Origin of the sequence: Streptomyces sp. NPDC058646, from assembly GCF_042716875.1 — a bacterium.
Classification (GTDB): domain Bacteria; phylum Actinomycetota; class Actinomycetes; order Streptomycetales; family Streptomycetaceae; genus Streptomyces.
Map to the genome: position 1 here is coordinate 1 of NZ_JBHXRK010000004.1, position 111,553 is coordinate 111,553.

Annotated in this window: 106 protein-coding genes and 1 riboswitch (1 of these 107 cut by a window edge); of the genes, 42 read left to right on the forward strand and 64 right to left on the reverse strand. The window is 72.8% G+C overall.

Annotation, left to right across the window (positions count from 1 at the left end; all coding sequences use genetic code 11):
- Positions 1-48: 48 nt before the first annotated feature.
- Positions 49-819, reverse strand: coding sequence for an enoyl-ACP reductase FabI (gene fabI, locus ACFWUZ_RS06575; protein WP_189735778.1), 771 nt, complete (start codon positions 817-819; stop codon positions 49-51).
- Between the two features lie 5 nt (positions 820-824).
- Positions 825-1,544: a 3-oxoacyl-[acyl-carrier-protein] reductase gene (fabG, locus tag ACFWUZ_RS06580; protein WP_384368101.1), complete on the reverse strand. Its 720-nt coding sequence runs from the start codon at positions 1,542-1,544 to the stop codon at positions 825-827.
- Between the two features lie 146 nt (positions 1,545-1,690).
- Between fabG and ACFWUZ_RS06585 the strand changes: the two genes are divergently transcribed.
- Genes ACFWUZ_RS06585 through tyrS form a run of 3 tightly spaced genes read left to right on the forward strand, consistent with a single transcriptional unit; the run spans position 1,691 to position 5,976 of the window.
- Positions 1,691-3,253: a TldD/PmbA family protein gene (locus tag ACFWUZ_RS06585; RefSeq protein WP_384368104.1), complete on the forward strand. Its 1,563-nt coding sequence runs from the start codon at positions 1,691-1,693 to the stop codon at positions 3,251-3,253.
- Positions 3,250-4,650, forward strand: coding sequence for a metallopeptidase TldD-related protein (locus tag ACFWUZ_RS06590; protein ID WP_384368107.1), 1,401 nt, complete (start codon positions 3,250-3,252; stop codon positions 4,648-4,650). The genes ACFWUZ_RS06585 and ACFWUZ_RS06590 overlap by 4 nt, the downstream gene beginning before the upstream one ends.
- Positions 4,651-4,710: 60 nt before the next feature.
- A complete protein-coding gene (tyrS, locus tag ACFWUZ_RS06595) occupies positions 4,711-5,976 on the forward strand; it encodes a tyrosine--tRNA ligase (RefSeq protein WP_384368110.1) in 1,266 nt (421 codons plus the stop codon).
- A 112-nt stretch (positions 5,977-6,088) separates the two neighbouring features.
- Here tyrS and ACFWUZ_RS06600 read toward each other — a convergent pair whose 3' ends face one another.
- The gene (locus ACFWUZ_RS06600; protein ID WP_384368113.1) at positions 6,089-6,364 is read right to left on the reverse strand and encodes a GlsB/YeaQ/YmgE family stress response membrane protein; all 276 of its coding nucleotides are present in this window, start codon (positions 6,362-6,364) and stop codon (positions 6,089-6,091) included.
- A gap of 177 nt (positions 6,365-6,541) precedes the next feature.
- Between ACFWUZ_RS06600 and ACFWUZ_RS06605 the strand changes: the two genes are divergently transcribed.
- Positions 6,542-6,883: a DUF3099 domain-containing protein gene (locus tag ACFWUZ_RS06605; protein ID WP_384368116.1), complete on the forward strand. Its 342-nt coding sequence runs from the start codon at positions 6,542-6,544 to the stop codon at positions 6,881-6,883.
- Positions 6,884-7,029: 146 nt separating this feature from the next.
- Positions 7,030-7,275: a hypothetical protein gene (locus tag ACFWUZ_RS06610; RefSeq protein WP_384368119.1), complete on the forward strand. Its 246-nt coding sequence runs from the start codon at positions 7,030-7,032 to the stop codon at positions 7,273-7,275.
- An 84-nt stretch (positions 7,276-7,359) separates the two neighbouring features.
- Here the strand turns inward: ACFWUZ_RS06610 and moaA are convergent, their stop codons facing one another.
- From moaA to ACFWUZ_RS06625, 3 genes are all read right to left on the reverse strand, one after another.
- Positions 7,360-8,349: a GTP 3',8-cyclase MoaA gene (moaA, locus tag ACFWUZ_RS06615; RefSeq protein WP_384368122.1), complete on the reverse strand. Its 990-nt coding sequence runs from the start codon at positions 8,347-8,349 to the stop codon at positions 7,360-7,362.
- Between the two features lie 176 nt (positions 8,350-8,525).
- Complete coding sequence (locus ACFWUZ_RS06620; RefSeq protein WP_384368125.1) at positions 8,526-10,169, reverse strand: cation acetate symporter; 1,644 nt, start codon at positions 10,167-10,169, stop codon at positions 8,526-8,528.
- Positions 10,166-10,531 carry a DUF485 domain-containing protein gene (locus tag ACFWUZ_RS06625; protein WP_384368128.1) on the reverse strand — a complete coding sequence of 122 codons (366 nt, stop codon included), beginning with the start codon at positions 10,529-10,531 and terminating at the stop codon, positions 10,166-10,168. Before ACFWUZ_RS06625 ends, ACFWUZ_RS06620 begins: the two co-directional genes overlap by 4 nt.
- A gap of 260 nt (positions 10,532-10,791) precedes the next feature.
- Between ACFWUZ_RS06625 and ACFWUZ_RS06630 the strand changes: the two genes are divergently transcribed.
- Entirely contained in the window at positions 10,792-12,348 is a 1,557-nt protein-coding gene (locus ACFWUZ_RS06630; RefSeq protein ID WP_384368131.1) for a S8 family serine peptidase, read from the forward strand.
- Between the two features lie 121 nt (positions 12,349-12,469).
- Here ACFWUZ_RS06630 and ACFWUZ_RS06635 read toward each other — a convergent pair whose 3' ends face one another.
- The 7 genes from ACFWUZ_RS06635 to ACFWUZ_RS06665 form a co-directional block, all read right to left on the reverse strand.
- Positions 12,470-13,513 carry a zinc-dependent alcohol dehydrogenase family protein gene (locus tag ACFWUZ_RS06635; protein ID WP_384368134.1) on the reverse strand — a complete coding sequence of 348 codons (1,044 nt, stop codon included), beginning with the start codon at positions 13,511-13,513 and terminating at the stop codon, positions 12,470-12,472.
- Between the two features lie 57 nt (positions 13,514-13,570).
- Complete coding sequence (locus tag ACFWUZ_RS06640; protein WP_384368137.1) at positions 13,571-14,257, reverse strand: lysoplasmalogenase; 687 nt, start codon at positions 14,255-14,257, stop codon at positions 13,571-13,573.
- Positions 14,254-15,297: a sterol desaturase family protein gene (locus ACFWUZ_RS06645; protein ID WP_384368140.1), complete on the reverse strand. Its 1,044-nt coding sequence runs from the start codon at positions 15,295-15,297 to the stop codon at positions 14,254-14,256. Before ACFWUZ_RS06645 ends, ACFWUZ_RS06640 begins: the two co-directional genes overlap by 4 nt.
- Before the next feature lie 147 nt (positions 15,298-15,444).
- On the reverse strand, positions 15,445-16,671 hold the full coding sequence (locus ACFWUZ_RS06650; RefSeq protein WP_384368143.1) for an amidohydrolase family protein: 1,227 nt from the start codon (positions 16,669-16,671) through the stop codon (positions 15,445-15,447).
- A complete protein-coding gene (locus ACFWUZ_RS06655) occupies positions 16,668-17,993 on the reverse strand; it encodes an amidohydrolase family protein (protein WP_384368146.1) in 1,326 nt (441 codons plus the stop codon). The genes ACFWUZ_RS06650 and ACFWUZ_RS06655 overlap by 4 nt, the downstream gene beginning before the upstream one ends.
- 10 nt (positions 17,994-18,003) lie before the next feature.
- Positions 18,004-18,888, reverse strand: a complete 885-nt coding sequence (locus ACFWUZ_RS06660) for an SDR family NAD(P)-dependent oxidoreductase (protein ID WP_384368149.1) — start codon at positions 18,886-18,888, stop codon at positions 18,004-18,006.
- Position 18,889: 1 nt separating this feature from the next.
- Entirely contained in the window at positions 18,890-19,699 is an 810-nt protein-coding gene (locus ACFWUZ_RS06665; protein WP_384368152.1) for an acetoacetate decarboxylase family protein, read from the reverse strand.
- A gap of 138 nt (positions 19,700-19,837) precedes the next feature.
- Between ACFWUZ_RS06665 and ACFWUZ_RS06670 the strand changes: the two genes are divergently transcribed.
- The 6 genes from ACFWUZ_RS06670 to ACFWUZ_RS06695 all read left to right on the forward strand — a co-directional run bounded on the left by ACFWUZ_RS06670 (position 19,838) and on the right by ACFWUZ_RS06695 (position 24,143).
- A complete protein-coding gene (locus ACFWUZ_RS06670; RefSeq protein WP_384368838.1) occupies positions 19,838-20,470 on the forward strand; it encodes a TetR/AcrR family transcriptional regulator in 633 nt (210 codons plus the stop codon).
- A 149-nt stretch (positions 20,471-20,619) separates the two neighbouring features.
- Complete coding sequence (locus ACFWUZ_RS06675) at positions 20,620-21,069, forward strand: hypothetical protein (protein WP_384368155.1); 450 nt, start codon at positions 20,620-20,622, stop codon at positions 21,067-21,069.
- A gap of 67 nt (positions 21,070-21,136) precedes the next feature.
- Positions 21,137-22,108, forward strand: coding sequence for a DEDDh family exonuclease (locus ACFWUZ_RS06680; RefSeq protein WP_384368157.1), 972 nt, complete (start codon positions 21,137-21,139; stop codon positions 22,106-22,108).
- Between the two features lie 110 nt (positions 22,109-22,218).
- Positions 22,219-22,452, forward strand: coding sequence for a hypothetical protein (locus tag ACFWUZ_RS06685; protein WP_362302298.1), 234 nt, complete (start codon positions 22,219-22,221; stop codon positions 22,450-22,452).
- Positions 22,453-22,589: 137 nt separating this feature from the next.
- A complete protein-coding gene (locus ACFWUZ_RS06690) occupies positions 22,590-23,378 on the forward strand; it encodes an SURF1 family protein (protein WP_384368160.1) in 789 nt (262 codons plus the stop codon).
- A 9-nt stretch (positions 23,379-23,387) separates the two neighbouring features.
- Positions 23,388-24,143 carry an SDR family oxidoreductase gene (locus ACFWUZ_RS06695; RefSeq protein ID WP_384368163.1) on the forward strand — a complete coding sequence of 252 codons (756 nt, stop codon included), beginning with the start codon at positions 23,388-23,390 and terminating at the stop codon, positions 24,141-24,143.
- 22 nt (positions 24,144-24,165) lie between these two features.
- On the opposite strand, the gene amaP is transcribed toward ACFWUZ_RS06695, so the two are convergent.
- The 8 genes from amaP to ACFWUZ_RS06735 form a co-directional block, all read right to left on the reverse strand.
- Positions 24,166-24,732, reverse strand: a complete 567-nt coding sequence (gene amaP, locus ACFWUZ_RS06700) for an alkaline shock response membrane anchor protein AmaP (protein ID WP_384368166.1) — start codon at positions 24,730-24,732, stop codon at positions 24,166-24,168.
- A 4-nt stretch (positions 24,733-24,736) separates the two neighbouring features.
- Positions 24,737-25,336, reverse strand: a complete 600-nt coding sequence (locus ACFWUZ_RS06705; RefSeq protein WP_384368169.1) for a DUF6286 domain-containing protein — start codon at positions 25,334-25,336, stop codon at positions 24,737-24,739.
- Complete coding sequence (locus ACFWUZ_RS06710) at positions 25,333-25,695, reverse strand: hypothetical protein (protein WP_384368172.1); 363 nt, start codon at positions 25,693-25,695, stop codon at positions 25,333-25,335. Before ACFWUZ_RS06710 ends, ACFWUZ_RS06705 begins: the two co-directional genes overlap by 4 nt.
- Positions 25,696-25,702: 7 nt before the next feature.
- On the reverse strand, positions 25,703-25,903 hold the full coding sequence (locus ACFWUZ_RS06715) for a hypothetical protein (RefSeq protein WP_384368175.1): 201 nt from the start codon (positions 25,901-25,903) through the stop codon (positions 25,703-25,705).
- Between the two features lie 14 nt (positions 25,904-25,917).
- The gene (locus ACFWUZ_RS06720) at positions 25,918-26,349 is read right to left on the reverse strand and encodes an Asp23/Gls24 family envelope stress response protein (RefSeq protein WP_384368178.1); all 432 of its coding nucleotides are present in this window, start codon (positions 26,347-26,349) and stop codon (positions 25,918-25,920) included.
- A gap of 213 nt (positions 26,350-26,562) precedes the next feature.
- Complete coding sequence (locus ACFWUZ_RS06725) at positions 26,563-27,342, reverse strand: enoyl-CoA hydratase/isomerase family protein (RefSeq protein ID WP_384368181.1); 780 nt, start codon at positions 27,340-27,342, stop codon at positions 26,563-26,565.
- A gap of 141 nt (positions 27,343-27,483) precedes the next feature.
- A complete protein-coding gene (locus ACFWUZ_RS06730) occupies positions 27,484-27,705 on the reverse strand; it encodes a helix-turn-helix domain-containing protein (RefSeq protein WP_030010789.1) in 222 nt (73 codons plus the stop codon).
- 353 nt (positions 27,706-28,058) lie between these two features.
- A complete protein-coding gene (locus ACFWUZ_RS06735) occupies positions 28,059-29,657 on the reverse strand; it encodes an ABC-F family ATP-binding cassette domain-containing protein (protein ID WP_384368184.1) in 1,599 nt (532 codons plus the stop codon).
- A 278-nt stretch (positions 29,658-29,935) separates the two neighbouring features.
- Between ACFWUZ_RS06735 and ACFWUZ_RS06740 the strand changes: the two genes are divergently transcribed.
- Together ACFWUZ_RS06740 and ACFWUZ_RS06745 are read left to right on the forward strand one after the other, a co-directional pair.
- On the forward strand, positions 29,936-30,823 hold the full coding sequence (locus tag ACFWUZ_RS06740) for a neutral zinc metallopeptidase (RefSeq protein ID WP_384368187.1): 888 nt from the start codon (positions 29,936-29,938) through the stop codon (positions 30,821-30,823).
- A gap of 60 nt (positions 30,824-30,883) precedes the next feature.
- Positions 30,884-31,279, forward strand: a complete 396-nt coding sequence (locus tag ACFWUZ_RS06745) for a VOC family protein (protein ID WP_384368190.1) — start codon at positions 30,884-30,886, stop codon at positions 31,277-31,279.
- Positions 31,280-31,381: 102 nt separating this feature from the next.
- Here ACFWUZ_RS06745 and ACFWUZ_RS06750 read toward each other — a convergent pair whose 3' ends face one another.
- Entirely contained in the window at positions 31,382-32,785 is a 1,404-nt protein-coding gene (locus tag ACFWUZ_RS06750; RefSeq protein ID WP_384368193.1) for a hypothetical protein, read from the reverse strand.
- A gap of 135 nt (positions 32,786-32,920) precedes the next feature.
- Positions 32,921-34,051, reverse strand: a complete 1,131-nt coding sequence (locus ACFWUZ_RS06755) for an alpha/beta hydrolase family protein (RefSeq protein ID WP_384368195.1) — start codon at positions 34,049-34,051, stop codon at positions 32,921-32,923.
- Positions 34,052-34,363: 312 nt separating this feature from the next.
- Between ACFWUZ_RS06755 and ACFWUZ_RS06760 the strand changes: the two genes are divergently transcribed.
- From ACFWUZ_RS06760 to ACFWUZ_RS06790, 7 genes are all read left to right on the forward strand, one after another.
- Entirely contained in the window at positions 34,364-35,620 is a 1,257-nt protein-coding gene (locus ACFWUZ_RS06760) for an anion permease (RefSeq protein ID WP_384368198.1), read from the forward strand.
- Positions 35,621-35,657: 37 nt separating this feature from the next.
- Positions 35,658-35,879, forward strand: coding sequence for a hypothetical protein (locus ACFWUZ_RS06765; protein WP_384368201.1), 222 nt, complete (start codon positions 35,658-35,660; stop codon positions 35,877-35,879).
- Positions 35,880-36,024: 145 nt separating this feature from the next.
- Positions 36,025-36,109, forward strand: a riboswitch (cobalamin riboswitch).
- A gap of 58 nt (positions 36,110-36,167) precedes the next feature.
- Positions 36,168-37,133, forward strand: a complete 966-nt coding sequence (locus tag ACFWUZ_RS06770) for a cobalamin biosynthesis protein (RefSeq protein ID WP_384368204.1) — start codon at positions 36,168-36,170, stop codon at positions 37,131-37,133.
- The gene (locus ACFWUZ_RS06775) at positions 37,130-38,650 is read left to right on the forward strand and encodes a cobyric acid synthase (RefSeq protein ID WP_384368207.1); all 1,521 of its coding nucleotides are present in this window, start codon (positions 37,130-37,132) and stop codon (positions 38,648-38,650) included. The genes ACFWUZ_RS06770 and ACFWUZ_RS06775 overlap by 4 nt, the downstream gene beginning before the upstream one ends.
- 103 nt (positions 38,651-38,753) lie before the next feature.
- Complete coding sequence (locus ACFWUZ_RS06780) at positions 38,754-40,871, forward strand: putative cobaltochelatase (RefSeq protein ID WP_384368210.1); 2,118 nt, start codon at positions 38,754-38,756, stop codon at positions 40,869-40,871.
- Positions 40,871-41,470, forward strand: a complete 600-nt coding sequence (cobO, locus tag ACFWUZ_RS06785; RefSeq protein ID WP_384368212.1) for a cob(I)yrinic acid a,c-diamide adenosyltransferase — start codon at positions 40,871-40,873, stop codon at positions 41,468-41,470. Before ACFWUZ_RS06780 ends, cobO begins: the two co-directional genes overlap by 1 nt.
- On the forward strand, positions 41,464-42,879 hold the full coding sequence (locus ACFWUZ_RS06790) for a cobyrinate a,c-diamide synthase (RefSeq protein ID WP_384368214.1): 1,416 nt from the start codon (positions 41,464-41,466) through the stop codon (positions 42,877-42,879). The genes cobO and ACFWUZ_RS06790 overlap by 7 nt, the downstream gene beginning before the upstream one ends.
- Positions 42,880-42,881: 2 nt before the next feature.
- On the opposite strand, the gene ACFWUZ_RS06795 is transcribed toward ACFWUZ_RS06790, so the two are convergent.
- The gene (locus tag ACFWUZ_RS06795) at positions 42,882-43,616 is read right to left on the reverse strand and encodes a ZIP family metal transporter (protein WP_384368217.1); all 735 of its coding nucleotides are present in this window, start codon (positions 43,614-43,616) and stop codon (positions 42,882-42,884) included.
- A gap of 179 nt (positions 43,617-43,795) precedes the next feature.
- On the opposite strand from ACFWUZ_RS06795, the gene cobC reads away from it, so the two are divergent.
- Complete coding sequence (gene cobC / locus ACFWUZ_RS06800; RefSeq protein WP_384368220.1) at positions 43,796-45,247, forward strand: Rv2231c family pyridoxal phosphate-dependent protein CobC; 1,452 nt, start codon at positions 43,796-43,798, stop codon at positions 45,245-45,247.
- A gap of 204 nt (positions 45,248-45,451) precedes the next feature.
- The gene (locus ACFWUZ_RS06805; protein ID WP_384368223.1) at positions 45,452-46,678 is read left to right on the forward strand and encodes a CapA family protein; all 1,227 of its coding nucleotides are present in this window, start codon (positions 45,452-45,454) and stop codon (positions 46,676-46,678) included.
- Between the two features lie 83 nt (positions 46,679-46,761).
- On the opposite strand, the gene ACFWUZ_RS06810 is transcribed toward ACFWUZ_RS06805, so the two are convergent.
- Together ACFWUZ_RS06810 and ACFWUZ_RS06815 are read right to left on the reverse strand one after the other, a co-directional pair.
- The gene (locus ACFWUZ_RS06810; RefSeq protein ID WP_384368226.1) at positions 46,762-47,685 is read right to left on the reverse strand and encodes an SCO1860 family LAETG-anchored protein; all 924 of its coding nucleotides are present in this window, start codon (positions 47,683-47,685) and stop codon (positions 46,762-46,764) included.
- 294 nt (positions 47,686-47,979) lie between these two features.
- Complete coding sequence (locus tag ACFWUZ_RS06815; protein ID WP_384368229.1) at positions 47,980-49,101, reverse strand: amidohydrolase family protein; 1,122 nt, start codon at positions 49,099-49,101, stop codon at positions 47,980-47,982.
- Between the two features lie 64 nt (positions 49,102-49,165).
- On the opposite strand from ACFWUZ_RS06815, the gene ACFWUZ_RS06820 reads away from it, so the two are divergent.
- Positions 49,166-50,257 (forward strand): pyridoxal-phosphate-dependent aminotransferase family protein, encoded by a 1,092-nt coding sequence (locus ACFWUZ_RS06820; RefSeq protein WP_384368232.1) that lies wholly within the window; start codon positions 49,166-49,168, stop codon positions 50,255-50,257.
- Between the two features lie 69 nt (positions 50,258-50,326).
- On the opposite strand, the gene ACFWUZ_RS06825 is transcribed toward ACFWUZ_RS06820, so the two are convergent.
- The 8 genes from ACFWUZ_RS06825 to ACFWUZ_RS06860 form a co-directional block, all read right to left on the reverse strand.
- Positions 50,327-51,385, reverse strand: coding sequence for an aminotransferase class V-fold PLP-dependent enzyme (locus ACFWUZ_RS06825; protein ID WP_384368235.1), 1,059 nt, complete (start codon positions 51,383-51,385; stop codon positions 50,327-50,329).
- Positions 51,386-51,509: 124 nt separating this feature from the next.
- On the reverse strand, positions 51,510-52,217 hold the full coding sequence (locus tag ACFWUZ_RS06830) for a DsbA family oxidoreductase (protein ID WP_384368238.1): 708 nt from the start codon (positions 52,215-52,217) through the stop codon (positions 51,510-51,512).
- A gap of 67 nt (positions 52,218-52,284) precedes the next feature.
- The gene (locus tag ACFWUZ_RS06835; protein ID WP_384368241.1) at positions 52,285-52,806 is read right to left on the reverse strand and encodes a GNAT family N-acetyltransferase; all 522 of its coding nucleotides are present in this window, start codon (positions 52,804-52,806) and stop codon (positions 52,285-52,287) included.
- A gap of 56 nt (positions 52,807-52,862) precedes the next feature.
- The gene (locus ACFWUZ_RS06840) at positions 52,863-54,311 is read right to left on the reverse strand and encodes a peptidoglycan D,D-transpeptidase FtsI family protein (RefSeq protein WP_384368244.1); all 1,449 of its coding nucleotides are present in this window, start codon (positions 54,309-54,311) and stop codon (positions 52,863-52,865) included.
- A gap of 62 nt (positions 54,312-54,373) precedes the next feature.
- Positions 54,374-54,994, reverse strand: a complete 621-nt coding sequence (locus tag ACFWUZ_RS06845; protein WP_384368841.1) for a response regulator — start codon at positions 54,992-54,994, stop codon at positions 54,374-54,376.
- A gap of 59 nt (positions 54,995-55,053) precedes the next feature.
- Complete coding sequence (locus ACFWUZ_RS06850; RefSeq protein WP_384368247.1) at positions 55,054-56,457, reverse strand: sensor histidine kinase; 1,404 nt, start codon at positions 56,455-56,457, stop codon at positions 55,054-55,056.
- A 10-nt stretch (positions 56,458-56,467) separates the two neighbouring features.
- On the reverse strand, positions 56,468-57,541 hold the full coding sequence (locus ACFWUZ_RS06855; RefSeq protein ID WP_384368250.1) for a hypothetical protein: 1,074 nt from the start codon (positions 57,539-57,541) through the stop codon (positions 56,468-56,470).
- A 122-nt stretch (positions 57,542-57,663) separates the two neighbouring features.
- Positions 57,664-58,446, reverse strand: coding sequence for an IclR family transcriptional regulator (locus tag ACFWUZ_RS06860; RefSeq protein WP_384368253.1), 783 nt, complete (start codon positions 58,444-58,446; stop codon positions 57,664-57,666).
- A 126-nt stretch (positions 58,447-58,572) separates the two neighbouring features.
- Between ACFWUZ_RS06860 and ACFWUZ_RS06865 the strand changes: the two genes are divergently transcribed.
- The 4 genes from ACFWUZ_RS06865 to ACFWUZ_RS06880 all read left to right on the forward strand — a co-directional run bounded on the left by ACFWUZ_RS06865 (position 58,573) and on the right by ACFWUZ_RS06880 (position 62,075).
- Positions 58,573-60,096: an aldehyde dehydrogenase (NADP(+)) gene (locus tag ACFWUZ_RS06865; RefSeq protein ID WP_384368256.1), complete on the forward strand. Its 1,524-nt coding sequence runs from the start codon at positions 58,573-58,575 to the stop codon at positions 60,094-60,096.
- A 164-nt stretch (positions 60,097-60,260) separates the two neighbouring features.
- Complete coding sequence (locus tag ACFWUZ_RS06870; protein WP_384368259.1) at positions 60,261-60,482, forward strand: hypothetical protein; 222 nt, start codon at positions 60,261-60,263, stop codon at positions 60,480-60,482.
- 67 nt (positions 60,483-60,549) lie between these two features.
- Positions 60,550-61,797, forward strand: a complete 1,248-nt coding sequence (locus ACFWUZ_RS06875) for a TerD family protein (protein ID WP_384368262.1) — start codon at positions 60,550-60,552, stop codon at positions 61,795-61,797.
- Between the two features lie 101 nt (positions 61,798-61,898).
- Entirely contained in the window at positions 61,899-62,075 is a 177-nt protein-coding gene (locus tag ACFWUZ_RS06880; RefSeq protein ID WP_384368265.1) for a hypothetical protein, read from the forward strand.
- Between the two features lie 60 nt (positions 62,076-62,135).
- Here the strand turns inward: ACFWUZ_RS06880 and ACFWUZ_RS06885 are convergent, their stop codons facing one another.
- Entirely contained in the window at positions 62,136-63,575 is a 1,440-nt protein-coding gene (locus ACFWUZ_RS06885; protein ID WP_384368268.1) for an alkaline phosphatase PhoX, read from the reverse strand.
- A gap of 597 nt (positions 63,576-64,172) precedes the next feature.
- The gene (locus tag ACFWUZ_RS06890; RefSeq protein WP_384368271.1) at positions 64,173-65,672 is read right to left on the reverse strand and encodes a hypothetical protein; all 1,500 of its coding nucleotides are present in this window, start codon (positions 65,670-65,672) and stop codon (positions 64,173-64,175) included.
- A 479-nt stretch (positions 65,673-66,151) separates the two neighbouring features.
- Here ACFWUZ_RS06890 and ACFWUZ_RS06895 point away from each other — a divergent pair, with 479 nt between their 5' ends.
- The 3 genes from ACFWUZ_RS06895 (at position 66,152) to ACFWUZ_RS06905 (ending at position 68,909) form a co-directional block, all read left to right on the forward strand.
- Entirely contained in the window at positions 66,152-67,993 is a 1,842-nt protein-coding gene (locus ACFWUZ_RS06895; protein ID WP_384368273.1) for an endonuclease/exonuclease/phosphatase family protein, read from the forward strand.
- Positions 67,994-68,054: 61 nt separating this feature from the next.
- Entirely contained in the window at positions 68,055-68,510 is a 456-nt protein-coding gene (locus ACFWUZ_RS06900; RefSeq protein ID WP_384368276.1) for a GNAT family N-acetyltransferase, read from the forward strand.
- A 144-nt stretch (positions 68,511-68,654) separates the two neighbouring features.
- On the forward strand, positions 68,655-68,909 hold the full coding sequence (locus ACFWUZ_RS06905; RefSeq protein WP_384368279.1) for a hypothetical protein: 255 nt from the start codon (positions 68,655-68,657) through the stop codon (positions 68,907-68,909).
- A 109-nt stretch (positions 68,910-69,018) separates the two neighbouring features.
- On the opposite strand, the gene dapD is transcribed toward ACFWUZ_RS06905, so the two are convergent.
- Together dapD and ACFWUZ_RS06915 are read right to left on the reverse strand one after the other, a co-directional pair.
- Positions 69,019-69,999, reverse strand: a complete 981-nt coding sequence (dapD, locus tag ACFWUZ_RS06910; RefSeq protein WP_384368282.1) for a 2,3,4,5-tetrahydropyridine-2,6-dicarboxylate N-succinyltransferase — start codon at positions 69,997-69,999, stop codon at positions 69,019-69,021.
- A 43-nt stretch (positions 70,000-70,042) separates the two neighbouring features.
- A complete protein-coding gene (locus ACFWUZ_RS06915; RefSeq protein WP_384368285.1) occupies positions 70,043-71,443 on the reverse strand; it encodes an MFS transporter in 1,401 nt (466 codons plus the stop codon).
- 87 nt (positions 71,444-71,530) lie between these two features.
- On the opposite strand from ACFWUZ_RS06915, the gene ACFWUZ_RS06920 reads away from it, so the two are divergent.
- Positions 71,531-72,475, forward strand: a complete 945-nt coding sequence (locus ACFWUZ_RS06920; RefSeq protein WP_384368288.1) for a winged helix-turn-helix transcriptional regulator — start codon at positions 71,531-71,533, stop codon at positions 72,473-72,475.
- 133 nt (positions 72,476-72,608) lie between these two features.
- On the opposite strand, the gene ACFWUZ_RS06925 is transcribed toward ACFWUZ_RS06920, so the two are convergent.
- The gene (locus ACFWUZ_RS06925) at positions 72,609-73,163 is read right to left on the reverse strand and encodes a TetR/AcrR family transcriptional regulator (RefSeq protein ID WP_384368291.1); all 555 of its coding nucleotides are present in this window, start codon (positions 73,161-73,163) and stop codon (positions 72,609-72,611) included.
- Positions 73,163-73,483: a DMT family transporter gene (locus tag ACFWUZ_RS06930; protein ID WP_384368293.1), complete on the reverse strand. Its 321-nt coding sequence runs from the start codon at positions 73,481-73,483 to the stop codon at positions 73,163-73,165. Before ACFWUZ_RS06930 ends, ACFWUZ_RS06925 begins: the two co-directional genes overlap by 1 nt.
- Between ACFWUZ_RS06930 and ACFWUZ_RS06935 the strand changes: the two genes are divergently transcribed.
- Positions 73,482-73,982, forward strand: coding sequence for a hypothetical protein (locus ACFWUZ_RS06935; protein WP_384368296.1), 501 nt, complete (start codon positions 73,482-73,484; stop codon positions 73,980-73,982). The genes ACFWUZ_RS06930 and ACFWUZ_RS06935 overlap by 2 nt on opposite strands.
- On the opposite strand, the gene ACFWUZ_RS06940 is transcribed toward ACFWUZ_RS06935, so the two are convergent.
- From ACFWUZ_RS06940 to ACFWUZ_RS06980, 9 genes are all read right to left on the reverse strand, one after another.
- Positions 73,969-75,285, reverse strand: a complete 1,317-nt coding sequence (locus tag ACFWUZ_RS06940; protein ID WP_384368299.1) for a hypothetical protein — start codon at positions 75,283-75,285, stop codon at positions 73,969-73,971. The two genes, ACFWUZ_RS06935 and ACFWUZ_RS06940, sit on opposite strands and share 14 nt — an antisense overlap.
- A gap of 315 nt (positions 75,286-75,600) precedes the next feature.
- Positions 75,601-75,945: a metal-sulfur cluster assembly factor gene (locus ACFWUZ_RS06945; RefSeq protein ID WP_030388904.1), complete on the reverse strand. Its 345-nt coding sequence runs from the start codon at positions 75,943-75,945 to the stop codon at positions 75,601-75,603.
- The gene (gene sufU, locus ACFWUZ_RS06950) at positions 75,942-76,403 is read right to left on the reverse strand and encodes a Fe-S cluster assembly sulfur transfer protein SufU (RefSeq protein ID WP_384368304.1); all 462 of its coding nucleotides are present in this window, start codon (positions 76,401-76,403) and stop codon (positions 75,942-75,944) included. Before sufU ends, ACFWUZ_RS06945 begins: the two co-directional genes overlap by 4 nt.
- 19 nt (positions 76,404-76,422) lie before the next feature.
- Complete coding sequence (locus ACFWUZ_RS06955) at positions 76,423-77,679, reverse strand: cysteine desulfurase (protein ID WP_384368307.1); 1,257 nt, start codon at positions 77,677-77,679, stop codon at positions 76,423-76,425.
- Complete coding sequence (gene sufC / locus ACFWUZ_RS06960) at positions 77,676-78,440, reverse strand: Fe-S cluster assembly ATPase SufC (protein WP_031148089.1); 765 nt, start codon at positions 78,438-78,440, stop codon at positions 77,676-77,678. The genes ACFWUZ_RS06955 and sufC overlap by 4 nt, the downstream gene beginning before the upstream one ends.
- 7 nt (positions 78,441-78,447) lie before the next feature.
- Entirely contained in the window at positions 78,448-78,765 is a 318-nt protein-coding gene (locus tag ACFWUZ_RS06965; protein WP_053681636.1) for a bifunctional 3-phenylpropionate/cinnamic acid dioxygenase ferredoxin subunit, read from the reverse strand.
- Positions 78,765-79,943, reverse strand: a complete 1,179-nt coding sequence (gene sufD, locus ACFWUZ_RS06970; protein ID WP_384368312.1) for a Fe-S cluster assembly protein SufD — start codon at positions 79,941-79,943, stop codon at positions 78,765-78,767. The genes ACFWUZ_RS06965 and sufD overlap by 1 nt, the downstream gene beginning before the upstream one ends.
- Positions 79,944-80,011: 68 nt before the next feature.
- Entirely contained in the window at positions 80,012-81,427 is a 1,416-nt protein-coding gene (gene sufB / locus ACFWUZ_RS06975; protein ID WP_384368315.1) for a Fe-S cluster assembly protein SufB, read from the reverse strand.
- Entirely contained in the window at positions 81,424-82,248 is an 825-nt protein-coding gene (locus tag ACFWUZ_RS06980; protein WP_384368844.1) for a helix-turn-helix transcriptional regulator, read from the reverse strand. Before ACFWUZ_RS06980 ends, sufB begins: the two co-directional genes overlap by 4 nt.
- Before the next feature lie 453 nt (positions 82,249-82,701).
- Here ACFWUZ_RS06980 and ACFWUZ_RS06985 point away from each other — a divergent pair, with 453 nt between their 5' ends.
- The 4 genes from ACFWUZ_RS06985 (at position 82,702) to ACFWUZ_RS07000 (ending at position 86,603) form a co-directional block, all read left to right on the forward strand.
- A complete protein-coding gene (locus ACFWUZ_RS06985) occupies positions 82,702-83,628 on the forward strand; it encodes an ABC transporter ATP-binding protein (protein ID WP_384368318.1) in 927 nt (308 codons plus the stop codon).
- Positions 83,625-84,392 carry an ABC transporter permease gene (locus ACFWUZ_RS06990; protein WP_384368321.1) on the forward strand — a complete coding sequence of 256 codons (768 nt, stop codon included), beginning with the start codon at positions 83,625-83,627 and terminating at the stop codon, positions 84,390-84,392. Before ACFWUZ_RS06985 ends, ACFWUZ_RS06990 begins: the two co-directional genes overlap by 4 nt.
- Positions 84,393-84,475: 83 nt before the next feature.
- Positions 84,476-85,609, forward strand: coding sequence for a hypothetical protein (locus tag ACFWUZ_RS06995; RefSeq protein WP_384368324.1), 1,134 nt, complete (start codon positions 84,476-84,478; stop codon positions 85,607-85,609).
- 25 nt (positions 85,610-85,634) lie between these two features.
- Positions 85,635-86,603, forward strand: coding sequence for a heme A synthase (locus ACFWUZ_RS07000; RefSeq protein ID WP_384368327.1), 969 nt, complete (start codon positions 85,635-85,637; stop codon positions 86,601-86,603).
- Between the two features lie 10 nt (positions 86,604-86,613).
- Here the strand turns inward: ACFWUZ_RS07000 and ACFWUZ_RS07005 are convergent, their stop codons facing one another.
- The 3 genes from ACFWUZ_RS07005 to ACFWUZ_RS07015 all read right to left on the reverse strand — a co-directional run bounded on the left by ACFWUZ_RS07005 (position 86,614) and on the right by ACFWUZ_RS07015 (position 89,169).
- Positions 86,614-87,735 carry an amidohydrolase family protein gene (locus ACFWUZ_RS07005; protein WP_384368330.1) on the reverse strand — a complete coding sequence of 374 codons (1,122 nt, stop codon included), beginning with the start codon at positions 87,733-87,735 and terminating at the stop codon, positions 86,614-86,616.
- 117 nt (positions 87,736-87,852) lie between these two features.
- On the reverse strand, positions 87,853-88,203 hold the full coding sequence (locus ACFWUZ_RS07010) for a hypothetical protein (RefSeq protein ID WP_384368333.1): 351 nt from the start codon (positions 88,201-88,203) through the stop codon (positions 87,853-87,855).
- Positions 88,204-88,227: 24 nt separating this feature from the next.
- A complete protein-coding gene (locus ACFWUZ_RS07015) occupies positions 88,228-89,169 on the reverse strand; it encodes a heme o synthase (protein ID WP_384368336.1) in 942 nt (313 codons plus the stop codon).
- A 356-nt stretch (positions 89,170-89,525) separates the two neighbouring features.
- Between ACFWUZ_RS07015 and tkt the strand changes: the two genes are divergently transcribed.
- The 5 genes from tkt to pgl all read left to right on the forward strand — a co-directional run bounded on the left by tkt (position 89,526) and on the right by pgl (position 96,300).
- A complete protein-coding gene (gene tkt, locus ACFWUZ_RS07020) occupies positions 89,526-91,613 on the forward strand; it encodes a transketolase (RefSeq protein WP_384368339.1) in 2,088 nt (695 codons plus the stop codon).
- A 34-nt stretch (positions 91,614-91,647) separates the two neighbouring features.
- Positions 91,648-92,766: a transaldolase gene (gene tal / locus ACFWUZ_RS07025; protein ID WP_384368342.1), complete on the forward strand. Its 1,119-nt coding sequence runs from the start codon at positions 91,648-91,650 to the stop codon at positions 92,764-92,766.
- Between the two features lie 5 nt (positions 92,767-92,771).
- Positions 92,772-94,298 carry a glucose-6-phosphate dehydrogenase gene (zwf, locus tag ACFWUZ_RS07030; RefSeq protein WP_384368345.1) on the forward strand — a complete coding sequence of 509 codons (1,527 nt, stop codon included), beginning with the start codon at positions 92,772-92,774 and terminating at the stop codon, positions 94,296-94,298.
- Entirely contained in the window at positions 94,295-95,344 is a 1,050-nt protein-coding gene (opcA, locus tag ACFWUZ_RS07035; RefSeq protein WP_384368348.1) for a glucose-6-phosphate dehydrogenase assembly protein OpcA, read from the forward strand. The genes zwf and opcA overlap by 4 nt, the downstream gene beginning before the upstream one ends.
- Before the next feature lie 173 nt (positions 95,345-95,517).
- Positions 95,518-96,300: a 6-phosphogluconolactonase gene (gene pgl / locus ACFWUZ_RS07040; RefSeq protein ID WP_384368847.1), complete on the forward strand. Its 783-nt coding sequence runs from the start codon at positions 95,518-95,520 to the stop codon at positions 96,298-96,300.
- A 65-nt stretch (positions 96,301-96,365) separates the two neighbouring features.
- On the opposite strand, the gene pgi is transcribed toward pgl, so the two are convergent.
- From pgi to ACFWUZ_RS07100, 12 genes are all read right to left on the reverse strand, one after another.
- A complete protein-coding gene (gene pgi, locus ACFWUZ_RS07045; RefSeq protein ID WP_384368850.1) occupies positions 96,366-98,021 on the reverse strand; it encodes a glucose-6-phosphate isomerase in 1,656 nt (551 codons plus the stop codon).
- A gap of 178 nt (positions 98,022-98,199) precedes the next feature.
- Positions 98,200-98,535: an RNA polymerase-binding protein RbpA gene (locus tag ACFWUZ_RS07050; protein ID WP_078904317.1), complete on the reverse strand. Its 336-nt coding sequence runs from the start codon at positions 98,533-98,535 to the stop codon at positions 98,200-98,202.
- 211 nt (positions 98,536-98,746) lie between these two features.
- Positions 98,747-98,977 (reverse strand): preprotein translocase subunit SecG, encoded by a 231-nt coding sequence (gene secG, locus ACFWUZ_RS07055; RefSeq protein ID WP_266938906.1) that lies wholly within the window; start codon positions 98,975-98,977, stop codon positions 98,747-98,749.
- A gap of 142 nt (positions 98,978-99,119) precedes the next feature.
- The gene (tpiA, locus tag ACFWUZ_RS07060; protein WP_384368351.1) at positions 99,120-99,905 is read right to left on the reverse strand and encodes a triose-phosphate isomerase; all 786 of its coding nucleotides are present in this window, start codon (positions 99,903-99,905) and stop codon (positions 99,120-99,122) included.
- Between the two features lie 5 nt (positions 99,906-99,910).
- Positions 99,911-101,131, reverse strand: coding sequence for a phosphoglycerate kinase (locus ACFWUZ_RS07065; protein WP_384368354.1), 1,221 nt, complete (start codon positions 101,129-101,131; stop codon positions 99,911-99,913).
- 157 nt (positions 101,132-101,288) lie between these two features.
- Positions 101,289-102,293: a type I glyceraldehyde-3-phosphate dehydrogenase gene (gene gap / locus ACFWUZ_RS07070; protein ID WP_384368357.1), complete on the reverse strand. Its 1,005-nt coding sequence runs from the start codon at positions 102,291-102,293 to the stop codon at positions 101,289-101,291.
- Between the two features lie 232 nt (positions 102,294-102,525).
- Positions 102,526-105,495, reverse strand: coding sequence for a M14 family zinc carboxypeptidase (locus ACFWUZ_RS07075; RefSeq protein WP_384368360.1), 2,970 nt, complete (start codon positions 105,493-105,495; stop codon positions 102,526-102,528).
- A 153-nt stretch (positions 105,496-105,648) separates the two neighbouring features.
- Entirely contained in the window at positions 105,649-106,644 is a 996-nt protein-coding gene (gene whiA / locus ACFWUZ_RS07080; protein ID WP_030009075.1) for a DNA-binding protein WhiA, read from the reverse strand.
- Positions 106,635-107,690, reverse strand: coding sequence for a uridine diphosphate-N-acetylglucosamine-binding protein YvcK (gene yvcK, locus ACFWUZ_RS07085; RefSeq protein WP_384368364.1), 1,056 nt, complete (start codon positions 107,688-107,690; stop codon positions 106,635-106,637). The genes whiA and yvcK overlap by 10 nt, the downstream gene beginning before the upstream one ends.
- Complete coding sequence (rapZ, locus tag ACFWUZ_RS07090; protein WP_384368367.1) at positions 107,687-108,646, reverse strand: RNase adapter RapZ; 960 nt, start codon at positions 108,644-108,646, stop codon at positions 107,687-107,689. The genes yvcK and rapZ overlap by 4 nt, the downstream gene beginning before the upstream one ends.
- The gene (gene uvrC / locus ACFWUZ_RS07095) at positions 108,643-110,697 is read right to left on the reverse strand and encodes an excinuclease ABC subunit UvrC (RefSeq protein ID WP_384368370.1); all 2,055 of its coding nucleotides are present in this window, start codon (positions 110,695-110,697) and stop codon (positions 108,643-108,645) included. Before uvrC ends, rapZ begins: the two co-directional genes overlap by 4 nt.
- A gap of 178 nt (positions 110,698-110,875) precedes the next feature.
- Positions 110,876-111,553, reverse strand: the 3' portion of a protein-coding gene (locus ACFWUZ_RS07100; protein WP_384368854.1) for a hypothetical protein. The gene runs 123 nt beyond the window's last position; only the last 678 of its 801 coding nucleotides appear in the window; its start codon lies beyond the right edge, outside the window; its stop codon occupies positions 110,876-110,878.

The following is a 111,553-nucleotide window of genomic DNA, read 5'->3' on the forward strand; positions in this document are numbered from 1 at the left end:
CCTCCCGGAAGGGGAGGCGCGGCCGCCGCCGTTCGGACGCGGGAGCCGTCAGGCACCCATCGCGTGCAGGCCGCCGTCCACGTGGACGATCTCGCCGGTGGTCTTCGGGAACCAGTCCGACAGCAGGGCGACGACGCCCTTGCCGGTCGGCTCCGGGTCGCTCATGTCCCACTCCAGCATGGAGCGGGAGTTCCACACCTCGGCCAGCTCGCCGAAGCCCGGGATGGACTTCGCGGCCATCGAGCCGATCGGACCGGCCGAGACCAGGTTGCAGCGGATGTTCTCCTTGCCCAGGTCACGGGCGAGGTAGCGGCTGGTGGCCTCCAGCGCGGCCTTGGCCGGCCCCATCCAGTCGTACTGCGGCCAGGCGAACTGCGCGTCGAAGGTCAGGCCGACGATGGCCGCGCCCTCCGCCGGGAAAAGCGGCTTGCAGGCCATGGCGAGCGACTTCAGCGAGAACGCCGAGACGTGCATGGCGGTGGCGACCGACTCGAACGGCGTGTTCAGGAAGTTGCCGCCGAGGGCGTCCTGCGGGGCGAAGCCGATGGAGTGCACGACGCCGTCGAGGCCGCCGAGCTCGTCGCGGACGAGGCCCTCCAGGCGGGCCAGGTGCTCGTCGTTGGTGACGTCGAGCTCGATCACCTTGACCGGCTTGGGCAGCTTCTTGGCGATGCGCTCGGTCAGCGACGGGCGCGGCCACGCGGTGAGGATGACCTCGGCGCCCTGCTCCTGGGCCAGCCGTGCCGTGTGGAAGGCGATGGAGGACTCCATCAGCACACCCGTGATGAGGATGCGCTTGCCCTCGAGAATTCCGCTCATGGTGATCAGTGACCCATGCCCAATCCGCCGTCAACGGGAATGACGGCTCCGGTGATGTACGCGGCGTCGTCGGACGCCAGGAAGCTGACGGCGGCCGCGATCTCCTCGGGCTGCGCGTAGCGGGCCAGCGGCACCTGCGCCACGATGCCCGCGCGCTGCTCATCGGTGAGCACCTTCGTCATGTCGGTGTCCACGAAGCCCGGGGCCACGACGTTGAAGGTGATGTTGCGCGAGCCCAGCTCGCGGGCGAGCGACCGGGCGAAGCCGACCAGGGCCGCCTTGGAGGCGGCGTAGTTGGCCTGGCCCGCCGAGCCGAGCAGCCCGACGACCGAGGAGATCAGGACGACGCGGCCCTTCTTGGCACGGAGCATGCCACGGTTCGCGCGCTTGACCACGCGGAAGGTGCCGGTGAGGTTGGTGTCGACGACCGAGGCGAAGTCCTCCTCGGACATCCGCATCAGCAGCGTGTCCTTGGTGATGCCGGCGTTGGCCACCAGCACCTCGACCGCGCCGTGCTTCTCCTCGATCTCCTTGTAGGCCTGCTCCACCTGCTCGGAGTCGGTGATGTCGCAGCGGACCGCCAGCACGCCCAGGGAGGTCAGGGCCTCCGGCGGCTCGCCGGACCGGTACGTGATGGCGACCTTGTCACCGGCCTGCGCGAAGGCACGGGCGATGGCGAGGCCGATGCCCCGGTTTCCTCCGGTGACGAGAACCGAGCGGCTCAACTGATCACCCTTTCGCTCAGCGGTCTGAATACCAAAAACCTATAGGTCGCACCGCCCGTACGGAGAATCGGGCTCCGACAGGGCCTCGGGACGGGCTCTGTCGAGTCCCTACAGAAAGATGTAGGCACAAGAGCCCCGAGCGCGACATGATCGGGGCGACCGGCCCCGACCCCGGGAGGACTTCCGTGGCCCATTCCATCGACGCGGCATTCACCGCGCTGCCCCTGCGGGCGCTCGCCGACGCGGCGCTCGCCCGGGCGCGCGCGCTGGGTGCCGAGCATGCCGACTTCCGGCTGGAACGCATTCGCAACGCCTCCTGGCGGCTCCGCGACGCGAAGCCCTCCGGCGGGTCCGACACCACGGACCTCGGGTACGCGGTCCGCGTGGTGCACGGGGGCAGCTGGGGCTTCGCCTCCGGCGTGGACCTGACCATGGACGGCGCGGCCAAGGTGGCCTCCCAGGCCGTGGCCATGGCGAAGCTGTCGGCCCAGGTGATCAAGGCCGCCGGATCGGACGAGCGGGTGGAGCTGGCCGACGAGCCGGTGCACTCCGACCGGACCTGGGTCTCGGCCTACGACGTGAACCCCTTCGAGGTACCGGACGCGGATAAGGCGGCGCTGCTCGCCGACTGGAGCGCACGGCTGCTGGCGGCGGACGGGGTCGCGCACGTGGACGCCTCGCTCCTCGCCGTCCACGAGAACAAGTTCTACGCCGACAGTGCGGGCACCTCGACGACGCAGCAGCGGGTACGGATCCACCCGCAGCTCACGGCCGTCGCCGTGGACGGCACCACCGGCGAGTTCGACTCGATGCGCACGATCGCCCCGCCCGCCGGGCGCGGCTGGGAGTACCTGACCGGTACCGGCTGGGACTGGGACTCCGAGCTGGAGCAGATCCCGGGGCTGCTCGCCGAGAAGATGCGGGCGCCGAGCGTGCAGTCCGGGCGCTACGACCTGGTCGTGGATCCGTCCAACCTGTGGCTGACCATCCACGAGTCCATCGGCCACGCCACCGAGCTCGACCGGGCGCTGGGCTACGAGGCGGCGTACGCGGGGACCTCCTTCGCCACCTTCGACCAGCTGGGCACGTTGAAGTACGGCTCCCCGATCATGAACGTGACGGGCGACCGCACCGCCGAGCACGGGCTGGCCACCGTCGGCTTCGACGACGAGGGCGTCGAGGCGCAGAGCTGGGACCTGGTCAAGGACGGCACGCTGGTCGGCTACCAGCTGGACCGGCGGATCGCGAAGCTGACCGGACTGGGCCGCTCCAACGGCTGCGCCTACGCCGACTCCCCCGGGCACGTCCCGGTGCAGCGGATGGCGAACGTCTCGCTCCAGCCGGACCCGGGCGGGCTCTCGACGGAGGACCTGATCGGCGGGGTCGAGCGCGGGATCTACGTGGTCGGCGACCGCTCCTGGTCGATCGACATGCAGCGCTACAACTTCCAGTTCACCGGGCAGCGGTTCTTCCGCATCGAGAACGGCAGGCTGGCCGGGCAGTTGCGCGACGTCGCGTACCAGGCCACGACCACCGAGTTCTGGGGCTCGATGGAGAAGCTGGGCGGCCCGCAGACCTACGTGCTGGGCGGCGCCTTCAACTGCGGCAAGGCCCAGCCGGGCCAGGTCGCGGCGGTCTCGCACGGCTGCCCGTCCGCACTCTTCCGCGATGTGAACATCCTGAACACCACGCAGGAGGCCGGGCGATGAGCTCGTCGATCCGTACGAACAGGCCCCACGAGATCGTGGAGCGGGCCCTGGAGCTGTCCACCGCCGACGGCTGCGTCGTCATCGCCGACGAGGAGTCCACGGCCAATCTGCGCTGGGCGGGCAACGCGCTCACCACGAACGGCGTCACCCGCGGCCGGACCCTGACCGTCATCGCCACGGTCGACGGCAAGGAGGGCACGGCCTCGGGGGTCGTGTCGCGCTCGGCCGTCACCGCGGACGACCTGGAGCCGCTGGTACGGGCCGCCGAGGCGGCCGCGCGCGGGGCCGGGCCGGCGGAGGACGCCCAGCCGCTGGTGACCGGCACCCCGGCTTCCCCCCACTTCACGGACGCCCCCGCCGAGACCTCCTCGGCCGTGTTCGCGGACTTCGCCCCGGCCCTCGGAGAGGCCTTCGCCCGGGCCCGCGCGGGCGGCCGGGAGCTGTACGGCTTCGCCAGCCACGAGCTGGTCTCCACGTACGTGGGCACGTCCACGGGCCTGCGGCTGCGCCACGACCAGCCGAACGGGACGCTGGAGCTCAACGCCAAGTCCCCGGACCGGCAGCGCTCGGCCTGGGCGGGCCGTTCGACGCGGGACTTCAAGGACGTGGACCCGACGGCCCTGGACGCGGAGCTCGCCGTACGCCTGGGCTGGGCGGAGCGGAAGATCGACCTGCCCGCGGGCCGGTACGAGACCCTGCTGCCGCCGACCGCCGTGGCCGACCTGCTGATCTACCAGATGTGGTCGGCGGCGGCCCGGGACGCGGTGGAGGGCCGGACGGTCTTCTCCAAGCCCGGCGGCGGGACCCGGCTCGGCGAGAAGCTCTCCCAGCTCCCGCTGACCCTGCGCAGCGACCCCGACGCGCCGGGGCTGGAGTCCGCGCCGTTCGTGATCGCCCACAGCTCGGGCGACGACGCCTCCGTCTTCGACAACGGGCTTCCGGTACCGGTGACCGAGTGGATCCGGGACGGCGAGCTGAAGCGGCTCACCACGACCCGGCACAGCGCCGCCCTGACCGGGATGCCGCTCTCCCCCGGCTTCGGGAACCTGGTCCTGGACGCGGGCGGGGAGAAGTCCCTCGACGAGATGGTGGCGGGCACCGAGCGGGGTCTGCTGCTGACCTGCCTCTGGTACATCCGCGAGGTCGATCCGGCCACCCTGCTGCTGACGGGGCTGACCCGCGACGGCGTCTACCTGGTGGAGAACGGGCAGGTCGTGGGCGAGGTGAACAACTTCCGGTTCAACGAGTCCCCGGTGGACCTGCTGTCGCGGGCCTCGGAGGCGGGCCGGACCGAGCAGACGCTGCCGCGCGAGTGGAGCGACTGGTTCACCCGGGCCGCGATGCCCGCGCTGCGCATCCCGGACTTCAACATGAGCTCGGTCAGCAAGGGTGTCTGACCCACCTAGACTGAATCCCCGGAGTGTCGCAATTCCATCCTTAGAAGGAGTCGAGAAACCGTGACGGACATCGTCGACGAACTGAAGTGGCGCGGGCTCTTCGCCCAGTCCACCGACGAAGAAGCGCTGCGCAAGGCGTTCGCGGACGGTCCTGTCACGTTCTATTGCGGCTACGACCCGACCGCGGCCTCGCTGCACGTGGGGCATCTGGTCCAGGTCCTCACGATGCGCCGGCTCCAGCTGGCCGGGAACCGGCCGCTGGCGCTGGTCGGGGGGGCCACCGGTCAGATCGGTGACCCGCGCCCGACCGCAGAGCGCACCCTGAACGACCCGGCGGTCATCGCGGAATGGGTGAACCGGCTGCGTTCGCAGATCGAGCCGTTCCTGTCCTTCGAGGGCGAGAACGCCGCGGTCCTGGTGAACAACCTGGACTGGACGGCGGGCATGTCCGCCATCGAATTCCTGCGGGACATCGGCAAGCACTTCCGCGTCAACAAGATGCTGACGAAGGACTCCGTCGCCAAGCGCCTCGAGTCGGACCAGGGCATCAGCTACACGGAGTTCAGCTACCAGCTGCTCCAGGGCATGGACTTCCTGGAGCTGTACCGGCGCCACGGCTGCGTGCTCCAGCAGGGCGGGTCCGACCAGTGGGGCAACCTGACGGCCGGTCTCGACCTGATCCACCGGGTGGAGCCGGGCGCGGTCGTGCACGCGATGGCGACGCCGCTGATGGTCAAGGCGGACGGCACGAAGTTCGGCAAGACCGAGGGCGGGGCCGTCTGGCTCGACCCGGAGATGACCACCCCGTACGCGTTCTACCAGTTCTGGCTGAACGTGGACGACCGGGACATCTCCACCTACATGCGGATCCTGTCCTTCCTGAGCCGCGAGGAGCTGGAGGCGCTGGAGGCGCAGACCGCCGAGCGGCCGCAGGCGCGCGCCGCCCAGCGGGCGCTGGCGGAGGAGCTGACGACCCTGGTGCACGGCGCCGACCAGTGCGCGGCCGTCATCGCCGCGTCGAAGGCGCTGTTCGGTCAGGGCGAGCTGGCGGAGCTGGACGAGGCCACGCTGGCCGCGGCCCTGTCCGAGCTGCCGCACGCGAAGGTCGCCGAACCCGGCCTGGTCGTGGACCTGCTGGCGGAGACCGGCCTGGTCGCGAGCAAGTCGGCCGGGCGCCGGACCGTGAAGGAGGGCGGGGCCTACGTGAACAACGTGAAGGTCACCGCCGAGGACGCGGTCCCCACCGCGGAGGACCTGCTGCACGGCCGCTGGCTGGTGCTGCGCCGGGGCAAGAAGAACCTGGCCGCCGTGGAGGTCACGGGCTGACCCTCCGGGGCCGCGGTACGCGGACACGGGCGCGGGGGCCGGTACGGACGCACTGTCCGTACCGGCCCCCGCGTCGTGCCCCGGGACCCTCGGGGCCCGGGCCTTCAGGGCCTCAGGCGGTCCGCTTGTTCCCTCTCAGCGCCATGTAGACCATGTCGCCGACCCCGACGAGCAGGACCGCGCCGGCCACTTGCAGCAGGTGCCGGATCCAGTCGATGCCCCGGGTGTCGTTGACCCCGATCCAGGTGGCGACGGCGTTGCCGAGGACGCCGCCGAGGATGCCGAAGATCGCGGTCAGCCAGAGGGGCTGGTGCTGCTTGCCCGGCAGGATGAGCCGGGCGATCAGCCCGAGCACCAAACCGACGATGATCGCCCACAACCAATGCATGTCGCCTCCTCCGGCGCGATGTGCGCATGTCCGGCCAGTCTCGGCCTATCCGGTGCACGGCGCATTTCGGACAGAGCCGTACGGGGGCACCCACTCTCCCCGCCTCCGGGCGCGCGGCGTACCGTGGAGGGAGTCCGGGCCGGGGAGCGCCCGGCGGGCGATCAGGTGGTGGAGAGCATGCGGCTTACGAAGAGGCGGAAGCAGGGCGGGGCCGAGGTCTTCCGGATCACCGGGGCGCGGATGGGGCTCGCCGAGGACGTGCGGGGCCGTCAGCGCCGGTACGTGATCTCGATGCTCATCAGGACCCTGTCGGTCATCGCGACCGTGGTCCTGTGGAACGTGGAGCGGCACGTGGCGATCGTGACGCTCGTCGCGGGTGCGCTGCTCCCCTACATCGCCGTGGTCATCGCCAACGCGGGCCGCGAGTCGACACCGTCCCTGCCCTCGCACTTCGTCCCGGCCCCGGTCCGTCCGGCGCTGGGAGCGGGAAACCTCAAGAAAAGCTCAGATCAATCATGAAGTTCCGGTGCACTGCACCGGGTCCTGCGTGACATACTGCCTACGCGCTCCGCATCCCCCGTCGGAGCGACGGACCGACGCCGGGCAGCTCCCCCCGTGGCTGCCCGGCGTCGCCCTTCCGGTCCGGGGCTTTGTAGGGTTGAGGCGTGATCTCCCCCGATTCCCCCCGTGCCGACGCAGTCACCTGCTCCGCCAAGGGCTGCCGCGACGCGGCCGTCTGGGTCCTGGCGTGGAACAACCCGGCGCTGCACACGCCGGAACGCCGCAAGACCTGGCTGGCGTGCGAGGAGCACCGTGAGCACCTCTCCCGGTTCCTCGGGGTCCGCGGCTTCCTCAAGGACGTGGTGAAGCTCGACGAGTGGGTCCAGCCGGAGGGCTCGGAACGCAGGTGAGCGGGAGCCCCTGAACCCGGACGCGGCTGAGCCCCGGCCGGGGCCGGGGCTCAGGGACGGCGGGGTGCGCGGGGCCGGAGCGGCTCAGCCGCCGATGGCCGACATCGGGCGGTCGGGCTGGAGGAAGGACGGGTCGTCGAGGCCGGAGCCGGCCTTCTTGCCCCACATCGCCACCTTCCACAGCCGGGCGATCTCCTCGTCCGCGGCGCCGGAGCGCAGAGCCGCGCGCAGGTCCGACTCCTCGGTGGCGAACAGGCAGGTGCGGACCTGGCCGTCGGCCGTGAGCCGGGTACGGTCGCAGGCGCCGCAGAAGGGGCGGGTGACCGAGGCGATGACGCCGACCGTGGCGGGGCCGCCGTCGACCACCCAGCGCTCGGCCGGGGCGGAGCCGCGCTCGTCGGCCCCTTCCTCGGTGAGCGTGAAGCGGGTGCGCAGCGACTGCAGGATGTCGCCGGCCGTGATCATGCCGTCGCGCTTCCAGCCGTGCTGGGCGTCGAGCGGCATCTGCTCGATGAAGCGGAGCTCGTACGCGTTCTCCACGGCCCAGGCGAGGAGGTCGGGGGCCTCGTCGTCGTTCAGCCCGGGCATCAGGACCGCGTTGACCTTGACGGGGGTGAGGCCTGCCTCGCGGGCCGCGGCCATGCCCTCGATGACGTCCCGGTGCCGGTCGCGGCGGGTGAGCGTCTTGAAGACGTCGGGCCGCAGGGTGTCCAGGGAGACGTTCACCCGGTCCAGTCCGGCGGCCTTGAGGGCCTGCGCGGTGCGCTTGAGGCCGATGCCGTTGGTGGTCAGCGACATCTTGGGGCGGGGCTCCAGGGCCGCGCACTGCTCGACGATCCCGACCAGGCCGGGACGGAGCAGCGGCTCGCCGCCGGTGAAGCGCACCTCGGTGATGCCGAGCTGCGTGACGGCGATGCGGATGAGCCGGACGATCTCCTCGTCGCTGAGCAGATCGGACTTGCCGAGCCATTGCAGGCCCTCTTCGGGCATGCAGTAGGTACAGCGCAGATTGCACCGGTCGGTGAGTGAGACGCGCAGGTCAGTGGCCACGCGGCCGTAGGTGTCGAGAAGCACTGTGGGCCCCCTCCCTGTCCGGATTCCGAGGTACGCGCGTCATTGGATCCGATCCACGCGTTCTCTTCCGAGACTACGCGACGCGTGTGTCAGGTAGGGGTGCCCGAATGAACGAGACGTGACGCGGCCGCGTCGTAGGGATCTACGACGCGGCCACGCCGCGTGTTCGGAGGATGTCAGTGCGCCCCTGTTCCGGTGAGGGAGCGGACCTCCAGCTCGGCGAACTTGCCCGGGTCCGCCTTCTCCTTGGACAGGACGGTTCCCAGCCAGCCGAGCAGGAAGCCGAGCGGGATGGAGATGATGCCCGGGTTCTCCAGCGGGAACCAGTAGAAGTCGGCGTCCTTGAACATCGAGGTGGGCTTCCCGGAGACGACCGGGGAGAAGAGCACCAGGCCGACCGCCGAGATCAGGCCGCCGTAGATCGACCAGAGCGCGCCCTGGGTGGTGAAGCGCTTCCAGAAGAGGCTGTAGAGGATCGTCGGCAGGTTGGCGGAGGCCGCGACGGCGAACGCCAGGGCGACCAGGCCGGCGACGTTCAGGTCCCGGGCCAGCGCCCCGAGGCCGATGGCGACAGCGCCGATGACCACGGTGGACCAGCGGGCGGCGCTCACCTCCTCCTTCTCCGTGGCCTCGCCCTTGCGGATGACGTTCACGTAGAGGTCGTGGGCGAAGGACGAGGAGGAGGCCAGGGTGAGGCCCGCGACCACCGCGAGGATGGTGGCGAAGGCGACCGCGGAGATCACGGCGAGCAGGATCGCTCCGCCGGTGGAGTCCGGGCCGCCGCCGATCTCCTGGGCGAGCAGCGGGGCGGCGGTGTTGCCCGCCTTGTTCGAGGCGAGGATGGCCGCCCGGTCGAGCAGGGCGGCGGCGCCGAAGCCGAGGGCGATCGTCATCAGGTAGAAGGCGCCGATGATGCCGATGGCCCAGTTCACGGACTTCCGGGCGGCCTTGGCGGTGGGGACCGTGTAGAAGCGGATCAGGATGTGCGGCAGGCCCGCGGTGCCGAGCACGAGGGCGAGGCCGAGGGAGATGAAGTCCAGCTTCGTGATCCCGTCCTTGCCGTACTTCAGCCCGGGCTCCAGGAACTTGACGCCCTGTCCGCTGTTCTCCGCGGCCTTGCCCAGCAGGTCGGAGACGTTGAAGTCGAACTCCAGCAGCACCATGAAAGTGATCAGCAGGGCCCCCGCGATGAGCAGGACCGCCTTGATCATCTGGACCCAGGTGGTGCCCTTCATGCCGCCGATGGTCACGTAGACGATCATCAGGAGGCCCACCAGCGCGACCACGGCCACCTTGCCGGCGTCGCTGGTGATGCCCAGCAGCAGCGAGACGAGCACACCGGCGCCGGCCATCTGGGCGAGCAGGTAGAAGATCGAGACCACGATGGTGGAGGTACCGGCGGCGGTGCGGACGGGCCGCTGGCGCATCCGGTACGCGAGGACGTCGCCCATGGTGTAGCGGCCGGAGTTGCGCAGCGGCTCGGCGACGAGCAGCAGGGCGACCAGCCAGGCGACGAGGAAGCCGATGGAGTAGAGGAAGCCGTCGTAGCCGAAGAGGGCGATGGCTCCGGCGATGCCGAGGAAGGACGCGGCGGACATGTAGTCGCCGGAGATGGCGAGGCCGTTCTGGAAGCCGGTGAACTGGCGGCCGCCCGCGTAGAAGTCGGCGGCGTCCTTCGTCTGGCGGCCGGCCCAGACCGTGATGATCAGGGTGGCGACGACGAACAGCCCGAAGAGGGTGATGATCAGCGGACGGTGCTCGGAGGCCCCGGCGCCCACCGTCATCGTCGCGGTCGTCGTCAGCTGGAGGGTGTCGGTCATTCCCCGGCCTCCATCCGCGCCTTGATGGCCGCGGCCTTCGGGTCCAGCGCGGCAGCGGCGTGGCGCGAGTACAGCCAGGCGATCAGGAAGGTCGTCGCGAACTGGCCGAGGCCGAGTACGAGGGCGACGTTGACGTTGCCGAAGAGCTTGGTCCCCATGAAGCCGCCGGCGTAGCTCGACAGCAGGACGTACAGCAGGTACCAGGCGATGAAGGCCACGGTGAGGGGGAAGGCGAAGGAGCGGTACGAACGGCGCAGGTCGGCGAACTCGGCACTGCGCTGGACCTGCCCGAACTCTTCGGCCGTGGGAGCGGCGTGGGGCGCTCCCGTACTGCCGGGCGGCGGCGCTGCTTCGGTGGTCACGGGGGGCTCTCCTTGTGACGCGGGTGCGGTGGGGACGACGGACAAAACAACCTCCGTGCGGGGGGACGGTGGTGCTGATCCCCCCTGTCAACGGCACGGCCGGCGTGTCGGGACGGTTCAACACCCGCTGTTTCTTCAGCGACTGATTCTTCGAACTGATGGCGCAGGAGCGAACACCGGCACTAGGTTCCCCTCTGTCATGAACCCGTCCGCCGCGACCGCGGCCCGGACGGGTTCCTCATGGATGATGTGGAGAACCCATGGCTCATCTGGGGTCGCGTTCCGCCAACGGGCGCCGCCGTGCTCTCGCCGTTCCGCTCGGCCTGGCGCTCACCGCCTCGCTCGCCTTCCTGCCCTCGGTCGCGGCCTCCGCCGCTCCGGTGGGCAGCACGGCGGACGCGGCGACGGCCGCCGGGTCCGGCACCACCGGGCCCAAGCTGTCGTACGTCGCGAACCTGACGGCGTACGGCACGGTGAAGCAGGCGAAGAAGGCCGTCGAGCGGGCCGGTGGAACGGTGGTGAAGGCCCATGAGCAGATCGGGGTCCTCGTCGCACACTCGCAGAACCCGGACTTCGCGCAGCAGCTGCGGGCCCAGCGCAGCCTCTTCGTGTCCGTCGGCGCCACCCGTACGGCCCCCCTGCAGACCGTGCAGACGACCGAGGAGGGCACCACGCAGCGGCTGAGCGCGGCGGACGCCGCCAAGGCGGCGGCGGACGCGGCGCCGGGACAGGAGCCGCTGGAGAGCAACCAGTGGGACCTGCGCGCGATCAAGGCCGATCAGGCTCACCAGATCAACGATGGCAGCCGCGACGTCACGGTGGGCGTCATCGACACGGGCGTGGACGACACCCACCCGGATCTCGCGGCGAACTTCTCCAAGGAGCAGTCGGCCAACTGCGTCGGCGGCGTCGCGGACACCTCCGAGGGCGCCTGGCGCCCGTACGTCGACGGCAGCGACCACGGCACGCACGTCGCGGGCACCATCGCGGCCCCGCGCAACGAGGTCGGCATCAGCGGGGTCGCCCCGGGCGTGAAGATCTCCGCGATCAAGGTGAGCGAGCCCGGGACCAGCCTGTTCTACACCGAGGCTGTCGTCTGCGGCTTCATGTTCGCCGCCGAGAAGGGGATCGAGGTGACGAACAACAGCTACTACGTCGACCCCTGGTACTTCAACTGCAAGACGGACGACGACCAGAAGGCCCTGGTGGAGGCCCTCGGCCGGGCGAGCAAGTACGCCGAGCGCAAGGGCGTGCTGCACGTCGCCGCGGCCGGGAACGAGAACTACGACCTGTCGGCCGACTCGATCACCGACGACACCAGCCCGAACGACACCACCCCGGTGCCGCGCACCATCGACCCGCGGGTCTGCCTCGACGTGCCCACCCAGCTCCCGGGCGTCGTCACGGTGACCGCGACCGGCGACAAGGGCTTCAAGTCGTACTACTCGAGCTTCGGCCTGGGCGTCGCGGACGTGTCCGCGCCCGGCGGCGACAAGTGGCAGACCCCCGCCACCCCGGACGCCAACGGCCGGGTGCTGTCCACCGTCCCGGGCGGCGGCTACGGCTACAAGCAGGGCACCTCGATGGCCACCCCGCACGTCGCGGGCGTGGCGGCGCTGCTCAAGAGCGCCCACCCGTCGGCCGGCCCGTCGCAGCTCCAGGCGATGCTCAAGGGCCAGGCCACCAGGACGGCCTGCCCGGCCCAGGTCTACGACGCCACCGGCGCCCTGATAGACGCCACCACCTGCGAGAGCAAGTGGGGCCAGACCGGCTACTACGGCCACGGCGTGGTCGACGCGCTCAAGGCCGTGAAGTAACGCGGTGAAGTCCCGCGTGAGCTGACACGGTGAAACAGCTCCGGGCGGTCCCGGAGCCTTCGGCACGACGCCGGGAGGGCCGGGCGGGGTCACCCCGCCCGGCCCTCCCGGCCGTCCGGCATCAGGGCTTGATCAGTACCTTCAGCGCGCTGCGGTCGTCCATCGCGCGGTAGCCGTCCGGCACCCCGTCGAGGGAGACGGCCCGGTCGAAGACCGGCGCCGGGTCGATGGCGCCGCTGAGGATGTCCTCCAGCAGCTCCGGGATGTAGGCGCGGACCGGGGCCACGCCGCCGCGCAGGGTGATGTTGCGGTCGAACATGACGCCGAGGTCGAGTCCGGTGCCGCTGCCGTGCGGGACGCCGACGTAGCCCACGGCCCCGCCGTCGCGGGTGATGTTCACGGCCGTGCGCATGGACTGCTCGGTGCCGACCGCCTCGATCACGGCGTGCGCGCCCTGGCCGCGGGTGAGCTCGCGGACGGCCGCCTCGGCGGCCTCCCCGCGCTCGGCGACGACATCGGTGGCGCCGAAGAACTTGGCCATGTCCGTACGGACGGTGTGCCGGCCCAGTGCGATGATCCGCTCGGCACCCAGGCGCTTGGCCGCGAGGACCCCGCACAGGCCGACCGCGCCGTCACCCACGACGGCGACCGTGGAGCCCGCGCGCACGCCCGCGCCGAGCGCGGCGTGGTGGCCGGTGCCCATGACGTCGGACAGTGCGAGCAGCCCGGTCAGCAAGTGGTCGTCGGAGACGGCCTCGGCGGGCAGCTTCACCAGCGTGCCGTCGGCGTGCGGGACGCGGACGGCCTCGCCCTGGCCGCCGTCGTGGCCGACGGAGCCCCAGAAGCCGCCGTGCTCGCAGGAGGTGTAGAGGCCCTCGGAACAGTAGTCACAGGTGCCGTCGGACCACATGAAGGGGGCGACGACGAGATCGCCGGCGCGCAGGCCGGACACCGCGGCGCCGGTCTCCTCGACGATGCCGAGGAACTCGTGGCCGATGCGCTGGCCGGGCTGGCGTGCGGCCTCGCCGCGGTAGGCCCACAGGTCGCTGCCGCAGATGCAGGCGCGCAGGACGCGGACGACGGCGTCCTCGGGGCGCTGGATCGCAGCGTCGGGCACCTCCTCCACGCGGATGTCGTGCGGGGCGTGGATGACGGTGGCGCGCATGGTGGTGCAGTCCTCCGGCTCGGGGATCGTTCGGTCTTGTACGACCTCAGGACCGTCCTACCGTACGCCTGCCTTCCGGGTGCTCACGCCGGTGGCCAGGAGGTACTGGGCGGCGAGGTAGGTGGCCATGATCCAGAAGTCCGGGCGGGGCAGCTGCGGCCATGCGGCGACGCCGGTGGCGATGAGCGTGTCGGAGAGCAGGAACAGCGCACCTCCCGCCCCGGCCCGCAGGCCGAGGACGCTGGAGCGCCAGGCCATGGCGGTGAGCAGCAGGCTGTAGCCGGCCACCGGGATCCGCAGGTCGGCGGGCAGGTCGCCCCAGAGCAGGGCGACGGTGCCGATCAGGGCGAGGGCGTACGCGCCGCCGAGGAGCGGGCTGGTGGAGCGCCGGCCGAAGAGGACCAGGTAGCAGACGTGCCCGACGGCGAAGGAGCCCATGCCGATCAGGAAGGCGGCCTCGGCGTCGAAGAGCAGGGCGAGGTCCCCTCCCCAGCCGAACAGCAGCGCGGCGACCAGCAGCCGGGGGGCGCCGCGGGCGATCACGTGGGCGACGAGCAGCGGCATCAGAAGGGGCTTGGCGAGGACGTGCCCGAGGTGCCAGTCGGCGAGCAGGGACCCGAGGTCGGCCGCGGCGGCCACCGCGAAGGCCACGAGGGCGGCCCGGGCGAGGAGTTCGCCCCGGGCGGGCGGACGGGGGCCGGCCCAGGCGGGGGCGGGCCGGCCGGCGGGCGTCGCGGTGCTCACGCGCTGGTCTCCCGTACGGGCGACAGGGCATCGGCGGCCGCCCGGGCCGGGACGGCGGGTACGGCGGCAGCGGACGCGGCCGGGGCCGCGGCCCGGACCGGGTCCGCGGCGAGGGGCGCCGCCTCGGTCTGCGACGGGTCCGCGGCGAGGGCCGGGGCCTCGGCCGGAGCCGGGGCCTCGGCCGGAGCCGGAGCCGGAGGCGCAGCCGCGGCCGGGGGCTGCCAGCCGGGGCCGGCGAAGACCCGTCCGGCGCGCTCGCGCCAGTTCGCGGCGGCGCGTACGTCCCGGGCGATGGCGGCGTACTCGTGGGTCGCCACGCGCAGCGGGTTGTGGGTGTCGATGTTCTTGGTGAGGCCGTAGACGGGCCGCTCCGTCTCCCCCACCCAGGAGCCGAACATCCGGTCCCAGACGATCAGGATCCCGCCGAAGTTGCGGTCCAGGTAACCGCCTTGGGAGGCGTGGTGGACCCGGTGGTGGGAGGGGGTGTTGAAGACGTACTCGTAGGCGCGGGGCAGCTTCCCGATGCGCTCGGTGTGCACCCAGAACTGGTACAGGAGGTTGATCCCGTAGCAGAACGGGATCGCCGCGGGGTGCACGCCGAGGGCCACCATCGGCAGGTAGAACCACCAGGTGGTGGCGCTGGTCCAGGGCTGGCGCAGCGCGGTGGTGAGGTTGAACCGACGGCTGCTGTGGTGGACCACGTGGCAGGCCCACAGGATCCGGACGACGTGGTGGCCGCGGTGCTGCCAGTAGTACAGGAAGTCCTGGGCGAGCAGCATCAGCAGGACGGTCCACCACAGGAACGGCACCCGCAGCGGGGTGAGTTCGTAGACCGCGGTGAAGACCGCGACGACCGGGATCTTCCACAGCAGGTCGAAGCCGATGCTGCCGAGCCCCATGGTGACGCTGGTGACCGCGTCCTTGGTGTCGTACCCGGCCGCGTCCTCGTCGGGACGGAGCCGGTAGCTCACCACCTCCAGGACGGTGAGCAGCACGAAGGCCGGTATGGACCACAGCACGACATCGGGCAGGTTCGGCATGTCCGCACCATAGAGGCGCCTTCGGGGAGGGCGCTAGGGGTTGTTACCGTTCGGTATCCATCGGGGTTACCGCGGGTTCGCCGGATGCCGTTCCGGCCTTGGCGAGTCACGTCCGGCGGAACGTGACCCGCCCCGGCGGGACCGGTGTCACCAGACGCGGACCGAGCCGCCGCGGGCGAAGGCCGGGCTGGTGGCGGCCGGGGGGACCTCGGTCAGCGGCTCGGCGATCTCCGTGACCAGGGGCCCGCACTCGGCGGCCACCGCGTCGAGCAGGGGCAGGTCGAAGCCGTAGACCCGGGCCGCGTTGCCGCCGACCATCGCGGCGACCTCTTCCCTCGGGAGGCCCGCGTAGGCGATGCGCAGGCCTTCGCGGGAGAAGGGGGTGGTGCCCTCGTCGTGGGGGTAGTCGCTGCCCCACATGATCTTGTCGAGGCCGATCCGCTCCCGGAGGGGGACCTCGTGGGGCCGCATGAAGCTCGCCCCCACGAAGCAGTTGTCCCGCCAGACCTCGCTCGGGCCCTTGCCCATCGCATCGGCCAGGCCCGCCCCGAACTTGGACTCGGCCGTCGCCGATGCCGCGACCAGGCGGCCGTGGTAGTAGTCCAGCATCTCCAGCACGCCCGGAATCCAGCCGGATCCCTGCTCCGTCAGGACCAGCTTGAGCCCCGGATGGCGCCGGAAGGCGCCGCCGAAGACGAGGTGCCACAGGGCGCGGTGCGAGAACCAGGTCGTCTCCACCATGAACACCGCGCGGGCCGCCGGTTCGTCGCCGAGCGGCGGGGACGCCGAGCCGCCGTGGTGGTTGACCGGGACGTCCAGCTCGTCGCAGACCGCCCAGAGGGGGTCGTACGCCGCCGAGTAGAGCTCGGGGACCCCCGAGCCGGGCGGGGCTCCGGGCAGGAGGATGCCGCCCGTGAGGCCCGCCGCCTTGGTGCGGCGGATCTCGCCCACCGCCGCGTCCACGTCGTTCAGCAGGATCTGGGCCACGCCCGCCCGGCGGCCCGGGGCGGCCGCGCAGAAGTCCGCCAGCCAGCGGTTGTGCGCCTGCAGGCCGGCCCAGCGCTGCTCGTACTCCTGCGGGCCCGGCGGCTGCGCCATCAGGGACGCGTTGGGGAAGAACGGCGGGATGGTGTTGGGGAAGAGCACCTCGGCGACGATGCCGTCGGCCTCCAGCTCGGCGAGCCGGCGCCCGGAGTTCCAGTTCCGGTCCGCCGTGTCGGCGAGGAGGTCCTCGTACGGGTTCACGTACGAGGCTGCCCAGGCGTCGAAGTCCTCGTGGTGCCGCTTCTCCAGGTACGGCTTGTAGTCCAGCAGGTCGGCGCCCGCGTGGCAGTCCGCCGAGATGACCGTGTAGCGGTCGGGGGTGCCGGTCATCCGGACACCCCCAGCACCGGGAAGTCGTGGCCCGTCAGCCAGTGCCGGCCCGTCTCGCGGGAGCGGGCCCAGGAAGCCTCCACCGCGGCCTGGTCCGGGGACTGGCCCAGCTCGGCCGGGGTGGGGCCGATCCGGCGGGCGAGCGGCGCCAGCTTCTGCGTGTCGAAGCCGAAGACCTCGGCCGCCGCCAGGCCCAGCATCCGGCGGGTCTCGGCGACCGGGATGTCGTGGAAGGTGTTCTTCAGCCAGGTGCGGGTGGCGGGCCAGGTGCCCTCGGGGTGCGGGAAGTCCGAGCCCCACAGGATGTTGTCCACGCCGATCTCGTAGCGCTGGGCCAGTTCCCGGCGCTTGGTGTTCGTCGCGCAGACGAACACCTGCCGGTCCAGGTACTCGCTCGGCGGGCGTTTGAGCTCCTCGAACGGCGAGAGCTTCTTGCCCCCGTGCGCCCCCAGGTAGAGGCGGTCCATGAACCACAGCTGGTTCGGCAGCCACCAGCAGCCCGACTCGGCGACGCCGAACTTCAGGCCCGGGTGCCGCTCGAAGACCCCCGACCAGAGCAGGAACCACAGGGGGCGGGCCGGCCACCAGGTGACCTCGGAGACGAAGATGCCCAGGTGGTCGCCGTACTCGTGGCGCGGCGAGGATCCCGAGTGGGTGACGACCGGCATCTGCGTCTCGGCCGCCGCGGCCCAGACGGGGTCGTAGCGCCGGTCGTGGTACGGCGCCTTGTCGACCCACATGGCGGGGATCATCAGGGCGCCCAGCCCGGACTCCTTGGCCCGGTGGATCTCCGCGACGACCGCCGCCGGCTCGCCCGTGATGGGCAGCAGGGCGACGCCGCAGTGCCGCTCGGGAGTCTGCGAGACGAACTCGGCGAGCCAGCGGTTGTGCGCCTGCGCGCCCGCCATGCCCAGTTCGGGGTCCTGGTCGCCGGAGAGGCCCAGGCCCACCCCGAAGGGGGCGGCGGTCTGGCTGTCGACGGCGTCCGCGTCGGGGAAGACGACCTCGGCGGCCACGCCGTCGCCGTCGAGCTCCTTCAGCCGCTGCGCCGTGTCCCAGCCGCCCCTGAGGCCCTCCTCGTGGTCCTGGAACCACTTCTCGGCGAAGGCCTCGTTGCGGATGCCGAGCCGGGTGGCCTCCGCGCGGCGGGCGTCGCGCCGGCCGAGGAACTCGTCGAACGGGGGATGGAAGCGGGAGTCCAGGTAGGGCCGGTACTGCTCGGTGGGCAGGCCCGCGTGGCAGTCCGAGGAGATGATCAGGTACGGGTCTTCGTACGGGGCCTGCTGCCGGCCCGTCTGCCGTTCTTCGTGCGTCTCGCTCACGTCAGGCCCCTCAGTCGAGGATGAAGCTTTCCAGGTAGGCGGGGTTGGACCGGTCGAGCATCGACTGCGACCGGGCCCGGATCTGCCGGTCGCTGTGCTCGCTCGCGGGGAGCATCCAGAACCGGTCTGCGCGGATGCCGTCGACCACGTGCGCGGCGACCTCCTCGACGGGGGTGAACCGCACCTCCTGCCCCGCCTCGCGCATCGCCGCCTCGTACTGGCCGAGGCTGCGGTACGGGGTCCTGCGCGGGCGCTGCTTCGCGTAGCGCTCGGGCCGGTTGCGGTGCGACTCCCACAGCCCGGTGCGCAGCATGTGCGGTCCGGGGAAGAGGACGGAGGCGCCGATCGCGGCCCCTTCCGCCTTGAGGTGGGCGTACAGCGACTCGGTCATGGTGACCACGGCCGCCTTGGTGACGGCGTACACGGAGGCGGTCGGCAGCGGGGCGATGCCCCCGTCGCCGGAGGAGGTGTTGACGACGTGGCCGGGAGCGCCGCCCTCGATCATGCGGGGGACGAAGGCCTGGATGCCGTGGAAGACGCCCCAGACGTTGACCGAGAAGGCCCACTGCCAGTCGTTCGGTTCGTGCTCCCACATGCGGCCCTCGGCTCCGGAGCCGACGCCGGCGTTGTTGCACAGCACGTGCACGGCGCCGAAGGCCCCGTACGCCGCGTCGGCGAGGGCGAACACCGAGTCGCGCTCGCTGACGTCGACGGTGCGCGCCAGCACCTGCGCCCCCTCCGCCGCGAGTTCACCGGCGGCCTTGCGCAGGGCGCCCTCCTCCACGTCGGCGAGGACGACCTTCAGCCCCTCGGCGGCGAAGCGGCGGGCCATCGCGAGGCCGATGCCGCCGGCGGCTCCGGTGACGACGGCGACCTGTCCGGGTTCGAGTCGCATCTCAGGCGCTCCCCGCCGTGCTGCCCGACGGGGGCGCGTCGAGGATCTGCATCGGGTCGTCGTAGCGCTGGTGGATGTAGGGGAGCAGGGCCTGGGCGCTGACCCGCTCGACCGCGCGGCCTCTCTGGTCGGTGGTCTTCTCGCCGATGGTGATCTCCACGATCCGGCGCACGGGCAGGTCGGCCACCGGGTCGAACATCGACTCGCGCAGGACGACGTCACCGGTGATGTGCTCCAGCTTGCGGACCTTCTCGTTGCGGGTGCAGTGCACGAGGACCGGGTCGGCCTCGAAGCCCGAACCGTCCACGGCGGGCAGGAACTTGAAGTAGAAGTCGGTCTTCTGGACGGGCTCGGGCAGCGGCAGCGCGCGGTCCACCGCCCCGCGCACCTCGACGAAGGCGATGCCGTGCCGGGCGAGCGCGGCGCGGACGACGAGCCCGTCGCGCTCCACGGTGACCTCCCCCAGCTTCTTCGGCTCGCCGAAGACCTCGCGCCCGCCGGTGAGGGCGCGCTCGTGGGTCATCGGCATGACCAGCGGGTACCAGCCCTCGACGGCGCCGTGCCGGGCGGCGACGGCCACCGAGCCGGCGCCGAGGGGGTAACCGGGCAGGTCGACCTTGCTGATGCCGGCCCGCACCAGGGGCCGTTCGGCGGGCTTGAGCGGGGGCGGCAGGACCGCCGCCACCACGTCCGGGTCGCTCTCCCAGACGGCGACGACACCGGTGGACCAGATGTCGGGGAGTGTGGAGCTCTTCGCGCGCGCCGCCGCGATCTCGGCCTCGGTTCGCGCTCCGTACCGTACGCGTGCCATGTACCGCACCACCCTTCGGGGGCCCCTCCCGGCGGCAGCCGGGGGCGACTCTGTAACACAGTTACACCGCTACCGATGAAGGGTAAAGACCCCTGCACGCACGAGAACTGACGTTCCAACAGATTGGCGGCCGTGGACATGGCCAGATCCTCACTGACCCGCGCGGAGGTCCTGGACGCCGCCGCGTCCCTGGTCAGGCAGCACGGACCGGCCGCGCTCACCATGCGCAAGCTCGCCGCGGACCTGGGCACCGCGGTGACCTCCATCTACTGGCACGTCGGCAACCGCGAATCGCTCCTGGACGCCCTCGTCGAGCGGACGGTCGAGGAGATGGGCGCGATCCGGCCGGCCGGACGCACCCCCGCCGAGCGGATCCTCTCGGTGGCCCGCGTCCTGCGCCGCGAACTGCGCGCCCGGCCGCACCTGATCGCGATGGTCCACGAACGCGGGCTCACCGAGCGGATGTTCCTGCCCGCCCAGCAGGCCCTCGTCCACGAGGTGCACGCCGCGGGCCTGCGCGGGGCCCGGGCGGCCGACGCGGTCCGCGCCGTCCAGTTCCAGATCGTCGGCTTCCTGCTCGTCGAGCGCAACCGCGAGCGCTCCCCCGCCCAGTCCCCCGCCGAGAGCGACCTGTGGGACCCCGCCGCCGCCCCCCACGACCCGGCGCTGGCCCGCTCCCTGGCCCGCCCGGCCGATCCGGAACGGCTCTTCCTGCTGTCCGTACGGGCTCTCGTGCGAGCCCTGCTGTCGCCGTCCGGGCCGCCGCCGTGAACCGGGTGCGCGGGTCCGCCCCCCGTGCGGCCGCTCGCCGTGTGGTCCGGCGGGGAGGCGGACCGCGCATGGCACGGCCCTGCGCGGCGGAGACCCCGACCGGGCCCTCGCCGTAGTGGCCGAGCGCGGCCGAGGACCTTCCGCCACAGGTGGCCGAGGTGCTGGAGCGGCGGCTCCCGAAGGCCGGCCCGGGGCCCCTGCTGTGCGCGCCAGGGCGGCTGCGGATCCGCCATCTGCCGGGCACCCGCAGCGTGTTCTCCCCGCGCGGGGAGGTCACGCGGGCGGCGGCCAAGGCCCTGACCACCGTCCCCCAGGGCAGCTTCCGGGCGCTGCCCGACGGCGAGGTGCTGCGGATGTTCCCGCGGCCTTCGCCGGCCGGCCGGACTGCGCGACCCGGACGGCCTGCTCCCGTCGGCGCGGGTCGAGGCACTCGCGGCCACCGCGGCCTCGGGCAGATCGGCCTTCCTCGCGCCGGTGGACGGCGAGGTCGCCCCGGCCCCGGCGCGAGCGGCGCCGTATACCGCCCGCCGCCTGGGCCCGTTGACGGCTGCCGTACGGAACAGCTGGCGGCGGGCGACCTCGTCGCCGTCCTGGGCTGAGCTCCGCGGGGGGCCGTGAGGGCATCGGGGCCACGGCTGTCGGTGGGGGCCGATATCGTATGTGACCATGCTCTACGACCGTACGACCGCAGAGACGACGTGGCCGACCGCGTACCCACAGGGGTACGCGGTCGTCGACGTGGAGACCACCGGGCTCGCTCGCGACGACCGGATAGTCTCCGCCGCCGTCTACCGGCTGGACGCCCGGGGCAACGTGGAGGACCACTGGTACAGCCTGGTCAACCCGCAGCGGGACCCGGGCCCGGTGTGGATCCACGGTCTGACGAGCGAGGTGCTCCAGGACGCGCCGCTCTTCAAGGACATCGCCGAGGAGTTCGCCGGCCGGCTCGCGGACCGGGTCCTGGTCGCGCACAACGCCATCTTCGACTGGCAGATGATCGCCAGGGAGTACGCGCGGGCCGCCGAGACCGCCCCGGTCCGTCAGCGGCTGTGCACCATCGCCCTGTCGAAGGAACTGAACCTGCCGCTGCCCAACCACAAGCTGGAGTCGCTCGCCGCGCACTTCGGCGTGGTCCAGCAGCGCGCCCACCACGCGCTCGACGACGCCCGGGTGCTGGCCGAGGCCTTCCGTCCGTCGCTGCACGCGGCCGCGCGGGACGGCGTACGGCTGCCGCTGCTGGAGTGCCGGCCGCTGACGGAGTGGTCGGACTCGCCCGTCAGCCCGCGCATCGGCCAGCAGGCCTCGTACCGGGGCGGCAGCTGGCGGCCCTCCCGCAGGCGGCCGCCGTGCCCGCACCCGAACCCGGGGCGGTTCGAGGACGGCAAGCCGCTGAAGCAGGGCATGCGCATCGCCTTCTCCGGTGACACCTCGGTCGACCGGGAACTGCTGGAGGACCGCGCGGTGGAGGCGGGCCTGCACGTCGCGACGAGTGTGTCGCGGCTCACCAGCCTCCTCGTGACGAACGACCCCGACTCGGCGACCTCGAAGACGGTCAAGGCGAAGGCCTTCGGCACGCCGGTCGTCGACGAGGCGGCCTTCACCCAGCTGTTGCGGGACGTGGCGGCGGCCGGGGAGTAGGGCGGCCGCAGCGGTGCGCGGCTGCGCGCGTTGCGCCGCCCGGGTGCAGGCGCCGCGACTCACCCCGCTGGATCTTGTTCCGGTCCGCCGCGGTGCGCAGCATGCCGCGCATGGCACGTTGTGAGGTCTGCGGAAACGATTACGGCATGTCCTTCGAGGTGCACGCGCAGGGCGCCGTGCACGTCTTCGACTGCTTCTCCTGCGCCATCCACCGCATGGCGCCCATCTGCGAGCACTGCCGCGTCCAGATCATCGGACAGGGCGTCGAGGTCGAGGGGCAGTGGTTCTGCGGGGCGCACTGCGCCCGGGCGGAGGGGAAGGTGGGCGTCAAGGACCACGTCTGACCGCGGCCGCGGCCACGGCCGGCCCTCCCGGGCTCCCGGTGTCCCGAACGGACGCCCCGTGCCCGGTCCCGTCCACCACGACCCCGGACGGCCACCCGGCCGCCGGGGTCGGTTCGGCTGGGGGTACCGTCGTGGGCGTGTACCGCTTTGTACTGACCCGGCAGTGGGTGTGCCTCACCCTCGTCGCCCTCGCCCTCATCCCCGCGATGATCAAGCTGGGGTTCTGGCAGTTCCACCGCCACGAGCACCGGGTCGCGCAGAACGAGCTGATCGAGAAGAACCTGCGGGCTCAGCCCGTCCCCCTGACGGAGGTCACCTCCCCCGGCCATGTGGTCCCGCGTGCCGACTACTGGCGCGCCGTCACCGCGACCGGCACGTACGACTCCGCGCACGAGGTCGTCGTACGGATGCGGACCTCGGGCGACGACAAGGTCGGCTTCCACGTCGTGACCCCGCTCCTGCTCACCGACGGCCGGGCCGTGCTCGTCAACCGCGGCTGGGTACCGGGCGGCGGCGACCCCCGCGCGTACCCGCCGGTGCCGGCCGCCCCCTCGGGCGAGGTCACGGTCACCGGGCGGCTGAAGGCCGACGAGACCAGCGGCGGCAGCGGCATCAAGGACCGCAAGGGCCTGCCGGACCGCCAGGTGATGCTGATCAACAGCGGGCAGCAGGCACAGTCCCTGGGCCGGCCCGTGCTCGGCGGCTACCTGGAACTCACCGCCCCGGTCCCGTCGGACGGGGGACCCGAGCCGGTCCCCGAGGCCGACCACGACTCGATCGGCGCGCACATGGCGTACGCCGTCCAGTGGTGGCTCTTCGCGTCCGCGGTGCCGGTGGGCTGGATCGTGCTCGTCCGCCGGGAGAAGCGGGACCGTGAGGAGGCCGCGGCCGCATCCGCCGCACGTGAGCCCGCGACAGCGGCGTAACGTGTCGGCATGGATCTTGGACTGAAGGACCGTGTCTACGTCGTCACCGGGGCCACGCGCGGCCTCGGGTTCGCCGCCGCCCGTGAACTGACCGCCGACGGCGCGAAGGTCGTCGTGACGGGCCGGGACGGGAAGCGCGCGGCGGATGCCGCTGCCTCCCTCGGCCCCCATGCGGTGGGCGTGGCCGCCGACAACGCCGATCCGGCCGCGGCCGGAGCGCTCCTGGCCACCGCCCGCGAACGGTTCGGGCGCCTGGACGGCATCCTCATCAGCGTCGGCGGCCCCCCGCCGGGCGTGGCCGCGGACAACACCGACGAGCAGTGGACGGCGGCCTTCGAGTCCGTCTTCCTGGGTGCGGTCCGGCTGGCCCGCGCGGCGGCGGCCGAGCTGGGTGAGGGCGGGGTCATCGGCTTCGTCCTGTCCGGCTCGGTCCACGAGCCGATTCCAGGCCTGACCGTCTCCAACGGCCTGCGCCCGGGCCTCGCGGGCTTCGCGAAGTCCCTCTCGGTGGACCTCGGCCCGCGCGGGATCCGGGTCGTGGGCCTCCTCCCGGCACGCATCGACACCGACCGCGTCCGCGAGCTCGACGCGCTGTCCGGGGACGCGGCGGCCTCCCGGGCCGGGAACGAGTCCCGCATCCCGCTGCGGCGCTACGGCACGCCCGAGGAGTTCGGCCGCACGGCGGCCTTCCTGCTCTCGCCGGCGGCCTCGTACCTGACGGGCGTCATGCTCCCGGTCGACGGCGGTTTCCGGCGCGGCTTCTGAGGCGCCGTCCTTCCCGCCCGGCTCAGGTCACCCGCCGGGCCCGGTGGGACGTGACCCGCAGGCGGGCCTCCGCGGGCAGTGCGGGGAGGCCCGCCGAGCTGCGGGCGTGGGTGAGGACCGGGCCCGCCAGCCCGGCCAGGGCGTCGGCCGGCACGGCGTACGGTTCCAGCTCCAGCGTGATACGCAGCGCGGGCGCGCCCCGGGTGCCGCGCAGGACGACCCGGCAGCCGGCCACCCCGTCCAGGGCTTCGGCTTCCGCGGCCACCGCCTCCTCCAGGGCCCGCCCGCGCAGCAGGGCGAAGGCGCCGTCCCCGGTGTCCACGGCCACCGAGGCGGGCCTCGGCCGCCTCAGCTGGGCCACGAACCACCACAGGGCCAGCAGGACGGCCAGCGCGAGGCCGGCGCACAGGGCCCACCACCACCAGCCGTCGGCGTGCCAGGAGCGGCTCCGGGTCTGCGCCGTCAGCAGCGGTTCGTGCCGGCCGCCCAGCGGCCAGGACGCGGTGAGCACGGCCATCCCGGTCGCCAGCAGGGCGAGGCCCGTCAGCGCCAGCAGGATCCGGTTCACCGCTCCGAGCGTTCCCGTCACCGCGTCATCCCTTCGCCACGGCGGCCCGGCCGACCCGTACGCGGGGTCGCGGCGGGTGGGCGAGGCCCAGCTCCCCGACGGCGACCGCGAGCACCGCCTCCAGGTCGGCCCGTACGTCGTCCAGTTCGCGGAAGTGCGAGGTGGCCCGTACCCCGATGCGGGTCCGGCCCACTTCGACCCGTACCGACCGCACCCCCGCCACCTCCATGGCCCGGTCCCGCAGCACCTGCGCGGCCGCCTTCCGTCCGAGCCCGGCCCGCAGGTCCGCGTCCCGGTCCGGGGGCGGCCGCATGGGCAGGACCTGGCGGAGCCCCGGGGTGAGGGCCAGCAGCAGGAGCAGTGCCCCGGCGGCCACGAGGAGTCCGCCGCCGGTCAGCACCGCCGGGTCGGCCGGGGTGAGGCGGTCCAGCTGCCGGGCGAGTTCGCGGCGCCAGTACGTGCCGGGGCGGCCGGCCCGTACGGCGGCCAGCTCGTAGAGGGCCAGGCCCGCCGCCGCCAGGACGAGGAGGGCGGTGAGCGCGGCCGGGATCCGGCGGGCGGAGCGGAACCGGCGCACGGGCCGCGCCGGGGCCTGCGGCCCACCCGGGGCGGCGGGGGCGGTCACCGCAGCCGCCGGTCCTGCCCGGCGGCGGGCCGCGCGGGCGGGGCGTGCAGGTGCTCGATCTCGATGTCCACCTCGGGCACGGCCATGGACGCGCACTCCTCGATGCGCCGGGCGACCTCGCGGCGTACGGCCGCGCACTGGGCGGCCAGGTCGGAGGGGTAGGCGAGTTCCAGGCCGATCCGTACCCGTGCGATGTCGTGGTGCACGGTGACGGTGGCGTACGGGGCCGCGCCGGGCCCGGTGGTCAGCGCCTCCCGGGCGGCCTGGGCCGCGATCCTGGCCACGACGCGGTCGGCGATGCGGGTGGCCCCCCGGTCTGCGGCGGGCACCTTGGGCGGTGAGGGCCGGGGCGTGGTCACCGGGGCCTCACCGGCGCCGGTCGTCGCGGTCGCCCCGGTCACGCGGCCGGAACAGGTCGCCGGGTTCCAGGTCCCCGTCGAGGAACCGGCCGACGACGAAGCCGACGGCGCCGAGGGCCGCCACCAGCAGGAAGGCCCCGAAGCCGCCGAAGTACCCGGCGAACCCCAGTGCCATGCCGGCCAACAGGCCGACGGCCGCCATGCTCATCGGGCTCCTCCCGGTCACTGGAGCCGGGACTCCGGCTCCTCGTCCTCCTCGTCGGGCAGCTTCACGTCGCTGACCGCGATGTTGACCTCGACGACCTCCAGGCCGGTCATCCGTTCCACGGCCGAGACGACGTTCTCACGGACCGCCCGGGCCACCTCGCGGATCGACACGCCGTAGTGGACGACGATCTCCAGGTCGAGGGCCGTCTGGACCTCGCCGACCTCAGCCTTCACCCCGCGGCTGACGGCCGGCCGCTGGGCCCCGGGGACCCGGTCGCGCACGGCTCCGAAGGTGCGGGCGAGGCCGCTGCCGCTGCCCATGGCGTGCACGCCCACGACCTCGCGGGCGGCCAGTCCGGCGATCTTCTCGACCACCCCGTCGGCGATGGTCGTACGGCCCCGGTCGGCGGGGGACTTCGCCCCGCCTCCTGCTGCGGATTCGGTCATCGCTCGTCCTTCAGGATCGAGGGCCTGGGAACGTCCGCGCGGCGTGCGGACTCCCGACCCACGGTAAGCGGGCACCCCCGTCGCCGCCCGGAGACCGGGCCGGACGGCCGGATCCGCCTCCGCTTCCTGCCCCGATCCGGCCCGGGCATGCCGCCGCCCCGCGTCCGGCGGGGGAAGCGGGGCGGGAGCGGGGGCGCGCGGGGGCGCGCCGCGTCAGTCGGAGAGGCCCGCCAGGTCGCGCAGGCGCCGGGCCTGGGCCGCGCGCTCGGCGGTGCGCTGGTCCTCGTACGACCGGGAAGCCGCACCGCGCAGCAGTGCCTTGGTCTCGGTCACCGCGTCGCGCGGCGGGGCCAGCAGGGCGGTGGCGAGGTCCTGGACGGCGGCGTCGAGCTCGTCCGCCGGCACCACGAGGTTGGCGAGGCCGACGCGCTCGGCCTCCTCGGCGTGCACGAAGCGGCCCGTCGCGCAGATCTCCAGCGCGCGGGCATAGCCGACCAGGGAGGTCAGGGGCTGGGTGCCGGTCAGGTCGGGGACCAGGCCCAGGGTGGTCTCGCGCATGGCGAACTGCACGTCGTCCGCGACCACGCGCAGGTCGCAGGCGAGCGCGAGCTGGAATCCCGCGCCGATCGCGTGCCCCTGCACGGCGGCGACGGAGATGACGTCGTTGCGCCGCCACCAGGTGAAGGCCTCCTGGTACTCGGCGATGGTGGAGTCGAGCAGCTCGTCCGAACCGCGCGCCAGGTCGAGGAAGGACGGCTCGCCCTCGAAGCCCTCGGGGGTGAATGCCTGCCGGTCCAGCCCCGCGGAGAAGGACTTGCCCTCGCCACGCAGCACGACGACCCGGACGGTGCCCGGCAACAACCTTCCGGCCTCCGCCAAAGCCCGCCAGAGCGCAGGGGATTGAGCGTTTCGCTTGGCCGGATTGGTCAGTGTCACCGTGGCGAGCGTGTCGTCCACGATGAGCCGTACGCCGTCCTTGTCGAGCAGAGCCATCTGTATGCCTCCGGTGTGCAGTCGGCCGCGGACTCGGCCTAAGTGACTGCACAGTAACCACCCGGTCGGCCGCGCAGCCGGCCGGGGGTCACCGAAGGAACCGTTGGGACAGGTGAAGCCATTGGAACGGTTGGACCAGGATCAGGCCGTAGCCGCCTTCTTGCCGCGCGTCGCGCCACCGCGGCCGCGCAGCGAAACCCCGGACTCACTGAGCATCCGGTGGACGAATCCGTAGGACCGGCCGGTCTCTTCGGCCAGCGCCCGGATACTCGCACCGGAGTCGTACTTCTTCTTCAGGTCTGCCGCGAGCTTGTCGCGCGCGGCGCCGGTCACCCGGCTGCCCTTCTTCAGAGTCTCGGCCACCCGTGCCTCCTCATGGGAAGTGCGCTCTGGACTTCTCATGATCACCCCTCCCACGCTTCCTGGCCACCCATTCAGCAAGGTCGGTGCAACGGCATTTCTCACCCAGTGGACGCACGAGCAGAACGGAATCTCCTCTTCCGCTGCATGACCTCCGTCACACTCCTCCACTCGCGCCGGGAATCCCCAGGTCAGGAGCCGGGCGCCGGAAACGGAGCGGCCCCGGCGGAACGCCCTCGCGGGCGCGGCCGGGGCCGTCGTACAGCGTGCAACGGTACGAGACCGTCTCACTCAGATGATGGATCACGTCTGAGCCGAATGATCCATAAGGAACTGGATCACCTCGCGTGGAGGGGTCAGGCGAGCGCGACCAGGTCCCGGTAGTCCGGGCCCCAGAGGTCCTCCACGCCGTCCGGCAGCAGGATGATCCGCTCGGGCTCCAGGGCCTCGACGGCACCCTCGTCGTGTGTGACGAGGATGACGGCGCCCTTGTAGGTGCGCAGCGCGCCCAGGATCTCCTCGCGGCTGGCCGGGTCGAGGTTGTTCGTGGGCTCGTCGAGCAGCAGCACGTTCGCCGAGGAGACGACCAGGGTGGCCAGGGCCAGACGGGTCTTCTCGCCGCCCGAGAGCACCCCGGCGGGCTTGTCCACGTCGTCCCCGGAGAACAGGAAGGAGCCGAGCGTCTTGCGTACGGCGACCAGGTCCAGGTCGGGCGCGGAGGAGCGCATGTTCTCCAGGACCGTGCGCTCCGGGTCCAGGGTCTCGTGCTCCTGGGCGTAGTACCCGAGCTTGAGTCCGTGGCCGGGGACGACCGTGCCGGTGTCGGGCTTCTCGGTGCCGGACAGCAGGCGCAGCAGGGTGGTCTTGCCGGCACCGTTGAGGCCGAGGATGACGACCCGGGAGCCCTTGTCGATGGCCAGGTCGACGTCGGTGAAGATCTCCAGCGAGCCGTAGGACTTCGACAGGCCCTCGGCGGTCAGCGGGGTCTTGCCGCAGGGCGCCGGGTCCGGGAAGCGCAGCTTGGCGACCTTGTCGGAGACGCGGACGGCCTCCAGGCCGGACAGCAGCCGCTCGGCGCGCTTGGCCATGTTCTGCGCGGCGACGGTCTTGGTCGCCTTGGCGCGCATCTTGTCGGCCTGGGAGTTCAGCGCCGCGGCCTTCTTCTCCGCGTTCTGCCGCTCGCGCTTGCGGCGCTTCTCGTCGGCCTCGCGCTGCTGCTGGTAGAGCTTCCAGCCCATGTTGTAGACGTCGATCTGGGCGCGGTTGGCGTCCAGGTAGAACACCTTGTTCACGACGGTCTCGACCAGGTCGACGTCGTGGGAGATCACGATGAAGCCGCCGCGGTAGTTCTTCAGGTAGTCCCGCAGCCAGACGATCGAGTCGGCGTCGAGGTGGTTGGTGGGCTCGTCGAGGAGCAGGGTGTCGGCGTCCGAGAAGAGGATCCGGGCCAGCTCGACGCGGCGGCGCTGACCACCGGAGAGGGTGTGCAGCGGCTGGCCGAGCACCCGGTCGGGCAGGCCGAGGGCGGCCGAGATCGTGGCGGCCTCCGCCTCGGCGGCGTACCCGCCCTTGGTCAGGAACTCCGTCTCCTGGCGCTCGTACTGCTTCATCGCCTTGTCGCGGGTGCCGCCGGAGCCGGTGGCGATGCGCTCCTCGTTGGCGCGCATCTTCTTGATCAGGACGTCGAGGCCGCGGGCGGACAGGATCCGGTCACGGGCCAGGACGTCGAGGTCGCCGGTGCGCGGGTCCTGCGGCAGGTAGCCGACCTCGCCCGAGCAGGCGATGGAGCCGGCGGCGGGCTGTCCTTCGCCCGCGAGGCACTTGGTGAGGGTGGTCTTGCCCGCTCCGTTGCGGCCGACCAGGCCGATGCGGTCGCCCTTGGCGACGCGGAAGGAGGCGGACTCGATGAGGACGCGGGCGCCGGCGCGCAGCTCGATGCCGGTGGCGGTGATCACGGAAATACTCCAGGGCGGTGGGGACGGCGGAAGGGGGGCAGGACGCGAAGCTTCGACGCCGCTAATCCGCGAGGAGATTTGCCATGACAGACATTCTACCGGGGGTGCGCAACTACTTTCCGGGCCGCCCGGGGCCCCGCGCCCCGCCCGCCGCATCCCCCGTACGGCCCAGCGGCCGCACCCCCGGGCCGGGGGGCGTAGAGGGGTGAATGGGTTGATACTCGCCGCATGGGCGGTCCACGTGGCTCCCGGCTTTCACGATCCGAGGGCGGTGCGGGATGCAGTTCGACGACAACGCCAATCTGGACACCTCCGAGGTCAAGGACGTGCGCGGGAGCCGGATCCCGGGCGGGAGGGCCACGGTCGGCGGCGGCATCATCGGCCTCATCGCGCTGGTCATGGGCCTGCTGTTCGGCGTGGGGCCGGAGCAGCTGGGCCTGTCGTCCGGGGACCAGGAGCCGGCGCCGTCCTCCTCGTCCGTGAACCAGGTCCAGCAGGCCTGCCGGACCGGGCAGGACGCGAACGCCCGGGAGGACTGCCGGCTGGTCGCCGTGGTCAACAGCACCCAGGACTTCTGGAGGCAGGAGTTCGCCCGGCGCGGGGGCCAGTACTCCCCCGCGTCGACGGTCTTCTTCACCGGCCGGGTGAACACCGCCTGCGGCGCGGCCACCGCGGCCGTGGGCCCCTTCTACTGCCCCGCCGACCGGCAGGTCTACCTGGATCTGGACTTCTTCGACGAGCTGCGGACGAAGTTCGGCGCGACCGGCGGCCCCTTCGCCCAGGCGTACGTCGTCGCCCACGAGTACGGGCACCACATCCAGAACCTGACGGGGACGCTCCAGCGCTCCCAGGACGGGCGCCAGGGTGCGGACAGCAATGCGGTCAAGGTCGAGCTCCAGGCCGACTGCTACGCGGGGGTGTGGGCGCACCACGCGACGAACACCCCGGACGAGGCGGGCCGGCCGCTGATCACCAGCCTGACCGACCAGGACATCAGGGACGGGCTGGACGCGGCGGCGGCGGTAGGCGACGACCGGATCCAGGAGAAGCTCCAGGCCCGGGTGACGCCGGAGGCCTGGACGCACGGGTCGGCCCAGCAGCGCCAGCAGTGGTTCCACCAGGGCTACCGCACCGGCGACATGGCCCAGTGCAACACCTTCCGCTGACGGTCGGCGGCGCCTGCCATGCTGTGACGCGGGTCACCGTCACGAGAGGGAGTGATCGTCATGGCAGGCGTTCCGTCCATCTGTCCCACGCTGGTCTACCGCGATGCGAAGGCGGCCATCAAACTGCTGACCGAGGCCTTCGGCTTCAGCCAGGTCGCCGTCTACGAGGGTGAGGACGGCTCCGTGGCACACGCGGAGCTGGCCTACGGCAACGGTGTGGTGATGCTGGGGAGCAAGGGCACCGGCGGGGTCTTCGACAAGGCCATGAGCGACGCGGGACCGTCGGGGGTGTACGTCGTCGTGGAGGACGTGGACGCCCATCACCGGCGGGCCGTGGAGCACGGGGTGGAGATCCTCATGGAGCCCACCGACCAGGACTACGGCTCACGGGACTACATGGCCCGGGACGGCGAGGGGAACATCTGGAGCTTCGGCACGTACGCACCGCAGGTCTAGACGGACGCACCGCGCGTCCGGCCGGCCCTGCCGGATCGAGGCGGAGGCGCCGCGGGGGCCCGTACGGCGTGCGTACGGGCCCCCGCGGAGGTGCGCCGGGCCTCAGACGCCGCCGGTGTGGACCTGGAACGCGGCCCGCCGGACGGCCTTGGCCAGGGCGGGGTCGGGGTGGGCAGCGGCCAGGGCGACCAGGACCTGCACGGTGCGCGGGTGTCCCACCGCCCGGACCTCGTCCAGCAGGCGGGGCACGGTGGTCCGTACGGCCGAGTCCAGGTGGCGGGCCAGCAGCTCGGCCTCGCCGTGGTCGGCGATGGCCGCAGCGGTGTCCACCCAGAGCCAGGTCGACTCCTCGGCGGTCAGCACGTCCTGCGCCTCGTCGGGGTCGACCCCGTCGTGCTCGGCGAGCCAGAGCAGGGCGTAGGGGCGCAGGGTGGGCTCGCGCACGGCGGCACGCACCTCGGGTTCGGCGGGGGCGCCGACCACGCGCAGCGCCTCGAAGGCCAGGCCGCGCAGCAGGGCGTCCTCGCCCCGGGCGGCGTGCAGCAGCTCGCTGACGGCGTGGCCGACGGGCCGGGCGGCGAGCCAGGCCCGGTATTCGGCGCGGGCCGGGCCGGGGGTGAGCCGGGCGCAGCCGTGCAGCATGGCGGCGGCCGACTGCTCGATGTTCCCGGCGGTGCTCTGCGCGGCGACGCAGATCTGTTCGAGCTTGACCCAGACGGCCCAGCTCCCCAGCGGGGTGAGGGCGGCCCGGGCGGGGCCGAGGGTGACGGCGTCCACGGCGGCGAGTCCGCCGAGGGCCCAGCGCAGCAGCCGGGCGAGGGGTACGGGGGGTGCGGCGGACGCCGGCTGAGGGGCGGCGTCGTAGGGGATCTCGCACCGCTCGTCGCGCAGCTCGGTGACCCGCTGCCCGAGCAGGTCGAGCAGGTCGGGGACGGTCACGGGGCCGGCCGACAGCTGGAGCAGGGAGAGGAGCTGGGGCATGGCCTCGACCACTTCGGCGACGGCCGAGGGGGCGATGTCGGCGGGGGCCGGGTGGACCAGCGACCAGGCGTCGAAGAGGGCGACCCAGCCGCGCAGGACGGCGGTGTCGTCGCGGTCCCAGGCGCGCAGCCGCCAGCCGGGCCGGGCGTGGCCGCCGTGCACCTCGACGAGTCCGGCGAGGCGGGCGCGGTCCCAGCCGACCCTGATCTGGCCGTGCGTCAGGTTCAGTTCCCCGGCGGCCCGTTCGACGTCCGCGGCGAGCAGGGCTCCCGTCGGTGCGGGCCGGCCCCCGTCCCCGGCGCCGAGGTTGCGCTCGGCCCAGCGGGTCAGGCGTACGGCGTCGGCGAGCGAGGCGCGGGCCCGGTTCGCGAGGTCGGCCGTGGCGGGCGTGCCGGCGGGGGGCCGCGGGGCCGGCCGGGTCCGCCGGTCGGTCACCGCCTTGCGGGCCGTGGCGACGGAACGCGGGGAGACGAGGCGGAGTCTGGAGTCGCGAGCCAACTGCTCATCAGGCTTTCGGGACGTCACGGAAGCAGTCTCGCCCGTCACTGGCCGAAAGCCCAAACGGAATCGGCCGTTTCCACGATCGGGCGGGGTCACAGACCCGGACAACCCGCCCGCCTGACCGCGGTCCGCCACACGGCCTTCACATGTGACGGCCCTTCACATGAGAGGAGTGAGGAACCGGCGCAGCGTTTCCTCGTACCGGGCCGGGTCCGCGTTCCACATCGCGCCGTGCCCGGCCTCGCGCACGGTGTGCAGGGTGACGAGGTCGGGGCGGGCCGCGACGAGCCGGCGGGAGGCGTCCCAGGGCGCGAGCGTGTCGTCCGGGCCGTGGAAGATCAGTACGGGTACCCGCAGGGCGCCCGGATCGGCTCCTGGTGCCCGCCGGTCGGCGCGCAGTCCGGCCCGGCCCTCGGCGGCCCGGACGGCCAGCGGCAGCACCGCGGCCGGGGTCCGGCGCGCCGCGGCGAGGCCGCGCAGGGTGGCGTGCCAGTCGAGCACGGGCGAGTCCAGGACCAGTCCGGCGATCCGCCCGGCGAGCGCCGAGCGTTCGGCGGCGTGCAGGGCCATGGTGGCGCCGGTGGACCAGCCGTGCAGGACCACGCGGCGGGCCCCGTAGCGCAGGGCGTAGCGGATGGCGGCGTCCAGGTCGCGCCACTCGGACTCGCCGAGGTGGCCGAGGCCGTCCGGGGAGGCGGGGGCGCCGAGATCGCCCCGGTAGGCCAGGTCGAGAACGGGCAGCCGGAGGCGGTGGAGGAAGGGCATGACCACCATCGGGTGCTCGCGGCTGCTGCCGAGCCCGTGCACGGTGATGACCCAGGTGTCCCGGGCGCCGGGGACGAACCAGGCCGGGAGGGCTCCGAGCTCCCCGGGCACGTCCACGTCGGCGTGGTCGAGGCCGAGGGCGGTGCGCGGATCGCCGAGGTGGACCTGGGGGGTGAGGGTGACCCGGGCGCCGGGGCGGAGAGTGCCGTGGGTGACGGCCAGGAGGCGCCGTACGACGGTGTCGGGGTCGTGCGGGGCGTCGGCGAGGACCGGGCCGACCACGGCGTGCACCCCGGGGGCGGCCAGTCCGTAGGTACCGGGGCGCAGGGAGGCCAGGGAGCGGGTCAGGGCGATCCGGCCGTCGCCGGCCGAGTGGACGCTGAGCCGGGTCCCGCCGGGCAGGGGACGGCCGGGTCGGGGCTGCAGGGCGGCGTCGGCGGCGTACCGGCCTGCCGCGACCGCGGCCGCGCCGGCACCCAGGAGGGCGGTGATGACGGCCGCTGCCGTCGCTGTGGCGGTACGCACCGCTCCAGTGTCGGGGCGCGCGACCCGGGGGGCCACCGGAGGAGATCGTTCCGTCGCGGGACGGCGACCGGAGTGATCCCCGTCTCTTTCGGGGTCGCGGAGGGCGGGGCGACGGGGCGGAGGTTCCGGCGCGGAAGGGTTCATTCACCCGGCTTTGACGTGCATTAATCGCTGGATCTGCGGCAGAATCGGGACAAAGATTCCGATTCCGCGGAAGGCCAGTACACCGTTCGGTCTGTGTCAGTTCATCTTCCGTTCATTCAGGTTGCCTACGGTCGCCGAGCCACTGACGTCAAACAGAAGCCTGGGTAAATGGAGCACATAACGCTTCTCCTCGGGATCGTGATCATCACCGCTCTCGTGTTCGACTTCACGAACGGTTTCCACGACACGGCCAACGCGATGGCCACCACCATCTCGACCGGCGCCCTCAAGCCCAAGACGGCGGTGGCCATGTCCGCCGTGCTCAACCTCGTCGGCGCGTTCATGTCCGTGGAGGTCGCCAAGACGATCTCCAAGGGCCTGGTCAACGAGGAAGGCATCCAGCCAGAGGTGATCTTCGCCGCCCTGGTCGGCGCGATCGTCTGGAACCTCGTCACCTGGCTGGTCGGCCTGCCCTCCAGCTCCTCGCACGCCCTGATGGGCGGTCTGATCGGTGCCGCGGTCGCCTCCGCCGGCATCGGCGCCGTCAACGGCAGCGTGGTCGTCACCAAGGTGCTGATCCCCGCGATCGCCGCCCCGCTCGTGGCCGGCCTGGCCGCGATGCTGGCCGCCAAGGTCACGTACAAGCTGGGCAACCAGGTCGGCGAGAAGACCTCGGCCAAGGGCTACCGCACCGGCCAGATCGCCTCGGCCGGTCTCGTCTCCCTGGCGCACGGCACCAACGACGCGCAGAAGACGATGGGCATCATCACCCTGGCGCTCGTCGCCGGCGGCGCCCTCTCCCCCGGCGCCAACCCGCCGGTCTGGGTCATCGTCTCCGCCGGCCTGGCCATCGCGATGGGCACCTACCTGGGCGGCTGGCGCATCATCCGCACCATGGGCAAGGGCCTGACCGACCTGCAGCCGCAGCAGGGCTTCGCCGCCCAGACCTCGGCCGCCAGCGTCATCCTGGCCTCCTCCTCCCTCGGCTTCTCCCTCTCCACCACCCACGCGTGCTCCGGCGCCGTCATGGGTGCGGGCCTGGGCCGCAAGGGCGGTGTGGTCCGCTGGTCCACCGCCACCCGCATGTTCATCGCCTGGGGCCTGACCCTGCCGGCCGCCGCTCTCGTCGCCGCGGGCGCCGAGCTGGTCATGCGCACCGGTGACATCGGCGTCGCCGCCGTCACGGTCTTCCTGGTCGGCTCCTGCCTGGCCATCTGGCTCATCTCCCGCCGCCAGGTCGTCGACCACACCAACGTCAACGAGATCGGGCAGGCCGGCGCCGAGGAAGCGGGCGTCGTCACCACGGCCATGGCCGCCGTCACCGTCCCGCCGACCGCGGCCGCCGCCGGTACCACCGCCGCGGTCACGGACGAGGACCTGAAGGCCACCATCCCGGCCCCGGCGGCTCCGGCCGCAGCGCTTTGACCGGGCCGACCCCGAGAACGACAGAGGTATCCGCAGCATGAAGATCGACTGGGAAGCACTCGGCTCCGTCTTCGGGGTCAGCCTCACCGCCACCGTCGCCCTCGTGGCCCTGTTCACCCTGGGCCTGGTGGGCCTGTCCAAGCACGAGGCCGCCACCGAGCAGGGCGGTACCGCCACCCTGGCCCGCAGCGGTGCGTACGCCTGCTTCGCGCTCGTCACGGCCGCCGTGGCGTACGGGATCTATCTGATCGTCGCCTGATCCGCCGCACCGCGGCGGCCACGGCGTGAAAGCTCCCTCCGGGTTCGCCCGGAGGGAGCTTTCCCATACCCCGCCGCAGGTCAACGGTGAGTTGACGGGCCTTCGCGGCGCGTGGTGGACTGCGCGAGCCAGTACGGCGGCATGGAGAGGAAGTCCGGTGCGAATCCGGCGCGGTCCCGCCACTGTCACCGGGGAGCGCGCCGTGCGCGGGTCCCGGGAGCCAGGAACTCTCGCCGCCCGTCACGTCGAACCAGGGCGCGGACCCTGAGTGAGGACATACCTGTCACCATGCGTGCCGACCGCGTCTTCGCGTACGGCGCCGCGGCGGGCCTGATCGGCGACCGGATCCTCGGGGATCCGCGCCGGGGGCACCCCGTGGCCGCTTTCGGACGAGCCTCCGCCGCCGTCGAACGCGCCCTGTGGCGCGACGACCGCGCCCGGGGCGTCCTGCACACCCTGATATGCGCCGGGGGCGCCGCGGCCGTGGGCGCGCTGGGCGCCCGGGCCGTGCGCGCCCGGCCCGCGGCCGCCCGCATCGCCCTGACCGCCGCCGCCACCTGGGCCGTCGTCGGGGGGACCTCGCTGGGCCGGGAGGCCCGTGCCATCGGCGGGGCGCTCGCCGCCGGGGACGCCGAAGTGGCCCGGGAGCGCCTGCCCCACCTGTGCGGACGCGATCCGCACGCCCTGGACGAGCAGCAGATGGCCCGTGCCGTCGTGGAATCGGTCGCGGAGAACACCTCCGACGCGGTGGTCGGGGCCCTGGTGTGGGGCGCCGTCGCCGGCGTCCCGGGGCTGCTGGCCTTCCGCGCCGTGAACACGCTGGACGCGATGGTCGGCCACAAGTCCCCCCGCTACCTGCGCTACGGCTGGGCCTCCGCCCGCCTCGACGACGCCGCGGGCTGGCCGGGCGCCCGGCTCACGGCGCTGGCCGCCGTGGCGGTCGGCCCGGACCGGCGCGGAGCGCTGCGGGCCTGGCGTGCGGACGCCGCCGGGCACCCCAGCCCGAACGCCGGACCCGTGGAGGCTTCCTTCGCCGGGGCGCTCGGCGTCCGCCTCGGCGGCACCCTCGCGTACGGCGGACGGGTCGAGCACCGGCCCGTGCTGAACGGTGCGGCCGGCCGACCGGTGGCGGTCGCGGACATCGAGCGGGCGGTACGGCTGTCGCGGCAGGTGACCTGGCTGGCGCTGGGGGTCTGCGTGGGTGCCCGGCTGCTGGTCGCCCGTACGGGTACGAGGAAGGGGCGGCGCGGATGAGCGGCGCGAAGCGCGGCGGCGGACTGCTCGTCGCCGGGACCACGTCCGACGCGGGCAAGAGCGTGGTCACGGCCGGCATCTGCCGCTGGCTGGCCCGCAGCGGCGTCAAGGTGGCGCCGTTCAAGGCGCAGAACATGTCGCTGAACTCGTTCGTGACGCGGGAGGGCGCCGAGATCGGGCGCGCCCAGGCCATGCAGGCACAGGCGGCCCGCGTGGAGCCCACCGCGCTGATGAACCCCGTGCTGCTCAAGCCGGGCAGTGACCGCAGCAGCCAGGTGGTGCTGCTGGGCAAGCCGGTGGGCGAGATGAGCGCCCGCGGCTACCACGGCGGCCGGCAGGAGCAGCTGCTGGGCATCGTCACGGACTGTCTGGAGCAGCTGCGGGGCACGTATGACGCCGTGATCTGCGAGGGGGCGGGCAGTCCGGCCGAGATCAACCTGCGCCGGACCGACATCGTGAACATGGGCATCGCGCGGGCCGCGCGGTTCCCGGTGGTGGTCGTCGGCGACATCGACCGGGGCGGCGTCTTCGCGTCCTTCTTCGGGACGACCGCGCTGCTGTCGCCCGAGGACCAGTCCCTGATCGCGGGGTACCTGGTCAACAAGTTCCGCGGCGACGTCTCGCTGCTGGAGCCGGGCATGGAGATGCTGCGCGGCCTGACCGGCCGGGCGACGTACGGGGTGCTGCCCTTCCGGCACGGCCTGGGCATCGACGAGGAGGACGGCCTGCGGGTCTCCCTGCGGGGCGCCGTCCGCGAGTCCGTGGTGGCCCCGCCGGCCGGCGAGGACGTGCTGCGGGTCGCGGTGTGCGCGGTCCCGCTGATGTCGAACTTCACGGACGTCGACGCGCTCGCGGCGGAGCCGGGGGTCGTGGTGCGGTTCGTGGACCGCGCCGAGGAACTGGCCGACGCGGACCTGGTCGTCGTACCGGGCACGCGCGGGACGGTGAAGGCCCTGGCCTGGCTGCGCGAGCGCGGGCTCGCGGACGCGCTGGTGCGGCGGGCCGCCGAGGGGCGTCCGGTCCTGGGCGTCTGCGGCGGCTTCCAGCTGCTGGGCGAGCACATCGAGGACGAGGTCGAGTCGCGGGCGGGTTCCGTGGCCGGTCTCGGCCTGCTGCCCGTACGGGTCCGCTTCGCGGTGGAGAAGACCCTGGCCCGGCCGGTGGGTTCGGCGCTGGGCGAGGAGGTCTCGGGGTACGAGATCCACCACGGCGTGGCCGAAGTCCTGGGCGGGGACCCCTTCCTGGACGGCTGCCGCGTCGGCGCGGTGTGGGGGACCCACTGGCACGGCTCGCTGGAGTCGGACGGCTTCCGCCGCGCGTTCCTGCGCGAGGTGGCCTCGGCGGCGGGACGGCGCTTCGTCCCGGCCCCGGACACCTCGTTCGAGGCCCTGCGCGAGGAACAGCTGGACCTGCTGGGAGATCTGATCGAGGAGCACGCGGACACGGACGCGCTGCTGCGGCTGATCGAGGGCGGGGCCCCGGCGGGCCTGCCCTTCCTGCCGCCGGGCGCGCCGTGACGGGCCGGGCCCTGCGGGGCTCTCCCGCACCGCCGGCCCCGGCGACCGCACCGTACGCACCGTACGCACCGACCGTCCGCACGTTCGAAGGAGTGAGCAACACGTGAGCACGCCCTACCCGTTCACCGCAGTGGTCGGCCAGACCGACCTGCGGCTGGCGCTCCTGCTCAACGCCGTGAGCCCGGCGGTCGGTGGCGTTCTCGTGCGCGGCGAGAAGGGGACCGCCAAGTCCACCGCCGTGCGCGCGCTGTCCGCGCTGCTGCCGCAGGTGGACGTCGTACCCCGGTGCCGCTTCTCGTGCGCGCCGGGCGCCCCGGACCCGGCCTGCCCGGACGGGCCGCACGAGGCCGGACCGGGGACCGCGCGGCCGGCCCGGATGGTGGAGCTGCCGGTGGGCGCCTCCGAGGACCGTCTCGTCGGCGCGCTCGACATCGAACGGGCCCTCGCCGAGGGCGTGAAGGCCTTCGAGCCCGGTCTGCTGGCCGACGCCCACCGCGGGATCCTGTACGTGGACGAGGTCAACCTCCTCCACGACCACCTGATCGACCTGCTGCTGGACGCGGCCGCGATGGGCGCGTCCTACGTCGAGCGCGAGGGCGTGTCCGTGCGGCACGCGGCGCGCTTCCTGCTCGTCGGCACCATGAACCCCGAGGAGGGCGAGCTGCGGCCGCAGCTCCTGGACCGGTTCGGGCTGACCGTCGAGGTCGCCGCCTCCCGCGAGCCCGCCCAGCGGGTCGAGGTCGTACGCCGCCGGCTCGCCTACGAGGACGACCCGGCCGGCTTCGCGACCCGGTGGGCCGACGACGAACACGAGGTGCGGGCCCGGGTGGTGGCGGCGCGGACGCTGCTGCCGCGGGTACGCCTAGGGGACACCGCGCTGCTGCAGATCGCCGCGGCCTGCGCGGGCTTCGAGGTCGACGGGATGCGGGCCGACATCGTGATGGCCCGGGCCGCGACCGCGCTGGCCGCCTGGGCCGGGCGGACCGACGTGCGCAAGGAGGACGTGCGGCAGGCGGCCCTGCTGGCGCTCCCCCACCGGCGGCGCCGCAACCCCTTCGACGCACCCGGCCTGGACGAGGACAAGCTGGACGAGATCCTCGACCGGTTCCCCGACGAGGAGCCGGAGGACGAGCCCGACCCGGAGCCCGGCCCCGGTCCGGACACCGACCCCGACCCCGACGACGACGGTGGCGGCGGGGTGCCCCCGCGGGGCGAGGGCCCGCAGGCCCCTGAGGCACCGTCGGACGCCGAGACCTCCCCGGACTCCCCGCCGCAGAGCGCCGAGGCCGCTTCGGACGCCCCCGAGACCCCGCAGCCCTCCGCCGGGGGTGCCGAGGGGCCCGAGCAGGCTGCCGTACGGGCCACCGAGCCGTTCCGCACCAAGATGCTGAGCGTGCCCGGCCTCGGCGAGGGCGCGGCCGGGCGGCGTTCGCGTGCCCGCACCGCGCACGGCCGGACCACCGGAGCCCAGCGGCCCCGGGGGCATCTGACGAAGCTGCACCTGGCCGCCACCGTCCACGCGGCCGCCCCGCACCAGAAGGCCCGGGGGCGCAGCGGCCGCGGGCTCGTCGTGCGCAAGGACGACCTGCGGCAGGCGACCCGGGAGGGCCGCGAGGGCAACCTCGTGCTGTTCCTCGTCGACGCCTCCGGGTCCATGGCCGCCCGGCAGCGCATGGGCGCCGTCAAGGGTGCCGTGCTGTCCCTGCTGCTCGACGCCTACCAGCGCCGGGACAAGGTCGGGCTGATCACCTTCCGCGGGGCCGGCGCCGAGCTGGCGCTGCCGCCCACCTCGTCGGTGGACGCCGCGGCGGCCCGGCTGGAACGGCTGCCGACCGGCGGCCGCACCCCGCTGGCCGCCGGGCTGCTGAAGGCCCGCGAGGTCCTGCGCATCGAGCGGCTGCGGGATCCGAGCCGGCGCCCGCTGCTGGTCGTCGTCACCGACGGCAGGGCCACCTCGGCCGGGTCCCTCGACGGCGACCCGCGCGCGCTCGCGGCCCGCAGCGCCCGGCTGCTGGGTTCCGAAGGGGTCACGTCCGTCGTGGTGGACTGCGAGTCCGGGCCCGTCCGGCTGGGGCTCGCCGGCACGCTGGCCGCCGACCTCGGCGGGCCCGCCGTCACCCTGGACGGCCTGCGGGCCGACTCGCTGGCCGGGCTCGTGAAGAACGTACGCACATCCGTGACATCCCCCGCACCGCACAGCAGCAACAGGAGGGCCGCGTAATGCCGCAGGGACAGCCGTCCGTCGTTCCGGACGACGGACTCACGACGCGCCAGCGCCGCAACCGCCCGCTGGTCTTCGTCCACACAGGCCCCGGCAAGGGCAAGTCGACGGCGGCCTTCGGGCTGGCGCTGCGCGCCTGGAACCAGGGCTGGCCGATCGGGGTGTTCCAGTTCGTCAAGTCGGCGAAGTGGAAGGTCGGCGAGGAGAACGCCCTCAAGGTGCTCGGCGCCTCCGGCGAGGGCGGCACGGTGGTCTGGCACAAGATGGGCGAAGGCTGGTCCTGGGTCCAGCGGGACGCGCAGCTCGACAACGAGCAGGCGGCCAAGGAGGGCTGGGAGCAGGTCAAGCGCGACCTGGCCGCCGAGACGCACAGGCTGTACGTGCTCGACGAGTTCGCCTACCCGATGCACTGGGGCTGGATCGACGTCGACGAGGTCATCGAGGTGCTGCGCAACCGGCCCGGCACGCAGCACGTGGTGATCACGGGACGCAACGCCCCGGAGAAGCTGGTGGAGTTCGCGGACCTGGTCACCGAGATGACCAAGGTCAAGCACCCGATGGACGCCGGCCAGAAGGGCCAGAAGGGCATCGAGTGGTGACGTCTCTCCACGTCCCCCGGCTGGTCGTCGCCGCCCCGTCGTCCGGCAGCGGCAAGACCACCGTCGCGACGGGCCTGATGGCGGCCTTCGCGGAGCGCGGCCTCGCCGTGTCCCCGCACAAGGCCGGGCCCGACTACATCGACCCCGGGTACCACGCGCTGGCCACCGGCCGGCCGGGGCGCAACCTCGACGCCTTCATGTGCGGGCCGGAGCTGGTCGCTCCGCTGTTCGCGCACGGGGCGGCCGGGTGCGACCTCGCCGTGGTCGAGGGAGTGATGGGTCTCTACGACGGGGCCGCCGGGCGGGGCGAACTGGCCTCGACCGCGCACGTCGCGAAGCTGCTGCGGGCGCCGGTGGTACTGGTCGTCGACGCCTCCTCGCAGTCCCGGTCGGTGGCGGCGCTGGTCCACGGCTTCGCCTCCTTCGATCCGCAGGTGCGGCTGGGCGGCGTCATCCTGAACAAGGTCGGCTCCGACCGGCACGAGGTGATGCTGCGCGAGGCACTGGAGGAAGCGGGGATGCCGGTGCTCGGCGTCCTGCGGCGGGCCCCGCAGGTGGCCGCGCCCTCGCGGCACCTGGGACTGGTCCCGGTCGCCGAGCGGCGGTCCGACGCGCTGGCCGCGGTGGCGGCGCTGGCGGAACAGGTCCGGTCGGGGTGCGACCTGGACGCGCTGATGGCCCTGGCCCGTACGGCCCCGGCGCTGGACTGCGAGGCCTGGTCCGCGGCTGACGCGCTGACGCGCAGCCGGGGCGCCGCCCCGGCTCCCGCCCCGCGGACGCCGCAGGGGCCGGGCACGTCGGCCGCGCCGGTGGTCGCCGTTGCCGGGGGACCCGCGTTCACGTTCTCCTACGCGGAGCACGCGGAGCTGCTCACCGCGGCCGGGGCCGAGGTCGTCACCTTCGACCCGCTCCGGGACGAGGCGCTGCCCGAGGGGACCGCCGGCCTGGTGATCGGCGGCGGCTTCCCGGAGGTGTACGCGCCGGAGCTGTCCGCGAACGAGCCGCTCCGCAAGGCCGTGGCCCACTTCGCCGAGCAGGGCGGGCCCGTGGCCGCCGAGTGCGCCGGGCTGCTGTACCTCGCCCGGTCGCTGGACGGGAAGCCGATGTGCGGGGTGCTGGACGCCGACGCCCGGATGTCGGAGCGCCTCACGCTGGGCTATCGCGAGGCGGTGGCGGTGTCCGACAGCGCGCTCGCCGCGGCCGGTACCCGGCTGCGCGGGCACGAGTTCCACCGCACCGTGATCGAGCCGGGTGCGGGGACCGCGCCGGCCTGGGGCTTCACCCGTCCGGAGCGGCGCGTCGAGGGCTTCGTACAGGCGGGCGTGCACGCCAGCTACCTGCACACCCACTGGACGGCCGAGCCCTCCGTCGCCCGCCGGTTCGTGGAAGCGGCGGCGAACCGGCCGTGAGATCACTCCGCGATGCCCACCACCAGCCAGATCCCGGCCACCCCGCCCACCGTGCACATCAGCGTGGACAGGGCGGGGTGCTTGTGGTGCGCCTCCGGGAGGATCTCGGCGGCGGCCAGGTAGAGCAGGACTCCGCCGAAGAAGCCCAGGTAGGCGCCGAGCGGTTCCTCCGGAAGGGTGAACAGCAGCGTGGACGCCGCTCCCACCACGGGGGCGACGGCGTCCGCGAAGAGCATCCACAGCGCCTTGCGTCGGGCGTTCCCGTACAGCCTGGTCAGCGTGTACGTGTTGAACCCGTCGGCGAAGTCGTGGGTGATGACCGCCAGTGCCACGGCGACGCCCATGCCGCCGCCGACCTGGAAGGCCGCGCCCAGCGCCACGCCGTCGGCCAGGCTGTGGCCGACCATCGCGGCGGCCGCGGTGAGCCCGACCTGGGGGGTGCGGGCGTGGTCCTCGGCGCCGTGCGCGGCCTGGCGGACCGCCAGGCCGCGTTCCACCACGTGGGCGACGAGGAACCCGGCCACGAAGAGCAGCAGGGCGAGCGGGACCCCGAACACCTCGTTCCCGGGGCCCCCCGCCGCGTGCAGCGCCTCCGGGAGCAGGTCGAGGCCGACCACGCCGAGCATCAGCCCGCCGGCCAGACCCAGCACGAGGTGGCGGCGGTCGGTGACGCGCTGCGCCGTCCATCCGCCCGCCAGGGTCATCAGGAACGCACCCAACGCCACGATCACGGCCATGTGCCCCTGAATACCGACTCCGCGTTCCGCGTGCACGTCCGCGCGCGGGTGGCGGGGTGCGCCCGGTTGACGGCCGGTCGGTCGACGACCGGAACGGACGGGACGGGGACGACGACCGGGACCATGGGGACGACCAGGACGGTCGCGGCCACGGCGGCAGCGGTGGCGGCGGTAGCGAGGTGACGGTGACTACGGAGGGAGGACCGGCGGTGGGCGGGTACGCGGCGCAGGTGGTGGTCGGGGTCGGCGGACGCGCGGGGGTCTCCGTGGCGGAGGTCTGCGCGCTGGTCGAGGAGACCCTGCGGGGGGCCGGGCTGGCCCCGGGGGCGGTGGCGGCCCTGGCGACGGTGGAGTCGAAGGCGGGCGAAGCCGGGATCACCGGGGCGGCGAAACGTTTCGGCGTGCCCCTCCTCAGCTATCCCGCCGACGAGTTGGCGGCCGTCGCGGTGCCGCACCCCTCGGAGACCGCGCGCGAGGCGGCCGGGACCCCGTCGGTCGCGGAGGCGGCCGCGCTCGCCGGGGGCGGGGAGCTCCTCGTCCCGAAGCGGCGCTCGATGGCGGCGACCTGCGCGGTGGCCACGGTCTGCGCGCACGACCTGCGCCACCACGGGGACGCGGAGGTGGTGGACGCGGGCGCCTCACTGGTGGACCTCGCCGTCAACGTGCGCGCGGGCACGCCCCCGGCCTGGCTCGCGCAGCGGATCGCGGCTTCCCTCGGGGACCTCGCCTCGTACCCCGACGGACGCGCGGCCCGCGCGGCGGTGGCCGCCCGGCACGGGCTTCCCGTCGGGCGGGTGCTGCTGACGGCCGGGGCCGCGGAGGCCTTCGTCCTGATCGCGCGCGCCCTGGGCGCCGTACGGCCGGTGGTGGTGCATCCGCAGTTCACCGAGCCGGAGGCGGCCCTGCGGGACGCCGGCCACCGGGTGGGCCGGGTGGTCCTGCGGCCGGAGGACGGCTTCCGGCTGGACCCGGCGGCGGTGCCCGAGGACGCCGATCTGGTGGTCATCGGCAATCCGACGAACCCCACCTCCGTCCTGCACCCGGCGGACACCCTGGCCGCGCTGGCGCGGCCCGGCCGTCTCCTGGTGGTGGACGAGGCGTTCATGGACGCGGTCCCCGGCGAACGGGAGGCCCTGGCCGGGCGGACGGACGTGCCGGGGCTGGTGGTGCTGCGGAGCCTGACGAAGACCTGGGGGCTGGCGGGGCTGCGGATCGGCTACGTGCTGGCCGAGCCCGAGGTGATCACGAAGCTGGCGGCGGCCCAGCCCCTGTGGCCGGTGTCGACCCCGGCTCTGGTGGCGGCCGAGGCCTGTGTGGCTCCGGAGGCGCTCGCCGAGGCGGAGAAGGCCGCGCAGCAGATCGCGGTGGACCGGGAGCACCTGCTGGCCGGGCTCGCGGAGTTCGACGAGATCCGGGTGGCGGGAGCGGCCCGGGGCCCGTTCGTCCTGATCCAGGTGGAGGGTGCCGCCGAGGTCCGCGTCCGGCTGCGCGCCCTGGGCTTCGCGGTGCGCCGCGGGGACACCTTCCCGGGGCTGGACCGGTCCTGGCTGCGCCTCGCGGTCCGCGACCGGGCCACGACGGGCCGGCTGCTCCAGGCCATGGACCACGCCCTGACCCTGACGAGGCCCTGAGCCCGCCCGCGCCGGCCCCGCGGGGGGCACGCGCCCCGGCCGCGGCTGCCGAGGGGGCCGGCCTCCGGGCGGCTGCCGTCCGGCGGGGCTCCGTGTCACCCGTCCGGCGGTTGCGGGGGCGGGGGGCGGCGAGCGGGCCTACGATGGCTGACCAGCCGGGGCGAGGGGACGTTCCTGCACGAGCACATCACACGGGGGTCGGCGATGAAGGCATCCACCGGAGCGGGCGCGGCACTGGCCGGGCTGGCGCTCGTCGGCGGCGGGATCTACGCCGTCCCGACGCTGCTCGAACGCGGCGCCCCGCCCCCCGCGGAGCAGCGGCTCGGGGGGAAGCCGGAGGCCGGTTCCGCGGAGCCGGGCGCGACCGCCCCCGCAGGGCGGCCGTTCACGCTGGTCGCGACGGGCGACATCATCCCGTACCCCTCGATCGTCACGCGGTCCGCGCAGGACGCGGACAAGCCCGGGGAGCACGACTTCCGGAAGATACTCGCGGGGGTGAAACCCCTGGTCTCCGCGGCCGACCTGGCCATCTGCCACCACGAGATACCGTACGGGCGCCCCGGCGGCCCCTACACCGGCTACCCCACCTTCAAGGCCCCGCACCAGCTGGCCGACGCCCTGAAGGACGCCGGGTACGACAGCTGCTCCACCGCCTCGAACCACACCCTGGACGACGGCTACGACGGCCTCGCCCGCACCCTGGACCACCTCGACCGGGTCGGCGTCCCGCACGTCGGGTCCGCCCGCAGCGCGGAGGAGGCCAAGGCCCCCGCCCGGATGTCGGCGGGCGGCGCCGAGGTCGCCCAGCTGTCGTACACCTACGGCACGAACGGCATCCCGCTCCCGCCGGACAAGCCGTGGGCGGTCAACCTCATCGACCGGGACCGGATCATCGCCGACGCCCGCGCCGCCCGGGCCGCCGGCGCGCAGGTGGTGGTGCTCAGCATCCACTGGGGAACCGAGTGGCAGACAGCGCCCGACCAGCAGCAGCGTGAACTGGCACAGGCGCTGACGGCCTCCCGCGGGGCCGACGGACTCGCCGACATCGACCTGATCATCGGCACCCACAACCACGTGCCGCAGCTCTACGAGAAGATCAACGGCACCTGGGTGGTCTTCGGCATGGGCGATCAGGTCGCCAGTTTCACGCCGGCCGACAAGCTGCGCGGCAACCAGTCCTCGGTCCCCCGCTTCACCTTCGCGCCGGCGGCGGCCCATCCGGGCCGCTGGGAGGTGGTGAAGGCCGAATACCTCACGCAGTACTCGGACATGGGCCCGCCCTTCCGCGTCGTCTGCGCCTCCTGCTCGGCCTCCGACAGCACGCTCCCGGAGGCCAAGCGCGCCGAGTACGCCCGGATCGACCGCCAGGTCACCGAGGCCGTGATGTCACGCGGTGCGGGCGGGCAGGGGCTGACGCACGCGGAGCGCTGACCGCGCGGGGCGGTGGCCGGGGCCGCGGGCCGAGGGCTACGCCGGACCGTGGGGTGGGCCGTACGCCGGACCGTGGGCCGCAGTCACGAGGCCCTGCCCCGGCGGGTCACGACGAGCGCGGCCGCACCGGCGCCGAGCAGGACCAGTGCCCCGCCCGCGACGTACGGGGCCGGCGAACCGCCGCCCGTCTCGGCCAGGTTGGCGCCGGTGGCGCTCCCCGCCCCGCTACCGGTCACCGTCTGGGGCTTGACGTCGGGCTTGGCGTCGGGCTTGGCGTCCGGGGTGGCGGCCGGGCCCTTCGGGGACTCGCAGTGCGCTTCGGCGAGCACGACCTCGCCGTCCACCTGCGCCACGTTCAGGTTCAGCGGGTTCACGGACACCTTCAGGCGCAGTGCGGCCGCCGCGGCCGTGGTGGAGGTGGTCTGCGTACCGGAGAGCTCCAGGCTGACCAGACCGATGCCGGGCACCTCGACCTTGGTCGGGCCGCCCGCCGACAGGGTGACCTTCTTGCCCAGGGCCGTCACCGTCCCGAGGACGTTCGAGCTGGCGACGGGCTTCTTCCCGGCCTCGCAGACGGCCTTGGAGGTGACCTTCTCCACCTCGATGAGGGAGAGGGCGGGCAGGCCCGGCACGTGCACCCGGGCCTTGGCGAGGTTGGCTTCCGCCTCCGCCCGGTTCTTGTCCGCGGTCGCCTCCGAGGTGGCCACGTCGGCCTTCAGGACACGGACCGGCGCGCCTCCCTCGACCCCGTCCAGGGTGACGGTCAGCGCCGTCTTCCCGGCCGTGGCCGGGGCGCTGACCTCGTTGAGGGTGGTCTTCAGCGGCACGTGCACGGTCTTGTTGAGCAGGCCCACGTCCAGTCCGGTGCGCAGGACGACGGCGCCCGCCTTGCCCTCGCTCCCCGCGCCGCCGCCTCCTGTCGCGATGGCGGGCGGAGCCGTGAGCAGGGCCACCGCTCCCGTGGCGAGCAGGACGGCCGCGGGCATGCGGAAGGTGTTGCTGTTCAAGATGGTGGAACCCCCAGGGAGATGGGTGCCGTCGCGCCGCCAATGGGGGACATTGCGCGCGCCGACGGCCTCGACCCCGGAATCCTTACGCACGGAGAGTGAACGAGAGGCGACCTGGCGTGAGTTCACCCCAAAGGGTGGTTTCCGCGCAGGTATTCGAATCTCTACGCCTCAGAAGGAACGCGAGTTCCCACCCTTCACACGTCCGGCCTACAGGTGGCGCCCGCACCGGCGTTCACAACGACCGCGGGCCGCCGATGTCACGCGACGTCAACACGGGGACGGCCGCGGACCTCAGGCCCGGACCACGCCGTTCACGACCACCCGCAGCGGCTGCGCCAGCGCCCGTACGTCGGCCCGCGGATCGGCCCCGTAGACCACGAGGTCCGCCGGGGCCCCCTCGGTCAGTCCGGGCCTGCCCAGCCAGGTACGGGCCGCCCAGGCGGTCGCCGACAGGGCGTCCAGCGGCGGGATGCCGGCCTTCACCAGCTCCGCGACCTCCGCCGCGACCAGGCCGTGCGGCAGGGAGCCGCCCGCGTCGGTGCCGACGAACACCTGGATGCCCGCGTCGTGGGCCGCCCGGACGGTGTCGTACCGCCGCTCGTGGAGCCGGCGCATGTGCGCCGACCACTTCGGGAACTTCCCCTCGCCCGACGCCGCCAGCCCGGGAAAGGTCGCGGTGTTGACCAGGGTCGGGACGATGGCGACCCCGCGCTCCGCGAAGAGCGGAATGGTCTCCTCGGTGAGTCCGGTGGCGTGCTCCACGCAGTCGATGCCCGCTTCGACCAGGTCGCGCAGCGAGTCCTCGGAGAAGCAGTGGGCCGTGACGCGGGCGCCCAGCCGGTGCGCCTCGGCGATCGCCTCCCCGACCTCGGCGCGCGGCCAGCAGGCCGCCAGGTCGCCGGCTTCCCGGTCGATCCAGTCCCCCACCAGCTTCACCCAGCCGTCGCCGCGCCTCGCCTCGCGGGCGACGTACGCGACGAGGTCGGCGGGCTCGATCTCGTGGGCGTAGTTGCGGATGTAGCGCCGGGTGCGGGCGATGTGCCGGCCCGCCCGGATGATCTTCGGGAGGTCTTCGCGGTCGTCGATCCAGCGGGTGTCGGAGGGGGAACCGGCGTCGCGGATGAGGAGGGTGCCCGCGTCGCGGTCGGTGAGGGCCTGGCGCTCGGCGGTCCCCGCGTCGACCGGGCCGTGGGAGTCCAGTCCCACGTGGCAGTGCGCGTCGACCAGGCCGGGCAGCACCCAGCCGCTCACCGTGGTGACGTCACGGGCGGTGGGCGGGCGCGCGTAGGAGACCTTCCCGCCGACCACCCAGAGCTCGTCGCGGACCTCCTCGGGCCCGACCAGCACCCGTCCCTTCACGTGCAGCACGCCGCCCACGCCGTTCCCGTCGCTCACATCGCTCGCATCGGCCATGTCGGCACTGTACGGGCGTGCTCGGTACGCTCTGCGGGTAGCCCCGGACGAAGAGAGCACCACCGTGACCCACCCCCTCCTGGACCTCCCGCCGCTCACGGCGGAACGCTTCGCGTCGATCGAACGGGGGGTCGCGGACCTCCTGTCCACCCGGCAGGACGTGGTGATCACCCAGGGCGAGGCGCTGCTCCCGCTGGAGGGGTGCATCCGCTCGGGCGCGCGGCCCGGTTCGACCGCCCTGAACGTGGTCACCGGCCCCTACGGGAGCACCTTCGGCAACTGGCTGCGCGACTGCGGCGCCACGGTGGTGGACCTGGAGGTGCCCTTCGACACGGCGGTGACGGCCGGTCAGGTGGCCCGGGCCCTGGCCGAGCGCCCGGAGATCGACTTCGTGTCGCTCGTCCACGCGGAGGCGGCGACCGGCAACACCAACCCGGTCGCCGAGATCGGTGAGGCCGTACGGGAGCACGGTGCGCTCTTCATGCTGGACGCGGTGGCGTCGGTGGCCGCCGAGCCGCTGCTCCCGGACGCGTGGGGCGTGGACCTGTGCGTGATCGGCGCCCAGAAGGCGATGGGCGGCCCCGCCGGCGTGTCCGCGGTGTCGGTGTCGGACCGCGCGTGGGCCCGGTTCGCCGAGAACCCGGCGGCGCCGCGCCGTTCGTACCTCTCCCTGCTGGACTGGAAGGAGCGCTGGATCGACGGCGGCCGCAGGACGCTGCTGCACGCTCCGGCGCAGCTGGAGATGCTCGCACTGGAGGCCTGCCTCGACCGGATCGCGGCGGAGGGACTGCCCGCGGTCATGGCCCGCCACGCGGCGGCCGCGGCGGCGACCCGCGCGGGCGCGCCGGCGCTGGGACTGGCCCCGTACGTGGACCGGGTGCAAGAGGCCGCTCCGGTGGCAACCACCCTGCGCGTGGCCGACGCCTCGCTGGTGGCGGCCAAGGCCCTGGCGGCCGACCCGGCCGTGCCGCTGGCGGCGGGGGGCGGGGGGCCGGCCCAGCGGATGCTCCGGGTCAACCATTACGGCCAGGCGGCCGCTCTCGGGGTGGTCCGGGACAGCCTGCGGGCCCTGGCGGTCGCGCTGGCGGTGCCCGCGCGTGCGGCGGAGGCCGCCGTTGCCGCGGCGGAGTCGGCCTGGGCGGACACCCTGCGCTGACCGGGACGGGGCGGGGCGGCCGGGACGGCGATCCCGTCCCCGCTCCCCGTCCCGGCGGGCCTCAGCCCCTCAGCCCGACAGGACGTCGAGGAGGCGGTCGACGTCCGCCTCGGTGGTGTAGAGGTGGAACGAGGCCCGCAGCCCGCCCGCCCGGGCGGCGGTGGAGATCCCGGCCGCCAGCAGGGCGGGCTGCCGGTCGGCCAGCCCCGGCACCGACACGATGGGCGCGTCGCCCGGCACGGGCTCGTGGCCCAGACGGGCGAGGCCTTCCCGGTAGCGGGCGGCGAGGGCGGTGTCGTGGGCGTGCACGGCCCCGATGCCGATCCGCTCCAGCAGGGCCAGCGAGGGTTCGGCCGCGTGGTAGGCGAGGAAGGCGGGGGCCTCGTCGAACCGGCGTGCACCGCGGGCCAGTTGCTGGACGGGGCCGTAGTTGGCGTCCCAGATCGACTCGGCGGCCACCCAGCCCGCGTGCAGCGGGGTCAGGGTCTCCTGGGCCTCCTCCGAGACGGTCAGGAACGAGACCCCGCGGGAGCCGAGCAGCCACTTGTACCCGGCGGTGACCGTGTATGCGTAGGGCGAGGCGTCGAAGGGCAGCCAGCCCGCCGCCTGCGTCGCGTCCACCAGCATGCGGGCGCCGTGCGCGGCCGTCGCGGCGCGCACCGCGCCGAGGTCCGCCCTGCGCCCGTCGGCGGACTGCACGGCGCTGAGCGCGACCAGGGCGGTGGACGGGCCGACGTCCTCGGCCACGGTCTCCAGCGGTGCGAAGCGGACCTTCAGGTCGCCGCGCACCACGAAGGGGTTGATCACCGAGGCGAAGTCCCCTTCGGCGCACAGGACTTCGGCGCCGGCCGGGAGGGAGGCCGCGATCAGGCCGACATGGGTGGCCACGGCGGAGCCGACGGCGACCCGTCCGGCGTCGACGCCGACCAGGCGGGCGAAGGCCGCCCGTACCCGGTTCACCCGGTCGAAGTCACCGAATCCGCCGGGGAGTCCGGCCCCGGCCCGCTCGGCCATGTCCCGTACGGCGGCGACGGCGGAACGGGGGAGGATCCCGCACGTGGCGGTGTTGAGGTAGGTGGTGGAGTGCGTGAACTCGGCACGGGCCTCTTCGGGGAGCGAAAGATCCATGCCGTCCACTCTGCGCCAGGACGGACCCAAAGTCCATGGCCGAGTTTCTCGTGACCCACCCAAGACATCCTTATGAATGGGGGGTCCGGGGCCGCGAACGGCCCGGGAGCGCCCGGGTGCGGAGTCAGGCCTGGGGGACGGCGCACGCCCCGTCGGGCTCGCAGGCCCCGGCCCCGGCCGCCGGCTGCGCGAGTCCGCGTCCGGCCCACGCCTGCGCCAGGGCCCGGGTGAACACCTCGGCGGGCTGCCCGCCCGAGATCCCGTAGCGGCGGTCGAGGACGAAGAACGGGACGGCGCCGGCGCCCAGCTCGGCGGCCTCGCGCTCGTCGGCCCGGACCTCGGCGGCGTACGCGGACCCGTCGGCGAGCACCGCGCGGGCCTCGGCCTCGTCCAGCCCGGCCTCCACGGCGAGCACGATCAGCACCTCGGGGTCGTAGACGGAGCGCTCTTCGCCGAAGTTGGCCCGGTAGACGAGGTCGAGCAGCTCCTCCTGGCGGCCGCGCGCGGCGGCCAGGTGCAGCAGGCGGTGGATGTCGAAGGTGTTCCCGTGGTCGCGCCCGTCGGTGCGGTAGACCAGCCCCTCGGCGCGGGCGCTGCGGGCCACGTGTTCCTCCATGTCGCGCGCCTCCTCCAGGGTGCGGCCGTACTTCTTGGCGAGCATTTCCACGACGGGCACCGGGGAGGTCCTGGCGCCGTTCGGGTCGAGCTCGAAGGACCGGAAGACGACCTCGACCTCGTCGCGGTGCGCGAACTCGGCCAGCCCCTTGGTGAAACGAGCCTTGCCGATGTAGCACCACGGGCAGGCGATGTCGCTCCAGATCTCGACGCGCATGATCCTTCTTCTCTCCGGGTCCGGGGGAAACGAAACAGTTTCTGCTTCAACTACCCTGCGGCGCATCTCATTCCCCGGACGCCTCCCCCTCCGCGTCCGCGTCCGCCTCCGCCACCGTGAGCCAGAGGACGCGGTGGGAGCCGGACCCGGGGGCGTCGGGGTCGGGCCGCCAGCCGTGGGCGGCGTAGAAGGCCTGGGCGCGGAGATTCTTCTCGTAGACCTCCAGACGGACCCGGCGGATCCCGGCGCGGCGCCAGGCGTCGAGGCAGGCCGCGTGCAGGGCGGCGCCGGTGCCGCGGCGCCAGTGGTCCGGGTCGACGTGGAGCTGGGTCAGCGTGGTCTCGCCGTCCTTCGTGCGGAAGGCGGCGACCCCGGTGAGGGTGCCGTCCCGCTCGGCGCAGAGCACCCCGCCGTCGGAGGCGGTGCGGGCGACGGCCCGGGACCACCCCTCACGGGTCCGCCGGATCTCGGCGTCGCCCGCGTAGGCCTGCTCGGGGATGTGGCCCCGGTAGTAGGTGGCGCGGGCCCGGGTGTGCAGGGCGGCGATGGCGTCGAGGTCGGCGGTGTGCGCGGCTCTGATCATGGACATGGGAACGCGCCGGGACCCCTGGCGGTTCCCGGCGCGTCGCCCTGCGGCCCGCGCGGCTACTTCTTCAGCCACGCCGCCATCATCTTCTGGGCGATCGGGGCGGCCAGCCTGCCGCCACCGATCTCCGAGCGGTCGGTGTCCGAGTTCTCGATGACCACGGCCACGGCGATCTGCTTGCCGTTCAGCTTCGCGTACGAGGTGAACCAGGCCAGCGGCGCGAGGCTGTTCTTGACGCCGCGCTGGGCGGTGCCCGTCTTGCCGCCCACCTCGGCGCCCGCCACCTGGGCCGGCTTGCCGCCGCCGTCGCTGACGACCGTCTTCATGGCGTCCCGGATCATGGAGGCGGTGCGCTCGCTCATGACCTGCTGGGACTTGGGGTTCTTGAAGCTCTCCAGGACGTTGCCGTTGGCGTCGGTGACCTCCGAGACCATGTGCGGGGCGACGAGCTTGCCACCGTTCTCGATCGCGGCCGTCACCATCGCCATCTGGAGCGGGGTGGCCTGCACGTCGAACTGGCCGATGCCCGTCTGGGCGACCTGGTCGACCGACATCTTCTCGGACGGGTACTTGCTCGGCGGGTTGGTGCGCACCGGGGTGTCGATCTGCACGTTGAACCCGAGCTTCTCGGCCGTCGCGCGCATCTTGTCCTGGCCGAGCTTGTACGCCAGTTCGGCGAAGACGTTGTTGCAGGACAGCTTCAGGGCGGTCCGTGCGGAGACGTTGTTGCAGGCCTCGTCCCCGGCCTCGCTCGGCAGCTTGGTCGTGGTACCGGGAATCGTGTACGGGGCCGGGATGCCGGTCTGCCGGTCGATGTCGGTCACGAGGCCGTTCTCGATCGCGGCGGCGAGCGTGACCAGCTTGAAGGTGGAGCCGGGCGCCTGCGGCTTGCGCAGCGCCACGTTCTCCATGGCTTTGCCCTTGTCGGCCGAGAGTTCCTGCCAGGCCTTGTCGTCGTTGGCCCCGGCGATGCTCCCCGGGTCGAAGGAGGGGTTGTTGACCACGCCGAGGATCTCGCCCGTCGCGGGGTCGATGGCCACGGCGGCGCCCTGCTTGCCCTGCAGCGCGTCGTACCCGGCCTTCTGCACGTCCCGGTCGATGGTGGTCAGTACGTCACCCGGATCGGCCCGCTTGTTGGTGAGCATGTCCATCACGGTCTTCAGCCGGCTGTCCGAGCCGTTGAGGACGTTCTTGTAGACGCCTTCCAGCATGCTCGTGCCGAACGCCTGGGAGCTGTAGCCCGTGATCGGCGCGTACAGCGGACCGTCGGTGTACGTCCGCTTGTACCCGAAGTCCTTGCCGCCCGTTTTCGTCGAACCGGTGACCGCCTCCCCGCCCACGATGATGTTGCCCAGCGGGTTCTCGTACTGCCCGATGAGATTCCGCCGGTTGTGCTTGTCGTCTGCGAGGGCCTGGCCTTGGTATGCCTGCACCCAGGTGACACGGACCAGCAGGGCCAGCACCAGAAGCAGACAGAAGACCGACGCACGCCTGATCGTCTTGTTCATCCCCCGGAAGGACGCTTCAGCGGCCCCGGCCGTTCCGCTCTGCCCCGTTTGTGGCGGGGTTCTCAGCCTTTCTTCATCATGAAGCCCCCCTCGTACGCGGCGATGACCGCCTGGGTACGGTCCCGGGCGCCGGTCTTGGCGAGCACCGACGCGACGTGCGTCTTGACCGTCTGCGCGCCCACCCCGAGGGTCCCGCCCACCTCCTGGTTGGACAGACCGGCGGCCATCAGGCGCAGCACCTGCGCCTCGCGGTCCGTGAGCCGGGCCACCCACGGCGCGGCGGCGGACCGGCCGCCCGGCGCCCGGGCCGACGCCAGGCCGCGGACGGCGGCCGGGAAGAGCAGCGAGTCGCCCCGGGCGACGAGCCGGACCGCACCGGTCAGCTCGTCGGGGTCGGCCCGCTTCAGGAGGAAGCCCGAGGCTCCGGCCCGCAGTGCGTCGTAGACGTAGTCGTCGTTCTCGAAGGTGGTGACGACGACGATGCGGGGCGGGTCGGCCATGGTGGCGAGGATCTGCTCGGTGGCCCGTATGCCGTCGATCTCCGGCATACGGACGTCCATCAGCACCACGTCGGGGGCCAGCGACCGGACCAGCGGCACGGCCGCGGCCCCGGTGGCCGCCTCGCCCACGACCTCCAGGTCGGGTTCGGCCTCGAGGATGACGCGCAGGGCGGTACGGACCATCCGCTCGTCGTCGCAGAGCACGATGCGCAGCGGCGGCCGGGGCTCCGGAGCCGCCGGGGTCACCGGTCGCCCCCGGCGAGCGGAAGGACGGCCCGCAGCCGCCAGCCGCCCCCGTACGGGCCCGCTTCGACGCTGCCGCCGAGCAGCGCGGCCCGCTCCGCCGCCCCGCGCAGCCCGCGGCCCCCGGTGGTGCGGGCCTCCCGGCTCCCGGGCCGGGCCTGGGGATTGGTCATGACGACCTCCAGTTCACGGTCTCTACGGTCTTCCCGGCCGTCACGGTCCTGACGTCCGTCACGATCTCCACCGGCGTCACGCCCGCCGGCGTCATGGTGCCCTGCGGCCTTACCTCCCCGTACGGAGATCCTCAGTTCCACGGGTGCCGTGCCGTGCCGCAGGGCGTTGGTGAGGCCCTCCTGGACGATCCGGTACGCCTCGCGGGAGGTGATCGCCGGGAGCCAGGACCAGTCCCCGGCGGGTCCGGGGTCCTGCCGGGCGGTGACGGTGGTGCCCGTCGCCCGGGTACGGGCCAGCAGCCCGTGGAGGTCGGCGGCCAGCGTCGGCGCCGGCGCGGTGTCCGGCCGGGCCGGATCCCCGTCCCGCAGCAGGCCCAGTACGGCGTCCAGCTCGCCCACCGTCCGCCGCGTGGTGTCCTCGATCGCGGCCAGCGCCTCCCGGACGAACGCGGGGTCCCGGTCCAGCACCCGCCGGGCGGCGACCGCCTGGAGGGTGACGGCGCTCAGGGCGTGCCCCACCGAGTCGTGCAGCTCCCTGGCCAGCCGGTTGCGCACCGCCAGGTCGGCGGCCCGTTCCTCGGCCGCGGCCAGCCGGTCTGCCGCGGCCGGGCCCAGCAGTACGGGCGCCAGCCGGGCCAGCAGCGCCCCGGCCGCGGCCGCGGCGCCCGCGAGCCCGGCCAGCAGGGCGAGTCCGAGCAGGGGCGCGGCGTACGGATCGGTCCCCCCGCCCAGCCACCCCGCCTCCAGCATGATCTCCCGCCACCCGCCGACGAAGGGCAGCCCGATCAGCGCCACGGCCATCGGCGGCACCGCGAGCGTCATCCCGCTGACCACCGCACCGACCCCCAGGTGCAGGGTCCACCAGGCCGAGGTCCGCCCCCGCGCCGCCCAGGACCGGGCGGGGCCCTCCGCGAGCCCTTCCCCCGGCACGTCGCACAGGGCCCGCACCGCAGTCACCGACAAGGGCCTGACCGGTCCGAAGACGGCGGTGACCGCGGCCAGTGGCAGGGCCGCCGCGTAGGCGGCGAGCGACATCGGCAGGGAGGTGAACGCGTTGCCCCCGCCGGCCGCCATGCCGACCCCCACCTGGGCGAGCAGGAAGTACGGCATCAGCAGGGCCCCGCCGAGTATCTGGTGCGCCCACCGCAGCCGGGCCCGCGGCCCGAGCACCCGTCCCGCCCACGGACGCGGGCCCCCGGCCCGGCCCTTCGCCCCCCACCAGCCGCTCACACGTCCCGCCTCACGCCGGACGGCGGGATATCAGGAAGCGGGTCAGGACGGCGGCGGAGAGCAATCCCGTGATCATCTGGCCAGCGTAGGGCAGGTACATGACCAACGTGTCCTGTTCGGCCGGCCCGAAGTCCTGGCCGGCGGAGGCGATCAGCATCCACAGGCCCCAGCACGCCGCCGCGGCCGAGCTGGTCCAGGCGACGGCCGGCGGCCACCAGGCTCCTCTCCTCCCCCCACGGGCCAGCAGCACCGCCACCACCCCGGCGACCACGGTGCACAGGCCGTGCACCGCGGAACCCACGCTCGCCTCGGCGGACCACGAAGCCGCCCGCTCCCCGCCCAGGCCGGCCGTGCCCCCGAAGGCCCAGTAGAAGTGCGCCCCGCCCACGGCCGCGCCCACCGCCGCGGCGGCTGCCGCCATCACCCCCGTGGACGACGGCAGCCGCGCCCCCGGCACGCCCTGCCACAGCCGGCCCCAGCGCTCCCGGGCGTAGGGCACGAACAGACCTGCCAGGGCAAGACCTTGGACGGTGAACCCGGCATAGACGACGTCGGGGACCCAGGGGTCCAGGAAGGCCTCCTGCCCGCTCCCCCCGCCCGTCGCGGCACCGAAGCCCAGCGCACGCGTGAGCAGCTGGCCGCAGAACCCGAAGAGGATCGGGGTCAGCAGCCCCGTGGCCACGAAGGCGGGGACCGTCAGCAGCCAGGCCGGCACCCGTATGCCCCAGGGCCGGGTGAGCACCAGCACGAGCAGGATCACGGACGCGTCCATGGCCAGGGTGACGGCATTGGCGGTCACGAGGACCGGACCGGGATCGCGCAGGACACTGCCGGCCGGTATCCCCACATGGCTCCCGGCCACCCAGGCGGTCTTGAGCAGCAGGTAGGGCACGGTCGCGGCCACGGCCAGCGCCCCCAGGACCAGCCGCGCCCGCCCGGTCCCAGGCGAGGCCGCCCGGGACGCAGCCGGCCCGGGCTCGGACGCGCGGAAGTCAGGCGGCCCGGGCTCGGACGGCCAGGACCCGGGCGGCCCGGGCTCCGCGCGTCCGAGCCCGTACGTCGGGTGAACCTCTCGTGTGGTCATGGATCAACGATCCCGCGTCCGCCGCCCCGCCACCTCCCCCTCCAAGGGGATCCGCCTCCCCCGCCCGGGGGAGGAACACCTCCGTCCACCGGGGCACACACGACGGTCCGCTCCCGCCCGCCTCACATGCGCCGCGTCACCACCGACAGCCGGTCCCGCGCCTCGAACAGAGCGGCCTTGATGACCTGTTCGTGCCCCGGCGTCAGCCGGGCGACGGGCACCGAGCAGCTCACCGCGTCCCGCGCCGGCGTCCGGTACGGCACCGCCACCCCGAAGCAGCGCAGCCCCAGGGTGTTCTCCTCCCGGTCCAGCGCGTACCCCTGCTCCCGCACCAGCGCCAGCTCCTCGATGAGCTGCTCCCGGTCCGTGACGGTGTGCTCGGTGACCGCCTCCAGCCGCCGCGGCAGCAGCCGCCGCACCTCCTCGTCCGTGTGCGTGGCGAGCAGCGCCTTGCCGAGCGCGGTCGAGTGCACGGGGAGCCTCCGGCCGACCCGGGTGAAGGGCCGCAGGTAGTGCTGGGACTGCCGGGTGGCGAGGTAGACCACACTGGTCCCGTCCATCCTGGCCAGGTGGATGGTCTCGGTCGTGTCGTCGGAGAGCCGGTCCAGGGTGGGCCGGGCCGCGGCGACCACCTCGTCGCCGTCGATGTACGAACTCCCCACCAGCAGGGCCCGTACGCCGATGCCGTACCGCGTGCCCGTGGCGTCCGTCTCCACCCATCCCAGGCCCACCAGCGTCCGCAGCAGCATGTACAGGCTGGACTTGGGCAGGGAGAGGTCGCTCTGGATGTCGGCCAGGCTGTGCAGTCCCGGGTGCGCCGCGAAGTGCTCCAGCAACAGGACCGTGCGCACCGCCGATTTGACCGGCGCTGCCGCGATCGGGCCCGCCGGCTCGGTCGTCGTCATACCCCTGCTCTCCTCTGCTCGCCTCTTGTCACGCGCGGGACGCGGAAATAGAGTCCGCAGCAGATGTGATCATTCATCCACCGGAACAGCGTTCAGAATACTGAACGATCCAGGAGGCGACGGGCCATGACGGCGACACCAGTCTGGAGTGTGGACCCCCGCACCGGGAAGCAGCGCGAGCAGGTTGCGGCGGAGGCCACACCCCAGGAGGTGGACGGAGCCGTCCGCGCGGCCCACGCCGCCCGGACCGCACTGGCCGCCGCCCCCGCCCGCGCGGCCTTCCTGCGGGCCGCCGCCGCGCTGCTCGACGAGGCCGCCGCCCACGTCGTCGAGGCCGCCGACGCGGAGACCGCACTCGGTCCGGGCCGGCTCACCGGCGAGCTAGCCCGTACCACCGGCCAGCTGCGCAGCTTCGCCGACGCCGTGGAGGAGGGGTCCTACCTCGACGTCCGGATCGACCGCGCCGACCCCTCCCTCAGCCCGCCGCGCCCGGACCTGCGCCGCTACAAGGTGCCGCTGGGCGTGGTCGCGGTGTACGCCGCCTCGAACTTCCCGCTCGCCTTCTCCGTCCCCGGCGGGGACACCGCCAGCGCGCTGGCCGCGGGCTGCCCGGTGGTCGTCAAGGTGCACCCGGACCACCCGGCCACCTCGGAGCTGTGCGCCTCCCTGCTGCGCCGCGCGGCCATCGCCACGGGGCTCCCGGCCGAGGTGGTCGCCGTGGTCCACGGTTTCGACGCCGGCCTGGAGCTGGTCCGTCACCCGCTGGTGGCCGCCGCCGGGTTCACCGGCTCCGTCCGGGGCGGGCGGGCCCTGTTCGACGCGGCCGCCGCGCGGCCCGTCCCCATCCCTTTCCACGGCGAGCTGGGCTCGCTCAACCCCGTCGTGGTCACCCCCGCCGCGGCCGCCGAACGCGCCGAGGAGATCGGCGCCGGGCTCGCGGGCGCGGTCACCCTCGGCGTCGGCCAGTTCTGCGTCAAGCCGGGCCTGGTCCTGGTCCCCGAGGGCACGGACGGCGACCGGCTCGCGGACGCCCTCACCAAGGCCCTCGGGGAGACCGGGCCCGGGGTGCTCCTCGACCACCGGATGCGGGAGGGCTTCGTCTCCGGCGTGCGCGAGCGGGCCGCCCTGCCCGGCGTCACCGCACCCGTCACCCCGGGATGCGGCGGGGAGCACACGGTGCGCGCCGGCTACCTGACCGTGGCGGCCCGCAGCCTCCTCGGCGGCGGGGCGCACGGCCTGCTGCTGGAGGAGTGCTTCGGCCCCGTCACCGTCGTCGTGCGGTACGCGGACCAGGGCGAGGCCGCCGCGGTCCTCGGCCTGCTGCAGGGGAACCTGAGCGCCACCCTCCAGCTGTCCGCCGCCGAGACCGGGGGCGCGCCGGGCCCGGCCGCCGAGCTGATCGGCCAGGTCACGGGGCTGGCCGGGCGGATCGTGGTCAACGGCTGGCCGACCGGGGTCGCCGTGGCCCCGGCCCAGCACCACGGCGGGCCGTACCCGGCGGCCACCTCGCACTCCACCTCGGTCGGCGGCACGGCGATCGAGCGCTGGCTGCGCCCGGTGGCCTACCAGTCGGTGCCGGACGCGCTCCTTCCGGCGGAGCTGCGCGAGGCCAACCCGCTGGGGCTGCCGCGCCGGGTCACCGGGGGCTGAACCGGCGCGCCCGCGGGGCCCGGCCCGCGCGGCCCGCCCCGCGGGGACCCGCCGGCGCCCGCGCCAGGAGCAGCCCCAGGCCCCGGGCCGGGCCCGCCCCGCCGCCGCCCGGCCGCCGGTAAACCCGTTGCCCGTCCCGCCCCCGGCGGGGCAGGCTGCGGGCCATGCCGAAGCCCCACGGATTCTCGTACGAGATGCGCGCCGACCGTTCCGTCGTCCTCACCCACCAGGGCCGCGCCGCGGGCACCCTGCGCGGGGGCCGGGCCGAGAAGTTCCTCGCCGAGGTGGAGTCCGGGGACGCACAGCTCGTCATGGCCCGCTGGACGGGCGCGTACAAGTTCGGCAACGAGCGGGCGGCGAGGAACCACCCGCGCAACCGGCGCTGAGTCCGGCGCCCGGAAATCCGCGGCAAGAGCAAGGGAACGGCAAAGCACCTCCGGTCGTTCTCCCGGCATGACCGCTATGACCCCTGGTTCCAATCTGCCGCTCAATGCCGTCCGGGTGACGGTGGACGTGGCTGCTCCGGTGCGGCTCGACGTATCGGGACTCCTCCTCACGGCGGACGGCAAAGTGCGCTCCGATGCCGACTTCATCTTCTACAACCAGCCGTCCGGGCCCGGTGTCAGCTACCGGTCGGGCGGCGGTTCCGCGCCGGACTCGATCACCGTGGACACCGGTGCGGTACCGCCCGGCATCGAGCGGATCGTGGTCACCGCCAGCCCCGACGCGGCAGGGCAGACCTTCCAGGGCATCGAGCCCACCGCCACCGTGCGCAATGCGGACGGCGGCGCGGTGATCGCCACCTTCACCCCTCCGCAGCTGGGCGGCGAGACCGCGCTCGTCGTGGTCGAGGTGTACCAGCGCGGCGGCGTGTGGAAGGTGCGTGCCGTCGGCCAGGGGTACGCGGACGGCCTGGCGGGCATCGCCACCGACTTCGGGGTCTCGGTGGAGGAGGAGCCGGCCGCCGCGCCCGCGCCCGTCGCCCCGCCCATGCCCCCGGCGCCGCCCTCCCCGCCCGTCACCCGGCCGGCCTCCCCCTGGCTCGGCGGCTCCACGACGCCCACCCCCGCCGCGCCGGTCCCCGCGGCACCCGCCCCCGCCGCTGCCGCCCCCGCCGGCGCGGGGAAGATCAACCTCGACAAGGGGCGGGTGAACCTCCAGAAGAACCAGACCGTCTCCCTGGTCAAGGGCGGACGCCCGCTGCTCTCCCAGGTCAAGATGGGCCTCGGCTGGGAGCCCGCCTTCCGCGGCAAGGACATCGACCTCGACGCCTCCGTCATCGCGTACGGCCCGCAGCGCAACCACCTCGACAGCTGCTACTTCGGCAAGCTGTCCATCCTGAACGGCTCCATCAAGCACTCCGGGGACAACCTCACCGGCGAGGGCGCGGGGGACGACGAGGTGATCGTCGTGGACCTCGGCCGGCTGCCCGCCGACGCCACCGGCCTGGTGTTCACGGTCAACTCCTTCTCCGGCCAGAAGTTCACCGAGGTGGCCAAGGCCTACTGTCGCCTGATCGATGCGGCGAGCGGCGAGGAGCTGGTGCGCTTCGACCTCACGGGCGCCGAGCCGCAGACCGGCGTGATGATGGCGAAGCTCATCAAGCAGTTCACCGGCGAGTGGGAGATGACTGCCATGGGCGAGTTTGTGAAGTCCCGCACAGTGCGCGGCATGGTCAAGCCCGCTTCGCAGGCACTCTGAGCAGGTGGGCGGGCACGTGGGGCCACAGCGGGCCGTAACGGGTGATGGAGACCACCCGTAATCCGCAAGTGGCTGTCAGTGCCCGCCCGTAGCCTGGATGCATGCATCAGACACTCCCTCCCGCGGGTCCCGCCCGTCCGTCCGCCGCAGAGGCGAACGAGGCGATCCGGCTCCTCGTCGAAACCCGGGTGGACGACGAGTGGCCCTCCGAGGCGTACGAGTTCCTGCTGGAGGAGTGGGCCGCCGCGAGCCGCCCGGAGGTTCCCGCGGCCCAGTGACGCCCGTGGTCACCGGGCCGGCGGAAACCGGGGGAACCCGGCGTCAGGAGTCCGGCGGGATCAGCGGTCGCGCCGCCACGGACCCGTGATGGCCAGCATGATCCCCGGGTTCTGGAGGTTGGCGTACAGGGTCCGCCCGTCCGGGGAGAAGCAGACGCCGGCGAACTCGGAGTACTCGGGCTCCTCGGCCGATCCGATGTTCAGCTCGTTGCGCGCCAGCGGATAGGTGCGGCCGGACCCGGTCGCGCCGAAGAGGTGCTGGAGGCCCGAGCCGTCCTCCGCGATGACGAGGCCGCCGTAGGGCGACACGGTGATGTTGTCGGGGCCGTCGTAGCCGCCGCCGGCCGTCGGGTCCGCGTTCACCCCGATGAGTACGGTGAGCCGGATGGTGCGCCGCTTGGGGTCGTAGAACCACACCTGGCCGTCGTGCGCCCCGCCCGGGCTCTCGTCACGGGCGTAGGAGGAGACGAAGTACGCGCCGCCGTCGCCCCACCACATGCCCTCCAGCTTGCGGCCCCGCGTCACCGCACCGTCCGCGAACTGCTTGCGCACCGGTACGGTCCGCGCGTCGCGGTCCGGCACGTCCACCCAGTCCACGCCGTAGACGGTGCCGGTCCTGGTCGCGCGCGACAGGTCGTCGACGAGCCGGCCCGAGCTGTCGAAGCACTTCGCGGCCTGCAGCGCGCCCGCGTCCGCCGCGAGGGTGCGCAGGCGGCCGCGTCCGTGGCGGAAGCCGCTCGGCGGGGTCCAGCGGTAGAGCAGCCCGTTGGGGCCGGAGGCGTCCTCGGTCAGGTACGCGTGGCCCTGGCGCGGGTCGATGACGACGGCCTCGTGGTCGTAGCGGCCGAAGGCCTTGACCGGGCGCGGGGAGCGGTTGGCGCGGCGGTCGTGCGGGTCGACCTCGAAGACGTAGCCGTGGTCCTTGGTCATGCCGTTCTGTCCCGCGAGGTCGGAGTTCTCCTCACAGGTCAGCCAGGTGCCCCAGGGGGTGGAGCCGCCCGCGCAGTTGGTCGACGTACCGGCGATGCCCACCCACTCGGCGACCTCGCCGCCGCGCCGGACCTCGACGACCGTGCAGCCGCCGGCCGCGGCCGGGTCGTAGACGAGGCCCTCGGCGAGCGGGACCGGGTGGGCCCAGTTCTCCCGTCTGCCCTTGAGCTCGTGGTTGTTGACGAGGAGGGTCACCCCGCGGTGGCCTTCGAAGGCGGCGGTGCCGTCGTGGTTCGACGGGGTGCTCTCGCCGGACTCCAGCTTCGTCACGCCGCTCCGGGTGATGACGCGGTAGGTGAAGCCCGCGGGGAGCGCGAGGAGTCCGGCCGGGTCGGGGACGAGGGGGCCGTAGCCGGGCTCGCAGGGCCGGCCGTGCTCGTCGCGCCGCGCGCCCTCCTCGGCCGCCAGTGCCCCCGGGGCGGTGGCGAGGGCCGCGACCGTCCCGGTGAGCGCGACGCCCGCACCGGCCAGGGCGGTGCGGGCGGTGAAGTCTCTGCGGCTGAGCAGCATCGGGTCTCCTGGGTGGGGAGGTGGTGCGCCTGTCGTGCGGTCGTCGGCGGACACGCTCCCGCCCGCACGTGAACGGCGGCTGAACTACCCACGAAGAACGGCCGAGCCCTTGCCGGAGCCCGGAATGGCCAAGTCCGCCCCCGGAACGGCGCGTTGTCGCCGCCCGGAGCCGCCGCGCAGCTGCCGTCACCCGGGTCGGCCACCCCCAGCCGGACCGGCGTCCCGACGCCCGGCACCGACGCCCTGCCGCCGAGGCGCGGGGGCAGCTCCGGGAACCACCGCGCGCCGTGTCAGCGCCCGGGCCGGGCGCCCGGAGCCGGCGCGGGACCCTCACGCCCCGCATCGACGCCCGCAGACGCCGCGCGGTGTCAGCGGCCGGCGGGCCCCCGGAGCCGGCGCGCGGTACCGGCGCCCTGGTCGACGCCCGCGGCCGAGAGGCGGCACCGAGCACCGGGCATCGGCGCGTGGGGCAGCAGCCGGTTCAGGCGCGCGGAGGCAGTGGACGGAGTCGGCGCCCGGTGTCCGGCGGGCCGTGCCGACGGCCGGGCAGCGTCACGTGCTGACGGATCGGGCAGGGCCCCGGGGCTCGGGGGGCCGTCAGGCGGGGGATCCCGGCCACGGCTGGCGGGAGCGGGCCTTGAAGGCGGCCTTGCGGGCCTCCTTCGCCGACTTCTTGTCCGGGTGCAGGCGGCCCATCGACTCCAGGACGTACGCCGTCGCGGGGTGTTCCACCCGCCACACCTCCTCGAAGAAGCCTGCGTGGTGGGCCGTCAGGCCCTCCATCAGGAGCGGCAGTTCCTCGGTCTCCCCGTCCGCCGCGAGCTGCGCCGCGATCGTGTCGACCGTCAGCCAGAACACCATCGCCGGGTCCGGCGCCGGTACGTCGGTCACCCCGCGCTCGGAGAGCCAGACCCGCGCCAGTCCGCCCAGCTCCGCGTCGTCCAGCACCGCGCGGACCGCGGGCTCGGCCTGCGGACCCGCCGGGGCGAGGGCCTGCTGGCAGCGCAGCCGGCGCAGCGGGGCGCCCTCGTCGTCACCGCGGGCCGCCGCCAGCAGTTCGGCTGCGGCCTCGGGCAGTTCGCGGCCCGCCAGCCACTGCTCGATCTCGGCCTGCGCGGCGCTCCCGGAGTACGAGGCCACCGCGTCGAGCAGGGCGTCCGCGCCCTTGTCGGCGAGTTCGCCGACAGCGGGGGCCACCACGCCCGCCTCCAGCATCCGGGCGCGGACCCCGTACAGGCCCAGCGGGGTCAGGCGCACCATCCCGTAACGGGAGACGTCCTCGTCCTCGATCCCGCCGCCCCCGGCCGCACCCGCGCCCGGCTCGTCGGCCTCCGCCATCAGTTCCTCGTCGACGGGCCGGAACTCGACCAGCCCGATCGGCTCCAGCTGCCGGAACTGGTCGTCCAGGCGCATCATCGCGTCCGAGACCTGCTCCAGCACCGCGTCGGTCGGCTCGCCCATGCCCTCGGGCACGACCATCGACGCAGCGAGCACGGGCAGCGGCACCGGGGCCCCGGCCGCCCCGCCCTCGGTGACCGTCAGCAGGTAGAGGTTGGCGAGGACGCCGTCGAGGAAGTCCGCCTCGCGGCGCGGGTTCCAGTCCAGCTGGTCGAAGTCGATCTCGCCGCCCCGGTCCAGCGCGTCGACGAGGTCGTCCAGGTCGGGCACGGCGGCGTCGGCGAGCACGGTGTCCACCGCCGCCAGCCAGAGGTCGAGCACGTCGCCGGGGGTCCCGCTCGTCACCAGGGCCAGGTCCTCACCGGGCGCGGCGGTGCCGGACTGCTCCTCGGTGTCCGGCCCGGCGTCCTCCTCCGGCTCGGTCACGTCCACGAGGCCGCTGTCCACGGCCACCCGCCAGGCCTGGCTCGCGTAGGCCGTGGCGTCCGGGTCGGCGGCGTCGAGGCCGAGCGCCCGGACCGCTTCGGGAAGCTGGGCGGCGACGAGTTCGCCTCCGGTGTCCACGCGGGTGTCGGGTCCGGCCCAGCGGGCCAGCCGCACGGCGCGGGCGAACAGCGGGGCGACGAGGGCGTCGCGGGCCAGCTCCGCATCGGAGTGCAGCCGTACCGGCGGCAGCGAGGGGTGCAGCTCTGCGGACATGGGGCGGTTCTCCTCGCGGACGCGGTGGGACGGTCGGGCGGTGGTGGCCGGGAGCCGGTGGCACTGCGACGCGGCGGCGTCGTGGAGCCGGGTGCGCCCTGGAGCCGGAGCCCGGTGACGCCGCGGCGCCGCAAGGCCGGGGCACGCCGGCGCCGTGGACGCCGTGGTGACGGTCTTGCGGCGTCCAGCGTAGACGCATTTATGGCGCTTCCGCCGGGCCATCCTCTTTGGTTCATCCCACAGTCAGCATCCGTATCCCCTGGAGGCCTTGACAACTTTGCTGGACACACAGGAAATTGACGCGCGTAGACATAGGGCGGACCCCGAGGTTTCCGCAGATCACACCGATCGCGCACGCCACATGTCTGACTTGCACCACTTGGATCCTTTGCAGCACCTGAAGCACGTGAAGCACCTGCGCCACGTGCGGCACCGGCACCATCTCCGTTTCCCTCATCCACACACCGGAGTTCCTGACCATGCGCTCCTCGCATCCCCGTTCCGCCGCCGTCGCGGCCCTCGTCGCCTCTGCCCTGGCCACCGGCCTGCTCGTGGGTTCCGCCGACGCTGCCGAGGGCGCCGCGTCCGCCGATCCGGTACGCATCCACGACATCCAGGGCACCACCCGGATATCCCCGCTCAACGGCAAGCAGGTCGCCGACGTCGAGGGCATCGTCACGGGCGTGCGGACGTACGGCTCTCGCGGCTTCTGGATCCAGGACCCGGACGCCGACGACAACGAGGCCACCAGCGAGGGCGTGTTCGTCTTCACCGGCTCCGTCCCGACCGTCGCCGTCGGCGACGCCGTCAAGGTCTCCGGCACGGTCGGCGAGTACATCCCGGGCGGCGTCAGCTCCGGCAACCAGTCGGTGACCCAGATCTCCAAGCCGGCGGTCACCGTCGTCTCCTCGGGCAACGCGCTGCCCCAGGCCGCCGAGATCAACGAGTACACCGTCCCCGCCGCGTACGCCCCGGCCGGCGACCCGGCCGCCGACGGCAGCATCAACGGCCTGGCCCTGGACCCCTCGCGCTACGCGCTCGACTTCTACGAGTCGCTGGAGGGCATGAACGTCAGGATCGGCACCTCCCGCGTCGTCGGCGCCACCGACCCGTACTCCGAGCTGTGGGTCACGGTCAAGGGCTGGGAGAACGCCGCCAAGCGCGGTGGCACGGTCTACGGCTCCTACGAGTCCCAGAACACCGGCCGCCTCCAGATCCAGCAGCTCGCGCCCGTCGCACAGCAGCCCTTCCCGGTGGCCAACGTCGGCGACAAGCTGACGGGCACCACCGAAGGCCCGCTGGACTTCAACCAGTTCGGCGGCTACACCCTGGTGGCCCGTACCCTGGGCACCGTCAAGGCGGGCACCATCGCCCCCGAGAAGACCAAGCCGCAGGCCGCGAACGAGCTCGCGGTGGCCACGTACAACGTCGAGAACCTCGACCCGACCGACCCGCAGGAGAAGTTCGACGCGCTCGCGAAGGCCGTCGTCGAGAACCTCGCCTCCCCCGACATCCTCGCCCTGGAGGAGATCCAGGACGACAACGGCGCCAAGAACGACGGCACCGTCTCGGCCGGGCAGACCCTGGCGAAGTTCACGGCGGCCGTCTCCGCCGCGGGCGGCCCCGCCTACCAGTGGCGGACCGTCGACCCGGAGGACAAGAAGGACGGCGGCGAGCCCGGCGGCAACATCCGCCAGGTGTTCCTCTTCAACCCGGCGCGGGTCACCTTCACCGAGCGCGCCCCCGGCGACGCGGTGACGGCGACCGGCGTCGTCAAGGAGAACGGCAAGGCCGCCCTGACGCACTCCCCCGGCCGGATCGACCCCGCCAACCCGGCGTGGGCGGACAGCCGCAAGCCGCTGGCGGGCGAGTTCGTCTTCCGCGGCAAGAAGGTCTTCGTGATCGCCAACCACTTCGGCTCCAAGGGCGGCGACGAGGGCCTGACCTCGCACCACCAGCCGCCGGTGCGCAAGTCGGAGGAGAAGCGGCTGCTCCAGGCGCAGTCCGTGAACGGCTTCGTCAAGGAGATCCTGGCGGCGGAGAAGAACGCGAACGTCCTCGTCCTCGGTGACATCAACGACTTCGAGTTCTCCGCGACCACCGACGCGCTGGCGGACGGCGGGGCCCTGTACCCGGCGATCAAGTCGCTGCCGAAGTCGGAGCGGTACTCGTACGTCTTCCAGGGCAACGCCCAGGTGCTGGACCAGATCCTGACCAGCCCGGCGATCAAGCAGTTCACGTACGACAGCGTCCACATCAACGCGGAGTTCGCGGCCCAGAACAGCGACCACGACCCGCAGGTGCTGCGCTTCCGCCCGTAGCCCCCGGACCGCAGGGGGTCCGGCCGCCGTCCCGGCCGGGCCCTCTGCCACACTCGTGGCCATGATCTTCCGTACCGCCACGCGGGCGGACCTGCCCGCCGTGCTCGCCCTGCTGGCCGACGAGGACCGGGTCGTGGACCCGGCCTCGACGGTGGTGGCCGAGGCGCACGAGCGGGCCTTCGCCGCGATCGGGGCGGACGCCCGCAACGAACTGCTGGTCCTGACGGACGACGCGGGCACGACGGTCCTGGGCTGCCTCCAGCTGACGTACGTACCGGGTCTGGGGCAGGACGGCCAGGACCGGGCGCTGGTGGAGGCGGTACGGATCCGCGCGGACCGGCGGGGCGGCGGCCTGGGCGCGGAGCTGATGCGGCTCGCCGTCGAACGGGCCCGCGAGCGCGGCTGCGGCCTGGTCCAGCTGACCAGCAACAAGCGGCGCACGGCCGCACACCGCTTCTACGAACGGCTGGGCTTCGCGCGCAGCCACGAGGGCTTCAAGCTCCGTCTGGGGCGGTGACCCGCGGCTGCCGGGCGAGGTCGGGACCTTCGGCCCTGGCGTGAGGCTCACCACATCCGTCCGCCGTATCGCCCGGTTGTGGTGTTGAGTGTCTCCACGCCCGATCTTGCCCGGCTTGTACCGCCGCACTCCCCGGAGGACCGCGTGTTCCCCTCCATCTCGCTCGCCCAGGAAATCGGCCTCGCCGTCCTGCTGGTCGCCGTCCTCGTCTGGGTCGTCGGCCTCGGCCACATGCTGTGGGACAGCCGCTTCCACCACCCGCAGCCGGTCGCCTTCGAGGGCCTTTCGGTGATCCCCGCGCAGCGCGGCGCCGCGGCCCACCCGATGGAGTCCGTGGAGCTGACCGAGGCGGAGCAGCAGGCCTTCGCCGAGGTCATCCGGGGCCTGCCGCAGCGCTGATGCGCGCCGGGACGGCGTACGCCGACCCGTGTACGCCGAGCGCCCTCCCGCCCCGACGGGGGCGGGAGGGCGCTCGGGCAGCCGGACCTCGGCGATCAGGCCGCGGAGATCAGTTGTGGCTGTGGAGGACCTCGTTCAGGCCGCCCCAGACCGCGTTGTTCGGGCGGGCCTCGACGGCGCCGGTGACCGAGTTGCGGCGGAAGAGGATGTTGCTGGCGCCCGAGAGCTCCAGGGCCTTGACGATCTGGCCGTCCGGCAGGGTGACGCGGGTGCCCGCGGTCACGTACAGGCCGGCCTCGACGATGCACTCGTCGCCCAGCGCGATGCCGACGCCCGCCTCGGCGCCGACCAGGCAGCGCTCGCCGATCGAGATGATCTGCTTGCCGCCGCCCGACAGGGTGCCCATGGTGGAGGCGCCGCCGCCGATGTCGGAGCCGTCGCCGACCACGACGCCCGCGGAGATGCGGCCCTCGACCATGGAGGTGCCGAGGGTGCCGGCGTTGAAGTTGACGAAGCCCTCGTGCATGACGGTGGTGCCCTCGGCGAGGTGCGCGCCGAGGCGGACGCGGTCCGCGTCGGCGATGCGCACGCCCTTGGGGGCGACGTAGTCGGTCATGCGGGGGAACTTGTCGATCGAGGTGACCTGGAGGTGCAGGCCCTCGGCGCGGGCGTTGAGCCGGACCGTCTCGACCTGGTCGACGGCGACCGGGCCCAGCGAGGTCCAGGCGACATTGGTCAGCAGGCCGAAGACGCCGTCCAGGTTCTGGCCGTGCGGCTTGACCAGGCGGTGGCTGAGCAGGTGCAGGCGCAGGTACGCGTCGTGGGCGTCCAGCGGCTTGTCCTCCAGGGAGGAGATCACCGTGCGGACGGCTACGACCTCGACGCCGCGCACCGCGTCCGAGCGGATCGCCTTCGGCGCGGTGGCGCCCAGCTGCTCCACGGCCTGCTCGGCGGTGAGGCGCTCGGTGCCGGCCGGGCCGGGCTCGGCGACCAGCTCGGGGGCGGGGAACCAGGTGTCGAGGACGGTGCCGTCGGCGGTGATGGTGGCAAGTCCGGCGGCGACGGCGCCGGTGGTACGCGTAGCAGTCATGCCTGAAACCTAACCGGCGACGGGCCGCGGTCGCGAACCGGTCTCATGTGCCGGTCGCACCGCGTGTCGCACTGCCTGCCGCACCGCCCGCCACGCCCGGAGCCGGTCCGGGCGGCCCGCCCCGGACCGCACCACCCGCAGCCCCGTCCCGGGCCACTGCCTCCACCGCTCCCGCCCGCGCGATCGCCCCGTCCCGGGCCACTGCCCCCACCGCTCCCGCCCGCGCCGTCGCCCCGTCCCGCTCCGGCGCCCCCGCCCCGGCCGGCCGGATCCGGGACGCCCACAGGACCGCCCCGCCCGCCCCCGCCGCCAGCGCGGCGCACAGCGGCCACAGCAGCCCGGGCGCCGCCGAGTACAGGGCTCCGCCCAGCGGCGGGCCGAGGACGACGCCGCTGACGGAGACCCCCGCGTACAGGCTCTGGAAGCGCCCGACGGCGTGCTCGGGCGCCTGGTCGGCGACGTACGCGGTGGCGGTGGTCTTGTAGAGGATCTCCCCGAGGCTCAGCAGCACCATCATCAGGACGGCCCCCGCGAGCCCCGCCCCGAGCAGCAGCGCCGCGTACCCGGCGCCGACCAGCACCAGCCCGGTGCCGATCACCGGCAGCGCGGGCCGGTTGCGCAGGGCCACGGCGGCGGGCAGCTCCAGCAGCAGGATGACCCCTCCGTTGAGGGCGATGACGAAGCCGAAGAACCGCGCGTCCAGGCCCTGGTCGGCGAGGAAGACCGGGAAGGTCACGTACTGCTGGCGGTAGACGAGGTCAGTGACCAGGATCGCGCCGAGCAGGACCACGACGGCGGGCCGGGCGCGCAGTGCGCGCAGGACTCCGCCCCCTCCGCCGCCCAGACCCCCGTCCGGGGCGGCGGAGGGCGTGCGGGACGCGCCGCGGGCCGGGACGACCCGCGCGGTCCACAGGGCGAAGAAGAGGGTGCCGAGGCCGTCGCCGACGAAGAGCCAGTCGTACGAGGCCCCGGTCGCGACCAGGGCTCCGATGGGCGGGCCGAGGGTGAAGCCGCCGTTGGAGACGCAGCGCACGACGGCGAACGCCTGGCGGCGGGCCCCTTCGGGGACGGTCACGGCGACCAGCGCGGCGTTGGCGGCGCGCACCACGCCGGAGGTGTACTGGGCCAGCGGCAGGGCCGCGTAGAGCAGTGCGGTGGGCAGGAGCGGGACGGCCGTCAGGGCGAGCCCGCCGAGGGCGGAAGCCGTGAGGAGCACCCGGCGGTGGCCGAAGCGGTCGCCGTACCAGCCGCCGGTGAAGTTGCCCGCGACCAGACCGACGCCGCCGATGCCGGTGACGAGGCCCGCCTCGAAGGTACCGAGGCCGCGCGGGCCGGTCAGGTAGAGGAAGACGAAGACGAACGTGAAGCTGACGACGGCATTGACGAACACCCCCGCAGCCAGCAGCCACACAGTCCTCGGTACGTCCTTGAACCCCTGCAGCACACCCGTGCCCCCGCATCCGTAGTGAGTTCCTTTTGGGAACGGACTATGTCAGCATGACAGCCTGGGGTCAACGGACGAAGGAGTGCCATGGCCCAGCGCACACACCTCGGCGACGCCGACTGCTCCATCGCGCAGGCCCTCGACGTCGTGGGCGACTGGTGGACGCTCCTGATCGTCCGCGACGCGGCGCGCGGTCTGCACCGCTTCGACGAGCTCCAGCGCGAGCTGGGCGTGTCCAGGAAGGTGCTGGCCGAGCGGCTGAGGCTGCTGGTCGAGGCCGGGGTGCTGACGCGCGAGCCGTACCAGGAACGCCCGGTGCGGCACGAGTACCGGCTCACCCCGCGCGGGCGGGCGCTGCTGCCGGTCCTGGTGGCCCTCCAGGACTGGGGAGACACCTGGGTCCTGGGAGATGGCGAGATGACGGCGACGACCGGCGAGGCCTCGCGGGAGGCGGAGCGGGTCCACGCGCTGCGCGGCACCCGGCTGCCGGAGCTGCTGCTGCCGGACCGGTTCGGCGAGCGGCGCGACCCGGTCGCGGACACGCCCTTCACCGTCCTGTACTGCTTCCCGGGCGCGTACGCCCGCGCCGGGTCGTACCCGCCCGGCTGGGCCGGGATCCCGGGCGCCAAGGGCTGCACGCTGGAGTCCTGCACCTACCGCGATCAGCTCGCCGCCTTCACCGCGGCGGGAGCCACGGTGCACGGTGTCTCGACCCAGCGGCCGGACGAGCAGCGGGAGTTCGCGGAGCAGGAGCGGCTGCGCTTCCCGCTCCTGTCGGACGCGGACCTGGCCCTGACCGCGGCGCTGCGGCTGCCCACCTTCCGGGCCGCCGGGGTGAGCCGGATCAAGCGCCTGACGCTGGTCCTGGACCGCGACCGCACGGTCCGCGAGGTGATCTACCCGATCGGGGACATCGAGGCGAGCGTGGCCACGGCCCTCGCGGCCGTCGGCACGGCCGCCGCACCCCGGGCCGCCTCGACGCCGCAGCCCGCTGCGCCCCGGGCCTCGGCGCCGCAGTCCTCCACACCGTGAGCCGCCGCGGCCCGAAACCTCGGCGCCGCAGGCCGTCACGCAGGCCGCCGCACCGCAGGCCGCCGCGCTCCGACGGGAAGAGGGCCGCGACGCCGGCCGGGCGCGCCCGCAGGAAGCGCCCTGCCGGGGCCGGTCAGGCGGGCCCCAGCACCCGGCCCAGGATCTCGCAGGCGTACGCCTCGTCGTACTCCGTGCCCGTCAGCAGGACCTGGAGGCCGATCCCGTCCATCACCGCGACCAGGGCCCGGGCCGTCACCGGGTCCGTCCGCGGGGCCAGGGCCGCCGCCACCGACTCGCACCACTGGGCCGCCACCGGCCGCAGCGCGGGGCGGCGCAGTGCGGCGAGGTACAGCTCGTACTCCAGCTCCATGCGGCCGCGGTCCGCGGCGAAGCACTCCCCCAGCGTGCGTGCCAGCGCCCGCGCCAGGTCCGCCTGCGGATCGGCCAGGGCCGGCGAGGCGGCCACCGCCTCCGCGAAGGCCTGGTCGGCCTGGTGCAGCGCCGCCACGAGCAGGTCGTCGAGCGTCTTGAAGTGGTAGGTGGTCGACCCGAGCGGTACGCCGGCCTCCGCGGCCGCGCTGCGGTGGCTCAGCCCCGCGATGCCCTGCGCGCCCACCACCCGGACCGCGGCGTCGATGATCCGCTGCCGCCGCTCGGGGTCGTACCGGCGGCGCGGTCCCGGGGCCATCAGTGCGCCCCTCCCAGGTTCAGCAGGACCACCCCGCCGATGACCAGCGCGATCCCGGCGATCTTCGCGGCCGTGGCCGCCTCCCCGAGGAAGACCATGCCGATGGCGGCGATCGCGGCCGTACCGACACCGGCCCAGATCGCGTACGCCGTGCCGACCGACATCGTCTTCAGCGTCTGCGCGAGCAGGGTGAAGGCGATGGCGTAGCCGAGCAGGGTGCCGAGCGAGGGCCACAGCTTCGTGAAGCCGTCGCTGTACTTCATGGCGGTGGTGCCGGCGACCTCGGCCGCAATGGCCGCGGCGAGCAGTGCGTAGGGCATGTGTACAAGGGTACACATCGTTGCGTACACCTGTACACATCGAAGCCTGTTCCTGCTGTTCGCCCGGGCGCCGACCACCGCCCTGGCCGCGGCCCTGATCCGGCCGCCCGTCCCCGGCGGGCCCATGACCGTGCCGGGCCTGCTGCGCACCGCCGTGCCGCACGTCCCGGCGGTGCTCGGGGCCCAGCTGGCGGCCCTGCTCGCCCTGGCCGGCCCGGCTGCCGTCGCCCTCGCCCCGGTCGCGCTGCGGCGGGGCGTGCCCTTCGCCCTGGCCCCCACGATCGCGGGGTACGAGGGGACCGGCCCGGCGGCGGCGCTGCGCCGCTCCGCCCGCCTGGTGCGCGGCGCCTGGTGGCGGACCCTGGGCGTCACCGGCGGCGCCTGGGCCCTCGCGGCGGCTGCCGCGTACGCCGCGGGGGCCCGGCTCGGAGCGCCCGGCGCGCGGCTCGCGCCCGCGCTGCCGCTGACCTTCCCGCAGCCGCACGTCAGCGGAGGGTGAACCAGGCCGCCCGGGACTTCCTCCACTCGGGGCGGGCGAGGTCCTTGGCCTCCTGGCCGTCGCCGTACAGGTCGGCGGCTCCGCTGTCGGTGATCAGCTGGACGCGAGCGCCGGGGCGCCGCAGGTCGGGCACGTCCACCACGGCCTCCCAGCCGCCCGGGTCGGCGGTGGGCAGGTCCATCCGCTTCTTCGGGGCGTGGCCGGGGATCCCGTCCCACTGGTAGAGGGCGTACGGGTCGGAGTCGTCGGCGGCGGCGAAGGGGCCGGCCAGGATCAGGTACTGGCCGGCGGCGTTCTTGCGGATGTCGCGGACGGCGAGGCCGCCCAGGTCCATCTCGATCGGCTCGCCGAACTCGGCCCGGGCGCCCTGCGCGAGGACCCGGTCCACGTTGACGACCGGCACGACCAGGGCCCTCCCCCCGGGCACCGCCGGTGCCAGCGGGGCACGGAAGCCCAGGTAGGCGGTGGACGCGGAGCCCGGCGCGAACTCCATCGCCTCCACGTCGAACCCGTCGATCTGCTTCGGTGTCTGCCCGGCCGCGGTCCCGGCCGCGAAGCCGTAGCGGTTTCCGTGCGCCGCGTCCCCGGCGGTCAGGTCCTCGCGCAGCCCCTTGCAGGCACGGCCGAAGACGACCTCGGTGGCTGCCCCGGAGCCGGTGATCCGCGTGGTGAAGACGGTGTTCCGCTCTGCCTCGCCCTTGCCGTCCTTGTTGTTGCCCAGTGACCCCGCCCAGTAGACCGTGTCGCCCACCCGGGCCGCGGCCTCGATGCCGGCCTCCTTCTTCCGACCCAGGGCGGCGCCCAGGTCCCAGGTCTTCACCGGGCCGCCGGAGCGGGAACGGTCGTACAGGCGCAGCACGTTGGACTCGTCGCCGGCCACCAGCACGTGGTCCCGTCCCACGTCCACCGCGGCGGAGGCGTCCGAGGAGCCCGTGAGGTAGCGGGTGGCCGCCGCGCCGCCGACCCGCGCCGAGGCGGCGTAGGAGAGGGTGGCCCTGGCCGTCCTGCCGCCGCGCCCGGTCACCTCGAGGGTCAGGTCGGTGAAGCCCTGGGTGCGGGGCCGCACCGTCAGGGCGCGGTCGCCGGAGCGGGTGCGTTCCTGGCGTACGTCGCCCGCGCCCGCCACGGCGGGGTTGCTGGAGGACACCACCCGCAGCCGCAGGAAACCGGCCGGCACGCCTGCCTGCTCGACATCCACCGTCACGGCGGGGTCGCCGTACGCGCCCACCGCGCCGCTGAGGTGCGTGGCCGAGAGCGAGATCACCGGGTCGGCGTACCCGGCGGCCTGCGCGGGCACCGCCATCCCGGCGAGGAGCAGGGCCGCGGCCCCTGCTGCTCCCGCGGCGCCCAGACGGCGAACCGGTGAAAGGCGAACGGTCGTGGATGAACCCCTCGGGTGCTGCGTCACGGCGTGACGGCCCTCGAGAGGATTCGGCCGCCGTGACCGACTCCCGGTGCACGGCACCCGTCCGCCCGGAGAACGGCCGCTCGGAGAACGGCCGCTCGGAGAACGGCAGCGCGGAGAACGGCGGCCCGGGGAACGGGTGGCCCGGCCCGCCCGGAAACAGGGAGGGCCCCCGGCACGACCGTGCCGGGGGCCCTCACGCGCATGCGCCGATCAGACGTTGAAGCCGAGCGCGCGCAGCTGCTCACGGCCGTCGTCCGTGATCTTGTCCGGGCCCCACGGGGGCATCCAGACCCAGTTGATGCGGAGTTCGTTGACGATGCCGTCCGTCGCCGACTTCGCCTGGTCCTCGATGACGTCCGTCAGCGGGCAGGCCGCCGAGGTCAGCGTCATGTCGAGGGTGGCGATGTTCGCGTCGTCGATGTGGATGCCGTAGATCAGGCCCAGGTTGACGACGTCGATGCCCAGCTCCGGGTCGACCACGTCGTAGAGGGCCTCGCGGACCTCTTCCTCGGTGGCCGGCTTGATCGACGCCTCGGGCGTCGCGTTCTCGGTCATGCCGTCTTCCTCTCCGCGTCGCCCAGTGCCTGGGCCGTCGCGTCCTTCCACGCCATCCAGCTCAGCAGAGCACACTTCACTCGCGCGGGATACTTGGAGACGCCGGCGAACGCGATCGCGTCCTCCAGCACCTCCTCCATCGCCTCGTCGGGCTCGACCTTGCCCTTGGACTGCATCAGCTCCAGGAAAACGCCCTGGATCTTCTGCGCCTCGGCGAGTTCCTTGCCCACGAGCAGTTCGTTCAGCACGGACGCGCTGGCCTGGCTGATGGAGCAGCCCTGGCCCTCGTACGAGACGTCGGTCAGCGTCTCGCCGTCGTACTTCACGCGCAGCGTGATCTCGTCACCGCACGTCGGGTTGACGTGGTGCACCTCGGCGTCGCCGTCGCGCAGGCCACGCCCGTGCGGGTGCTTGTAGTGGTCCAGGATCAATTCCTGGTACATCGAATCCAGTTTCACTGCTTCGTCGCCCTCGCCGTCAGCCGAAGAAGTTCCGTACGTGCTCCAGCCCGTCGACCAGCGCATCGACTTCGGCCGGAGTGGAGTACAGATAGAAAGACGCTCGCGTGGTCGCCGGAATTCCGTACCGCAGGCAGACCGGGCGCGCGCAATGGTGACCCACGCGGACGGCGATGCCCTGTTCGTCCAGCACCTGCCCCACATCGTGCGGGTGGATGTCCCCGAGGACGAAGGAGATCGCGGCTCCGCGGTCCTCGGCCGTGGTGGGGCCGATGATCCGCAGGTCGGTCACCTCGGCGAGGCGCTTGACCGCGTACTCCGTGAGCGCGTGCTCGTGCGCGGCGATCTTGTCCATGCCGATCGCGGACAGGTAGTCCACGGCCGCGCCGAGGCCGACGGCCTGGGCGATCGGGGGGGTACCCGCCTCGAACTTGTGGGGTGCCGGGGCGTAGGTCGAGGCGTGCATCGACACGGTCTCGATCATCTCGCCGCCGCCGAGGAACGGAGGCAGGTCCTCCAGCAGCTCCTGGCGGCCCCACAGGACGCCGATGCCGGTCGGGCCGCACATCTTGTGGCCGGTGAAGGCCACGAAGTCGGCGCCGAGGGCCTGGACGTCCAGCGGCATGTGCGGAGCGGCCTGGGAGGCGTCGATCAGCACCAGCGCGCCGACGTCCTGGGCGCGCCGGACGATCGCCTCGACGGGGTTGACCGTGCCCATGATGTTGGAGACCAGCGTGAAGGAGACGATCTTCGTCTTCTCCGTGATGACCTCTTCGATGTTGGACAGGTCGAGGCGGCCGTCGTCGGTGAGGCCGAACCACTTCAGCTTCGCGCCCGTGCGCTGCGAGAGCAGCTGCCACGGCACGATGTTGGAGTGGTGCTCCATCTCCGTGATGGCGATCTCGGTCTCGCGGTCGACCCGGTACGGCTCGTCCGCCCAGCCGAGCATGTTCGCGACCAGGTTGAGCGACTCCGAGGCGTTCTTCGTGAAGATGACCTCGTCGCGGCTCGGCGCGTTGATGAACGCGGCGACCTTGTCACGAGCGCCCTCGTACAGCGCCGTGGCCTCCTCGGCGAGCACGTGTACGCCGCGGTGCACGTTGGCGTTGTGCTGCTCGTAGTACTCGTTCAGCGCGTCGAGCACCTGGCGCGGCTTCTGCGAGGTCGCCGCATTGTCCAGGTAGACGATCTTCTTCCCGTCGTGGACCACACGATCCAGCAGGGGGAAGTCCTTGCGGATCGCCTCGGTGTCGAGGAGGCCAGGCAGCTGTGTCACGCGGTCGCGCCACCCTTCACGTACTTGTCGTAACCCTCGGCCTCCAGCTGGTCGGCGAGCTCGGCGCCGCCGGACTCGGCGATGCGGCCGTTCGCGAACACGTGCACGAAGTCGGGCTTGATGTAGCGCAGGATGCGCGTGTAGTGGGTGATCAGCAGGGTGCCGACCTCGCCGCCCTCGCGGACCCGGTTGACGCCCTCGGAGACGACGCGCAGGGCGTCGACGTCCAGGCCGGAGTCGGTCTCGTCGAGGATCGCGATCTTCGGCTTGAGGAGCTCCAGCTGGAGGATCTCGTGGCGCTTCTTCTCACCGCCGGAGAAGCCCTCGTTGACGTTGCGCTCGGCGAAGGCCGGGTCCATCTGGAGCTGCTCCATGGCGGCCTTGACCTCCTTCACCCAGGTGCGCAGCTTGGGCGCCTCGCCGCGGATCGCGGTGGCCGAGGTGCGCAGGAAGTTGGAGACCGAGACGCCGGGGACCTCGACCGGGTACTGCATGGCGAGGAAGACGCCGGCGCGGGCGCGCTCGTCGACGGACATCTCGAGGACGTCCTCGCCGTCGAGGGTCACGGTGCCACCGGTGATGGTGTACTTCGGGTGACCGGCCAGCGAGTACGCGAGGGTGGACTTGCCGGAGCCGTTGGGGCCCATGATGGCGTGCGTCTCACCCTGCTTGACCGTGAGGTCGACACCCTTGAGGATCTCGCGGGCGCCGTTCTCGGCCTCGACGGAGACGTGCAGGTCGTGGATTTCAAGCGTTGCCATGGATACCTCAGGACTCCTGGGTGAGGGAGACGAGCACGTCGTCCCCTTCGATCTTTACGGGGTATACGGGTACGGGGCGCGTCGCGGGCAGACCCGAGGGCTTGCCGGTGCGCAGGTCGAAGGCCGACCCGTGCAGCCAGCACTCGATCATGCAGTCCTCGACCTCGCCCTCCGAGAGCGAGACGTTCGCGTGCGAGCAGATGTCGTTGATCGCGAACACCTCGCCCTCGGTGGAGACGATGGACACCGGCGTGCCGTCGAGCTCGACCCGCTTGGGGGTGTCCGCCTCCAGCTCGCTCAGCGCACAGGCCTTGACGTAATTCATCAGACGGAACCCTGGAGCTCGGTCTCGATCTTGGTGAGGAGGCGCTCCTCGATGTCGTCGACACCGATCTGCTGGACGAGCTCGGCGAAGAAGCCGCGCACGACCAGACGGCGGGCCTCGTCGGCCGGGATGCCGCGGGCCTGGAGGTAGAAGAGCTGCTCGTCGTCGAAGCGGCCGGTGGCGGAGGCGTGGCCGGCGCCGACGATCTCGCCGGTCTCGATCTCCAGGTTCGGCACCGAGTCGACCCGCGCGCCGTCCGTGAGGACGAGGTTGCGGTTCATCTCGTAGGTGTCGGTGCCCTCGGCGGTCTTCTCGATGAGCACGTCACCGATCCACACCGCGTGGGCGTCCTGGCCCTGCAGCGCACCCTTGTAGACCACGTGCGACTTGCAGTGCGGGGCGCTGTGGTCGACCAGGAGGCGGTGCTCCTGGTGCTGGCCGGCGTCCGTGAAGTACAGGCCGAAGAGCTCCGCCTCGCCGCCGGGACCCGCGTAGGTCACGCGCGGGTGGAGGCGTACCAGGTCGCCGCCGAAGGTGACCACGATGGACTTGAAGCTCGCGTCGCGGCCGACCAGCACGTTGTGCTGGGAGACGTGCACCGCGGTGTCGTCCCAGTCCTGCACGGAGACCACGGTGAGCTTGGCGCCGTCGCCGACCAGGAAGTCGACGTTGGCGGCGCGCACGCCGTCACCGGTGTGGTCGATGACGACGACCGCCTCGGCGAAGGCCTGCACGTCGAAGACCGTGTGGCCGAAGGTGGTGCCTCCCTCGCCGTGCAGCGAGACGCGCACCGGCTCGGTCAGGACCTGCTCCTTGGGCACGGTGACGACCGTGGCCTTGGCGAAGGACGAGAACGCCTGGGCGGCGATCCGGTCCACCGGCGTGCCGGCCTTGCCGATGCGCGCGTCGCCGCGCTCCACCGACTCGACCGTGACGCCCTCGGGCGCGTCGATCTGGGCCTTCATGGTGCCGTTGGCGACCGCGGTGCCGTCGTGCAGGCCCTTGAGGCGGGCGAGCGGGGTGAACCGCCACTCCTCCTCGCGGCCGTGCGGGACGGGGAAGTCCGCCACGTCGAAGGACGGGGGCGCACTCATGCGGGTGGCGACGGTGGACTCGGCGGCCACCGCGATCGCGCCGGCGGTGGTCGAACCCACCGGAATGTTCTGAGCCTCTGCCATGGCTGTCGTCTTGCTCTCTTCCTGCGTCAAAAGAATGTGCTGCGGGATGCCGGGCGGTCGGGGCCGTACTAGCCGACCGAGCCCTCCATCTGCAGCTCGATCAGCCGGTTCAGCTCCAGCGCGTACTCCATCGGCAGCTCGCGCGCGATCGGCTCGACGAAGCCGCGCACGATCATGGCCATGGCCTCGAACTCGGTCATGCCGCGGCTCATCAGGTAGAAGAGCTGGTCGTCGGAGACCTTGGAGACGGTCGCCTCGTGGCCCATGGACACGTCGTCCTCGCGGACGTCCACGTAGGGGTACGTGTCCGAGCGGGAGATGGTGTCGACCAGGAGCGCGTCGCACAGCACGTTGGACTTCGAGCCGTGCGCACCCTCGCCGATCTCGACCAGACCCCGGTAGGAGGTGCGGCCGCCGCCTCGCGCCACCGACTTGGAGACGATGTTCGAGGAGGTGTACGGCGCCATGTGGACCATCTTGGAGCCGGCGTCCTGGTGCTGGCCCTCGCCCGCGAAGGCGATGGACAGGGTCTCGCCCTTGGCGTGCTCGCCCATCAGGTAGACGGCCGGGTACTTCATGGTGACCTTGGAACCGATGTTGCCGTCGATCCACTCCATGGTCGCGCCCTCGTACGCCACGGCGCGCTTGGTGACCAGGTTGTAGACGTTGTTCGACCAGTTCTGGATGGTCGTGTAGCGGCAGCGGCCGCCCTTCTTCACGATGATCTCGACCACGGCGCTGTGCAGCGAGTCCGAGGAGTAGATCGGGGCGGTGCAGCCCTCGACGTAGTGGACGTAGGCGTCCTCGTCGACGATGATCAGCGTCCGCTCGAACTGGCCCATGTTCTCCGTGTTGATACGGAAGTAGGCCTGGAGCGGGATGTCGACCTTGACGCCCTTGGGGACGTAGATGAACGATCCGCCGGACCACACCGCGGTGTTCAGCGACGCGAACTTGTTGTCGCCGACCGGGATGACCGTGCCGAAGTACTCCTGGAAGAGCTCCGGGTGCTCCTTCAGCGCGGTGTCCGTGTCGAGGAAGATGACGCCCTGCTCCTCCAGGTCCTCACGGATCTGGTGGTAGACGACCTCGGACTCGTACTGGGCCGCGACACCGGCGACGAGGCGCTGCTTCTCCGCCTCGGGGATGCCGAGCTTGTCGTACGTGTTCTTGATGTCCTCGGGCAGGTCCTCCCAGGAAGCGGCCTGCTTCTCGGTGGAGCGCACGAAGTACTTGATGTTGTCGAAGTCGATGCCCGAAAGGTCCGAGCCCCAGTTCGGCATGGGCTTCTTGCCGAACAGCTTGAGGCCCTTGAGACGGAGGTTCAGCATCCACTCCGGCTCGGACTTCTTCGCCGAGATGTCGCGGACGACCTCCTCGGACAGACCCCGCTTGGCAGCCGCGCCGGCCGCGTCGGAGTCGGCCCAGCCGTATTCGTAGGTGCCCAGGCCATCGAGCTCAGGGTGAGCAGTCTCCGTGGTCATGCGGGGTTCCTCCCGGCCGTACTTGCAGATACTGATGTGTCGGTCTGTGCGGCGCTTCGCGGAATGAACGTCGTGCACACCCCGTCGCCGTGGGCGATCGTGGCGAGGCGCTGCACATGCGTCCCGAGCAGGCGGCCGAAGACCTCGGTCTCCGCCTCGCAGAGCTGCGGGAACTGCTCGGCCACATGGGCGACCGGGCAGTGGTGCTGACAGAGCTGTTCACCGCTGTGCGGACCGGGAGCGCTCTTCGCCGTAGCAGCGTACCCGTCCGCGGTCAATGCCCTGGCGAGGGCCTCCGTACGCCGCTCCGGAGCAGCCGCCTCGACGGCTTCCCGGTAGCCCTCCGCCTGCGCTTCCATCCGCGCCCGGGCGAAGGCGGCGACGGCCGCCTCTCCCTGCGCACCGCCGCCCACGGACTGCGCGATCCAGCGCAGGGCGTCCGCGGCGAGCGTGTCGTAGGACTGGTCGAAGGCGTCGCGACCGCAGTCGGTGAGCGCGAAGACCTTGGCGGGCCGCCCCCGGGTGCGCGCTCCGTACACGCGCTGCTCACGGGATGCGACCACGTCGTCGGCGGCGAGCGTGTCGAGGTGGCGGCGGACGGCGGCCTGGGTGAGGCCGAGACGCGCGGCGAGGTCGGCGACGGTGGACGGACCGTGGTCCAGGATCGACCGCGCGACCCGGTTGCGGGTTGACCGCTCCCCGGTCGCGAGTTCCCCCTGGGGGGCCTCGGTCTGCCGTTCGCCGTTTTTCACAACGCCATTGTTGCGTAATTGGTCGAGCCCGGACAAGCCGTGATGGAGGCCACTCCTGGTGGCCTCCATCACTAAGGGTCACCTAATTTGTCTACGCAGAGTTATCCGGAGTTATGCGGAGGGGGATGCTCCGAATTCCCCGTGAGCCCCTCCGGTGAACCCTTGCAAGGCTCCCACCAGCAGATTTCCGCCCATGACGCGCCCCGGCCCCGGTCAAGATCAGATTCCGGGGAAGGTCACCGAAACCCGCTGAGCCGTTCGGGACCGCCAGGCCGAAAAAAGCCGGGTTCGCGACGCAGTGTTCGAATCCGACCGCCACGATCACCGCATCGCAGCCGGAGCACGGAGATCTTGGCCGCCACCGCTCCCGGGTGAAACATCCCTGTCGCGAGCGGGGCGGACGAGCATGTGGCACAGGACCGCGCGCCGGCCGGACACCACGAGAGGTCATGGATGAACGGGCCCGCAGCCCTTACGACCCCGGGACCCCGGCCCCTCCCCGGCTCCGTAGACTGGGCCCCCATGAGCAACGACCCCGCCGTGGAGATCCGCGGACTGGTGAAGCGGTACGGACCCAGAACCGCGGTGGACGGCCTGGACCTCACCGTCCCCGGCGCCTCCGTCACCGCGGTCCTCGGTCCCAACGGCGCGGGCAAGACCACCACGGTCGAGACCTGCGAGGGCTACCGCCGCCCCGACGCCGGGACCGTCCGCGTCCTCGGCCTCGACCCCGTCGCCCAGGCCGCCGCCCTGCGGCCCCGGATCGGCGTGATGCTCCAGTCCGGAGGCGTCTACTCCGGAGCCCGGGCCGTCGAGATGCTGCGCCACATGGCCAAGCTGTACGCCGACCCGCTGGACGTGGACACCCTGGTGGAGCGCCTCGGCCTCGGCAGCTGCGGCCGCACCTCCTACCGCAGGCTCTCCGGCGGCCAGCAGCAGCGCCTCGCCCTCGCCATGGCCGTGGTCGGCCGCCCCGAGCTGGTCTTCCTGGACGAGCCCACCGCGGGCCTCGACCCGCAGGCCCGCCGGGCGACCTGGGACCTCGTACGCGAACTGCGCGCCGACGGGGTCACCGTCGTGCTCACCACCCACCACATGGACGAGGCCGAGCAGCTCGCCGACGAGGTCGCCATCGTGGACGCCGGCCGCGTCATCGCCCACGGCAGTCCCGAGCAGCTGTGCCGCGGCGGCGCCGAGAACACCCTGAGGTTCACCGGCCGCCCCTCCCTCGACCTGGCCTCGCTGCTCAAGGCGCTGCCCGACGGCACCCAGGCCGCCGAACTGCTGCCCGGCTCGTACCGGGTCACCGGCGACGTCCATCCCCAGTTGCTCGCCACCGTCGCCTCCTGGTGCGCACAGCACGGCGTGATGCCGGACAGCCTCTCGGTGGAGCGGCACACCCTCGAAGACGTCTTCCTGGAGCTCACGGGCAAGGAGCTGCGCGCATGAGCGCCGGTACGTTCACCCCCCGCCCGGGCGCCGCCCCGGTGTCCCGCATGATCCTCGCGCAGGCGGCACTGGAGACCCGGATGCTGCTGCGCAACGGGGAGCAGCTGCTGCTGACCGTGATCATTCCGGCGCTGCTGCTGACCCTCTTCTCCACCGTCGACATCCTCGACACCGGCGAGGGCAGGTCCGTGGACTTCCTCGCGCCCGGCGTCCTGGCGCTCGCCGTGATGTCCACCGCCTTCACCGGGCAGGCCATCGCCACCGGCTTCGACCGTCGTTACGGGGTCCTCAAGCGGCTCGGGGCCTCCCCGCTGCCCCGCTGGGCGCTGATGGCCGCCAAGACCCTGTCGGTACTGGTCACCGAGGTGCTCCAGATCGCCCTGCTGACGGTGATCGCCTTCGGACTGGGCTGGTCCCCGCAGGGGAACCCGCTGTCGGTGGCCGTGCTGCTCCTGCTGGGTACGGCGGCCTTCTCCGGGCTCGGGCTGCTGATGGCGGGCACCCTCAAGGCCGAGGTGACCCTGGCCGCCGCCAACCTGGTCTTCCTGCTGCTGCTGGTCGGCGGCGGGGTGATCGTGCCCCTGGAGAAGTTCCCGGACGGGGTGCGGTCCCTGCTGGAGCTGCTGCCCATCTCGGCCCTGTCCGAGGGGCTGCGCGAGGTGCTCCGGAACGGGGCCGCGCTGCCGTGGGGGGACGCGGCCGTCCTGGCGGTCTGGGCCGTCCTGGGGCTGGGCGCCGCCGCGCGACTGTTCCGCTGGGAATGAAACCCTTCCGCTGAGGTCCGCCTTCCCGCGACGATGAACGCCGTCACCGTGAGGTGTGCGGACCACGACGCCGGGGGGCGGACATGGCGGAGCGAGAGGCAGTTCTTCGGCTGGACGACCGGTGGGCGCGGGTCCGCTCCGGAGCCGCGCAGGCGGAACCTCAGGAGCGCGAACGGCTGCTGGACGAGCTGATCGGCGCCCTGCGCGCCTGGCCGTCCGACCCCGAGTGCACCGCCCTGCTGGGTCTGCGGCTGGCGGACCGGGCCGCGCTGCGGTTCGCCGAGGGGGACCGCGCGACCGCCCTCGCCACCATCGAGGAGGCGCTGCGCAGCGCCGAGCGCGCCGCCCCCTGCTCCCCCGAGTACGCCCGCTGGTACGCCCGCGGGCTGATCAACCACGGGGTGTGGCTGGCCTGGCCGCTGAGCGACGGGGCCCGGCTGCCCCGGCACCCGCTGGGCCCGGCGGCCACGGACGGCCCGAGCGCGATGGAACGGGCCGCCGGCGAACGCGCCCGTGACCTGACCCGGGCCGCCGTCGAGGTGTGGGCGGGGCTGGACCCGTACGACGCGGTCAACCGGCGCGGCCTCGCCCAGGCCAAGGTGTTCCTCGGCGACCGGCTCGCGGAGCTCGGCTGTGCCGAGGACGCGGTGGCCTGGGCGGTGGACGCGGAGTCGGACTTCCGGCACCTGCTGCTCGCGGACCCCGGCGGGGAGGAGTCCGCGGAGACCGAGGCGGCCCTCGACCACATCGGCCGCCAGCTGGAACTGCGCCTGCGCTTCCTGGGCTTCGCATCCCTCGCCGGCCTGCGCTCCCGGGGTCTGCTGCCCGAGCGGCTGCTGCCGCAGGCGGTGGTGGCCGCCAGGATCCAGGGGGTGGCGGAGCCGGCGATCGCGGCCGGGCTGGGAGTCGGGGCCGAGCAGGTGCGCACGATGCTGGAGGTGACGCCGTGGCGTGCGGTCTGGCGCGTGGAGGTGCGCGGTCCTGACGGACTGTGGGACGTACCGGGGCCTTCCTGGCACAGCTCGGCAAACGTAAGGAACAGGACAGCCGATGACGTAGGAACCGCATTGGTACGGAGCTTCGCGGATGCGGCCGAGTGCCCCCGCGACGGCGCACCGTGGCGGGTCCGAGTGTGGTGGCACGAGGAAGGCGACCCCGCCGGTGCCCGGTTCCGCCGCACCATCGGCCCGGAGGCATCCGGCACCACCCCCTCGTGAAACTTTGCACAAGGCTCGGTTTACGATGGTCGCCGTGTTGAACCCCTTCGCATACCTCGCCACTCGCTGGACTCCGTCACCCCGGACCGTCCGGCGCGCCGCGCTCGCCGCGCTCCTCATGAGCGTGGCCATCGTCGTCACCGGCGGGGCGGTGCGGCTGACCGGATCCGGTCTCGGCTGCGACACCTGGCCCAAGTGCACCGACGACAGTCTGATCGCGACGCCGGCCCAGGGCTTCCACGGAGCCATCGAGTTCGGCAACCGGATGCTGACGTACGTGCTCTGCGCGGCCGTCGGCTGGGTCATCCTCGCGGCCCGTTCGGCCAAGCCCTGGCGCACCGTGCTGACCAGGCTCGGGTGGACCCAGTTCGTCATCGTCATGGCCAACGCCGTGCTCGGCGGCATCACCGTCATGACGGGCCTCAACCCGTACAGCGTGGCGGGGCACTTCCTGCTCGCCACGGCGCTGATCACCGTGACCACCGTCACCTGGCAGCGCACCGCCGAAGGCGACGCCGCACCCCGGCCCCGGGTGCCGGGGCCCGTGCGCAAGCTCTCCTGGGCGATGCTCGCGTCGACCTTCGTCCTCATCGCGGCGGGCACGGTAGTCACCGGATCCGGACCGCACGCGGGCGACAGCAGCGAGATCGAGCGCATGCCCTTCGACTGGGAGACCACCGCCCACCTGCACGCGATCGCCGCCTGGCTGGTGTGCGCGCTCGCCGTCGCCATGTGGCTGGTGCTGCGCGTCGTCGACGCCCCCGCCGACACCCGGGCCCGCGCCCGCGACCTGCTGATCGTGCTGCTCGCCCAGGGCGGCATCGGCTACGTGCAGTTCTTCACGGAGCTGCCGGAGGTCCTGGTCGGCGCCCACATGCTCGGCTCCTGCCTGGTGTGGATCGCGGCCCTGCGGCTCGCGCTCGGCCTGCGCGAGCGGCCGGCCGGCCGGGCGGACGTCCCGGCCCAGGACGATCCCCGGCTCGCGGCGGTCTGAGCGGCGGGGCTCACCCGCCCCCGTCCAGCCGGTAGACGCGGCGGGCGTTGCCCGCCGCGAGCATGGCCGCCACCCGGTCCGCGTCCCGCCAGGACCAGGCCCCGTCGGTGACCCAGCCGCCCAGCACCCTGCCGAGCGCCTCGCGGAAGACCAGGGCGCCCACCGCGTGCAGTTCGGGCAGCCGCCCGCCGCCGCTGGAGAACAGCAGCTTCCCGAACGGCGCCAGCTCCAGCAGTTCGGCGAGCACCGCCGCGGCCCCGGCCCCGGTCCGCCCGAGGGCCGCGCCCACGTCGGCGTGGACGTGGGGGAAGGCCGCCGCCAGCCGTGCCGCGTGCCGGTGGTGGGGGTGGCCCCCGAGCAGCACCACCTGGGTGCCGAGACCCGCGGTGGCCCGCAGGAAGTCCGCCAGCAGCGCCGGATCGGCCCCGTCGGGCCGTGCCCCGGGCTCCTCGGGGCCCGCGTGCAGCTGGAGCGGCAGCCCGGAGGCCACCGCGCTCCACAGCAGGTGCCGCAGGAGTACGGGGTCCCGCAGGGTTCCGCCCCGGGGCCTGCGGGCCAGCCACCGCCCGGCCGCCGCGCGCACCTCGCCGGGACCGGGCGGTCCGGGCGCGCAGGCGAGGGTGGCGGCGTACCCCGGGCTGGTGCCGCAGGTGAATGCCGCGGCCGCGGAGGCGGCGTCGTGGACCGCGCCGGAGAGGTTGGCGAGGAAGGCGGCCACGGTCCCGGAGGTGTCCGCGACCTGCTCGGCCAGCGGCTCCAGCCGTACGATCTCGAAGGCTTCGGCGTCCCCGGCCAGCGCCAGTTCCCCGGGTGCGGTCAGGTCCCCGGGCACGCCGGTGTCGACCAGGTAGGCGGCGACCCTGGACCCCCTCAGCAGGCGCCGTGCGGTCTCGGCCCCGCCCAGCTCGCGCCGCCGGGCCAGGTAGCGGGCGGGCGCACAGTGCGGCTCCAGCCCGAGCAGCGGCGGGCACCAGCGGCGCACCGCGAAGCCGGTCTGCGTGTCGAAGAAGGTCGTGCCCGCCGCGGGCGGGCCGGCCGAGCGGACCAGCTGGGTCTCGAAGGTGCCGAGACCCAGCTCGGTACGGAGCACTCCGTGGCAGTACTGGTCCACCAGGGGCGGCGTTTCGATCATCCGGGCATCCCGTTGCGGACGTGAGGAAGGGGCTTCCACACGTCCTAACGGGTGAGCGGGGTGTGAGGTGTTGCTCGCGCTGTTGACCGAGCGGGCACCTCGGGCCGGGGGACCGGCTCAGGCGGCCGGGTTCGCGGGGCCGCCGACCTGGATGCCCGCCATGCGCGTCCACTCGTACGGGCCGGTCCGCACCCGGGCGGCCACGTCCCCGTCGAACTCCTCGTGGAGGGTGAGGCCGGCCTTCTCGGCGGCCAGCTCGGCCACCGCGTAGGTCGGGGCCACCAGGTCGCCCCAGCCGCCGTCGGTGCCGACGAGGACGATCCGGGTGCCGGCCTGGCCGATGTGGGCGAGGTGGCCCTCGACGCCGCCGTGCTCCTTGCCGAACGCGCCGATCTGCCGGGCCAGCTTCTCGGCCGTACGGCGCTGTGCCTTGTCTGTGGTGTCTGCGGTGCTCGCGGTCTCTGCCATGGAGGGCATGCTACCGGCGAGTAATCAGCGGAGGAAGGGATCCACGGCCACGGCCACGAAGAGCAGCGACACGTAGGTGATCGACCAGTGGAACAGGCGCATCTCCTTGAGCTTCGCGCCCGTCACGCCCGCCTTGGCCCGTGCGTGCAGCGCGTGCGCCTCCCACAGCCACCAGCCGCCGGCCACCAGCGCGACCGCGGTGTAGAACCAGCCCGTGTACCCCAGCGGGGTCAGCAGCAGCGAGACCGCGACCATCACCCAGCTGTAGAGGACGATCTGGCGCGCCACGACCCTGTTTCCGGCCACGACCGGGAGCATCGGCACGCCGACGCGCGCGTAGTCGTCCTTCACCTTCATCGACAGCGGCCAGTAGTGCGGCGGCGTCCAGAAGAAGATGACGAGGAAGAGGATGACCGCGGCCCAGGAGACCTCGTTCTTGACGGCCGACCAGCCGATGAGCACCGGCATGCAGCCCGCGATGCCGCCCCAGACGATGTTCTGGGCGGTGCGGCGCTTCAGGAGCATCGTGTAGACCACGACGTAGAAGAGGAGCGCGCCGAGCGCGAGCGCCGCCGACAGCCAGTTGACCAGCAGGCCGAAGAACAGGGTGGACACCACCGCGAGCGTGAGGCCGAAGGCCAGGCACTCGCGGGGGCTGACCATGCCGGTCACCAGCGGACGCTGGGAGGTGCGGTCCATCAGCGCGTCGATGTCGCGGTCGATGTACATGTTCAGCGCATTGGCCCCGCCCGCGGACAGGTAACCGCCGAAGCAGGTCGCCAGGACCAGCCACAACGACGGAACACCCTGTTCGGCCAGGAACATCACCGGCACTGTGGTGATCAGCAGAAGTTCGATGATCCGAGGCTTGGTCAAAGCCACGAAAGCCATGACCCTGGCCCCGAACGGCCGGTGACCGGGGCTCGTCCCGAGCACCCCCGCTGGACGGGATTCGACGGCCGTCACACGCACCCCTGAGAGAGAATCCAGCAAGCTCCGACTCGGACCGTTCACCACATGAAGGCCCGGTAAAGGCTTGCGCGTACCACGCCACTGTAGACGTTGCACTTACGTGGCCCTGCGCGGGGGTCGCTTCGTGTTGGACCGGCCGGACCGCGGAGGGAGCCCTCGCCGAGGGCGGCCGAGGAGCCACGACGGAGCGGACCGCGTCCCCGGCGTGCAGGTGAACACGGGCTGCCGACGCACTGACGGACTGTGGACACTCGAATAGCTGCACGCCCTGGCGGGGGTAGGCTCGGAATCGCAGCCGGTGCACCGTTCGTCACCGGGAACAGACATGTGGAGAGGAGCCCTGACCAACGGTGAGCACCAAGCCGACCACCACAGAGCTCGAGTGGACCGAACTGGACCAGCGGGCCGTCGACACCGCCCGCATCCTGGCCGCTGACGCGGTCCAGAAGGTCGGGAACGGCCACCCCGGTACGGCGATGAGCCTGGCCCCCGCCGCGTACACCCTCTTCCAGAAGGTGATGCGGCACGACCCGGCGGACCCCGAGTGGGTGGGCCGCGACCGCTTCGTGCTCTCCGCTGGGCACTCGTCCCTCACCCTTTACACCCAGCTGTACCTCGGCGGGTTCGGGCTGGAGCTGGACGACCTCAAGGCGTTCCGCACCTGGGGCTCCAAGACCCCCGGCCACCCGGAGTACGGCCACACGGCCGGCGTCGAGACCACCACCGGCCCGCTGGGCCAGGGCATCGCCAACGCGGTGGGCATGGCCATGGCCTCCCGCTACGAGCGCGGTCTGTTCGACCCCGAGGCCCCGCAGGGCACCTCCCCGTTCGACCACATGGTCTACGCGATCGCGGGCGACGGCTGCCTGCAGGAGGGCATCTCCCACGAGGCCTCCGCGCTGGCCGGCCACCAGAAGCTGGGCAACCTCGTCCTGCTGTGGGACGACAACCACATCTCCATCGAGGGCGACACGGAGACGGCCGTCTCCGAGGACACCCTCAAGCGTTACGAGGCCTACGGCTGGCACGTCCAGCGCGTCGCGCAGCAGGAGAACGGCGACCTCGACCCGAAGGCCCTGTACGCGGCCATCCAGGCCGCCAAGGCCGAGACCGGCAAGCCGTCCTTCATCGCGGCCCGCTCGATCATCGCCTGGCCCGCCCCGCACGCCCAGGGCACCGAGGCCTCGCACGGCTCCGCGCTCGGCGACGACGAGGTCGCGGCCACCAAGCGCGTCCTCGGCTTCGACCCGGAGCAGACCTTCGAGGTCTCCGACGAGGTCATCGCCCACACCCGCAAGGCGCTGGACCGCGGCCGCGAGGCCAAGGCCGCGTGGGAGAAGGACTTCTCCGCCTGGCGCACCGCCAACCCGGAGCGCGCCGCCGAGTTCGACCGCATCCAGGCCAACGAGCTGCCCGCGGGCTGGGAGGACCAGCTCCCGGTCTTCGAGACCGGCAAGGGCGTCGCCACCCGCGCCGCCTCCGGCAAGGTGCTCCAGGCGCTCGGCGCGGTCATCCCGGAGCTGTGGGGCGGCTCGGCCGACCTGGCCGGCTCCAACAACACCACCATCGACAAGGAATCCTCGTTCCTTCCGGTGGGCAACCCGCTGCCGGAGGCCGACCCGTACGGCCGCACCATCCACTTCGGCATCCGCGAGCACGCCATGGCCGCGGCCATGAACGGCATCGCCCTGCACGGCCACACCCGCATCTACGGCGGCACCTTCCTGGTGTTCTCCGACTACATGCGCAACGCCGTCCGCCTCTCCGCGCTGATGCACGTGCCGGTCACCTACGTGTGGACGCACGACTCCATCGGTCTCGGCGAGGACGGCCCGACCCACCAGCCCGTCGAGCACCTCGCCTCGCTGCGCGCCATCCCGGGCCTGAACGTGGTCCGCCCGGCCGACGCGAATGAGACCGCCGTGGCCTGGCGCGAGATCCTCAAGCGGCACACCAAGGTGTTCGGCAAGGGCGCCCCGCACGGCCTGGCCCTCACCCGCCAGGGCGTGCCGACCTACGAGCGCAACGAGGACGCCGCCAAGGGCGGGTACGTGCTCTTCGAGGCCACCGGCGGCGAGCCGCAGGTCGTCCTCATCGGCACCGGCTCCGAGGTGCACCTGGCCGTGGAGGCCCGCGAGCAGCTCCAGGCCGAGGGCATCCCCACCCGCGTCGTCTCGATGCCGTCCGTCGAGTGGTTCGAGGAGCAGGACCAGGCGTACAAGGACAGCGTCCTGCCGCCGTCGGTCAAGGCGCGTGTCGCGGTCGAGGCGGGCATCGGCCTGACCTGGCACCGCTACGTCGGCGACGCGGGCCGGATCGTCTCGCTGGAGCACTTCGGTGCCTCGGCCGACGCGAAGGTGCTGTTCCGCGAGTTCGGCTTCACCCCCGAGCGCGTGGCCGCCGCCGCCCACGAGTCCCTCGCCGCCGCCGCGCGCTGACGCCGGTACAAGAACAGTAGGAGATGCAATTCCCATGACAGACGCACTCAAGCGCCTCTCCGACGAGGGCGTGGCGATCTGGCTGGACGACCTGTCCCGCAAGCGCATCACGTCCGGCAACCTGGCGGAGCTCATCGACCAGTCGCACGTGGTCGGTGTCACCACCAACCCGGCGATCTTCCAGAAGGCCATCAGCGGCGGCGAGGGGTACGAGCAGCAGCTCGCCGACCTCGCGACCCGCAAGGTGACGGTGGAAGAGGCCCTGCGCATGATCACGACGGCGGACGTCCGCGACGCCGCCGACATCCTGCGCCCGGTCTACGACCGCACCGACGGCCAGGACGGCCGCGTGTCGATCGAGGTCGACCCGCGCCTGGCGCACCACACCGGAGCGACCGTCGCCGAGGCCAAGCAGCTCGCCTGGCTGGTGGACCGCCCGAACACCCTCATCAAGATCCCGGCGACCAAGGCCGGCCTGCCGGCGATCACCGAGGTCATCGGCAGGGGCATCAGCGTCAACGTCACGCTGATCTTCTCGCTGGAGCGCTACCGCGAGGTCATGGACGCCTACCTGGCGGGTCTGGAGAAGGCCAAGGCCGCCGGCCTGGACCTCTCGCTGATCCACTCGGTCGCCTCCTTCTTCGTGTCCCGCGTGGACAGCGAGATCGACAAGCGCCTGGACGCCGTCGGCACCGACGAGGCCAAGGCCCTCAAGGGCAAGGCGGCGCTCGCCAACGCCCGGCTGGCCTACGAGGCCTACGAGGAGGTCTTCTCCTCGGACCGCTGGACGGCCCTGGAGCGGGTCGGCGCCAACAAGCAGCGTCCGCTGTGGGCCTCGACCGGCGTCAAGGACCCGGCGTACAAGGACACCCTGTACGTGGACGACCTGGTCGCCCCGAACACGGTGAACACCATGCCGGAGGCCACGCTGGAGGCCGCCGCCGACCACGGCCGCATCACGGGTGACACCGTGCGCGGCACCTACGAGCAGGCACGCGCCGAGCTCGGTGCGGTCGCGAAGCTGGGCATCTCGTACGACGATGTGGTGCAGCTGCTCGAGGACGAGGGCGTCGAGAAGTTCGAGGCGTCCTGGAACGACCTGCTGAAGTCGACCGAGGCGGAGCTCGAGCGCCTCGCCCCCACGGAGGCCTGAACACTTTGTCTGTTAACGGAGCGAACCCGCTTCGTGACGCACAGGACCGGCGGCTCCCGCGCATCGCGGGGCCGTCCGGCCTGGTCATTTTCGGCGTTACGGGTGACCTGTCGCGCAAGAAGCTGATGCCTGCCGTCTACGACCTGGCCAACCGCGGTCTGCTCCCGCCTGGCTTCTCGCTCATCGGGTTCGCCCGACGGGAGTGGGAGCACGAGGACTTCGCCCAGGAGGTGTACGAGGCCGTCAAGGAGCACTCGCGCACGCCGTTCCGGGAGGAGGTCTGGCAGCAGCTGGTGCAGGGCTGCCGGTTCGTGCAGGGCGATTTCGACGACGACGCCGCCTTCGAGACCCTGAAGGCGACGATCGACGAGCTCGACAAGGCGCAGGGCACGGGCGGCAACTTCGCCTTCTACCTGTCGGTGCCGCCGAAGTTCTTCCCCAAGGTGGTCCAGCAGCTCAAGAACCACGGCCTGGCGCAGAAGGAGGGTTCCTGGCGGCGCGCCGTCATCGAGAAGCCCTTCGGCCACGACCTGGCCAGCGCCGAGGAGCTCAACAAGATCGTTCACGAGGTGTTCCCCCGTGACGAGGTCTTCCGGATCGACCACTACCTCGGCAAGGAGACCGTCCAGAACATCCTGGCGCTCCGCTTCGCCAACACCATGTTCGAGCCGATCTGGAACCGGTCCTACGTCGACCACGTGCAGATCACCATGGCGGAGGACATCGGCATCGGCGGCCGGGCCGGGTACTACGACGGCATCGGCGCCGCCCGTGACGTCATCCAGAACCACCTGCTGCAGCTGCTCGCGCTGACCGCGATGGAGGAGCCCGGCTCCTTCCACCCGAAGGCGCTGGTGGCCGAGAAGCTCAAGGTGCTGACCGCCGTGGAGCTGCCCGAGGACCTGGGCAACTACACCGTGCGCGGCCAGTACTCGGCGGCCTGGCAGGGCGGCGAGAAGGTCGTCGGGTACCTCGAAGAGGACGGCATCGACCCCAAGTCGAAGACCGACACCTACGCGGCCGTCCGTCTGGAGATCAACAACCGCCGCTGGGCGGGCGTCCCGTTCTACCTGCGGACCGGCAAGCGCCTGGGCCGCCGGGTGACCGAGATCGCGGTGGTCTTCAAGCGGGCCCCGTACCTGCCGTTCGAGTCGGGTGCGACCGAGGAGCTGGGGCAGAACGCCCTGGTCATCCGGGTCCAGCCGGACGAGGGCGTGACGGTCCGCTTCGGTTCCAAGGTTCCGGGCACCTCCATGGAGGTCCGGGACGTCACGATGGACTTCGCCTACGGCGAGTCCTTCACGGAGTCGAGCCCCGAGGCGTACGAGCGGCTCATCCTCGACGTGCTCCTCGGCGACGCGAACCTCTTCCCGCGCCACCAGGAGGTGGAGCTGTCCTGGAACATCCTCGACCCGATCGAGGAGTACTGGGACAAGCACGGCAAGCCCGCTCAGTACCCCGCGGGCACCTGGGGGCCGGTCGAGGCGGACGAGATGCTCGCACGAGACGGACGGAGCTGGCGCCGGCCATGAAGATCGACCTCACGGAGACCAACTCCAGCAGGATCAATGCGGCGATGGTGCAGGCGCGCCGGGACATCGGCACTCCGGCCATCGGCATGGTCCTCACGCTGGTGATCGTGACCGACGAGGAGAACGCGTACGACGCGCTCAGGTCGGCGAACGACGCATCCCACGAACACCCCTCGCGGATCATCGTCGTCATCAAGCGGGTCAGCCGCTCGCCGCGCAGCCGCCGCGACGCCCGTCTCGACGCGGAGATCCGCGTCGGGGCGGACTCCGGCAGCGGTGAAACGGTGGTGCTCCGCCTGCACGGCGAACTGGTCGACCACGCCCAGTCGGTGGTTCTCCCCCTGCTCCTTCCGGACGCCCCCGTGGTCGTCTGGTGGCCGGACGGTGCTCCCTCGGACCTGGCGGGCGACCCGCTCGGGGCGCTGGGCCAGCGCCGCATCACGGACACGTACTCCTGCGAGGAACCGATCGGGGCCCTCGGCAGGCGGGCCGCGGCGTACGCCCCCGGGGACACGGACCTGTCGTGGACCCGGATCACCCCGTGGCGCTCCATGCTGGCGGCGGCGCTGGACCAGCAGGTGTTCGCGGTCCGCTCCGCGGTCGTCGAGGGCGAGGACGAGAACCCCAGCTGCGAGCTGCTGGCCATGTGGCTGGCGGACCGGCTCCAGGTTCCCGTCGGGCGCACCCGGTCCTCGGGCCCGGGTCTCACGGCCGTGCGCCTGGAGACGAAGGACGGCGAGATCGTCCTGGACCGTGCGGACGGGGCCCTGGCCACGCTGTGCATGCCGGGGCAGCCCGACCGTGCGGTGGCGCTCAAGCGCCGTGACACGGCCGAGCTGCTGGCGGAGGAACTGCGCCGGCTGGACCCGGACAACACGTACGAGTCCGCGCTGAAGTTCGGCGTCTCGAAGCTGGCGGCACAGGCCTCCGAGGCCGCGGAGGCACCCGCGAAGGCGAAGCCGAAGGCCGAGGCCGGGGCCCCTGCCGAAGCCCCGGCCGCGAAGCCCGCTTCGCCGAAGCCGGCGAAGAAGCCCACGGCCAAGTAACCGGCCCCTGCGGGGCTCTCCCCCCGTCCTTTCGCCGTTTCCCGGGGTTCGGCCCCGGACCCGGGAAGGGGCGGGGCGGAGGGGGGAAAGGCAGCCCCGCGCAGCGGCACCCCGCACCATCCGCACCCGCACCGGAACCACCCGCACTACCGAGAAGGCGGCAGCCCATGGGTATGACGACTCCCCAGGTCGTCGTCCACCGGGACAAGGAGCTGATGGCCCAGGCCGCAGCGGCCCGGCTCATCACGAAGATCGTCGACGCGCAGGCCGCCCGAGGCAGCGCCTCCGTGGTCCTCACCGGCGGCCGCAACGGCAACGGGCTCCTCGCGGCGCTCGCCTGCGCCCCGGCCCGGGACGCGGTCGACTGGTCGCGGCTGGACCTGTGGTGGGGCGACGAGCGGTACGTCCCCGCCGACGACCCCGAGCGCAACCACGTCCAGGCCCGCGAGGCCCTCCTGGACTCCGTCCCCGTGGACCCCGCCCGCGTGCACGCCATGCCCGCCTCGGACGGCCCGTACGGGGCCGACGTGGACGCGGCTGCCGCGGCGTACGCGGTGGAACTGGCGAAGGCGGCCCGTCCGGAAGACCACGGTCCGGTCCCGCAGTTCGACGTGCTCATGCTGGGCGTGGGCCCGGACACCCACGTGGCCTCGCTCTTCCCCGAGCACCCGGCGGCCCGCGAGAGCGAGCGCACGGTGGTCGGCGTGCACGGCGCTCCGAAGCCCCCGCCCACCCGGATCTCGCTGACCCTCCCGGCCATCCGGGCGGCCCGCGAGGTGTGGCTCCTGGCGGCGGGCGAGGACAAGGCCGGAGCGGTGGCGATCGCCCTCGGCGGCGCCGGCGGGGTCCAGGCCCCGGCCGCGGCCGCCTCCGGGCGCTCGCGCACCCTGTGGCTCCTGGACCGCGCGGCGGCGGCCCGGCTCCCGTCGGACATGTATCCGCCGGCCTCGGCCTGACCCGTGACGGAGCGCCCCGCACCTTCCGGTGCGGGGCGCTCCGTCATACCTGCCGGCGGTCGGCCTCAGCCGCGGCCGCGCAGCTCGCGGTACGTGGCCACGAGCGCCTTCGTCGAGGCGTCCAGGCCCGGTACCTCCGCGCCCTCGGTCAGGGCCGGTTCGACCCGCTTGGCGAGGACCTTGCCGAGCTCCACGCCCCACTGGTCGAAGGAGTCGATGTTCCAGACCGCGCCCTGGACGAACACCTTGTGCTCGTACAGCGCGATCAGCTGCCCCAGCACGGCCGGGGTCAGCTCGCCGGCCAGGATCGTCGTCGTCGGGTGGTTGCCCCGGAAGGTCTTGTGCGGGACCAGCGGCTCCGGCACGCCCTCCGCCCGTACCTCGTCCGCCGTCCTGCCGAAGGCCAGCGCCTGCGTCTGGGCGAAGAAGTTCGCCATCAGCAGGTCGTGCTGGGCCGCCAGCGCGGGCGACAGCTCTTCCACCGGCCGGGCGAAGCCGATGAAGTCCGCGGGGATCACCCGGGTGCCCTGGTGGATCAGCTGGTAGTAGGCGTGCTGCCCGTTGGTGCCGGGCGTGCCCCACACCACCGGGCCCGTCTGCCACTCCACCGGATCGCCCTCGCGGTCCACGGACTTGCCGTTGGACTCCATGTCGAGCTGCTGCAAGTAGGCGGTGAAGCGCGACAGGTAGTGGCTGTACGGGAGGACCGCGTGCGACTGCGCGTCGAAGAAGGCGTTGTACCAGATCCCCAACAGGCCCAGCAGGAGCGGTGCGTTCTCCTCCGGCGGCGCCGTCCGGAAGTGCTGGTCCATGGTGTGGAAGCCGCCGAGGAGCTCCCGGAAGGCGTCCGGGCCGATCGCGATCATCAGCGACAGTCCGATGGCGGAGTCGAAGGAGTAGCGCCCGCCGACCCAGTCCCAGAACTCGAACATGTTGGCCGGATCGATGCCGAACCCGGTGACCTTCTCCGCGTTGGTCGACAGCGCGACGAAGTGCCGGGCCACCGCCTGCGCGTCGCCGCCGAGACCGGCGAGCAGCCACTCCCGCGCCGATTCCGCGTTGGTGATGGTCTCGATCGTGGTGAAGGTCTTCGACGCGATGACGAACAGCGTCCGGGCCGGGTCCAGGCCGCGCAGCGCCTCGTGGAGGTCGGCGCCGTCCACGTTGGAGACGAAGCGCAGGGTCAGCCCGCGGTCCGTGAAGGCCCGCAGGGCCTCGTACGCCATCGCCGGGCCGAGGTCGGAGCCGCCGATGCCGATGTTGACGACGTTGGTGATGCGCTCGCCGGTGAAGCCGGTCCACTCCCCCGACCGGACCCGGTCGGCGAAGGAGGCCATCTTGTCGAGCACGGCGTGCACCCCGGGGACGACGTTCTCCCCCTCCACCTCGACGACCGCGCCCTTCGGCGCGCGCAGGGCGGTGTGCAGCACCGCCCGGTCCTCCGTCGTGTTGATCTTCTCGCCGCGGAACATCGCCTCGCGCAGCTCCGCCACGCCCGTGGCCGCCGCCAGTTCGCGCAGCAGCTCCAGCGTCTCGTCGGTGACGAGGTGCTTCGAGTAGTCGATGTGCAGGTCCGCGACCCGCAGGGTGTAACCGGTGCCGCGGCCGGGCTGGGCCTCGAACAGCTCCCGCAGATGCGTCTGTCCGAACTCCTCCCGGTGCTTGCCCAGTGCCTGCCACTGCGGGGTCCGGTTGAGCTTCGTACGTCCCTCTGCGTTCATCTCCGACATAAACCCACTTCTTCCGTCCTGTCGTGCCCCGCCGGGCTCCAACTTAAAGGATCGGAAGCGGCTGCGCGGTACCGCCGCATTCGACGCGTCACCTAGGAAAAGGACCCGGTCCCGCAGGAAGGGTATTCCTGCGGGACCGGGTCCCAAGTCATGTGCGCACCGGGCGGATTCAGATCTCGCCGCGGAGTTTCGCGAGCGCCTCCGCGAGGATCGCCTCGCCGTCGGCGTCGGTGCGCCGTTCCCGTACGTAGGCCAAGTGGGTCTTGTACGGCTCGGTGCGGGGCGGTGCCGGCGGGTTGTCCCGGTCCTGGCCGGCCGGGAACCCGCAGCGCGGACAGTCCCAGTTGTCCGGCACCTGCGCGTCGCTGGCGAAGCTCGGCTGCGTCTCGTGCCCGTTCGAGCACCAGAAGGAGATGCGCAGGCGGGGCGCGGACTCGCCGCGCTCGGCCTCACCCATCGGCCCCGCTCCGACCCGGCTACCACGGATCGCGTTGCCACTTGCCACGGTCGTAACTCCCTGCGTGATGGTGCCGCACAGCGTGAGTGGAATGTCCGCTGCGGGCGCCCGGTCTACGTACGGCCCAACTCGCTTGCAGCGAACGGAGGGACCGACCCCGCAGAGGGGCGGGGAACGGAGTTACTTGTTCCGCGATCGGGCGCCGAACCTCATGATAGGCCGGGCGGAGCCGACCGGTCCGCCGGAATGGCCAGAACGGTCAGCTGCTCGTCTTCATCAGCAGGCCGAGGGCCACGATGCACGCGAACCACAGCAGGCCGACGACGACGGTGATCCGGTCCAGGTTGCGCTCGGCTACGGAGGAACCGCCGACCGAGGACTGCATGCCGCCGCCGAACATGTCGGAAAGGCCGCCGCCCTTGCCCTTGTGCATCAGCACGAGCAGCATCAGCAGGGCGCTGAAGACGATCAGGGCGATCGAGAACCCCATAATCACGGCTGATTCCTACTTTCTGGCTTTCTGGCGTTCCGGCTTTGCGGGGAAGTGCACGGGGGCCAGTGGCTGGTGGTTCAGCCTCCTGGCCCCCGCAAGGGTACGACGGATCCGTCCTACCGCATACTCACAGCAGCACTCACTGGTCGCGGAACCGGACGATCTTGACGAACTCGTCCACGTCCAGCGCCGCGCCGCCGATCAGGGCGCCGTCGACGTCGGGCTGGGCCATGATCGCCGCGATGTTCCCGGACTTGACCGAGCCGCCGTACTGGATGCGGACCTTGTCGGCCAGCTCCTGGGAGTACAGCTCGGCGAGGCGGCCGCGGATCGCCCCGCAGACCTCCTGGGCGTCCTCGGGGGTGGCGACCTCGCCGGTGCCGATCGCCCAGACGGGCTCGTACGCGATCACGATGGACTCGACCTGCTCGGCCGGGATGTCCTTGAGGCCGCCGTCGACCTGCGCCAGCGTGTACGGGACCTGCTGACCGGCCTTGCGGATCTCCAGGCCCTCGCCGACGCACAGGATCGGGGTGATGCCGTTCCGGTACGCGGCCTGGACCTTGGCGTTGCAGATCTCGTCGGTCTCGGCGTGGTACTGGCGGCGCTCGCTGTGGCCGACGGCCACGAACGTGCACTTCAGCTTCGACAGCATCGGACCGGCGATCTCACCGGTGTAGGCACCGGAGTCCTTCGCCGAGAGGTCCTGAGCGCCGTACTTGATCTTCAGCTTGTCGCCGTCGACCAGCGTCTGGACCGAGCGCAGGTCGGTGAAGGGCGGCAGGACGGCGACCTCGACGGCGTCGTAGTCCTTGTCGGTGAGGGCGAAGGCGAGCTTCTGGACGTGCGCGATGGCCTCGAGGTGGTTGAGGTTCATCTTCCAGTTGCCCGCCATGAGCGGGGTACGGGTGTCAGCAGCAGACATGGGGGTCAGCCCTCCAGGGCGGCGAGACCGGGGAGCGTCTTGCCCTCGAGGTATTCGAGGGAGGCGCCGCCACCGGTGGAAATGTGGCCGAATGCGTTCTCGTCGAAGCCCAGGATGCGGACCGCGGCAGCGCTGTCGCCACCGCCGACGACGGTGAAGGCGCTGCTGTCGACGAGGGCCTGCGCGATGGCGGTGGTGCCGCCCGCGTAGTCGGGGTGCTCGAAGACGCCGACGGGGCCGTTCCAGAAGACGGTCTTGGCATCGGCGATCTTCGACGCGTAGAGCTCGCGCGTCTCGGGGCCGATGTCCAGGCCCTCCTTGTTCTTCGGGATCGCGTCGGCGGCGACGGTGTCGAAGACGGCGGGAGCCTTCGTCTTCAGGTCCGGGAACTCCGCGGAGACCAGGACGTCGACCGGGAGGACCAGCTCCACGCCGGTCTCCTCGGCACGCTTCATGTACTCCTTGACGACGTCGACCTGGTCCTTCTGGAGCAGGGAGATGCCGACCTCGTGGCCCTTGGCGTAGAGGAAGGTGTACGCCATGCCGCCGCCGATGAGGATGCGGTCGGCCTTGCCGAGCAGCTCGTCGATGACGGCGAGCTTGTCGGAGACCTTGGCGCCGCCGAGCACGACCACGTACGGCCGCTCGACCTCCGCGGTCAGCTTCTTCAGGACGCCGACCTCGGTGGCGATGAGGTAGCCGGCCGCGTGCGGGAGGCGCGCGGGCAGGTCGAAGACCGAGGCGTGCTTGCGGTGGACGGCGCCGAAGCCGTCGCCGACGTACACGTCGGCCAGCTCCGCGAGCTGGTCCGCGAAGGCACCCCGCTCGGCGTCGTCCTTCGAGGTCTCGCCCGCGTTGAAGCGCAGGTTCTCCAGGACGGCGACCTGGCCGTCGGTGAGGGCGGCGACGGTCGCCTTGGCGGAGGCACCGACGGTGTCGGTGGCGAACGCGACGTCCGCACCGAGCAGCTCGCCCAGGCGGGCGGCGGCCGGGGCGAGGGAGAACTCCGGCTCCGCGCCCGTGCCCTTGGGACGGCCCAGGTGCGAGGCGACGACCACGCGCGCGCCGGCTTCGGCGAGCTTCGCGACGGTCGGCCGGACGGCGCGGATGCGGCCGTCGTCGGTGATGGTGGTGGTGCCCTTGGCGAACGGGACGTTGAGGTCCGCGCGGACGAAGACCCGCTTGCCCTTGACGCCCTCGGCGAGCAGTTCGTCGATCGTCTTCATGTGTTTCTACTCCTTGTCAGCCCTTCACCCTAAGGGCGAGGAAGGGAGAACGAGACAAGCAACAGGGCCCGTGCGGCGCTTCGTCGCGCTGCCCGGACCCTGTGCTCACATCGTGGTGCCTTGCCTTAGACCTCGTATTGCGTGGAGCCCGGCCTGCTCAGAGCTGGCCACCGACGAAGACCGTGAGGTCGACGAGGCGGTTGGAGTAGCCCCACTCGTTGTCGTACCAGCCGATGACCTTGACCTGCTTGCCCTGGACCATCGTCAGGGAGGAGTCGAAGGTGCAGGAGAACGGCCAGTTCACGATGTCGGAGGAGACGATCGCGTCCTCGGTGTAGTCCAGGATGCCCTTGAGCTGGCCCTCGGCGGCCTTCTGGAAGGCGGCGTTGACCTCGTCCTTGGTCACCTCGCGCTCCAGCTCGATCACCAGGTCGGTCACGGAGCCGGTGGGGACCGGGACGCGCATCGCGATGCCGTCGAGCTTGCCCGCAAGCTCCGGGATCACCAGGGCGGTGGCCTTGGCGGCACCGGTGGTGGTCGGGATGATGTTCTCGGCGGCGGCGCGGGCGCGGCGCAGGTCCGAGTGCGGGAAGTCCAGGATGCGCTGGTCGTTCGTGTAGGCGTGGACCGTCGTCATCATGCCCTTGACGATGCCGAAGTTCTCCAGGAGGACCTTCGCCATCGGCGCCACGCAGTTGGTGGTGCAGGAGGCGTTGGAGATGACGTGGTGGCTGGCCGCGTCGTACTTGTCCTGGTTGACGCCCATCACGATGGTGATGTCCTCGTCCTTGGCCGGAGCCGAGATGAGGACCTTCTTCGCGCCGGCGGCGATGTGCTTGGCGGCGTCCGCCTTCTTCGTGAAGATGCCGGTCGACTCGATGACGATGTCGGCGCGCAGCTCGCCCCAGGGGAGGTTCGCGGGGTCGCGCTCGGCGAAGGTCTTGAAGGTGTTGCCGCCGACGGTGATGGTGTCGTCGGTGTGGGAGACCTCGGCCTTGAGGCGGCCCAGGATGGTGTCGTACTTGAGCAGGTGCACCAGAGTGGCGTTGTCAGTCAGGTCGTTGACACCGACGATCTCGATGTCCGCTCCCTGCTCAAGGAGCGCCCGGAAGTAGTTGCGGCCAATTCGGCCAAAACCGTTGATGCCTACGCGGATCGTCACGAACCGATCTCCTCGTTGGTGCGCCGGTCAGTGCGCCGGCGAGCTGTATGGGATGTCCCCGACCGCTTACGACCCTACCTCTCCGTGAGCTTCGGAGTGACATCGGCCGGGGCCTGACACTCCCCCCACTTCCTGGGGGGACCCCCTCCGCAGCCCGTACCGGGGGCACCGGTACGGGACCGCGGGGACCTTGCGCCCGTCACTCAGCGTGAGCGCCGGGAGGGCTGCTGAGTCAGCGGTGCAGAGCCTTGAGCGCCTTACCGACGAGTAGGGCTCGGTCTCCGGCGGCCGGGAGGTGCTCCAGGCCGAAGCCCAGCAGGACGGTGTCACGCGTAGTGACCGACGCGTAGGACGTGAAGAGTTCCCCGGTCCGGGACCAGTCCCCCGCGACCTGGGGACTTCCGGCAGGTGCGCCCTGGGCGGCCCAGGAGCCCAGGGCGGACTCGAAGCCCTCGACGGCCTGCTCGGCGCCGCCGGCCTCCAGGCGGGCCTCGTCCGCGAAGACGCCGCGGCCGCCCGAGCCGGGGTCGGTGACGTAGGAGAGGGAGACCTCGACGGTCCTGCCCGCGTAGGCGCTCAGGTCGAAGGAGACCTGCTTCCAGCCGCCGGAGGAGCCGGTGAAGCTGTTCCACGCCCCGCTGGTGCCCCGGGGGGTGCAGCCGCCGCCGTCCAGGGTGAGGTAGCGGCCGAGGAAGGGGTGGCCGTTCAGGAAGAACCCGGCCGCACACTCCTCGGGGACGGTGGTGGCGGTCAGGCCGCCCGTGTCGGGCAGCGTCGTCCAGTCGTCCCCGCCGGCCGTACGGGACTCCAGGACGGCGTGGTCGTAGCCCTCCTCGGTGTTCCAGCTGAGGGCCATCTTCAGCTGCGGCTTGTCCGCGGCGCTGACGCCGGTGAGGTCGATCGTACGGACCAGCCGCTTCCAGTCGTCGTCGTGGTGGAGGGCCGAGGCCATCCCGCTCCCGGCGTACGGGGCGTAAGGGTTCGCGACCCCCGCGTACCGGCCCGTCTGCGCGCTCGCGAACTGCGGGAACGTGTCGGGGGCCAGGGTCTCGGAGGTCACGGTGTAGGAGCCGGGGGCGTTCAGCGGGTTGCCCGCGGCGTCCCCGAGGCCGCCCTTGGCCCCGGCGAGGGCGCCCGCGCCGGTGAAGCCGGTGGCTCCGCTGCCGCTCGTACGGCCGTAGGCGCCGAGCCAGTACTGGCTGAAGTCGTTGGTCACGGCCCGGCCGACCTGGGCGTTGCCGCCCGCCAGTTCGCCGGCCTCGATCAGCTTGCCGCCCTCGTTCAGGAAGTCGCGGACCGCCAGCTGGGTGTCGCCGCCGGGGGTCTTGGCCCCCGTGTAGTGGACGGCGGTGCGGAAGTGGGAGAGCACCCCGAGGTGGTGCGGCGTGCCCTGGACGGCGACGTCCCAGACCGCCGCGGACCTGCCGTTGGCGCGCAGGGCGGCCACGTACGTCTGCGCGTGCTGGGCCGGGGCCCCTTCCTCCGCGATCACCAGGACGTCCGCGCGCGGCCGCTCGGCCACCGTGTAGGTGAAGTGCTCGCTGGAGACCCGCTTGCCGGAGCGGTCGCGGCCGGTGAACCAGACCTCGACCTCGTCCCCGGGCCGGGCTCCGTCGACCTCGGCGCGGTACTCGTCGAACCAGTTGTTGTCCTCGCCGCCGTAGACGTCACCGCCCTTCCAGGCCTTGAGCTCCTCGTCATGGGTACGGCCGCCGTTGATGCGGAAGTTGAGCTCCTTGTCGCGCAGCGACTTGCGGGCCGTGACGGAGACCTCCTGCTCCTCGCCGCGGGCGGCGTAGGAGGTGGTGAAGGGGTCGGGGGTGAAGTCCGCGGCGCTCAGGCCCACGGCGGACGCCGGCTGGTCCGGGCGGGCGGCGCTCTCGCCGACGGACAGCGCGAAGGGGACGTTCTTGGCGAACTCCGCCTGGATGAGCTTCTCGTCGTCCGGGAAGTTGAAGCCGGAGGCGCAGTCCTCGGGCTTCCAGCGGTCGTCCGGGTCGATCTCCGACGCCGTCTGGCAGGTGGTCATCTCCGGCGTGAACATCATGATGCCGTTGACGTTGGAGGCGTGCCCGTCGGCCTCGCCGTTGGTGGTGTAGAGCTCGGAGGAGACCTGCGGGTAGTAGCCCGGGACCGCCGGGTTCTCCGGGGTGCCGGCGAGCGCCTTGTAGGCGACGTCGTCGGGGGTCGGGGTGGCCACCTGCCAGCCCACGCCGTAGAGGATCAGTTCCGCGGCGGAGTGGTAGTTGATCGCGTACTCGAAGCCGATGCGCTTCTGGAACCGGTCGAGGGCTACGGTCTCCGGCTCGGACTGGGCCTTGGGGCCGCGGAAGGTCTCGCTGGAGGGGCTGGGCGAGGAACCCTCGTTGTCGTAACCCCACTTGTAGGAGAAGTTCCGGTTGAGGTCGACGCCGTCGGCGGCGGTGGTCCGGCCGTCCCCGTCGTTGTCCCGGAGGTTCTTGCGCCACAGGCGCCGGCCGTCGGGAGCGTGCGTGTAGTCGTACCCGTCGGGGTTGGCGGACAGCAGGAACCACAGTTCGGTGGAGTCCACCAGCTTGGTGATCCGCTGGTCCTTGCCGTAGTTGTCGAGCGTGTGGTGCATCAGCCGCCGGGTCATCTCCGGAGTGATCCACTCGCGGGCGTGCTGGTTGGACATGTACAGCACGGAGGGCTTGTCGCCGTCCTTGCTCTTCCTGGCGTTCTTGGTGACCTTGAGGGCGAGGATGTCCTTGCCCTGGACGGTCTTGCCGAGGGAGACGACCTTGGTGAGGGCCTGGTGCGACGCGGCCGTCCGCAGGATCTCCTCCTGGAGGCCGCCCTTGCCGCTGTAGGGGCGGAACACCCCGTCGCCGGCGGCCTGGGAGTGGGCCGCGGCATTGGCGGGAACCTTGCGCTCGGCGAGCCTGACCCCCTGGGCGGCGAGTTCGGCGGCCTGGCCGCCGGTGAGGAAGAGCTCGACGCGGGCGGTCCCGGTCTCCGGTGCGCGCTCGGAGAGCTCGTGCGCGTCCTGGCCGGCGGCGAGGACGAGCGGGACCTGCTCCTTGCTGATGTCGGCGTCGTAGACCCGCACCTCGTCGGCGGCCGGGGCGCCGGAGGGTCCCGCGGTGGCGGGCTGGGACTGGGCCGCTGCGGGTAACGCGGCGAGTGTGGTTCCGAAGACGAGTGCGCTTGCGGCGAGGATCGATCTCGCGCGGTGCCTCATGTGCCCCCCTGGGCGTCGTCTGCCACGAAAGCGTTCGGACGCCAGGCTCACGACAGGCCCGTGCTCATGTCAATGGGCCCTCCGGGTGACACAGCCGGAAAGAGGCCCGCGCGGGTGACCGCCCGGGCCTCTTTCCCGCCGTACGGGGGAACGTCAGCCGGCCATGTTGTCGGCCATCTCCTCGCTGAGGTCCAGGTTCGACTCCGTGCCCGGGATGCCGAGGTCCTGGGCCCGCTTGTCCGCCATGGCCAGCAGGCGGCGGATCCGGCCCGCGACCGCGTCCTTGGTCAGCGGCGGATCGGCGAGCGCGCCCAGCTCCTCCAGGGAGGCCTGCTTGTGCTCCATGCGCAGCCGGCCGGCCGCGGCGAGGTGCTCGGGGACCTCCTCGCCGAGGATCTCCAGGGCGCGCTGGACGCGGGCTCCCGCGGCGACGGCGGCCCGCGCCGAGCGGCGCAGGTTGGCGTCGTCGAAGTTGGCCAGGCGGTTGGCGGTGGCGCGCACTTCGCGCCGCATCCGCCGTTCCTCCCAGGCCAGCACCGACTCGTGGGCGCCGAGCCGGGTCAGCAGGGCGCCGATCGCGTCGCCGTCCCGGACGACGACCCGGTCCACGCCGCGCACCTCGCGCGCCTTGGCGGCGATGGACAGCCTGCGGGCGGCACCCACCAGGGCCAGGGCGGCCTCCGGGCCGGGGCAGGTGACCTCCAGGGAGGAGGACCTGCCCGGTTCGGTGAGCGATCCGTGGGCCAGGAAGGCGCCGCGCCAGGCCGCCTCGGCGTCGCAGGTGGCGCCGGAGACCACCTGGGGGGGCAGACCCCGGATGGGGCGTCCGCGGCCGTCCACGAGGCCCGTCTGGCGTGCCAGCTGGTCGCCGCCGGCCACCACCCGTACGACGTAGCGGCTGCCGCGGCGCAGTCCGCCGGGCGCCATGACCACGAGGTCGGAGGAGTGGCCGAAGATCTCCAGGATGTCCTTGCGCAGGCGCCGGGCGGCGATCCCGGTGTCCAGCTCCGCCTCGATGACGATGCGGCCGCTCACCAGGTGGAGGCCGCCCGCGAACCGAAGGATCGCCGAGACCTCCGCCTTCCTGCAGCACGTGCGGGTGACGGGGAGGCGGGAGATCTCATCCTTCACCGCGGGCGTCATCGCCATGGGCCGATCCTTCCATGCATCCGAAAAATACGGTCGTACGCGGCTGCAAGCAGCTCCGGATCATGCTTCGGAGAGCCGTCTTCCCTGGCCACGGGCGCCAGCTCGACCGCGGCACCGAACCGTTTTGCGGCATCGGCGAGGGACTCGCGGTCGGGCACGGCGGCCTCGTCGGCCAACACCACGTCCAGGGCGAGTTTAGGGGCGTGTCGGGCCAAAACCTCCAAATGACGCTGCGGAGAGAAGCCCTCTGTTTCACCGGGCTGCGGCGCGAGGTTCAGCGACAGGACCCGCCGGGCCTTCGTCTGGACGAGCGCGTCGAGCAGTTCCGGCACCAGCAGGTGCGGGATCACCGAGGAGAACCAGGACCCCGGCCCGAGCACCACCCAGTCGGCGTCGAGCACGGCCGCGACGGCCTCCGGCACGGCCGGCGGGTCGCTCGGCACGACCTGCACGGACAGCACCTCGCCCGGGGTCAGGGCCACCGTGGCCTGTCCGCGGACGGTGTCGACGTCCTCGGGGCGGGCCGGGTCGTGGCCCTTGACCAGGGCCTGGAGCTCCAGCGGCACCGCCGACATCGGGAGCACGCGGCCCTGTGCGCCGAGCAGCTTGCCGACCAGGTCGAGGGCCTGGACGGGGTCGCCGAGCTGTTCCCACAGGGCAACGATCAGCAGGTTGCCGACGGCGTGCCCGTGCAGGTCGCCCTGGGACTGGAAGCGGTGCTGGATGACCCGGGCCCAGGTCTGGCCCCAGTCGTCGTCCCCGCACAGCGCGGCCAGCGCCTTGCGCAGGTCGCCGGGCGGCAGGACGCCGAGCTCCTCCCGGAGCCGGCCGCTGGAGCCGCCGTCGTCGGCGACGGTGACGACGGCGGTGAGGTCACCGGTGATCCGGCGCAGGGCGGCGAGGGAGGCCGAAAGGCCCTGGCCGCCGCCGAGCGCGACCACCTTGGGCGCGGCGCCGCGCCGGCGGCCGGGGCGGCCCGCACCGTCCTCGCCCCGTCCCGGGGTGAGGCGGCGCAGGCGGCTCAGCCGCGGGGTCCGTGCGGTCACTCGCGCCCCATGTCCCGGTGGACGACGACGGTCTCGACTCCCTCGGAGGCGAGGCGGGCGGCGAGCTTCTCCGACACGGCCACGCTGCGGTGCTTGCCGCCGGTGCAGCCGACCGCGATGGTCACGTACCGCTTGCCCTCGCGGCGGTAGCCGGTGGCGATGAGCTGGAGCAGCTCGGTGTAGCGGTCGAGGAACTCCTTGGCGCCGGGCTGGCTGAAGACGTACCCCGACACCTCCTCGTGGAGCCCGGTGAAGGGGCGCAGTTCCGGGACCCAGTGCGGGTTGGGGATGAAGCGGCAGTCGACGACGAGGTCGGCGTCGACGGGCAGGCCGTACTTGTAGCCGAAGGACATGACGGTGGCCCGCAGCTCGGGCTCCTGGTCACCGGCGAACTGGGCGTCCATCTTCGCGCGCAGCTCGTGCACGTTCAGGCTGGAGGTGTCGATCACCAGGTCGGAGTCGCCGCGCAGCTCGCGCAGCAGGTCGCGCTCGGCGGCGATGCCGTCGGTGATGCGTCCGTCGCCCTGGAGGGGGTGCGGACGGCGCACCGACTCGAAGCGGCGCACCAGCGCGTCGTCGGAGGACTCCAGGAAGACGATGCGCCGGGTGACGCCGCGGCTGTCGAGGTCGGCGAGGGACTCCCGCAGGGCGTCGAAGAACTGCCGGCCGCGGACGTCCACGACGACGGCGATCCTCGCCACGTTGCCCTGGGAGCGGGCGCCGAGCTCCACCATGGTGGGGATCAGCGCCGGCGGGAGGTTGTCCACGACGAACCAGCCGAGGTCCTCCAAACACTTCGCCGCCGTACTGCGGCCGGCCCCGGACATCCCGGAGATGATCACCAGCTCGGGGATGGCCGCCTCGGCGGTATCGCCGGGCTCCACTGTCGTGCCCGTACTCACCTGTGCTCCGTCTCGGTCGTGCGCGGTCTTGGGATCGGACTCGTGCTCGGTCATTGCTCGGTCCCCCGTTCGGACGGTGCCCCCGCGGACGCGGGGGTCTCATCCTCAATGATCTCTCCTGTGGCCGTGTTGACCGCGGGAGCAGCGGGAACAGCCTGGGCGAGGGCCGCGGCCACGGTCTCGGCCGTCTTGCGGCCTATGCCCGGGACCTCGCAGATCTGGTCGATTGTCGCCTGTCGCAGCTTCTTCACCGAACCGAAGTGCTTCACCAAGGCCTGTTTGCGGCTCTCCCCCAGGCCGGGCACGTCGTCCAGCGGGCTGGTCTTCAGGCGCTTCCCCCGCTTGTTGCGCTGGTACTGGATGGCGAAGCGGTGGGCTTCGTCACGGACGCGCTGGAGCAGGTAGAGGCCCTCGCTGGTACGGGGCAGCACCACCGGGTCGTCCTCGCCGGGCAGCCAGACCTCCTCCAGCCGCTTGGCCAGGCCGCACACGGCGACGTCGTCGATGCCGAGCTCCTCCAGGGCCCGCTGGGCGGCCGCGACCTGGGGCTGCCCGCCGTCGACCACGACGAGCTGCGGCGGGTAGGCGAAGCGGCGGGGCCGCCCGTCGTCCTCGGCGAGCGGTTCCTCCCCGACCGCGCCGACGGGGCCGACGACGCCGTCGGCTCCGTCGGCACCGTTTTCGGGCGACCACTCCCCCGTCTTCAGCTTCTCCTGGAGGTAGCGCCGGAAGCGCCGGGAGACCACCTCGTGCATGGAGCGGACGTCGTCCTGCCCCTCGAAGGTCTTGATCTGGAAGCGGCGGTACTCGCTCTTGCGGGCGAGGCCGTCCTCGAAGACGACCATCGAGGCCACCACGTCCTCGCCCTGGAGGTGCGAGATGTCGAAGCACTCGATGCGCAGCGGGGCGCCGTCCAGGTCCAGGGCCTCGGCGATCTCCTCCAGGGCCCGGGAGCGGGTGGTGAGGTCGCTGGCGCGCTTGGTCTTGTGCAGGGCGAGCGACTGGAGCGCGTTGCGGTGGACGGTCTCCATCAGGGCCTTCTTGTCGCCGCGCTGCGGGATGCGCAGGCTGACGTTCGACCCGCGCCGCTCGGCGAGCCACTGGCTCAGGGCCGGGGTGTCCTCCGGGAGCGCCGGGACCAGCACCTCCTTGGGCACGGCCTCGCCCTTCTCCTCTCCGTACAGCTGCTGGAGGGCGTGCTCGACGAGCCCGGCCGTGTCCACGGCCTCGACCTTGTCGGTGACCCAGCCGCGCTGGCCGCGGACCCGGCCGCCGCGCACGTGGAAGATCTGCACGGCCGCCTCCAGCTCGTCCTCGGCGACGGCGACCAGGTCCGCGTCGGTGGCGTCGGCGAGGACCACGGCGTTCTTCTCCATGGCCCGCCGCAGCGCCCCTATGTCGTCGCGCAGCCGGGCCGCCTTCTCGTACTCCATCTCCTCGGCGGCCTCGTGCATCTGTGCTTCGAGGCGGGAGAGGTAGGTGCCGGTGCGGCCGGCCATGAAGTCGCAGAAGTCCTCGGCCAGTTCGCGGTGCTCCTCGGGGGTGACGCGGCCGACGCACGGCGCGGAGCACTTGCCGATGTAGCCGAGCAGGCAGGGCCGGCCGATCTGGGCGGAGCGCTTGAACACCCCGGCGGAGCAGGTCCGTACCGGGAACACCCGGAGCATCAGGTCGACGGTCTCGCGGATGGCCCAGGCGTGGCCGTAGGGGCCGAAGTACCGCACGCCCTTCTTCTTGGGCCCGCGCATGACCTGGACGCGGGGGTACTGCTCGTTCATGGTGACGGCGAGGGACGGGTAGCTCTTGTCGTCCCGGTACTTGACGTTGAACCGGGGGTCGTACTCCTTGATCCAGGAGTACTCCAGCTGGAGCGCCTCGACCTCGGTGGAGACCACGGTCCACTCGACGGACGCGGCCGTGGTCACCATCGTGGCGGTACGGGGGTGCAGGCCGGCGACGTCCTGGAAGTAGCTGGCCAGCCGCTGGCGCAGGCTCTTGGCCTTCCCGACGTAGATCACCCGGCGGTGCTCGTCACGGAACCGGTAGACCCCCGGGGAGTCGGGGATCTGACCCGGCTTGGGGCGGTAGCTGGAAGGGTCGGCCATGCCGACCACCCTACTTGCGCGGACCGACAACGGACCGTACCCGTCGCCACCACCGGCCACCCGCCCCAGCCCCGCCGACGACGGAGGCGCGGGCCCGGGCTCGGCCTGCCGGGGCTCGCGGCGGGGACCGGCGGCCGCAGGGCCCGGTGTGCGGTGGGGGCCGGGCCCTGCGGAGGGGCTACGCGGTGGCCCGGCGGCGGCGCAGCACCAGCACCCCCGCACCGCCCAGCGCGAGCGCACCCGCTCCGCCGGCCACCAACCCCACCGGGGCGCCGGAGTCCCGGGGACCGGGCTCCGCGAAGCCGCCCGCCACTCCCCGCCGGGCATACGCGGAGCCGGGGAGCTTGTCCCCGTAGTCCTTCGCCACCCGGACCCGGTACGCGTCGAGGGTGGTGCCCCCGGTGCCCACGGCCCGTACGGCGTCCTCGTCCAGGGGCAGCACCCTGCTGCCCCCGGTCACGTACCAGGCGTCGATCTGGGGCTCCCGGAACACGGTCCCGCCCGGCAGCTTCTCGGCACCGAGCTGCGCGAAGCGGAACTCGTCGTCCCCGGTGGCGATGTTCACGACCTGCCAGCCGGCCCCGGTCCGCGCGGTCCAGAGCGCGGCCTGCTGCCCGTCGGAGGAGACGGCCTTGCTGGCGAGGAACTCCAGGCGGGCGACGGGCGCCCCCTCCTCGCCCGCGACGAAGTCCGGCGAGAGGTGGTGGACCTCGACCGCCCCGCCCTCGATGCGGGGCTGCGCGGCGGCCTGCGTGACCTTGCCCTCCCGGGCGAAGAAGCGGGAGAGCGTGGCGAGGGTGTCGGGGGCCGCGGCCGCTGCGGAGGCGGCCTCCCTGGCGTGGGCGGTGGCGGCCTC

Coding starts and splice junctions, on each gene's coding strand:
- fabI (WP_189735778.1), bottom strand. CDS start 819: ATGAGCGGAATTCTCGAGGGCAAGCGCATCCTCATCACGGGTGTGCTG.
- ACFWUZ_RS06585 (WP_384368104.1), top strand. CDS start 1,691: ATGATCGGGGCGACCGGCCCCGACCCCGGGAGGACTTCCGTGGCCCAT.
- ACFWUZ_RS06590 (WP_384368107.1), top strand. CDS start 3,250: ATGAGCTCGTCGATCCGTACGAACAGGCCCCACGAGATCGTGGAGCGG.
- ACFWUZ_RS06600 (WP_384368113.1), bottom strand. CDS start 6,364: ATGCATTGGTTGTGGGCGATCATCGTCGGTTTGGTGCTCGGGCTGATC.
- ACFWUZ_RS06605 (WP_384368116.1), top strand. CDS start 6,542: ATGCGGCTTACGAAGAGGCGGAAGCAGGGCGGGGCCGAGGTCTTCCGG.
- ACFWUZ_RS06620 (WP_384368125.1), bottom strand. CDS start 10,169: ATGACCGACACCCTCCAGCTGACGACGACCGCGACGATGACGGTGGGC.
- ACFWUZ_RS06630 (WP_384368131.1), top strand. CDS start 10,792: ATGGCTCATCTGGGGTCGCGTTCCGCCAACGGGCGCCGCCGTGCTCTC.
- ACFWUZ_RS06635 (WP_384368134.1), bottom strand. CDS start 13,513: ATGCGCGCCACCGTCATCCACGCCCCGCACGACATCCGCGTGGAGGAG.
- ACFWUZ_RS06645 (WP_384368140.1), bottom strand. CDS start 15,297: ATGCCGAACCTGCCCGATGTCGTGCTGTGGTCCATACCGGCCTTCGTG.
- ACFWUZ_RS06650 (WP_384368143.1), bottom strand. CDS start 16,671: ATGACCGGCACCCCCGACCGCTACACGGTCATCTCGGCGGACTGCCAC.
- ACFWUZ_RS06660 (WP_384368149.1), bottom strand. CDS start 18,888: ATGCGACTCGAACCCGGACAGGTCGCCGTCGTCACCGGAGCCGCCGGC.
- ACFWUZ_RS06665 (WP_384368152.1), bottom strand. CDS start 19,699: ATGGCACGCGTACGGTACGGAGCGCGAACCGAGGCCGAGATCGCGGCG.
- ACFWUZ_RS06670 (WP_384368838.1), top strand. CDS start 19,838: ATGGCCAGATCCTCACTGACCCGCGCGGAGGTCCTGGACGCCGCCGCG.
- ACFWUZ_RS06680 (WP_384368157.1), top strand. CDS start 21,137: ATGCTCTACGACCGTACGACCGCAGAGACGACGTGGCCGACCGCGTAC.
- ACFWUZ_RS06685 (WP_362302298.1), top strand. CDS start 22,219: ATGGCACGTTGTGAGGTCTGCGGAAACGATTACGGCATGTCCTTCGAG.
- ACFWUZ_RS06695 (WP_384368163.1), top strand. CDS start 23,388: ATGGATCTTGGACTGAAGGACCGTGTCTACGTCGTCACCGGGGCCACG.
- ACFWUZ_RS06715 (WP_384368175.1), bottom strand. CDS start 25,903: ATGAGCATGGCGGCCGTCGGCCTGTTGGCCGGCATGGCACTGGGGTTC.
- ACFWUZ_RS06720 (WP_384368178.1), bottom strand. CDS start 26,349: ATGACCGAATCCGCAGCAGGAGGCGGGGCGAAGTCCCCCGCCGACCGG.
- ACFWUZ_RS06725 (WP_384368181.1), bottom strand. CDS start 27,342: ATGGCTCTGCTCGACAAGGACGGCGTACGGCTCATCGTGGACGACACG.
- ACFWUZ_RS06740 (WP_384368187.1), top strand. CDS start 29,936: ATGCAGTTCGACGACAACGCCAATCTGGACACCTCCGAGGTCAAGGAC.
- ACFWUZ_RS06745 (WP_384368190.1), top strand. CDS start 30,884: ATGGCAGGCGTTCCGTCCATCTGTCCCACGCTGGTCTACCGCGATGCG.
- ACFWUZ_RS06760 (WP_384368198.1), top strand. CDS start 34,364: ATGGAGCACATAACGCTTCTCCTCGGGATCGTGATCATCACCGCTCTC.
- ACFWUZ_RS06765 (WP_384368201.1), top strand. CDS start 35,658: ATGAAGATCGACTGGGAAGCACTCGGCTCCGTCTTCGGGGTCAGCCTC.
- ACFWUZ_RS06770 (WP_384368204.1), top strand. CDS start 36,168: ATGCGTGCCGACCGCGTCTTCGCGTACGGCGCCGCGGCGGGCCTGATC.
- ACFWUZ_RS06775 (WP_384368207.1), top strand. CDS start 37,130: ATGAGCGGCGCGAAGCGCGGCGGCGGACTGCTCGTCGCCGGGACCACG.
- cobO (WP_384368212.1), top strand. CDS start 40,871: ATGCCGCAGGGACAGCCGTCCGTCGTTCCGGACGACGGACTCACGACG.
- ACFWUZ_RS06795 (WP_384368217.1), bottom strand. CDS start 43,616: ATGGCCGTGATCGTGGCGTTGGGTGCGTTCCTGATGACCCTGGCGGGC.
- ACFWUZ_RS06805 (WP_384368223.1), top strand. CDS start 45,452: ATGAAGGCATCCACCGGAGCGGGCGCGGCACTGGCCGGGCTGGCGCTC.
- ACFWUZ_RS06815 (WP_384368229.1), bottom strand. CDS start 49,101: ATGGCCGATGCGAGCGATGTGAGCGACGGGAACGGCGTGGGCGGCGTG.
- ACFWUZ_RS06825 (WP_384368235.1), bottom strand. CDS start 51,385: ATGGATCTTTCGCTCCCCGAAGAGGCCCGTGCCGAGTTCACGCACTCC.
- ACFWUZ_RS06830 (WP_384368238.1), bottom strand. CDS start 52,217: ATGCGCGTCGAGATCTGGAGCGACATCGCCTGCCCGTGGTGCTACATC.
- ACFWUZ_RS06835 (WP_384368241.1), bottom strand. CDS start 52,806: ATGTCCATGATCAGAGCCGCGCACACCGCCGACCTCGACGCCATCGCC.
- ACFWUZ_RS06840 (WP_384368244.1), bottom strand. CDS start 54,311: ATGAACAAGACGATCAGGCGTGCGTCGGTCTTCTGTCTGCTTCTGGTG.
- ACFWUZ_RS06845 (WP_384368841.1), bottom strand. CDS start 54,994: ATGGTCCGTACCGCCCTGCGCGTCATCCTCGAGGCCGAACCCGACCTG.
- ACFWUZ_RS06855 (WP_384368250.1), bottom strand. CDS start 57,541: ATGACCACACGAGAGGTTCACCCGACGTACGGGCTCGGACGCGCGGAG.
- ACFWUZ_RS06860 (WP_384368253.1), bottom strand. CDS start 58,446: ATGACGACGACCGAGCCGGCGGGCCCGATCGCGGCAGCGCCGGTCAAA.
- ACFWUZ_RS06865 (WP_384368256.1), top strand. CDS start 58,573: ATGACGGCGACACCAGTCTGGAGTGTGGACCCCCGCACCGGGAAGCAG.
- ACFWUZ_RS06870 (WP_384368259.1), top strand. CDS start 60,261: ATGCCGAAGCCCCACGGATTCTCGTACGAGATGCGCGCCGACCGTTCC.
- ACFWUZ_RS06875 (WP_384368262.1), top strand. CDS start 60,550: ATGACCGCTATGACCCCTGGTTCCAATCTGCCGCTCAATGCCGTCCGG.
- ACFWUZ_RS06880 (WP_384368265.1), top strand. CDS start 61,899: ATGCATCAGACACTCCCTCCCGCGGGTCCCGCCCGTCCGTCCGCCGCA.
- ACFWUZ_RS06885 (WP_384368268.1), bottom strand. CDS start 63,575: ATGCTGCTCAGCCGCAGAGACTTCACCGCCCGCACCGCCCTGGCCGGT.
- ACFWUZ_RS06890 (WP_384368271.1), bottom strand. CDS start 65,672: ATGTCCGCAGAGCTGCACCCCTCGCTGCCGCCGGTACGGCTGCACTCC.
- ACFWUZ_RS06895 (WP_384368273.1), top strand. CDS start 66,152: ATGCGCTCCTCGCATCCCCGTTCCGCCGCCGTCGCGGCCCTCGTCGCC.
- ACFWUZ_RS06900 (WP_384368276.1), top strand. CDS start 68,055: ATGATCTTCCGTACCGCCACGCGGGCGGACCTGCCCGCCGTGCTCGCC.
- dapD (WP_384368282.1), bottom strand. CDS start 69,999: ATGACTGCTACGCGTACCACCGGCGCCGTCGCCGCCGGACTTGCCACC.
- ACFWUZ_RS06920 (WP_384368288.1), top strand. CDS start 71,531: ATGGCCCAGCGCACACACCTCGGCGACGCCGACTGCTCCATCGCGCAG.
- ACFWUZ_RS06925 (WP_384368291.1), bottom strand. CDS start 73,163: ATGGCCCCGGGACCGCGCCGCCGGTACGACCCCGAGCGGCGGCAGCGG.
- ACFWUZ_RS06935 (WP_384368296.1), top strand. CDS start 73,482: ATGTGTACAAGGGTACACATCGTTGCGTACACCTGTACACATCGAAGC.
- ACFWUZ_RS06930 (WP_384368293.1), bottom strand. CDS start 73,483: ATGCCCTACGCACTGCTCGCCGCGGCCATTGCGGCCGAGGTCGCCGGC.
- ACFWUZ_RS06940 (WP_384368299.1), bottom strand. CDS start 75,285: ATGGCGGTGCCCGCGCAGGCCGCCGGGTACGCCGACCCGGTGATCTCG.
- ACFWUZ_RS06945 (WP_030388904.1), bottom strand. CDS start 75,945: ATGACCGAGAACGCGACGCCCGAGGCGTCGATCAAGCCGGCCACCGAG.
- sufC (WP_031148089.1), bottom strand. CDS start 78,440: ATGGCAACGCTTGAAATCCACGACCTGCACGTCTCCGTCGAGGCCGAG.
- ACFWUZ_RS06965 (WP_053681636.1), bottom strand. CDS start 78,765: ATGAATTACGTCAAGGCCTGTGCGCTGAGCGAGCTGGAGGCGGACACC.
- sufD (WP_384368312.1), bottom strand. CDS start 79,943: ATGGCAGAGGCTCAGAACATTCCGGTGGGTTCGACCACCGCCGGCGCG.
- sufB (WP_384368315.1), bottom strand. CDS start 81,427: ATGACCACGGAGACTGCTCACCCTGAGCTCGATGGCCTGGGCACCTAC.
- ACFWUZ_RS06980 (WP_384368844.1), bottom strand. CDS start 82,248: ATGGAGGCCACCAGGAGTGGCCTCCATCACGGCTTGTCCGGGCTCGAC.
- ACFWUZ_RS06985 (WP_384368318.1), top strand. CDS start 82,702: ATGAGCAACGACCCCGCCGTGGAGATCCGCGGACTGGTGAAGCGGTAC.
- ACFWUZ_RS06990 (WP_384368321.1), top strand. CDS start 83,625: ATGAGCGCCGGTACGTTCACCCCCCGCCCGGGCGCCGCCCCGGTGTCC.
- ACFWUZ_RS06995 (WP_384368324.1), top strand. CDS start 84,476: ATGGCGGAGCGAGAGGCAGTTCTTCGGCTGGACGACCGGTGGGCGCGG.
- ACFWUZ_RS07000 (WP_384368327.1), top strand. CDS start 85,635: ATGGTCGCCGTGTTGAACCCCTTCGCATACCTCGCCACTCGCTGGACT.
- ACFWUZ_RS07005 (WP_384368330.1), bottom strand. CDS start 87,735: ATGATCGAAACGCCGCCCCTGGTGGACCAGTACTGCCACGGAGTGCTC.
- ACFWUZ_RS07010 (WP_384368333.1), bottom strand. CDS start 88,203: ATGGCAGAGACCGCGAGCACCGCAGACACCACAGACAAGGCACAGCGC.
- tal (WP_384368342.1), top strand. CDS start 91,648: ATGACAGACGCACTCAAGCGCCTCTCCGACGAGGGCGTGGCGATCTGG.
- opcA (WP_384368348.1), top strand. CDS start 94,295: ATGAAGATCGACCTCACGGAGACCAACTCCAGCAGGATCAATGCGGCG.
- pgl (WP_384368847.1), top strand. CDS start 95,518: ATGACGACTCCCCAGGTCGTCGTCCACCGGGACAAGGAGCTGATGGCC.
- pgi (WP_384368850.1), bottom strand. CDS start 98,021: ATGAACGCAGAGGGACGTACGAAGCTCAACCGGACCCCGCAGTGGCAG.
- secG (WP_266938906.1), bottom strand. CDS start 98,977: ATGGGGTTCTCGATCGCCCTGATCGTCTTCAGCGCCCTGCTGATGCTG.
- tpiA (WP_384368351.1), bottom strand. CDS start 99,905: ATGTCTGCTGCTGACACCCGTACCCCGCTCATGGCGGGCAACTGGAAG.
- ACFWUZ_RS07065 (WP_384368354.1), bottom strand. CDS start 101,131: ATGAAGACGATCGACGAACTGCTCGCCGAGGGCGTCAAGGGCAAGCGG.
- ACFWUZ_RS07075 (WP_384368360.1), bottom strand. CDS start 105,495: ATGAGGCACCGCGCGAGATCGATCCTCGCCGCAAGCGCACTCGTCTTC.
- whiA (WP_030009075.1), bottom strand. CDS start 106,644: ATGGCGATGACGCCCGCGGTGAAGGATGAGATCTCCCGCCTCCCCGTC.
- rapZ (WP_384368367.1), bottom strand. CDS start 108,646: ATGACCGAGCACGAGTCCGATCCCAAGACCGCGCACGACCGAGACGGA.
- uvrC (WP_384368370.1), bottom strand. CDS start 110,697: ATGGCCGACCCTTCCAGCTACCGCCCCAAGCCGGGTCAGATCCCCGAC.